This is a genomic window from Kitasatospora sp. NBC_01300, assembly GCF_041435235.1.
Lineage (GTDB): Bacteria > Actinomycetota > Actinomycetes > Streptomycetales > Streptomycetaceae > Kitasatospora.
The window spans coordinates 173,015-288,357 of sequence record NZ_CP108409.1 but is presented as its reverse complement, the minus strand read 5'-3'; the positions used below and the strand labels follow the sequence as shown (position 1 = coordinate 288,357).

Genomic DNA, 115,343 nt, shown 5'->3' with positions numbered 1-115,343 from the left:
ACTGATCTGTGCCGCGTCCCCGTCCCGCCGCAGGTACAGCACCAGCTCACGCGCGACTCCCGCGGCCAGTTCGGGGCCGCGCTCCCGCTCGACCAGGGACAACGCGAGATCGATCCCCGACGAGATGCCCGCGCTGGTGCTGATCCGCCCGTCGTGCACGTAGAGCGCGGCCTCACGCACCCGGGCCCGCGGGTACCGGTCGCGCATCGCCGAGGTGAGCGACCAGTGGGTCGTGCACGCCCTGCCGTCCAACAGCCCCGCCTCCCCCAGGACGACCGCACCGCTGCACACGGACGCCACCCGGGCACCCGCGTCGTGGGCCTCGCGCACCCAGCGCACCACGGCGGGTGTCACCGGCCGGTCTGATCCGGTCAGCCTGGGGCCCGGCACGAGCACCAGGTCGCCGGCTGCCGCCCGGCTCGTCGACAGCGGTGCCAGCCCCGCCAGCCGCAGGCCTTGCGCGGACCGCAGACCGTCCGTCTCGGCGACGAACTCCAGCCGGTAGCCGCCGCCGAGATGCGCCGCGGCGTCGAACACCTGCACAGGGCCGCCGAGGTCCAGCAGATTCACCTCGGGCAGCACCAGGACCAGCACCCGCCCGGTACGCCCGTTCGTCTCCTCGCTCACCCCGCCACGGTAGGCCGCCACGAACCGTCCGCACGAGGTCTCCCGGGGACGGGCGGCGGACAGATCTGGCACTGCCGTCCCAGCTGCGGACCGCGCCTACGCCGACAGCTGCGGTCCGGATGCTGCTCGCCGCCCGGGGGACCAGTTCAGCAGCCGGGCCGGGTTCACGGTGAGGGCGGCGCGCAGGACCGACGGCCGGATCGACCGGTGGAGCTCCCATGGCCGCCGCGCTAGCATCTGAGACGGTCTCACATGCGATGATCTCAGCGGGAGTTCGCCATGCGTGTCCTGATCAGCGGCGCCGGCCTGGCCGGTCCCTGTCTCGCCCACGGCCTGCGCAAGAACGGCCACGACGTCCTGCTCCTCGAGCGCGATCCCGCCGTCGACGCCCGCGCGCAGGGATACCGGATCCACATCAACGGTGACGGGGACGCCGCGCTGCGCGAGTGGCTGCCCGCCGAAGCCTACGAACAGGCCGTCGCCACGTCCTGCGTGGCCGGCGGCGGCGTCAGCATGGCCGGTCCCGACCTGCGGCACGTCACCGAGATCGAGCTTCCCCCGGAGGCCCGGGGCATCACCGTCGACCGGCTCACGCTGCGCCGGATCATGCTGCGAGGCCTGACGGACTCGATCCGGTTCGGTGCCGGATTCTCCCGTTACGAGCTGCTGGACGACGGAACGGTACGCGCCTTCCTCACCGACGGCTCCACCGCCGAGGGCGACCTGCTGGTCGCCGCCGACGGATTCAACTCCGGCATCCGGCTCCAGCTGGTGCCCCACTTCTCGGTCACCGTGCACAGCACTCGGTTGATCTACGGGCGTACGCCGCTGACCGCCCGGGCCCGGGAGTTGACCCCGCCGCAGGCGCTCGAAGGCTTCCTGGGCGTGGTCGGTCCGGACGGCCGCCGCCTCGCGCTGGCCGCGCAGCGATTTCGCCGCAACCCGGCCGATCTGGGGCTGCCGGCGGCCGACGACTACGTCATGTGGGGAGTGGCCGCCCCGGCCGCCGTCTACGGTCCCGGGTTCTTCGAGCTCGGCGCCGCGGAGCTGTTGGGGCTGGCGGCGGAGACCGTAGCCGACTGGCACCCTTCGCTGAGCGCGCTGGTGCGGTTGGCGGAGCCCGGGTACCTCGTGCCCGCGGGCGTCCAGGTCGCCGAACGTCCGGAGTTGTGGCCACCGGTACCGGTGACCCTGGTCGGTGACGCGGCGCACCCGATGCCCCCTGCCGGAATCAGTGCCGGAGTCGCGCTCCACGACGCGGGCCTGCTCGCCTCCCGACTGGTCCCCGGCGCGCCCCTGCTCGACGCCGTGCGCTCGTACGAGACGGAGATGCTCGACTACGGCTTCGCCGCGGTCGCCACCGCGACGCGGAATCATGCGGGTGGCCACTGAAATCCGCCCGCGTTCGGGCCTTGGGTAGCGCAGGACATGGCGGTGGTCCATGGCGTGGGTTGTCGCGTCAGGCGGCCGATATGTCACCCTCTCCCCGTTCCAGCCCTCTGGTGACCAGCACGGGGAAGTTCAGGGGACGCATGCGAGCCCGCCCTCTGGGCTTCCAGACCGGAGGGCGGGCGGGGTTTGTCGGTGGGTCAGTCCAGGGCCAGGAAGCTGCCGATGTCCCCGAACCGCTCCTCGCCGGGCTCCACCGGCTGGTAGGCCTGCGTCCGACAGTTGCCGTCGGGGAAGATCAGGATGGTGCCCTCGGTCTGGTTGCGGACGAGGGTTTCGGGGCCGGGGCCCCGGTGGCACTGGTTGGCCTGCGGGTCCTGGGCGGTCTGCACCTGGCCGTGGTGTTCCAGGTACACCACCCCGGGGGCAGCCGAGGCCGACGAGAGGTTGACCAGGGACAGGGCGAGGGCGCCGACGGCCGCCACGAGGGCCGTGCGCGGGCTGAAGCGCGTGCGCATGAGGGTAACTCCGTTACTGGGTTCGAGAGATGGGGGGAACCGCCGGAGGCCCGGGACTCGTGTCGTGCGGCGCCCGCGACCTCCGGTGACCGGTCTGCCCGGCCCGGGCGCGCCCCCAACCGGCGGACCCGGCGGTTCACCCGAACGGGATTCGTATGCCTACCGCTGCTGCCGCTTGTGCAGCCCGAGTCTGGATGCCTTCGCCGAGGTGGCCGAGCCTGCCCAGGCTGGCCACGGCGCGGATCTCGCGGGACGGCCACCCGCTCACCGATCGCCCATCGCCAATGACCGGCTTCGGAACTACTCCTCCAGCCCCCCAGCTGCCGACCTCGTGAGGGTTGCGCGGCGACGTGCCGGAGGTCCACTCGCACGAGTGATTGTGATGCTGAGTGCATTCACGGATGTTCAACGTACTCGGGGAGCTTGTGGGAGCTCTCCCGGCGCGAGGGGGGCGTCATGGCCGCAGCCGAATCTTCCTCCATCGAGGTGCCGCGGATCGCGAGCAGTTCGCAGCGGTGATGTGAGTCGGCGCGACGGCGCTCGGTGTCGGGCGCCGGGAGGCGGCACGGCGTGGGGCGATGTGGCCGGGCGGTGTTCCGCCGTGGGTCACGCGGTGACCTTGGTGACGAAGGCGGCGACGTTGGCCATGGTGCGTTGGATCTTCTCCTCGACGGTGAGCGACTCGTGCAACCGGGTGCCGGTCTCGCGCTTGCCGCGCACGTAGAGCGAGCAGGCGAGGTCGCTGCACATGTAGGCGCCGACGGAGTTGCCCTGCTTGCCGGCCTTCCCGGCCAGGGGCGCGACCAGCAGCGAGACGCCGCCGGTGTGGGTGGTCACGCAGAGCGAACAGATGCTGCGGCGGGCCTGCCAGGAGGCGGCGCCGGAGGAGCGCAGCGCGACCGCCACCGCGCGGCCGTCCAACTCGGCCGCGAGGTAGGCGCGGTCGGGCGCCTGCGGGTCGCGCCACCCGAGGAAGTCCAGGTCGTCCCAGGGCTGTTCGGCCAGGTCGCGGGGGATGTGCAGGCGCTTCGCCTCGCCCTTGGTGCAGTTCACGAAGGCGGCACGGATCTCTTGGTCGGTCAACGGCTTCATAGGAGCCAACGTAAATTACCTAGGACTATTAGGCAAATGTATAATGGCCTCAGTCGATCGGAGGGAAGGCCATGGCACGCGTAGGACTGAACGCGGAACGACTCACCCGGGCGGGAGCGGAACTGGCCGACGAGGTCGGCTTCGACAAGGTCACGGTCTCGGCGCTGGCGCGACACTTCGGCGTCAAGGACGCGAGCCTGTACTCGCACGTCAAGAACTCCCAGGACCTCAAGACCAGGATTGCCCTGCTCGCACTCGAGGAACTCGCCGACCGGGTCGCCGCCGCCCTGGCCGGACGCGCCGGCAAGGACGCCCTGGCCGCCTTCGCCAACGCCTACCGCGACTACGCCCGCGAACACCCCGGCCGCTACGCCGCCGCGCAGCTCGAACTCGACCCCGAGACCGCGCGCGCCAGCGCCGGCGTCCGGCACTCGCAGATGACCCGCGCGATCCTGCGCGGCTACGACCTCGCGGAACCCGACGAGACCGACGCCGTCCGGCTGCTCGGCAGCACCTTCCACGGCTACGTGGCCCTGGAGCGGGTCGGGAGCTTCCAGCACACCCCGCGCGGCACGGAGGACACCTGGGCGCGCATCCTCGACGCCCTGGACGCACTGCTGCGCAACTGGCCGGCGGCCTGACCGCCGGTCGTCACCGCGACGTGGGTGAGCCCGAGTCCGCCTCGGGCCCGGCGCTAGGTGGCCGGCGGTCGGTGGCGGTGTCGGCGTCGGCGGCGTGGAGGACTTCGCGGACCAGCAGGTCGAGATCGTCGGTGGTGGTGCGGTAGTTGCACAGGCAGGCGCGCAGGACGGTGCGGCCCCGCACGGCGACGGTGGCGAGGTAGGCGCGTCCGCCGTCCTGGACGCGGCGGGCGATGCGGGTGTGGAGGGCGTTCGGGTCGCCGACGTCCGGCTCGGTGATGCGGAAGCAGGCGACCGGCCACGGGCCGCCCGCCAGCAGCTCCAGCCGCGGTTCGGCGGAGATCCGGTCGCGCAACTGATCGGCGAGGCCCAGGTAGTGCTCGATCAAGCCGGTGACGCCGTCGCGGCCCAGGTGTTGCAACGTGGCCCACAGGGCCAGTGCCCGGGTGCCGGGCCGGGTCAGCTCGATCGTGGCGTGGGAGAGCCAGGGAAGCGCGTCCGGTTCGGTGGCGGCGAGGTAGGAGGCCTGGTGTGCGAAGGCGGTGTGCAGGTGCTCGGGGTCCGGGAGCAGCAGTGCTCCGCAGCCGACCGGCACGCTGAGCGTCTTGTGCGGGTCCACGGTCATCGAATCGAGGTCACCGACGCCCCGGTAGAGGGGTGCCAGGGCCGGCACGGCGGCGCCCAGCCCGCCCCAGGCCCCGTCCGCGTGATGCCACATGCCGACCTTCCGGCACAGCTGCGTGACCGGTTCGAGCGGGTCGACGGCTCCGGTCGCGGTGGTGCCCAGCGTGCTGACGGTGCAGAACGGCAGCAGTCCCGCATCCAGGTCGGCGGCGACCGCGGCGCGCAGCGCGGCGGGGTCCAGGCGGTCGTGCGCGTCGGTGGCGATGGGGCGCAGCCGATGGGCGGGCAGGCCGATGCAGGAGGCCGCCTTGGCGACGGACATGTGTGCCCGGGCGCTGTAGTAGAGGGTGAGCCGGGCGTGGTCGCGGTCGTAGGCGGGGCCGTCGCCGGAGCCCCGGAGGGTGAGGAACCAGGTGCGGGCGGTGGCGAGGGCCAGCAGGTTGGCCATGGAGCCGCCGCTGGCCAGCACCCCGCCGGTGCCGTCGGGCAGTCCGGCCAGGCCTGCGAGCATGCGTACGGTGCCGCGTTCCAGGTCCATGAGGGCGTTCTCGCCCATGCCGCAGGTCGCGTTGACGGCGCCGGCCAGCAGTTCGGCGATGACTCCGGCCGGTGCGGGCGGCGAGTTGACCCAGGCGAAGAACGCGGGGTGCCCGTTCCCGGTCGGGAACGGGGCGATCTCGTCCCGCACGAAGTCCAGCACCCGGCCCAGGCCCCCGGCTTGTCGGTCGAGCCGCCCCTCGCGCAGCCGCGCCCGCTGCTTCGCGGGCATCGGACGGGCCACCGGGCCGGCCGGCAGCTCGTTCAGGTAGTCGGCCACCCACTGGGCCGCAGCGGCGAGTTCGTCCCGCAACACCTTGGGGTGGACCGCGGGCGGCAGTTGGTCCGAAGGCAGGAAGGTTTCGCCAAACCGGGCCGGGTCCAGCTCACTCAAGGGGTGGGTCATGGTGGGGCGGGCCTTTCGTCGTCTCGTCGTCGCCAGGGCCCCCTGGTCCGCTCAGCGAGGCCGTGATCGTAACGAGCGGCCACCGCGGGCCGACACGCCGACCGGCGCAACTCGACTGTGCGGTCCGCAGTTGTCGCCTGGAGTCGAACAGGGCGGGTGGGGGAGGAACTTCAGCCCCACGCGTACGGCCGGTCACCAGGAGTGCCGGTCGACGGATCGGTCCGGGCGGCCTGGCGAACCCGTGTGCGAATCCGGGGCGGAGTCCGATAGCGTGCACGAAGGAGTGCCGGGAAGCCTGGTCGGCGAACAAGGGACAGTTGTGTCCGCAGGTCGGTCCGGGGGTGGTGTGCGTGGCGCTCGACGCGAGGTCCGCCGGCACGCCGCCGGCCCGGCTCCGGCTGCGGACCCGCCGCCCCTCACGTCGGCCCCGGCCCCTTCAGGCGTTACACGCCGTCCACAGGGCTTCCGTGGACTTCGGGCAGATTCCGAGAACTGAGACACCGTCCGGCGTTCCGGCCGCCCGGTGCCGTCCGACCCCGGAAGGGGCGGGGCGGCACGCCCCGGCGACGGCAGCCTTGGTGCTCCGGCCACGCACCGGACCGGGGGGAGAACCATCATGACCCACCGTCCCTCACCATGGACCCGTACCGGCGGCGCGCTGCTCGCTGCGGCGGCGCTCGTCCCGGCAGCGGCCGCCTGGTACGTGTTCGCCGTCCGGATGCCGGACGACACCGAGCGGTCCCGCTCGTACGCGGCCGCCGCGACCTGCCCGGCCGAAAGCCCGGGCACGGCGGTCGAGGAATGCGTGCGAACCGTGCCGTTCACCGTCAGCGGCACGGTCCTCCGGCACAAGGACCACCTGGCGACGCTGGACGGCGCGCCGTCCTGGAGCGGCACGGTGCGGTTCGGCAACCCCGGGCCGCTGCTGGAGGACCTGAAGCCCGGCGACCGGGTGGACGGCGCGGTGTGGCGCGGCCAGGTGATGCGCCTGGAGAGGGCCGGCGTCGCGCAGGCCTCCGTCGACGAGCCCCGCGAAGAGGCGCAGCTCATCGCCGGGCTGGGCACTGCCGTCGCGCTGCTGGCGGTGCTCGCCGCCGCTCTGGGCGCGCTGCTGTTCACCGGCCGTCCCACCACGATCGCCCTCGCCCGGGCGCTCGTCTTCTGGACGCTGTTCTCCTGCGTCATGCCCGCGGTGCTCGCGTTCTGGGCCGGCCTGCCGTGGTGGTCGGTGCCGGTGGCGGCCGTCCCGACTGCGCTGTTCGCGGCGGAGGCGGTGCGGCGCCGGAACGCAGGGAAGGTCCCGGGGGAACCGCAGGGGTTCGTGGACGGCCGTCTGCCTGCTTGACTCTCCGGCAGTCGGCGCGGTTGCCGCCGTCTCCCCGCCTCGGCCTCCCGGGCGCCGGCGCGTTCGTCCGGTCCGGCGTGGCGCTTCAGCAGTTCGGTGACCCCGCCCGGTTTCATGGTCCCGACCGGTTGTCTGGGAGAGGGTTGTCGTGGTGAGCGGAGTTCCGGCGCGAGGCGCCATGGATGCCCGGCTGAACCCGTCGCGGCGGCGGCTGCTGACCGCGGCGGCGGTGGCGCCGGTGTTGGCCGGCACCGCTCCGGGGACGGCTGCGGCGGCGGCAGCACGGCGGCAGAGGGTACTGCCGGTGCCGACGGCGGAAGCGGACTGGAGCAGGGTGGCCGACGTCCTGGGCCGGAGCGGGACGGTGGAGGACGGTGCGGTCTACCGTGTGCGCTTCGCCCGGCAGGACCTGCCGGTGACCACCTACGGCGTCACGCTGTTCCTGGGCTCCTACGCGGCATTCACCCGCTACGACGACGGCCACACCCTGGTGATGGGCAGTCTGGCGGTCACCGAGCCCGAACTGCAGCCCGCCATCGATGCGTTGAACACCGGCGGCCTCGAACTGAGCGCGGTCCACAAGCACCTGCTCGCCCACGAGCCGGCCATGTGGTGGACCCATTTCCACGGACATGCCGAGGACCCCGCGGCCCTGGCCCGCAGCGTGAAAGCCGCTCTCGCCGCCACGACCACGCCCTCCACCCCGCCGGCCGCCTCACAGCCGCGGACGGACCTGGACACCGCCGCCATCGAACACGAGCTGAACGCGAGGGGCGTCAACGACAGCGGGATCCACCGGTTCACCTTCAACCGCCGGGAGACGATCACCGACCACGGACGCGTCCTGCCCCCGGCCACGGGTATGACCACACTCATCAGCTTCTATCCGGTCGGAGCCCGCCGGGCCGCGGTCAACGGCGACTTCGCCATGACCGCCGGCGAGGTACAGAACGTGCTGGCAGCCCTACGCCGCGGCGGGATCAACGTCGTCGAGCTCCACAACCACGGCCTCACGGAAGAACCCCGCCTGTTCTTCGCTCATTTCTGGGCGATCGACGACGGCGTGATCCTGGCCCGCGCACTGCGCGCGGCGCTGGACGCCACCAACACCACGCCGGCCGGCTGACGGGGTGTCTGTTCCCCCGCCACCCCGAAGAACTCAAGGGCGGGCGTCCACTCCCGGGCCTCTCACCAGGGAGCCATGACCACCACTGACGGAGCGAGCGTGGTGCGGCGGCGGGAGGAAGGTGGTCCGTGAACGTCGTGTTGAGCGAGGTGACACCGCTCGCCCTGGTCATCGCGCTGTCGCCGTTGCCGATCGTTCCGGCGCTCTTCCTGCTGTTCACTCCCCGGCCCAGGGCGGCGGGCGGAGCCTTCCTGGTCGGGTGGGCGGCCGGGATCCTCGTGGTGGCGTCGGTGTCCACGGCCCTCGCGGCCGTCATCGAGACCCGCGAGGAGACGCCCACCTGGGCGTCCTGGACGAAGGCCGTCCTCGGCGTGGTTCTCGTCCTGCTCGCCGGGCGGCAGTGGCGCTCCGGCTCCAAGACGGGGACCCCGGCCTGGATGCGGAGCCTCACGGATGCCACGCCGGCCAGGGCCCTGCGGCTGGGCCTCCTGCTGTCGGCAGCCAACCCGAAGAACATCCTGCTGTCCGCGGCGGCGGGGCTGACCATCGGCTCCGCCGAACTGGGCCCGTCCCGTGGCGTCACCGCCGTGGCGGTGTTCACCGCGATCGCCGCTTCCACCGTCGCGCTTCCCCTGCTGCTCCACATCGTGGCGGGGGAGCGGGTCCTCGCTCCGCTGGGCAGGGCCAGGAGGTGGTTGGAGACCCACAACAGCGCCGTCACCGCCCTGGTCCTGGCCGTGATCGGCGTGCTCCTCGTCGTCGACGGTGTCACCGGGCTGTGACCGGTCCGAGAGGAACCGCCAACGCGGCGGTCCCTCTCGGACCGTGAGGCCCGGCCGCCCCGGCCGTCGCGCGATGCGGCAGGAAGGCCGGGGCCGTGCGAGCGCGAGGCTAGAAGAACGTGGGCCGGCGCGGGACGTAGGGCTCTTCGAGGGAGTCGATCTCCTCGGCGGTGAGCGTCAGATCGAGCGCGGCGACGGCGTCGGCGAGGTGGTGCGGCTTGGTCGCGCCCACGATCGGGGCGGAGACCACCGGGTTCCTCAACACCCAGGCCATCGCGACCTGCGCCATCGACACACCGCGGGCCAGGGCGATGCGCTGGACGGCGTCGACGATGGCCCGGTCGCTGTCCAGGAAGATCGGCCGGTCCTGCTGATCGACCGTCCGGTTGAGCTCCGCACGTGGCGTGGAGCGTTCGCCCCACGGCCGGGTGACCAGCCCCCCGCCCAGGGGGCTCCACGGGATGCTTCCCACGCCCTGGTCGGCGAGCAGGCCGAACATCTCGCGCTCCTCCTCGCGGTGGATCAGGCTGTACTGGTCCTGCATGGAGACGAACCGGGTCCACCCGTGGGCCTGCGCGGCCTGCTGCATCTTGGCGAACTGCCAGGCCCACATCGACGAGGCACCGAGGTAGCGGGCCTTGCCCGCCTTGACCACATCGTGCAGCGCCTCCATCGTCTCCTCGACCGGCGTCTGCGGGTCGAAGCGGTGGATCTGGTAGACGTCGACGTAGTCGGTGTCCAGGCGCCGCAGCGAGGCGTCGATCTGTTCCATGACGGCCTTGCGGGACAGCCCCGACCCGCCCGGTCCCGGGTGCATCGGCGCCCACAGCTTGGTGGCCACGACGATGTCCTCGCGCTGGGTGTACTTGCGCAGCGCCCGCCCGACGACCTCCTCCGAGGTGCCCAGACCGTAGATGTTCGCGGTGTCCCAGAACGTGATGCCGAGTTCGACGGCCTGGCGGAAGACCGGTTCGGCCGCGTCGTCGTCGAGCGCCCAGGTCGTCCGCTTGGCCGGGTCGCCGAAGCTCATGCAGCCCAGGGCGATCCGGCTGATCCTGAGCCCCGACGTTCCCAAACGCGTGTACTCCACGGCGTACTCCTCATCCTCGGTGACGTGGACGTGTGCAGCTGCTGCGGAAGGCTGCCGCCCTCACTCCCACCACCGTGGCACGAACCGCCGCGCATGGCCTCCCACCAGGGGGTTCCTGTTGTGACAGGTACTGCCAGGGCCTCTCAGCCGCGCAGGGACGCACCTATCGTGGTGGGCATGGACGCCCGCACCGAGTTCCGCGACTTCTTCACCTCCCGCCGCGCCAGGATCACCCCCGAACAGGCCGGCCTGCCCGCCAACGGCGGGAACCGCCGAGTGACCGGGCTGCGCCGCGAGGAGGTCGCGCTCCTGGCCGGTGTCAGCGTCGACTACTACGTCAGGCTCGAACGCGGCAACGCGCGCGGCGTCTCCGACAGCGTCCTGGAGTCCCTCTCACGCGCCCTTCACCTCGACGGGGCCGAACGCGCCCACCTGTTCGCCCTGGCCGCCGCCAACACCGGCACCCGGACCCCCGCGCGCACCCCCAAGCCCCACGTGCGCCCCAGCATCCAGCGCATCCTGGACTCCATGGCCACCGCCCCGGCCTATGTCCGCAACCGCCGCCTGGACGTCCTGGCCACCAACCGACTCGGAAAGGCCCTCCTCGCGCCGATCCTCGCGGCCCCGCGCCGGCCGCCCAACGTGGCCCGCTTCATGTTCCTGGACCCCGCGGCCACCGACTACTACCCCGACTGGGAACGCATGGCTGCGGGCACCGTCGCGATCCTGCGCGCCGAAGCCGGACGCGACCCCCACGACAAGGCCCTGGCCGACCTGGTCGGAGAACTCTCCGCCCAGAGCGACCTGTTCCGTACCCGCTGGGCCACCCACGACGTCCTCCGGCACCTCGGCGGCGTCAAACGGATCCACCACCCCGTCGTCGGTGAACTCACCCTCGGCTACGAGGCCCTGGAACTCGCCGCCGACACCGGACTGACCCTCATGGCCTACGGCGCCGAACCCGCGACCCCCGCGTGTGACGCCCTGAACCTGCTGGCCGGCTGGGCCGCGACGATGGATCGGGACCATGTCTCCGGCTCGGAAGCCCATCCCTCCTCCACCCCGCTGCCCGGCACCTCCGCCTGACCTCGCGCGTCCTCCCCGGCGACTCTGGCATCCGTGAGGTCCGCTCCGTCGTCGGAGGGCCGGAGCGGACGGCCCCCGCAGTCGGTCAGGTGTCCGGGACGACGGCGACCGGGCAGTGGACGTGGTGGATCGCGGCGTGTGCCACCGGGCCGAGGTGGGCGCCGAGAGGCAGCCGCCGGAGGTGGCGGCCGAGGACGACCAGCCGGGCCGTCTCCGACGCTTCCACCAGGATGATGGCGGCGTTGCCCCGGACGAGTTCGGACGTCACGGTCACCTGGGGGTAGCGGGCCAGCCAGAGGGCCAGGGCGTCGGCGAACTGCTTCCGCTCGGAGGCGGACAGCTCCTTCTCCAGCCCCCCGATGGCGTCGAACGCCATGTACTCGCTGCCGGCCGGCGGCGACCAGACGTGGACGATCCGCAGGGGTGCCGAGCGGCGGGCGGCCGCCTCGAAGGCGAACGCGAGGACGTCGTCCGGCGGATGTGCGAGGTCGACGCCCGCCAGGACGGGGTCGGTGGGAGCGCCCCGCTCGCCCTCACCGGCCCGGACCAGCACCACCGGGCAGGCGGCCCGGCGCAGCACCTCCTGGCTCACCGAGCCGACCAGGAAGCCGCGCACGGGCCCCAGCCCGCGGGAGCCGAGCACGAGCACGGAGGCGGTCCGGGCGGCGGTCTCCAACGCCTTGGCCGGGTCGTCGGAGACCTGGCGGGAGGAGACCTGGAGGCCGGCGTTCGTGGCGCGCAGCTCCGCCTCGCGGGCGGCCAGGGCGTCCCGGCTGCGGTTGTACACCTCGTCGGTGCCGACCGAGTCCCGCTTGGGCCAGGGCCAGGCCTGGAGGAGTTCGAGGGCGAGCCCACGGCGCAGCGCCTCCCGGGCGGCCCACTCGGTGGCGGCGAGGCTCTCCGGCGAACCGTCGAAGCCCGCGACGACGGGACCGTGGTCCATGCTTCCTCCCGCAGGTCGTACGTGGCCGGGCACCCCGGCCAGTATCGGCGGGGGCCGCCGCCGGCGCCTCCCGGAGGCTCCCTGCGCCTCCCGGAGGCTCCCTGCGCCTCCCGGAGGCTCCCTGCGCCTCCCGGCGCAGGCCGGCTCCGCGTTCGGGGTCGGTCCGGCCGGGTCGTTCACCGAGGCGGGGCGCCGGACCCGCCCCGGCTCAGTCGGTCGCCGCGAGCGGCCGGGTCCGCAGCAGGGCCCGGGCCGGCAGGGCCGTCGCCGCGAGGCAGAGCAGCACGGCCGCGGCGGCCAGCGGCAGGGCGGTGCCCGGCGGGACGTACGGCGCGGTGCCCGCGAGGCCCCGGGCGATCGGCACCAGGGTGATCCAGGCGATCGTGCTGCCCAGCAGCAGCCCGGCCGCGGCCACCAGCAGCGCCTCCCAGCGCATCATGCCGCGGACCTGGCGGCGGGTGGCGCCCGCGAGGCGCAGCAGGGAGACCTCGCCGTGCCGGTCCAGGACCGTCATCACCAGCGTGTTGGCGGCGGTGATCGCCGCGAAGCCGCCGAGCACGCCCGCCATCACGGAGTTCGCCCAGTTGCCGGCCTCGCGCCGGCGGTCGGTCTGGGCGACGTACCCGGCACGGTCGGCCACCGTGAGCCCGTAGGCCGCGCTCGTGGCGGCGGTTGTGCCGGCGGAGGCCTCGGCGGGCAGCTTCGCCAGTCGGGCGGCGACGTCGGCGCGGTCGGCGCCGGGCGCGTCCGCGACCAGGACCTGGCTGTCGTAGGCCACGCCCGCGTGCGCGGCGACGGCCTCCCGGGGCAGGACCAGCTGGCCGAAGGCGAGGCCGCGCTCGTAGGTGGCGACCACCGTCAGGTGGGCCTGGGTGCCGTCGCCGAGCCAGAAGGCGGCGCGGTCACCGGTCTTGAGGCCGAGCTTGTCGGCGAGCGCCACATCGAGGGCGACGGTGTCGGAGCCCCGGGCCAGGTCGGCGATCGAACCGGTCCGCACCCCCAGGTCGAGGACCCGGGGCAGTTCGGCCGGGTCGCCGGTGACGCCGAGGGCGCCCGCGGAGCGGAGCTTGCCGGCCGAGCGGTAGACGGCGCCGGTGCGCAGCACGCCCACGGCGGCGTCGACGCCCGGCACCCGGGCGGCCTGTTCGACGGTGGTGGCGGGCAGGCCGGGGCCGGGGGAGCCGAGCACGTGGTCGGCGACGATCCCGTCGCGCACCTGCTCGCCGGTGGCGTGCTGGACGCTGCTCTGGATGAACAGCATGGTGCCGCAGAAGGCGGTGACCATCGCGATGGGGGTGAGCACGGACGTCAGCCGGCGGGCGTTGGCGCGGGCGTTGTCGGCGGCCAGCGAGCCGGCGGCGCCGCCCGCGCCCGCCCGCAGCGGCAGCCCGAGCACCCCGGCGGTGATCCGGGCCACCCAGGGGCCGAGCAGGGCGATGGCCAGCAGGAAGCACATGACCACGCCGAGCGCGGTGCTGGCGGCGTTCTCGCCGTCCAGGCTCGCCGCGACCACGGTCAGCACCACGCCGCCGGCGATGGCCACCACACCGAGGACGGTCCGCACCACGCCCATGCGCGCCGGCGGCACCGACGCCTCGCCGAGGGCCTGGCTGGGCCGCAGGTGGGAGGGCCGGCGGGCGGCCAGGTGGCCGGCGGCCAGCGCGGCGAGCAGGCAGGTGGCGACGGCGACGAGCGCGGGCAGCGGACCGACGTCCAGTCCGACGCCCTGGGGGACGGCGCCGCGCGAGGCGAGGCCGTCGAACCACCAACGGGCCAGCAGCACGCCCGGGACCAGGCCGAGCAGGCCGGCCAGGGGGGCCACCAGCACCGCCTCCGTGGCGATGGTGCGGCGGATCTGGCGGGGTGTCGCGCCGACGGCGCGCAGCAGGGCGAACTCGCGGGCCCGCTGGCCGGTGGCCAGGGCGATGGTGGACACCACGACGAAGACGGCCACCATGGTCGCGCTGCCGCCGAAGGAACCGCCGATCGCGATGAGCAGGGTCTGGCCGTCCCCGAGCGCGGGCTGCTCGACGGAGCCGCGGGTGTCGCCGGTGACCACCCTGAGCCCGGTGGGGGAGGCCCCGGCGGCGTCCCGGCCGGCGGTGTCGCGCAGCGCGTCGCGCAGTTGCCGGGCGAGGCCCTCGGCGCTGACGCCCTCGCGCGGCTGAACGGCGATGGCGTCGACGCGGCCGGGGTGGCCGGAGAGCCGGCCGGCGGTGTCGTCGGCGAACCAGGCGGTGGGGCCGGCGCTCTGCGGCGCTGCGAGGCCGGAGATCCGGTAGGTGCCGCTGCCGCCGGGCGCGGTCAGGCTCAGGCTCGCGCCCGGGGCGAGGTGGGCGTCGCGGGCGGTGGCGGCGTCGAGGACGACCTCGCCGTCGGCCGGGGCGCGGCCCTCGACCAGGGTGTCCGCGCCGCCGGCGATGCCGAGCGCCGCGTACCCGCGCCCGGTCAGGCCCGGCGTCACGGCGCCCGGCTGGACCGGGAAGGCGGAGTCCGCGCGGGCCGCCGCCACACCGGGCTGAGCGGCGACGCGCCGGGCCAGGGAGGCGTCCACCCGGGCCCGGCCGGGGACGGGCCGGTCGTAGGTCTTCTCCTTCTTGCCCGTCCTGCGGACGATCTCGACGTCCGGATCGGCCGCGACGACGACCGGCGCGTTCGCGTAGCGGACGGCGGGCACGGTGGCGGTGATGCCGGTCTGCAGCATGGTGCCGCAGGCCATGATGACCGCCGCGGCGAAGAGCAGGGCGATGAAGGTGCCCGCGAAGGAGGCGGGCCGAAAGCGCACCGAGGCGCGCGCGAGTCCATTGCTCACGCCGCCGCCCCCAGCCGGGCGGTGGCGAGGGTGACCATCCGGTCGGCGACGGCCTTCGGATCCGGGTGGGCCAGCTCGCCCGCCAGGGCGCCGTCGGCCAGGAAGACCGTGCGGTCGGCGAACGAGGCCGCCACCGGGTCGTGCGTCACCATGACGACCGTCGCACCCATCGTGTCCACCGCGTCCCGCAGCAGGGTCAGCACCTCGTGCGCGGTGCCGGTGTCCAGCGCGCCCGTCGGCTCGTCCGCGAACACCACGTCCGGGCGGGTGATCAGCGCACGCGCGATCGCCACCCGCTGCTGCTGCCCGCCGGACAGCTGGCCCGGCCGGCGCGAGGCGTGCTCACCCAGACCGACCTGCGCGAGCAACTCCCGTGCGCTGCCACGGTCCTGACGCTCACCGGCCAGACGCAGCGGGAGCAGCACGTTCTGCAGCACGCTCAGCGAGGGCAGCAGGTTGAACGACTGGAACACGAACCCGATCCGGCGACGCCGCAGTTCGGTCAGCCGGTTCTCGCTCAGGCCGGTGATCTCCTCGCCGCCGAGGAACACCTCGCCCGAGGTCGGCTTGTCCAGGCCCGCGGCGCACTGGAGGAAGGTGCTCTTGTCGGAGCCGGAGGGGCCCATGACGGCGGTGAAGGTGCCGTGTCCCAGTGCCAGGTCGATGCCGCGCAGCGCGTGCACGGTCTCGTCGCCTCGCCCGTAGCCGCGCCACACCGCCCGTAACTCGATCGTGGGGCGGGTGTGGCCGACGGGTCCGGTCGGCCCGTGTGCGGAACGGTCGTGGCGGCGTGCCATGGAGTTGCCTTCCCTCGCGGATCGTCGCTGGTCGATCGACCCGACCCAGGCTAGGAACGGCGGCCACGGCGAGCTATGGAGGCTGCTGGCGGAAGGGGGGTGGGGTTAACCCCCGGGCGGTTTCCAGGGGGAGGGCCGGGCCGGCGGGCAGCGCTCCACCGCTGCGATCAGCTCCCTGATGTCGTCGGTGCGGGCGGACCCGAGCCGGCGTACGGCCTCCTCCGCGAAGCCGCCCTGCGGGCCGTCCGGGGTCGTGGCCGCGGTCACGTCCCCCGGACGGGAAGCGACGATCAGGCCCGCGTCGTACATCTCCACGGCCCTGACCAGGCCCCACTAGGCGTCGGCGGCAGGGTGCAGGACGGCGAACAGGCCCTGTGCGTGCGTGCCGTCGGGCAGCTGCCAGGCGCCGCCGAGGTGGCCGGCGGTCCCCGGGGCCGGGCGGGTCGCGTCGTCGGCGGCGGGGAGCAGCACCCGGTGCAGGCGCAGGGTCGTGCCCTGGGGGGCCGTCAGCGCGGTGCCCTCCTGGTCGTCGGTGGTGTCGGTGGTGAGGCGCAGAGGGGCGTCACCGCGGTAGGAGCGGGTGACGTCCAGGTCGGGGGTGTCGCTGGTGTTCTGGGCCTGGGCTTGGGCCCGGCCCTCGATCAGGGCCGACAACTGGGCGACCAGGACCGGGTCGTGGCAGCCGTCGTAGGCCCAGCGCCGCCCCAGTTCGCCGTGCTCCATGGTGCCGACGAGGGCGTGCTCCGCGCCGTCGAGCGGGGCGCCGCGGTAGGTGAGCGGGACGAAGTAGGTGGTGGGGGCGGTGCCCGAGGTGTCGGTGACCACCATGAACTCCATCCCGACCTCGCCCTGCGGGTCGTCCAGTCGGAAGCCACCGGCCTTGGCCAGGTCCGGGGCGCCCGCGCCGGCGCGGTACCAGGGACGGGAGGGGAGCCAGGAGGTGAGCAGCTCCAGCTTGCTCGGCTGGAGGGTGGTGTTGTGGATGACGGCCATGCCGGGGGTTCTCCTCCGTTGTACGAGTGCGATGGTCATACCCTGCCACCCGTGCGGGGCTGACGGATGGCCAGGTTCCCTCCGGGGGGGCACCCGGTCCTTCGCCGTGGCCGCGTAGGAGCGGTACGGGCGCGTTGACGTGTTGGTCAGCCGCGCCGGGGTGGATGTCAACGAGTTCCTCGCCCACCCGCCGGCCAAGGTCTGGCGCGCTCTCACCGAGCCCGAGCTGATCGCCCAGTGGCTGATGCCCGGCGACTTCCGCCTCGAAGTCGGCCACCGCTACACGATGGCCGCCCTTCCCCGCCCCAACACCGAGTTCTCCGGCACCGTGGAGGCCGAGGTCCTCGCGTTCGAGGCCGGGCGGATGCTCAGCGCCCGGTGGGCGGATGCCTCCACCGCCGACGCGGTCGACACCGCCGACGCCGCCGACGCCGCTGACACTGCCAACGCCGCCGACTGGACGATCACCTGGACCCTGGAGCCGGAAGGACGGGGAACACGCCTGTTCCTCGTCCACGAAGGGTTCGACCCGGACGACCCGGCCCAGATGATGGCCCGCAAGATCATGGGCGGCGGCTGGCGTACGCGCGTGATGGACGCCCTCCGGGGCGTGCTCGACCGGCTGTAACCCCCAGGCCGCGCCCCGTGCCGCGCTCCGTGCCGCGCTGCGGGCCCTCACCGAAGCGGCGGGGAGGGCCCGGCGGCCCCGCGGATAGGGCGTACCGGCACCAAATCGCCAGTCTGGCCGGAAAGATGGCTCGTGGTCGGCCGAATTTGCGATCTTTTGGACAAGTGAGCGATCAAGGCCTTGATCTACTACGGGGACCACCCCTAGATTGCGGTGCAATGTCACACTGAACCGACCGACACGGCGTGCCTGGGGGACCGGTGCCGGACACTGCACAGCAAGTACCGCACCAGACCACCGACAAGCTGCCCCGGGTGTTCTACCGGCTGGCACTGGGCGACGCCCTGTCCACGTACGGGAGCCAGCTCGACCTGGTGGCGCTCAGCCTGTTCGCCTACGAGGCGGCCGGGAACGCGCTCGGCACGGCCGGGTACCTGATCATCCGACTGGCCGGCGGCCTCGTCGGCGGGCTGGTCTCCGGGCGCCTGGTGGCCCGGACCGACCGGCGGCGGCTGATGACGGGCTGCGCGCTGGCCCAGGCGCTGGCCCTGGTCGTGGTGGCCTTCGCGCCGGTCCCGGCACGCATCCCGGTGCTCTACTCGCTCGCGCTGGTCTTCGGCGGCGCGGCCGCGGTGTGCGCCGTCGCGCTGCGGACCAGCATCCCGGAGATGGTCGGATCCGAACGCAGGGCCCGTGCCAACAGCCTGATGGCCAGCTGCCGTTCGGCCGCCATGGTGCTCGGCTTCGCCTCCGCCGGCGTGGTGGTGGCCTGGGCCGGGTTCCGCGCGGCGCTGCTCATCGACGCGTCCAGCTTCCTGGTGTTCGCGGTGGTGGTGTTCCGGCTGCCGCTGCGCACCCGGGCCGAGCCCGCCGGGCAGCCTGCCACGGAGTCGGCTGATCCCGCTGACGCCGCAGGGGCGAAGCGGCGCGGGAGCCGGTGGCAGGCGCTGATCGTCCTGCGGGCCGCCCCGGTGGTCGGCGCGATGGCGGCGATCCGGCTGCTGGACGCCTTCGGCTCGGCCGCGCACAACATCAGCCTGCCGGTCTTCGCCAACCAGCACTCTCCCGGCAACCCGGCCGCGCTGCTGGGCATGTTCTGGGCCACCTGGGCGGTCGGCAACCTCGGCGCCCAGCAACTGGTCTCCCGGCTCCTGCTGCGCCGGGGCATCGAACCGGGCGAGCGCGCCTTCGCCCTGGGCACCTGTCTGATGTCCGGCTGCTTCATCCTGGTCTTCACCGGGCTGCCGACCCCGCTGTTCCTGCTGGCGGCGATCGGCGCCGGCCTCGGCGACGGCTTCACCGAGATCTCGTACACCACCCGGATCCAGGCCCTCGCCGACGAACGGCGCGGCCAGGCCTTCGGGTTGCTGACCTCCGCCGAGAACGTCGGCATGGGCACCGGGATGCTGCTGAGCGGATCGCTGCTGGCGCTGCTCAGCCCGCTGACCGTGGTCGGCGTCTCGCACGCCGTCCCGATCGTGCTGGCGCTCGGCTTCCTGGTCGTGGTCGCCCGGTCCCGCAAACGCTGAACCCTCCACCCCGCCGCAGTCACCCCGACGCACCCCACCGCTCCTCACCACAAGCACCGCGCCACCGGATCCGCCGGCGCCACCGCGCCGCAGGCACCAGCCCGATCCGCTCACCCTCCGTACCCCGGGGCGGTCCGTACCCGCGCGCCCCGGCACCGATCCGAAAGGTGCCGTACCTGATGAGCTCCACCGGTCCCGACCGCGCCCGGCTGCGTGCCCTGGAGGCCCGGCTGCTGCTGCGTCCCGAGGTCGCCGACTGCGCGCTGCTGCCGGTCGAGCGCGCCGACGGCCGCCGCGGGCTGCTGGCCTACCTGGTGCCCGCCGCCGACACCGACACCGCCGCGCTGCGCCGCCGGGCCGCCGCGGCCCTGCTGGACGCCGACCCGAGCGCCGAGGTGCACCTCCTGGACGGCATCGTCCGCACCCCGGAGGGCGAGCCCGACCGCGCCGCACTGGCCGCCGCCGCCGTCCGGCCGCCCGCCGAGCCCGGGCCCGCCCTGCGCCACCTGCGCGAACTCACCGCGCACTGGCGGCCGTTCGGCGACACCGGGACGACGGCGGGCCCCGCCCCGGACGGCCCGACGGCCGCCCCCGAGGGCACCGGGACCGAGGCGGTCGGCGCCCCGCTGCCCGACCCGGCGCCGGACGCGCCCCGGACGCTGCCCGAGGCGCTGCTGCGCGCCGCCGAGCGGCACCCCGGGCGCGGCCTGCACCTGGTCCGGGCCGACGGCGGGGCGACCCGGCTGACCTACCGCCGACTGCTGGAGCAGGCCCGGGAGACCCTCGTCCTGCTGACCTCCGCCGGACTGCGGGCGGGCGACCGGGTGATCCTCCAAGTCCCCGACCCGGAACGCTACTTCCCCACCCTGTGGGCCTGCCTGCTGGGCGGGGTGCAGCCGGTCACGGTGGCCCGCCCGCCGGCCTACGACGAGCGCAACCCCGTCCTGGAGAAGCTCTGGCACGCCTGGCAGACCCTGGAGGAGCCGCCGGTGCTCGCCTGCGGCCCGGCCGTGGCGGGCCTGGCACGGCTCGGGGAGCTCTACCCGGCGCCCGGCCTGCGGGTCATCGCGGTCGACCGGCCCGCCGACACCGGCGCCGCCCCGGACAGCACCGGCGCCGCGCTTGACAGCGTCGGCGCGCCCGGCGTCGAGCACGCCCCCGACCCCGGCGACGTCGCGATCCTCCAGCTGTCCTCCGGCAGCACCGGCCGGTCCAAGGCGGTGCAGATCACCCACCGCGGCATCCTGGAGTACGTGGCCGGCGCCACCTCCCAGGGCAGCTCGCCCGAGGACGTCACCGTCAACTGGCTGCCGCTGGACCACGTCGCCGGGCTGCTGATGTTCCACCTGCGGGACGTGGCGCTCGCCGCCGACCAGGTGCAGGTGCCCACCGAACTGGTGCTCGCCGACCCGCTGGTCTGGCTGGACACGCTGGAGCGCTACCGGGGCGCGCACTCCTGGTCGCCCAACTTCGGCTTCCGGCTGGTCGCCGAGGCGGTCCGGGCCGCCGGCCCCGGCCGGCACTGGGACCTCTCCGCGCTCAAGTCGCTGATCAACGCCGGGGAGCAGTGCACCGAGGCGGTGCTGGACGAATTCCTCGCCGCCACCGGGCCGTTCGGCGTCCGCGCGGACCACGTCCTGCTCGGCTGGGGCATGGCCGAGACCTGCACCGTGATCACCTACAAGCGCTACCACGAGGACGGCGCCCGCCGCCTGGTGCGCACCGACTCGCTGACCGGCCGCCTGGAGCCCGCCGACCCCGCCTCGCACGAGCGCGGCACCGGCTTCCTCAGCATGGGGCGTCCCGCGCCCGGCACCCGGATGCGGGTGGCGGGCGAGGACGGCCGGGCCCTGCCCGAGCACTGGGTCGGCCGGCTCCAGGTCAACTCCGGCCGGGTGACCCCCGGTTACCTGAACAACCCGGCCGCCGACCGGGAGTCCTTCGTCGGCGACGGCTGGTTCGACACCGGAGACCTGGCCTTCCTGGCCGACGGGGAGGTGGTGCTCACCGGCCGTCGCAAGGAGATCATCATCGTCAACGGGGTGCACTACTTCTGCCACGAGCTGGAGGACGTGGTCGCCTCGGTGGAGGGGGTGCGCTCCGGGCACGTCGCCGCCTTCGGGGTCCCGGACGACCGCACCGGCACCGAGCAACTGGTGGTCGCCTACGTGCCGAACGACCAGGACGCCCCCGCGCCGCCCGTGGCCGCCGAGGTCCGGCGGCTGCTGGCCGCCCGCCGGCAGCCCGCCCCCGCCCTGGTGCTGCCCGTGCCGCCGTCGGAGTTCCCGCGCACCACCAGCGGCAAGATCCAGCGCACCGCGCTGCGCCGACGGTTGCTCGACGGCGAACTCGACGAGCACATCGTGGCCCTGGACCTGGCGGAGGCCAACTCCCGGACCCTGCCGGACTGCGTGCGCCGACTCGCCTGGGAACCCCGCCCGGTGCCGCAGGCCCGTACGGCTCCGGTCGACGGGGCTCCGGCGGGGCCGACCCTGCTGCTCGGCCCCGCCGGCCCCGGCACCCTCGCCGAGGCGCTGGGCGCCGCCCTGCCGCAGGCCGTGGTGGTGGACCGGCCGCCGACCACCGACCCGGGGGAGTGGCTGCGGGCGCTCGGCGAGGAGCGCCCCGCGCGGGTGGTGCACCTGTGGGGCGCTGGGCCCGAGGACGCACCGCGGCCCTCGGACGCCGCTGCGCGGGACGAGGCGCTGCTCGCCCTGCTGCGGGCGTTGGCCGACCGGCCGCCGATCGGCGAGCTGGTCACCGTCAGCGCCGGGCTGCACGCCGTGCTGCCCGGTGAACTACCTGACCCGAGCGCGGAGTTGACGGCGGCGCTGACCGCCGGAGCCCGGGCCGAGCAACTGGTGCCGGCCGCCCGGCACATCGACCTGCCGGCGGACGCACCGGCCGCCGAGCAGGCCGCCGCGCTGCTCGCCCTGCTGGCCGAGCCCCGGCCGGAGCCGGAGTGCGCCTGGCGCGAGGGCCGCCCGTGGGTGCCCCGGCTGGGACCGGCCGGGTCCGTGAGCGGGCCCGGAGTGGGGAGCGCCGCTGCCCCCGACTCCGAGGCCGGAAGCGCAACCGAGGGCTGCTCGCTGCTCACCCCCGGCGCCCGCTACCTGGTCACCGGCGGCCTCGGCGGGATCGCCGCCGAGCTGCTGCCCGGCCTGCTCCGCGACCACGGCTCCCGGCTGCTCGTGATCGGCCGCACCGACCTGGACGCGCCGACCACCGAGGCGGCCGAGCGCCGCGCCGCGCTGCACCGGCTCTCCTCCTACGGCGGCCGGGTCGACTACCGCCGCGCCGACGTGACGGACCCCGAGCAGCTGGCGGCGGTGGTCGCCGAGGCCGAACGGGACTGGCAGGCACCGCTGGACGGCGTGCTCCACCTCGCCGGCAGCTACCGGCTCGCGCTGCTCTCCGACACCGGCCCCGACGACTGGCGCGAGGCGGTGCGCGCCAAGACCACCGGCACGGACCACCTCGTCGAGCTGGTCCGGAAGCGGCCCGGCGCCCAGTTCGTCGGCTTCTCCTCGATGGTCGGCTTCCAGGAGGCCGTCGGCTCCACGGCGTACGCCGCCGCCAACCGCTACCTGGAGAGCGCCGTCGACCGGCTGCACCGGGAGACCGGGGCCCCGGCCTGGACGATCTCCTGGGGCCTGTGGAGCGGGGTCGGCATGAACCGCGCCACCGACCACGAGCAGGCCGCCGCCGACCGGGGCATCGCCGTGCTGAGCGCCGCGCACGGCCGCCGACTGGCCTCGCTGCTGCTGGCCGCCGCCCCGGGCCGCTGGTACGCCGGGCCCGAGCCGAGCGCCCCCGCCGCGCGCCGCCGCCTGCTGGCCACCGCACCGCGACCGGTCCGCGAAGCGCCCGTCGGACGGCCCGTCGGCCGGCCGGCCGAGGAGCGGGCCACCGCACCGGCCGCAGCCGTGCCGTCCGCCGCCACCGTGCCCGCCGCCACCGGGCCCGCCACCCCTGCCGCCGCCGAGCTGCGCCGGGCCGTCCTGGACGCCTTCGAGGCCGTCCTCGACACCCCGCTCGACCCCGGCCGCCCACTCGCCGAACTCGGCATCGGATCACTGCAGTTGATGCGGGTGCACGGCGCACTCGGCGCCGTCCTGCCGACGCCCCCGGCGCCCACCGAGCTGTTCCGGCACCCCACCGTGGACGCCCTGATCGCGCACCTGGCCGAAGCACCCACCGCCTCCCCGGCCGCCACCGCCGCGCCCGGCGCCCGGGACGGCGGCCCCGACGGCGGCGACCGCCGGGTCGCCATCGTCGGCCTGGCCCTGCGCTTCCCCGGCGCCGACACCCCCGAGCAGTACTGGCGCAACATCGTCGACGGCGTCCGCAGCACCACCCGCTTCACCGAGGACGAGTTGGCGGCGGCCGGCCTGCGCCCGGCGGAGTACCGCCACCCCGACTTCGTCCCGGTGACCGGCGCGCTCCCCGACACCGACCGCTTCGACGCCGAGGCCTTCGGCATCAGCGGCACCGAGGCGGCGCTGATGGACCCCCAGCAGCGCCTGCTGCTGGAGATCTGCCGCCAGGCCCTGGAGGACGGCGGCTACGACGCCCCCGACCCGCACCGCCGGGTCGGGGTCTTCGCCGGCACCGGGATGACCCTCTACGCGCTGCGCAACTACTACCAGCACACCCTGGCCGCCACCGCCGACCCGGCCGAGCCGGTGGCCGCGCTCCAGACCGCGATCGGCAACCAGGCCGACTTCGCCGCCACCAGGGTCGCCTACCGGCTGGGCCTGACCGGGCCGGCGATCGGCGTGCAGACCGCCTGCTCGACCTCGCTGGTCGCGGTGCACCTGGCGGCGCAGTCGCTGCTGGCGGGCGACTGCGACCTGGCGCTGGCCGGGGCCGCCGCCCTGCACACCCCGCAGGCCGCCGGATACCGCTACGAGGAGGGGTCGATCCTCTCCCCGGACGGCGCCTGCCGGGCCTTCGACGCGGCGGCCGGCGGCACGGTCGGCGGCAACGGCGTCGCCGCCGTCCTGCTCAAGCGCCTGGACCGGGCGCTGGCGGACGGCGACACCGTGCACGGCGTGATCCTCGCCTCGGCCGTCAACAACGACGGCGGGCTCAAGGTCGGCTACACTGCGCCCAGCGTCGACGGGCAGGCCGCCGTGGTCGGCCGGGCCCTGGACCTGGCCGGGGTGCCGGCCGAGAGCGTCGGCTACATCGAGGCGCACGGCACCGGCACCCCGCTCGGCGACCCGATCGAGTTCCGGGCGCTGGCCCAGGCGTTCCGCGCCCGCACCGAGGCCGCCGACTTCTGCTCGCTCGGCTCGGTCAAGCCCAACATCGGCCACCTGGACACCTGCGCGGGAATGGCGGGGCTGATCAAGGCCCTGCTGGTGCTGCGGCACGGCACGATCCCGCCGCTGGTCAACTTCAGCCGCCCCAACCCCGCGCTGGAACTGGACGGAAGCCCGTTCCGGCTCTCCGCCGAGCGCCGGGACTGGCCGGCCGGCCCCACCCCGCGCCGGGCTGGCGTCAGCGCGCTGGGCGTCGGCGGCACCAACGCCCACCTGGTGCTGGAGGAGGCGCCGGCGGCCGCAACCGGCATCGCCGACCCGCACCCCGCCCCGACCGTGCTGCCGCTGTCCGCCCGCACCGAGCAGGGCCTGACCGCCCTGGCCGGCCTGCTCCGCGACCGGCTGGCCACCGGGCCCGCCCCCGCCCCCGGCGACCTGCCGCTCACCCTCGGCGGCGGCCGCCGCGCGCTGCGCCACCGCCTCGCCGTCACGGGCGCCGACCCCGACGAACTGCGCCGGGGCCTGGAGGCCCACCTCGCGGGCCGCACCTCCGGCGCCGCACCCGTCCACCGCGAGGCCCGACGCGGCGACGTGCAGCCGGTGCTGCTCTTCACCGGCCAGGGCGCCCAGTACCGGGGCATGGCCGCCGAACTCCACCGCGCCTTCCCGGTCTTCCGGGCCGTGCTGGACGAGTGCGACCGGCTGCACCGTGACGCCTGGGGCGAGCCGTTGCTGCCGCTGCTGCTCGACGCCGTGCCCGAGGGCGCCGACGACGCCTGGACCACCGAGGCGGCGCAGCCCGCGCTGTTCGCCCTGCAAGCGGCCTACCTGCGGCTCTGGCAGGAGCTCGGGCTCCGTCCGGCCGCGGTCGCCGGGCACAGCGCCGGCGAGTACGCGGCCTTCCACGCGGCGGGCGCGCTCGACCTCGCCGACGGGATGTTCCTCACCGCGGTGCGCGGGCGGCTGATGCACCGGGCGACCGAGCCCGGCGCCATGACGGCGGTGATGACCGGCCCGCAGCGGCTCGCCGCACTCGGCGACTGGCTGCCCGGGGTGGAGCTGGCCGTGGTCAACGGCGCCGGCCAGTGCGTGCTGGCCGGAGCGCCGCGCGAGATCGCGGCGGCCGAGGCCGTGCTGGCCGCCGACGGCGTGACCACCGAACGGCTGGCCACCGACCGGGCCTTCCACTCCCGTCTGCTCGACCCGGTGCTCGACCCGTTCCGCGAGCAGCTCGCCCGGCTGCGCCTGCGGCCGTTGACCGTACCGCTGGTGAGCAACCTGGGCGGCGAGGTGCTGGCTCCCGGCACCGTGCCCACGCCCGACTACTTCGTCCGGCAGACCCGGGAGACCGCGCGCTTCGACCTGGTCCTGGCCGCCCTGGACGGGCAGGGCCACGAGCTCTTCCTTGAGCTCGGCCCGCACCCGACGCTCACCGGCATGGGCCGGCGGGAACTGCCGCACCGCCACTTCGTGGCCGGCGCCCGGCGCGGCGCACCGCCGGAGCGGCAGTTCGGTGCCGCGGCCGCCGCGCTGTGGTCCCACGGCGTCCCGCTCGACTGGGCACGCTTCGCCGCCGCCCGCGACTGGCCGGACGGCCCGGCCCGCCGTGTCCCCCTGCCGACCACCGTCTTCCAGCGCCGCCGCCACTGGTTCACCGCCCCCGACCGGCCGACCACCGAGGACTCCGCCATGCACCAGGCACCGCCGCCCCAGCAGCCCGTTCCGCCGTCGGCCGTACCCGAGGCCGCGTCGACGCCCGGCCCGGCGCCCGCCGCAGTGGCGTCCGTATCGGCGCCCGTCGCAGTGGCACCCGCAGCGAGCCCCGAGCAGCTGGCCGAGGAGGCCGTGCTGCGCCAGGTGCTGGAGCAGACGGCCCGCCAGCTCGGCCACGACGAGGGGTCGGTCGGAGCCGACGAGCCCTTCTTCGATCTCGGCGCCGACTCGCTCTCGATGATCAACATGATCCGGGACCTGGAGCGGACCTTCCGGGTACGGGTCTCGATGCGCGAACTGTTCGAGGCGGCGGACACCCCGGCCCGGCTGGCCGAGCTGATCGCCGGCCGGCTGGAGCCCGCGGTCCGGGAGGCGCTGCTACCGGCCGCCGAGCCCGAGCCGGCAGCGGCTCCGGTAGCGATCCCTGCCGCCGTCCCTGCCTCCGCCCCGGAGGCGGCACCGATACCGGCTCCGGCACCCCCGCCCCAGGCGGTCGCGGCAGCCGCCGTCCCTGCTCCGCCCGTTCACCCCGCTCCGCCCGTCCCGTCCGTGCCCGCGCCGCCGCCCGCGCTCGCCCCGGTGGCCGACGGCACCGGCCTGATCGAGCGCCAGCTCGCCCTGCTCGGCCAGTTCTCCGACCTGATGCGCGACCAGCTCGGCCTGCTGGCCGGGACCGGGGCGGCGCCGCCCGCGCTCCCCGGGGCTGCCGCCCCCGTCGCCCTGCCGCCGGCCGTCACCCCCGCCGCCACCCCGGCCCCTGCCGCACCCGCGGTCGCCGCCGTCACCCCGGCCGCCGTTGCACCCGCACCCGCACCCGCGCCGGCCACCCCGCCCACCCCGCAGGTACACGGCCCCCGGGTGACCGTCTCCCGGGAGTCCGGCATGGCCTCCGGCGGCCTGACCGACCAGCAGCGCGCCCACGTGGACGAGCTGGTCGCCCGCTTCACCGCCCGGACCGCCGCCTCCAAGGCGGTCACCCGCCGCCACCGGCGCACCCTCGCGGACAGCCGCGCCGTGGTCGGCTTCCGCTCCGCGACCAAGGAGATGCTCTACCCGCTCGCCGCCCGCCGGGCCCGGGGCTCCCGCCTGGAGGACCTCGACGGCAACACGTACGTCGACATCACCATGGGCTTCGGCGTCCTGCTGTTCGGCCACGACCCGGAGTTCGTCACCGACGCCGTCCGCGAGCACCTGGCCGGCGGACTGCGGCTGGGCCCGCGCGGCCCGGAGACCGGCGAGGCCGCCGAACTGCTGGCGGAGCTGACCGGCACCGAGCGGGTTGCGTTCGCCAACTCCGGCACCGAGGCGAACGCCGGGGCGATCCGGCTGGCCCGCGCGTACACCGGCCGGGACAAGATCGTCATGTTCGAGGGCTCCTACCACGGCCACTTCGACCACACCCTGGGCCGGACCGTGGGCCGCGGCGCCGACCGGGAGACCGTCCCGGTGTCGATCGGCATCCCCGGCAGCGCGGTCGCCGACCTCGTGGTGCTGCGGTACGGCGACCCGGAGAGCCTCCAGGTGATCGAGGAGCTCGGCGACCGGATCGCCGCCGTGCTCGTCGAACCCGTCCAGAGCCGCCACCCGGGGCGCCAGCCGGTCGAGTTCGTCCGCGCGCTGCGCGAACTGACCACCCGCCGCGGCATCGTGCTCATCTTCGACCAGATGCTCACCGGCTTCCGCCCGCACCTGCGCGGCGCCGAGGGCTTCTGGGGCGTGACCCCGGACGTCTCCACCTACGGCAAGGTGCTCGGCGGCGGCTACCCGATCGGCGCGATCGCCGGACGCGCCGACATCCTGGACGGGATCGACGGCGGCCACTGGGACTACGGGGACGACAGCTACCCGCCCAAGGACACCACCTTCTTCGGCGGCACCTACATCCAGCACCCGCTGGCGATGACCGCCGCGGGCGCCGTGCTGCGCCACCTCAAGGCCTCCGGCCCCGGCTTGCAGGAGCGGCTGAACGCCCGCACCGACGAACTGGCCGCGACCCTCAACGGGTTCTTCGAGGAGGAGGAGTTCCCGCTGCGGCTGGCCCACTTCGGCTCGCTGTTCCGGTTCGAGCCGCGGGCGGACATGGAACTGCTCTTCCCGCAGCTGCTGACCCGCGGGGTCTACGTGTGGGAGTGGCGCAACTTCTTCCTCTCCACCGCCCACACCGACGGCGACCTGGAGTTCGTGGCCGACGCGGTCCGCGACTCGCTGCGCGACCTGCGGCGCGGCGGCTTCTTCCCGGCCTCGCCCGGGGTACGGCTCCCGGCCCCGCGCCCGGCGGCCGCACTCCCGGCGCCCGCGGCGGACGACCGTACGAGCACCGGCACCGCTGGCACCACCAGCACCACGGTCGCCGGCCGCACCGAGCCCGCCGGGACGCCGTACCACCCGGTCAGCGACCCGCAACGCCCGGTCGACTTCAGCCTCTACTTCTTCGGCGACTACCCCCTGGACTCCCCGGAGGACGAGAAGTACCGCATCGTCCTGGAGAGCGCCCGCTTCGCCGACCGGCACGACTTCCACGCCGTCTGGCTGCCCGAGCGCCACTTCCACTCCTTCGGCGGGATCTTCCCCAACCCCTCCGTCCTGGCCGCCGCACTGGCCCGGGAAACCACCCGGATCCGGCTCAACGCGGGCTGCGCGGTCCTGCCGCTGCACCACCCCGTCCGGGTGGCCGAGGAGTGGTCGGTGGTCGACAACCTGTCCGGCGGCCGGGTCGGCCTGGGCTGCGCCAGCGGCTGGCACCCCAACGACTTCCTGTTCTTCCCCGAGAACTACGGCGGCCACAAGGAGCTGATGCACCAGCAGATCGACACCGTCCGGGCACTGTGGCGCGGCGAGCCCTACCGGGGCCGCAACGGCAAGGGGGAGCCGATCGAGGTGACCCTGCACCCGCGCCCGCTGCAGGAACAGCCGCCCATGTTCACCGCGATCGTCGGCAACCCGGACAGCTTCCGCGAGGCCGCCCGGCACGACCTGGGCATCATCACCAACCTGATGACCCAGGACGTCGCCCAGCTCGCCGAGAACGTCGCGCTCTACCGGCGCACCCGGGCCGAGCACGGCCTCGACCCGGAGGCCGGCCGGGTGGTCGTGCTCGTCCACACCTACCTGGGCGCCGACCTCGCCACCGCCCGCGAGCAGGCGTACCGCCCGTTCTGCCACTACCTGCGCTCCTCGCTCTCGCTGTTCGGGCAGATGGCCAACAGCCTCGGCCTGACCCTGGACTTCGAGAACACCCGCGAGGAGGACCTGGAGTTCGTGCTGGAGCGCGCCTACGAGCGGTACTGCGCCTCCCGCGCGCTGATCGGCACCCCGGAGAGCGTGCAGTCCGTGCTGGCCGAGCTGCGGGCGGCCGGCGCGGACGAGATCGCCTGCTTCGTCGACTTCGGACTCGCCCCCGACCTGGTGGCCTCCGGCATGCCGCACATCGACGCCCTGCGCCGCTCCGCCCAGCGCGGCGCCCCGCTGTCCTACGCGCAGCAGCGGATGTGGTTCCTGCACCGGATGCTGCCCGACACCGGACAGTACAACGAGGTCAAGGCCATCGAGCTGGACGGCCCGCTCGACCCGGCCGCACTCGACACCGCGCTGCGCGCGCTGGTCGAACGCCACGTCGGGCTGCGCACCGCCTTCCGCGAGCAGGACGGCGAACCGTTCCAGCAGGTGCTCCCGGTGCCCGAGGGCCCGCTGCTGGAGCGGGCCGCGGCCGACGGGCCCGAGCACGAGGCGGTGGCCGCGCTGGTCGCCGCCGAGGGCAGCCGCCGCTTCGACCTGACCGAAGGCCCGCTGTTCCGGGCCCGGCTGCTGGAGACGGGGCCCGACCGGCAGGTCCTGGTGCTGTCGATGCACCACATCGTGATCGACACCCTGTCCACCGTGGTGATCACCCGGGAACTGGGCGAGCTGTACCGGGCTGCCCGCGAGCAGCGCCCCGCCCGGCTGCCGGTGCTCACCACCACCCCGGCCGCCGAAGCCGTCCGGGAGCGGGCCGCGGTGGCCGCCGGGGCGTACGACGAGAGCCTCGCGTACTGGCGCAAGGTGCTCGGCGGCGACCTGCCGGTGCTGGCCCTGCCGACCGACCGGCCGCGCCCGGCGGTGCCGGACGGCCGGGGCCGCTCCCACGTCCGCCAGCTGCCCGCCGAACTCTCCGACGGCTTGCGGGACTTGGCCCGCAGCCGCCGCTCGACCCTGTTCATGGTGCTGCTCACCGCCTTCGCCGGGGTGCTGCAGCGCTACAGCGGCCAGGACGAAGTGGTGCTGGGCACCCCGGTGGCCAACCGGACCGAGGGCACCGAGGACCTGGTCGGCTTCTTCGTCAACACATTGGCCCTGCGTCTGGACCTGTCCGGGGAACCGGACTTCGCCGAGGCGCTGGACCGGGTCCGCTCCAGCGCGCTGGACGCCTACGAGCACCAGCAACTGCCCTTCGAGGTCCTGGTCCAGGAGCTCAACCCGCAGCGGGACACCAGCCGCAACCCGCTCTTCCAGGTCCTCGTCGAGTTCGAGAACCACGCCGTCTTCGAACTCGACCTGCCCGGGGTGACGGCCCGCCCGCTCGACCACGTGGTGAACCGCTCCGCCTTCGACCTGTCGCTCTTCCTCACCAACCTGCCGGACGGCATCCGCTGCCACGTCGAGTACGCCGAGACCCTGTTCGACCGGGCCACGGTGGACCGGCTGTTCGACGCCTTCGAGCGGCTGCTCACCGCCGCCGTCGCCGACCCGGCCCGCCCGCTCGCCGCACTGACGGCCACCCCGGCCGACCCCGCCCTGGAGTGCGGGCCCGAGGCGCAGCCGGCGCCCGCGCACCCGCTGGCGGCGGTGGCCGCCGTCGCGGCCGCCCGTCCGGACGCCCTCGCGGTGGTCGCCGCCGACGGCACCGCGACCGACTACCGGGCGCTGCACGCCCGGGCCGGCGAGCTGGCCGGCCGGCTGCTGGCCGCCGGGGTGCGGGAGGGCAGCCGGGTGGGCGTGCTGCTGCCGCGCTCGCTGGACCAGGTGGCCGCGATGCTGGCCGTGCTGCGCCTCGGCGCCGTCCACGTGCCGATCGACCCGTTGCAGGGCCCGGAGCGCTGCCGGCTGATCGCCGCGGACAGCGCGCCGGCCGTGCTGCTCACCGCCTCGGACACGGACCCGATGGGCCTGTCCCTGCCGACGGTCCTGACGGACGCCGAGGCCGACACCGGGGCATCCGGGACCGAACTGCCGCCGCTGCCCGCCCCCTCCGCACAGGCCCCCGCCTACCTGCTGTACACCTCCGGCTCCACCGGCCGCCCCAAGGGCGTGCTGATGCACACCCTCGGCCTGTCCGCGCTGCTCGCCTGGAACGTCGCCGAGCACCCGGCCGCCCGCACCCTGCAGTACGCCTCCTGCGGGTTCGACGTCAGCGTCCAGGAGGTGCTGACCACGCTGGCCGGCGGCGGCACCCTGCTGCTGATCGAGGAGGAGACCCGCTACGACGTGACGGCGCTGGCCGCCGTGGTCCGCGCCACCCGCGCCGAGCGGCTGCACCTGCCGTACACCCCGCTGGCCGCGCTGGTCGACGCCCTCGGCGGCGAACCGGTGCCCCACCTGCGCGAACTGATCACGGGCGGCGAGCAGTTGCTGCTCACCCCCGGGCTGCGGGCCTTCCTCGCCCGCAACCCCGGCTGCCGGCTGATCAACCACTACGGCCCCACCGAGACCCACGCCGTCACGGCCGGCGAGGTCGCCCCGGACGGACCGGACCACGCGGCGATCGGCCGCCCGGTGCCGGGCACCCGCATCCTGCTGCTGGACGCCGCCGGGCGCCCCGTCCCGCCCGGGGCGGTCGGCGAGATCCACGCGGTCGGCGTCCAGGTCGGGCTCGGCTACCCCGGCCGCGAGCAGGAGAGCGCCGCCGTCTTCACCGACACCCCGGAAGGCCGCCGCTACCGCACCGGCGACCTCGGCCGCTGGCGGCCCGACGGCACCCTGGAGTACCTCGGCCGCGCCGACCGCCAGGTCAAGGTGCGCGGCTACCGGATCGAGCCGGGCGAGGTCGAGACCGTGCTGCGCTCCGTCCCGGGCGTGCGCGGCGCGGCCGTGACGGGCCGCCGCACCGAGACGGGCACCACGCTGGCCGGGTACGTGCAGTGCGCCGCCGCCGAACTGCCCAGGGTCCGCGACCACCTGGCCGACCTGCTGCCCGAGCACATGGTGCCGGGGCTGTGGGCCGCGGTCGCGGCACTGCCCTTCACCGCGCACGGCAAGCTCGACGTGGCTGCTCTGCCGGAGCCGCTGCCGCTGGGCGCGGGCCGGGCCGCCGTCGCCCCGGCCACCGAACTGGAACGCACCGTGCAACGGCTGTGGGAGGAGGAACTCGGCCGCCCCGCAGGCGTGGAGACCTCCTTCTTCGACCTCGGCGGGCACTCGCTGGCCGCCACCCGGCTGCTGAACCGGGTCCGCGAGGCCACCGGGATCCGGACCGGCGTCCTGGACTTCTTCCGCCGCCCGACCATCCGCGCCATGGCCGCCCAGCAGCCGCAGACCGAGGACCGTCAGGCCCCGGCCTACGAGGAGGGCACGCTGTGACCCCCGTCGACGACGGCTGGCAGCGGCTCGTCCGGCTGCTCGACGAACGCGAGATCGTCCTGCGCACCACCGGCGACCGGCTCGGCTACCTCGCCCCGCCCGGCGCGCTCGACGAGGAGGCCACCGGGCTCGTCCGGGCCCACCGGGAACGGCTGCTGGCCACCCTGACCGACTCCGGCACGGCCCTCGCCGCCGCGCCCGCCGGGGTGGCGCAGCGCCGGATGCACCGGGCGCACGACCGGGCGGCGGACCCGGCGGTGTGGAACATCACCCAGCGGATCGCCCTGCGCGGGCCGCTGGAGCCCGAGCGGCTGGCCGCCGCGCTGACGGCGCTGACCGGGCGCCACGAGAGCCTGCGCACCAGCTACCGGGACACCGACCTGGGCCTGCTCCAACAGGTGCGGCCGAACGCCCCGGTGCAGCTCCCGGTCGCCGACCTGCGCGTGCTCACGCCCGGGGCGCGGGACGCGGCGCTCGCCGAGGCCGCCCGGGCCGAGAGCGACCGCCCCTTCGACCTGGCCGCGGCCCCGCTGCTGCGCGCCCGGCTGCTGCGGCCCGCCGACGACGCGTGGGTGCTGTTGCTGACGCTCCATCACATCGCGGTCGACGGATGGTCGTTGGCGACCCTGCTGGCCGACCTGGGCGCGCTGTACCGCCCGGACGGGCGGCTGCCGGAGGACCCGGGCCGGATGACCGACCACGCCTGCTGGGAGCGGACCGTGGTCACCCGCGCCGCCGTCGCCGAGGCCGCCGACCACTGGGCCAAGACCCTGGACGGCGTCGCGTCGGCGGCGGAGCTGCCCACCGCGCGCCCCCGCCCCGCACAGCGCTCCGGGCGGGGCGCCACGGCCGCCTTCCGCCTCCCCGCGGCTCTGGCCGAGGCGGTGGGCCGCTACGCCGCCGCCCGCTCCACCACCGCCTCGGCCGTCCTGCTCGCCGCCTTCGCACGGCTGCTGGGCGAGCTGAGCGGGGCGGCGGAGACCCTGGTGGTGCTCTCCCACGCCAACCGCACCCGGCCGGCCGACGAAGGGGTCGTCGGCCTGCTCACCTTCGGCCTCCCGGTCCGGCTGCCCACCCGCTCCCCGGGCGGGTTCGGGGCGTCGGTCGACATGGCCGCGACGGCGATCGCCACCGCCCTCGACCACGCCACCGTCCCCTTCGGCCTGCTGGTCGAACCGCTGCGCGAACGCGGCGTCCGGCTGCCGGACGCCTACCCGCAGGTCCTGCTCACCGTGCAGAGCACCCCGCCCGCCGTCCTCGACCTCCCCGGCCTGACCGCCGAGGTCGAGGACGTGCCGGGCCCCTCGGCCCGCTCCGACCTCCTGCTGGTCCTCACCCCGGACGCGGACGGCTACGCGGGCCTGGCCGAGTACGACGCCGACCTGTTCGACCCGGACACCGTGCGCTCCTGGCTCGACACCCTGGTGAACGACCTGGCCCGGCACCTGACGGACCGGCCGGGCTGACGGACCGCCCCCGGGCGGGGCCGCCGGTGACCAGAATTTTCCGTGGAAAATTCTCCCCGCACGAGAACACGCGGGGGAGAGCCACCGGCGCCCCGCCCGGACGCCCCGCTCACGGACGGCTGTCCTCCCTCGCCCAGGCGCCGACGCCGAGCCGCCCCGTGGTACCCAGGTCGATCTCCGGGACGACCATCACCGGGGCCGCGTCAGGGGTGGCCCGGACCCGCACGTACGGGGCGTTCACCGGGCTGCCCGACTCCACGGTGTTGCGCCACACCAGCGTGGAACGGGCGCCCTCCCCGGGGCGCAGCACGATCTCCTGCGGCGGGTCGTCCGCGCCGGTGCCGCCGGCGATCCCGGCGCCGCCGGACAGGAAGCGCACCCCGTCGACCGGCCGGTGCTCCACGTCGAGCAGCTGCAGCTTCGGGTAGCCGTTGACGGACACCGCGGACGTCCCGCAGTTGCGCAGGTGCAGACCGACCGCGCGCAGGCCCATCGCGGCGTCGCCGTCGTCCGCGTACAGCCGCAGGCCCGAGGCCGGGCAGGGCCCGCCCGGCCGCGAGGCCTCGGCGCTGGGCACACTGCGGACCTGGACGATCTTCACCAGCGGTCCGGCGCCCGACCGTGCCTGCCCGTGCCCGTCCAGCTCGATCCGCCCCTTCGAGGTGGCCCCCGGAGCGAGCGAGGTGACGACCTGCGTCACGTTGTCCAGCGCACCTCCGGCCGCCGAGAGCCGGCTGAACACCGCTGTGACATCGGAGGTCTCGTCCCCCGGATTGGTCACCTCGTACTCGGCGCAGGCCGCACCGGCGGCCGTGATCCGCACCCCGCCCTGCGCGAGCCCGGGCGACGCCTGCCCGTTGCGGGACGCCGACGGCAACGGCTCCCCGCACGGACCGGCACTGCCGGAGGCCGCCGAACTTCCCGTCGTCCCGTCTGCGCAGCCCACGAGCAGGGTCGCGCAGACCGCGACCACCGCGACTGCGGCAGTCGGCCGGCGGGCCGTCAGGTGATTCCCGGCGTTCTCGAACTGATGCATCAGCCGATGCGATCACGAACCACCCGCAACGCCTATGAGCTGCGCCACTGCCTGCGCAACAGGACCGCAACGATCCGCCCGGCCCCCGGCTCACCTCCGCCGCCACCGTCGCCATCGGTGACCGGGCCCCGCTGCCCGATGGTCCGAACCGGTCGCCTTCCGGTGCGGGGCGTGGTCTGCCGCGCGCGGTGGGGGATGTTCCGCGCCGGATGCCACCCACAGAAAGGATTCTTCATGGTGGAGCACGTGTTCGCGCGCGTGGTACGGACGGTGACCGTCTCGGCCCTCGCCCTGGCGACGAGCGTCGGTGCGGGCGGTACGGCCGGCGCCGCCTCGCCGGAGGACCACCCCATCGAGGTGAGCATCGGAGCCTCCGGCCTGCAGGCACCGGACACCGCGAAGGGCGGCCTGGTCAGTTTCCGGGTCAAGACGGACGACCCGAACGGCCGGCAGCTGCAGCTGCTGCGTCCGCACGAGGGAGTGACCATCGACCAGGTCCTCCGGGACCTCGCCGACGCGGTCAGCCCGTCGCCGGCCACCGCGCGCACCGGGATCCGGGCGGTGAACGGTGAGGCGGAGCTGCTGGGCGGGGCGCTGGTCACCTCACAGGTGCACGAGCAGTTCACCGAGGAGGTCGGCCCCGGGCCGGTCTACCTGCTGGACCTCACCGCGTTCCGGGCCGACCCGGCCCACCCGGTCTCCAGGAAACTGAACCTGGTCGGTACGAACGGTCAGAGCGACAACCAGGTCCGCTTCGACGACGGCATCGTGATCGAGAAGGACACGGCCGATGGGCCGCGTTTCCAGACCGAGGACGTCGACCACGCGCACCTGGCCTACCTGGTGCACGACGGGTCCGAGCAGATCCACGAGATGCAGCTGCGGCCGATCGGTGCGGACACCACCGACGAGCAGATCGGACAGTACCTGCGGGACGTCGCGCTGGGCGACCTGCCGGTCCGGTCCCCGTTCACCGGGCCGGCCACCGGCCTCGGCGCGATGTCCGGTGACCGCACCGCCTCCGTGCAGGCCCACGGCCTGCAGCCCGGACGGTACGTCCTGCTCTGCATGATTCCCGACGAGCGGACGGGCGTCCCGAACGCCGACCTGGGCATGCGCAAGATCGTCACCCTGAAGTGACCGGCCGGGCCCTGGCACGTCGGCGGCAGCGGGCTGTCAGGGCCGACCGCCCCGGTCGGCGCACCGTCGCGGTGGCGGGCCGGGTCAGGCGCCGAGTACGTCGTCGGCGCTGCGGGGCTCCGAGCGCGGCTGCCGGTTGAGCTGGTGGCGCGCGATGGAGGACCGCCGGTAGACCTCCTTGCGGGCCCGCATGATGTTGCCCAGGGGCGCGTGCTCGGCGGTGACCCGCCAGGGCGTGAAGGACAGCGGGTCCATCCTCTCCAGGTTCTCCGGGCCGGAGATGTCCTGCTGCGGCAGCCGCAGCTTCGCCACGGTGACGGACGGCGAGAGCCGCTCGGACCACTCCACGGTGGTGTCCTCCACCGGCATGCGCTCCAGGTCGGTGCAGAGCTGGACCTGGATGTCGAAGGCGTAGGGCCGCTCCTGGAGCTCGGCCTGCAGGGCCGGCCGGAAGAACTCCGCCCCCGAGGCCGGGTCGACGGTGCGCCGGACCACCGCGGCGGCGGAGGCCGGGTCGGGGGTGATGCGCACCTTGGCGATGTAGTCCCCGTGCCGGACCGCGCCCATCGTCCAGTAGCTGGACAGCAGCAGGTTCGCCGGAGGCGTCTTCGACAGGCGCAGGAAGGCCAGGAACTCGTCCCAGGCCCAGTCCTCCTGGTCCAGCGTTCCCTTTCCGGTCACGAACTCGGTGAAGAACCGGTGCGCGCCGGGTCGGCCCTGGGAGAAGTACGCCGGCGCGTTCAGGAACAGGTCCTGGATGAACAGGTAGTGCGCGACCGTGTTGCAGAAGAAGACCGGCCCGTTGATGTTGGCGTAGTCGAACGTGCCCGTGTCCGGTTCGTCCTCCAGCAGGGTCGGGCCGGGGATGTCGAACATCTTCAGCGCCAGTCCGGTGGCGGCACCCAGTCGCGCGTCGGCCCCGGCGTGCGGCGAGCCGTTGGAGAAGCGGATCAGCGCGTCGTGGGTCCCCGCGGTCGCGTAGATCCCCTGGGCGTACTCGGGGGGCAGCCCGTCCAGGATCTCCACCTCCCCCCGGACCAGCCCGTAGCCCTTGGCGTGGGCATCGCGCAGGGCCCGCCCGGTGCCGCCGGCCTCGACCGACTCGGCGATGTAGCTCTCGGTCTTCTCGATCACCGTCTGCACGTCGCGGTCGAAGTGCGGGTCGTCGACTTCGACGTCGGGCGTGTAGCGGACGAACTGTGCTGTCATGACTGCGACCTCTCCTCGGAGAGCGCGACCGGACCTCAGGGAGTGGGAACCGCCCTCAGCCCTCCAGTTCGGCGAGCCAGCGCAGGGCCCGCAGACCCGGCAGGAAGCAGTACTCGCCGCCGCGGGTGACCACGAAGCTGGGCAGGTTCCTCAGGCGACGCCGGACCGGCTTCTCCGGGATGGTGATGCTGCCGGTTCCGCCGTGGTGCCCGGCCACCGGGTCCTTCTCGCCGGGGTAGCCGATGAAGTTGCCGTCGTTGACCCACTCGGCCTTGATGAACTCGAACTGCCGCTCCAGATGGGCCCCCATGAACACCCCGACCAGGCCGCGCTCGGCGCCGTCGTCCTCCAGCACGCCCTCGGGCAGCGGCGGGCCGTAGGTGGTGCCGCGACGGATGAGCCGGTGCATCCGCGCGTCGCCGATGATGGTGGAATCGCGGGGGTTGGTGCGCCGGATGTGCGCACCGGCCGGGCACCGGAAGCCGCGATCGTCGTTCTCCCGGTACAGGAAGTCGTTGACACGGCGCGGATCGGCCGCCAACTCCGGATCGTCGTGCTCCGGCGTCAGCGTCAGCGGCGCCCCGCTCGGCCAGCGCCCGACCATCTTCGCCGCCAGCAGCGCCTCCTCCTCGGCGCTGGAGCTGTTCGCCCGCAGGTACCGGCGCCAGGCCGCCACGTTGGTGTGGATCTTGCGAACGGCCACGTAGGTCCCGTTGCGCCCCAGGACGTCGGGGCTGGGCACCGGCGGCAGGCCGCCGGTCTCGTCGGGGTAGCCGAGGATGAACTCGCCGGCCTTGATCGGGGCTTCCTGCGGGTTGGAGCCGGGCAGCCCGACGCCCTCGATGTTCGGATGGCTGATGCCGTCACGGAAGCCGAAGGTGGTGCGCCCGGTCGGGAGCTGGTGGACCTCCTGCTGCCAGATCACCCGGACACCGGGCGTGTCCTCGTAGGCGACACGGGCCCGACCCAGCTCCCTCTCCAACTGCGCGGGGTCGGAGGAGAGGGCGCTCAACGCGATGTGGACCTCACCGGTGCCGAACGGCGCCTCCCAGTGGGCCGGTGCACTCTCGCCCACGTCGCCGATCAGCCCGGCCCGAGCGGCCATGCCCTCACGGAACGCCCGCGGAAAGCTGTCCAGCGACTCCTGGGGCACCCCCAGGGCCCTCAGCCCCTGGTGGGTGAACGCCACGGTCACCCAGGCGTCCCGGCCCGGGTCCACGCCGGGCAGACCGCCGGAGGTCACCGGGAGCAGCCGGCGCAGCAGGGCGCGCCCGGCGTGGCGGTCGTCCACGCGCAGGAAGACGAACCTGCCCTCGTAGGGCACGGGCCGTGGCCGCAGGGCCCCGCTCTGGACGTCGTCGATCTCGACGCGCACGCCCGCCGCGCTGCCGCTGTCCGCTGTGTTCATGGTTGCTTGTGCCCTCTCCACATCTGTCTCTTGTCCCTGCATCTGTCTTCGCCCGGACAGCCCGGCGACGGCCGGATCGCACCGGCCGACTCGGTCCGCCGGTGCTGGGCGGGCTCCGGCGGTTGGCCGTGTCCGGGTGCTAGGCCGAGGCTTCCTCCAGCAGCTTCTGGAAGGCCGGCGTGGCCACCAATTCGGCATTGGCCGGGTTGTCCAGCGCGGCCCGGAACTGGGGGGTGTCCAGTACCTCCTGGAACGCGTCGTCCACGCGGTGGTCCTTGTAGATCTGCTGGACGGTGAGGTCGGGGTAGGCGCTGACGAAGACCCTCGCGGGCTCCTGGTGGGCGACGAACCAGTCCTTCACCCCCGGATCGGCGACGCCGGGGAACCCTTCGCTGTGCGAGAAGATCTTGTCGAAGCGGGACCCGACCACCGTCTGGGCGAAGTCGTCGATGTAGGTGTCCCAGGAGCCGTCGAAAACGCTGGCGAACATGAACCGGGTGTCGTCGTCGAAGATCACGTGCCGTGCGTCGTGCAGGGTACCGATCTGGCGCACCGCCGCATGGGCGCTCTCGTCGTGCGCCGCGTCGGCGAGCGTCGCGAGGTCCCTGCGCAGCGCATCCGCATGGCCCGGTTTGATCCTGGTGAAGACGGTGAACTCACTGCAGACCCCATCCGACCTGCCCGGGCGCTCGGGGTGGGCCGACTGGGTCGCGCCTGTCGTGGCGGTCATCGTGACGTCCTCCTGCCGTGGTCGGTGCGAGGGACGCCAACCGCCCGAACATGGGGCGCCATCGCCCTCACCTCTTCATCCTGACCCGAGCGCGGTGGGGGCACCACCGGGCAGGGCCGGAGTTCCGGGAACCTCATGAGGACAGCTCCGTCAGAGCGGAGGATCATGGATCACGGGCCTGCCGGGTTCGTCGTCACGCGCTCCGACTCTCGTCTGGAGGCAACCATGGGCAAAGTTCTCGGTGACGTCCTGGGCCTCGCCGCCGGCGTCGCGATCAGCCCGCTCCCGATCATCGCGATCATCCTCATCCTCGCCACGCCTCGGGGACGCCTCAACGGAGTCCTCTTCACCGTCGGCTGGATCCTGGGACTCTCGGCGCTGGGCGCGGTGATGCTGGCGGTCGCGTCCCCCGCAGGCGCCTCTGCCCACCATCACCCGGCCACCTGGGTGGGAGTCCTCAAGCTCGTCCTGGGGCTGCTCCTCGTCCTGTTCGGCGCCCGGCAGTGGCACCGGCGTCCGAAGGATCCGTCGCAGGCCCAGCTGCCGAAGTGGATGAGCGCGATCGACCGCCTCACGCCGGTCAAGGTCCTCGCACTCGGACTGGCCCTGTCCGCGCTCAACGCCAAGAACGCCCCGCTGACCCTCGCCGCGGGTGCCGCGATCGGCTCGGCCGGACTGCCGGCAGGGCAGCAGATCGCCTCACTGGCGGTCTTCGTCGTGATCGCCACCCTCGGCCTGTTGGCCCCGCTGGGGGTCTTCGTGCTCGGGGGAGCGCGAGCCCAGACCACGCTCGGCAACTGGAAGGACTGGGCGGCTCAGCACAACGTCGCCGTGATGGCGGTCCTGTTCTTCGTCCTCGGGCTGAAACTGTTCGGAGACGGGATCTCCGTCCTCACCTCCTGACGGGTCGCTCGGCGAATCCCTTTCCTGGCGCGGAAGTTCGTGACCACGGAGGCGTCAGGCGGCGCCGACCGGCAGGGCGCGGCACTGCCTAGTCTTCGCGTCGGGCCTCACGCCGGGTCTCGCGCTGGAGATCGGCCACGTGGTGGAGGGCGGTCTTGAAGGCGGCGTACTCCCGCGCGCCCAGCGCCTTCGCGTGGCGCTCCTCGATCGAGCGCATGATGGCGGCGGCGGCCTCCATCTGGAGCAGGCCGCGTTCGGTGGGGTGGATCAGCTTGGCGCGGCGGTCCGCGGGGTCGGGTCGGCGTTCGACGTAGCCCAGGCGTTCGAGGTCGTCGACGACGGTCCCGATGACCTGCTTGTGCTGTCCGGAGGCGCGGGCGAGTTCGCTGGCGCGGATGCCGTCGGTGCGCAGGTAGGCGAGCACGGCGCCGGCGCGGGGCTGGATGTCGTCGAAGCCCTGCTCGGCGAGCACGGTGAACAGCTCGCGCTGGACGGAGAAGAGCACCCGGGCGGCGAGCACGCCGAGGTCCGGTTCCGCCGCCTGGTGTCCGCTCAACGCCTCTCCCGCTTCCGCCGTCTCCGGGCCCGTCTGCCGCTCCGCCCTGTGACCAGCAACTTTAGTCGCCCGCCCGGTGGGCTCGGGCGGCACCCCAGGAGGTTCCGGCGTCCCGCCCTGACCAGTGCTTGCGTCCCGGGGGGCAGGGGTATAGCGTCGAAGTAGTCACTAATCTTGACTATCAAGATTAGTGACTACCAGCCGCCGACGGAACCGTGGTCCAACCCGAAGGAGCGCACGATGAGCGAGCACAGCAAGTTCCTGGAGCCGATCACCCGGGAGAACGCCGCCGTGGTCCTGGTCGACCACCACGTCGGCCTGCTGTCCGGCGTCCGGGACATCCCGCTCGGCGAGCTGAAGCACAACGTGGTCGCGCTGGCGCGCGCGGCGACCGTGCTCGGCATCCCCCTGGTCGTCACCACCACCGCGGCCGACAGCATGTGGGGGCCCACCACCCCGGAACTGGTCCAGGCCCTGCCGGCCGGACAGCGGATCATCGACCGCAGCACGGTCAACGCCTGGCACGACGGCCCGGTCCGCGAGGCCATCGAGGCCACCGGACGGCAGAAGCTGATCTTCGCCGGAGTGTCCCTGGAGGTGTGCGCGGCGCTGCCCGCGATCGCCGCGACGGCCGCCGGACACCACGCGTACGTCGCCGTGGACGCCTCCGGCACCTTCAGCCAGGCCAAGCGCGAGGCGGGACTGCTGCGCATGCAGCAGGCGGGCGTCACCGTCTCCGACTACGCCACCCTCATGGTCGAGGCCCTGGCCGACAACGCCGCCCCCGAGGCCGGCGACCTCTACGCCGCCCTCGACATGCCCTTCGCCGTCCTGGTCGGCCAGATCTCGGCGGCCGCCCGCCCCGCGTGACGGCCGGCGCACTCACCCGACCCGGCCGTCACCGACCCGCGCCACCGGGGGGATGCGCCTCGCTCCCGTCGCCTGTCAGTGCCGGCTGGCATGCTGCCGGGCAGAAGAGGACGGCAACAAGTGGCAAGGGCTGTGTGCGATGGGTCTTGAGGGCGGGGTCTGGCGTCTGGTGCGCCGGGAAGAGCTGGTGGGCGAGATCGTGGTCGAGGAGGCGGACTTCCCGTGGCTCCACGGGCGCTTCGTGCCGGGAGCGGCGTTCCCCGCCGTCCAGCCGCTCTTCGCCCGTTCGCTCGCGCTGTCCGAGGCGGAGGACTGGGAGGCCTTCGACGACGCGTACGAGGAGATCACGAGCACCGTGTCGATGCTCTCGCCCTCGGGCCCGGTCGCCGAGTTCCTGCTGCACATCCAGGACGACAGGGCCTGGTTCCGGTGGAGTGACGAGCCGTTCGAGGACGCGGACGGGCAGGGCGGAGGCGAGGCGGGCAGCGCCGGACCGTCCGCGGGAAGCGACGCCGACGTCGACCCCGGCCTCGACCTGCCGGTGATGACCTGGGAGCGGTTCTGGCAGTTGATCGAGATCGTCGGGGGTGGGGCCGGTATCGAGACGTGCGCGCAGCTCGAAACCGGCTGCGCCCGCCTGACCGAAGTTCTCGCCTGCGAACCGCTGGGCCAGATCATCGGCTTCGGCGAGCGTCTCGCCGAGGCGCTGCACCGCCTGGACCAGGAGCAGTTCGGGACGCTGCCGATCACCGGCGCGGTGCTGCCCGACGGCTCGCCGTTCCCCCAGTCGAGCGACCACTTCCTGTACACGCGAGCTGCGGTGGTGGCTGCGGGCCGCGACGTGTACGAGAGCGTGTTCCACGATCCCGAACGGTTCGCTCCGTTCACCGCGCGGCAGTGCGAACCGCTGCTCTACGTGCACGAGGAGGCGTTCGAGCTCGTGACCGGGACGGAGTGGGACCGCCTGACCCGCTACGACTACGAGTCCTGCTCGAACGCGGACGGCTGGCCCGAGCTCCGCGGCTGAGCACCGACCGTCGCAGAGCACCGTTGACGGCAGAGCCGGCCCCGCTCGGCGGGCGACGAGCGGGGCCGGTCCCCTGGCGGCCGCCGGTCCCTCAGGCCTCGATGTTCTCCAGGTCCGCGAGCAGGCCCGGGCGCGCCGGCTTCCAGCCGAGGGCGGTGCGGGTGTGAGCGCTGGAGGCAGGCTGGTCGGCCGCGAAGATCGGGCCGAGCGGACCGAAGCTCTCCTGCGGCACCGGCCCGACCGGAAGGCCGAGCCGCCGTCCGATGACCGCGGCGATGTCGCGTACCGCGTCGCCTTCGTCGTCGACGGCGTGCCACGCGGATCCGGCCGGGGCCTTCTCCAGGGCGAGCCGGAACAGGACGGCGGCGTCGAGCGCGTGGACGGCGGGCCAGCGCTGCGCGCCGTCTCCCGGGTAGCCGGAGACGCCGGTGCCGCGGGCGATGTTGGTCAGCAGCCCGGCGAACCCGCCCTGGCCCCGGTTGTGGACCGTGCGCGGCAGCCGTACCGCCGAGCTGCGAACGCCTCGTGAGGCGAGTGCGAGTGTGCGGTTCACCGACAGGCTGCGTCCGCTGACAGGTCCGTCCAGCGGCAGCGGGTCCTCCTCGGTCGAGGCGCGTCCCACCACGAGGGGTGTGCCGGACGCGGTGACGAGCGGCCTGTTCGTGCCGACGAGGGCGTCGCCGAGGGCCGCGAGTGCGGCGCTCTCCTCGGCGATCCCCCGCGCGAGTGCGTCGGGCGAGCTGAAGTCGTTGCTGAAGGCGAGGTGGATGACGCCGTCCGCCTGTTCCGCGCCGGTCCGCAGCACGTCGAGGTCGGCGAGCCCGCCGCGGAGCACGTCGGCGCCGGCGGCTTTCGCGGTGGCCGCGGAGGCGTCGGATCGGGCGAGGGCGGTGACCAGGTGGCCTGCGGTGAGCAGTTCGGCGACGACGGCAGAGCCGATCAGGCCGGTGCCGCCGGTGATGAAGACGCGCATGGTGAGCTCCGAGGAGTGATGCGACTGTTATCCCATCACTGTACGACGCGATGCGACACTTGTCCCGTCATCTAGACTGACACCATGCCGCGATGGAAACCCGATGCCCGACAACGCCTGGTCGTGGCTGCGCTGAGCCTGTTCGCCGAGCAGGGCTACGACGAGACGACCGTCGCTCAGATCACCGAGCGGGCAGGGCTCACGCGGAGCACCTTCTTCCGTCACTTCACCGACAAGCGCGAGATCCTCACCATGGGGCAGTCGGTGCTCAGCCGCCTGCTGGCCGAGGGCATCGACGGCGCCCCTGCGGATGCGACGCCGATGACGGCCGTCGCGGCCGGACTCGAACGCGCATCGGGCGAGATGACGTCGTTCAACCGCGAGCTCAGCCCGCTGCTGCACGCGGCGATCGAGGCGAACGCGGAGTTGCAGGCACGCAACGTGCTGAAGTGCATCGGCATGGCCACGGCGATGGCCGACGCGCTGAAGCGACGGAACGTCGCAGAGCCCACGGCGCAGGTGGCCGCCGAACTCGGCGTCCTCGCGTTCAGGCTCGGCTACGCCCGCTGGACCGACCCCAGCCACGACGAGGACCCCGGCGGGCTGGCGCCCCACACGCGAGCCGCGTTCGACGAACTCCGTGCGGCAGCCGCTGAGCTCCGCTGAGCTCCGCTGAGCTCCGCTGAGCTCCGCTGAGCTCCGCTGAGCTCCGCTGAGCTCCGCTGAGCTCCGCTGAGCTCCGTATCCGCCGCTACGAGGAGTCCTGCCGCCGGTCGCCGCCGCGTAGAGTGGACACAGAGAGTGCTGGATCACGGCTTCCCTCTTCGGAGGGTTATCGGTGAGACGCACGGATGCCTCCGGTGAGGCGGTGCCGGTCCGGCCGTTCCTGGACTTGGTCGACGGCGGCGCGAGTCGCGCCCGGCCGATCTGATCTGTGCGTCGACGCCTCGTCTCGGGAGAGGCGATCCCGCTCGCGGCGGTGACGGCGCGCGGGAGGAGACCTTCGCCATGAAACCGACTGCCGAGCGGCTGCGGACCTCCGTCCGCAGCGCCGTTCCGACCTCCACGCACCCGCCGCCCGTGTCTGCCGCCGACGTCGGCCTGCTGGTGCTCCGGCTGGCCGGCCTGCTGCTGGCCGGCCACGGTGCCCAGAAACTCTTCGGACTGTTCGGCGGCGCCGGTCTGAACGCGACCGGCAAGGGCTTCGAGGCCCTGGGCTACCGGCCCGGCGTCCTCTTCGCCACGCTGGGCGGCGCCTCGGAACTGGGCGGCGGCCTGGGCCTCGCCCTCGGGCTGTTCACCCCGCTGGCCGCCGCCGCCGTGATCGGGGTGATGATCAACGCGATGTCCGTCAGCTCGGGCAGCGGCCTGTGGGCCGACAAGGGCGGCATGGAGTACCCGCTGTGCCTGGCGCTGATCGCGATCGCGGTCTCCGCCATCGGACCCGGACGCCTGGCGCTGGACCGCCCGTTCCGGTGGGGCCAGGGCGGGTGGTGGAGCGCGGCCGTCGCCCTGGGGATGGGCGGCATCGGCGCGGGCATCGTGCTGTCCCTGCAAGGGGTGACCCTGTAGGTGTGTCCGGTGAGTGGTCGGGCCGCGGCCGTCCGTCGGCGTGGCGGCGATCGTGAGCACGCATCGCGGGAAAGTCCGGTGCGTCGATGAACTGTCAGCCCTAGCATGCGGGGGTGAACCTCTCCCATCTCGGCGTGCCGATCGGACCGATGATCCGCGTCCACGGCGGGTTCGCCAACCGGATGTACCGGCTCGACACCGGCCAAGGGTCGTTCGCGGTCAAGGAGTTGAACCTTGTCGACCGCCGCCTGACCTATCGCGCCGAGGACGTGTTCAGCTTCGAGCGGGCGGCCTTCGCCGCCGGCATCCCGATGCCGGAGCCGATCTCGGCCGACGATCACACGCTCGTCCACCGATGGGTCGAGGGGGAGAAGGTGCCGGAAGCGCCGGTGTCGACGGCGTACGCGTTCGAGATCGGGGAGATCCTCGCACGGGTCCACACGCTCGACGTCGCGTGGACCCGTGCGCCGATCGAGGAGCCGATCTCGCGGGACTGGCCCGAGCTCGCCGCGCGGGCGGCGGCGACCGGACAGCCGTGGGCCGACGAACTCGCCGCTCACGTCGAGACGTTCCTCGCGATCGCCCACTTCGTCGACACCTGCGAACGGCCCGGCCCCGCCGTGCTGACCCACAGGGACGTCCAACCGTGGAACCTGCTCGCCCGAGAGGGCCGGCCGGTGGTGCTCGACTGGGAACTCTCGGGAATGCTCGACCTCTCCGGTGAGCTCGGCTCGACCGCGCTCAGCCTCGCGAAGGGACCGGGCTTCGACGCCATCGAGCCCGCCGTCTTCCGCTCGGTCCTCGACGGCTACGTCGCGGGAGGCGGCACGCTGCCGCCGTCAGGTCCGAGCTGGTTCGTGTTCATGATCGGCGGCTGGCTGGGGCACACGAGGTGGAACATCCTCCGCTGCCTCGCCGGCGTCGAGGCGAGCACCGGCCCCGACCTCGCGCTCTCCCACGAGGCCGCGCGCAACGGCGTGCGGGGCCTCCCCGACCTGTTCGGCCGGCTTCCGGAGCTGGAGGCGCTGCTCGTGTGACAGCGGCCGCGTCCGTGCTCGGTACGCGCGGGCGCGCTCATCCGGCGTGGTCGTAGTCCGGCAGGACCACGTCGTTGTGGGCGGCGCGTTTCCCCGTTCCCGCCGGGTCGGCGGGGCCGGCCAGGTCGGCGGGGGTGGCGCGCAGGGCCGCGTTGCGGGCGTCGAGCAGGTCCTGGGTGCCGGGGATGAGGCCGGTGCCGCCGGAGGTGGCCAGCGCCTGGTTCCGCTCCACGAAGGGGCGCGCCCTGCGCTCGTAGGCCGCGAAGGCAGCCGCGTGGTCGGTGTGGGAGGCCAGTTCTCCGGCCAGGAGGTAGGCGCCGACCAGCGAGACGCTGGAGCCCTGGCCGGACAGGAACGAGGTCGCGTGGGCCGCGTCACCGGCGAGGGCGACGCGGCCACGGGACCAGGTGGGCATGTGGATCTGGCTGACGACGTCGAAGAACAGGTCGTCGGCCTCGCGCATCGCGTCCACCAGGCGCGGGACGTGCCAGCTGCGCTCGGGGAACGCGGCGGCGACGAGTTCGCGCTGCGCCTGCGGGTCCCGGAAGGCGTCGAAGGCGAAGTCCTCCCGCTTGAGGATGAGGAACCCGTGCACGCGGTCGGCGGGTTCGTGGGCGTAGAGGACGGCCGCCCGGCCGGGCGAGTTCCAGGTGACCGCTTCGTGGGCGAGGCCCAGGTCGTTCGCGAGGGTGAAACCGGCGAAGACGTGGCCGAGGTAGCGGTGGAACGCGTCCTCGGGGCCGAAGACCAGTCCGCGGGTGTGGGAGTGCAGACCGTCGGTGCCGATCACCAGGTCGAAGGTGCGGTGGGCGCCGCTGTCGAAGGTCACGTCGACGCGGTCCGGCCGGTCGTCCAGGGTGGCGATGGAGTCGCCGAAGAGGAATTCGACCCGGTGGCGGAGCGGAGCGTAGAGGGCGCTCGCCAGGTCGCCGCGCCGTACTTCCAGGTCCAGGCCCGCGGCGCCGCCGGTGAGGGTTTCGGGGGCGACGGAGCTGATGGGCGCCCCGTCCGCGTCCACGAACGAGAGCCTGCGCGTGTCCACGTGGGCCTCGCGCAGTCGCGGGAGCAGCCCCATGCGGTCGACGACCTCGCGGGCGGCGCCGCGGATGTCGACGGCGTACCCGCCGCCCCGGAGGGTTGACGCCCGTTCGACGACGGTGACGTCGAAGCCGTAGCGGTCGAGCCAGTAGGCGAGGGCGGGGCCGGCGATGCTCGCGCCCGAGATGAGGACCTTGCGGTTCGCGGAGTGGTTGTTCACGGTGTGCTCTCCTCCTGGCGGCGCATCCCGGCGGTCGCCTCCTGGCGGTCACACCGAAGATGCGTACCTTAGGTATCTTTATGGACGGCACAGCGCACCCGCGGAGAGCGGGCGCAACTCAAGGATATAGATACCTAAGTTAGGTATTCAAGTGGAGGTGGTGGTCCAATGACCGCGGACTCGCCGGACGACCCCGGCGCGGACGAGCAGGCGGCAGCCGTCTGGGCGGCCCTGCCCCGGCTGGCCCAGCTGAGCAACGCCATGACCCGCGGCCGCCTGGCCGAACGGGCGGCCGAGGCGGCAGGGCTCGATCTGGACCGCCCCGCACTGAGCGCGCTCATGACCCTGCACAGGGCGGACCGGCCGCTGCGCATCGGGGAGATCGCCGAACGGATGCAGGTGGTCGGCCCGCACGTCACGCGACAGGTCCAGGCGTTGGAGCGGCGCGGCCTCGTCCAGCGCGTCGGCGACCCGCACGACCGGCGTGCCAGCCTCGTCGAGGCGACCGCTGAAGGGGCGAGGGCCGCGAACGCCTACACGGCGTCCATGATCGGCTGGTTCGCGGACGCGACGGCGCACTGGTCGGACCAGGACCGCGGAGACCTGGGCCGCCTGCTCGTGAAGCTGGCCGACGATGTCATCGCCCGCCTGGCCCTCCTCGACGACGACGCTGGCAGATGACGGCACCTGAACGGTCAGGGCGGCACCTCGAAAACCCGTCCCACCCCGCCTCGTTCGGGTGAAACCTCCGTGGCCGCCGGCATCGGAGGGCCCGGACGGCGACATCATGCCTCCATGATCACTTCACATCCCCGACCTGCCCGACGGGTGCGTGCGGGCGCTGCCGCCCTCGCCGCCCTCGGTGCGCTCGCCCTCACCGCCACGACTGCCGCCGCCGCTCCCGCCGCCCCCGCGCCACGCCAGGCCGCCCCGTCCGTGCGCACGGTCGCCGAGCCGCACTGCGGCGAATGGGTCGACTACAACGGCAACGAGGACCGCCGGATGAAGAGCTGGCTCTGTCTCTACGACAGCGGGGACGGGGGGATCTACCCGACGCTGTGGACCGAATGCGGCTGGTGGAAGATCATCGGCTGGGCGGACCCGCCGAACGGCTGCCGCATCTGGGAGCCCAGCTCCTACGAGATCACCTTCCCGGACGGCACCAAGACCAAGGACGCGGTCTTCCCCGGCGCCTCCGGCAAGAACAGCGCCGCGAGCAACGGCAGCACCTACCCCTGCCAGAACGGCACCTGGAAGCTGTGGTCCTACTACGGCGTCCAGATGAAGGACATCCTCGGCAACTGGGGCAGCAACGTGGCCGCCACCCACGAGGCCACCTTCAACGTCACCTGCCCCTGACCCGAAATCCGCCGAGGGCCCGGCCTGGTCCGGACCCTCGGCGCAGGGCAGTTCACGATCGTGCCCCGAACCGGCCGCCGCAGCCGCACCGTTGACCGTTGGTCGCCGCCGGTCCCTTTCGGTCCTGTCCGCGGTGGCACGCCCCGCCGTTGCGTCGCCTCCTATCGGGCGGCGGCCTCGTGGTGAATCATGGAGGCGGCCGAACGGAGCGAGGGCCTCGGGGCGGACGGCACCAGGTCGGCCGTCGGCGGTCCTCAACGAGTGGGATGGGAACAGCATGCCTCTTAGCGGCGAATACCAGCCGAGCCCGGAGCAGTGGGTCAGCGACCAGGTCGCGTTGTACGAGAGCTCCGGGGGCACCGAGGGCACGACGCTGCGGGGCGTGCCGGTGGTCGTCCTCACCAGCCTGGGGGCCAAGAGCGGCAAGATCCGCAAGAACCCGCTGATGCGGGTGGAACACGAGGGGACGTACGCCCTGGTGGCCTCGCAGGGCGGCGCGCCCAAGAACCCCACCTGGTACCACAACCTGGTCGCCCACCCGCAGGTCGAGCTCCAGGACGGCGCCGTGCGCCAGGACATGACGGCGCGCGAGGTCGAGGGCGCGGAGCGGGAGCTGTGGTGGTCGCGCGCGGTCGAGGTCTGGCCGGACTACGCCGAGTACCAGACGAAGACGGACCGGGTGATCCCCGTCTTCGTGCTGGAGCCGGAGACCGCCGGCCGTTGACCCCGAAGGGCTCGGGCGGGACCTCCGGGCCCCGCCCGAGCCGTTCGTCCTGCCGCGCCGGGCCGCCGGGCGGTTCTGGAAGAGCTGGGCGGTCAGCAGCTTGGCCACCGGCCTCTCCCTGGCAGTTCCCCGTTCGGACGCCGTCCCGGCTATCGTGTCGGGCATGACGTACCGCGTGCAGTACACCGTCGAGGCGAGGACGACGATCGACGCCCTGCCCGCCGAACGTCGCGATCTGCTGGAGCGTGCACTGGGTGTTCTCGCCCGCGACCCGTACCACAAGACGGCGACGGCACCGATCGGCCCCGACGAGCACCTGCGCAAGGCTTACGCCGCGCCCGGGGTCGTGGTGGAATTCATGGTCGCCGACCATGTCCTGGTCGTCGTCGTGCTCCAGATCTTCGACGAGCTCCAGTACCTGATCGACGAGACCGACGCCCGCTGAACGGTCCCGAAGCGTCGGCCCCCGGCCACGGTCGGGCCGACCTCGGTCAGCGCGGTCTTCGACCGGACCGCCTTGCGTGACCTCCCGCTGCCGGCCCATGTCTGCACATCCCAGCCTTCGCCGCGCGGCCAAGGTGTCAACGCCTCGGCCGTGAGCATCTGCCGGGCACCCGAGCACTGATGAACAGTCAGATAGCTTGCTGATTCTGCCGATCGCACGTCCAGGGTCACAGTCCGAACCGTCACCGGCAGCATTCCGGAACATCGATCGCCCTGCAGCCGCATGCGTCGGCCCGTGGCGATGGGCGTCCGTATCCGACCGCGGTGGACGGCTTGGGCCAAGTCCGGTTCAGGCCAGCACGGAACCCTAGTTGGGGCACTGACCGACGGGCAGGATCGTACCCAACGGCAGCGACAAGCAGCCGAAAGGGAACCGGGACAGCGTCACCGCGGGACGCACCGGCTCCGGACCACCCCCTGTTGTGCGTGTGTCCCGAAGGAGCCCTGCCATGATCCGCACCCGCATCGCGAAGGCCGCCGCGGTCGCCGCCCTCGTCTCCCCGCTTCAGGCGCCGCCCCTGGTGAGTATCGACGCCATGGTCTGGCAGTAGCAGGCCACTTCGGGACCACCCGCACGTCACCGGCCCGGGCGCGGCGCCCGTCGCCGTGACGGCTCCGCGCGGCCTGGGCGGTCGTCGAACCTGGGCGTTCTCACTCTGCTCACACGTGTTGCCCGCCGGGTTTGTCCACACCCTGCCCGGTGCACGGTCGAAGGCGAATTCCCTCAGTGCCCTCAAGACCTGTCGTGGCCCAGACCTCTGGCGACGACACATCCGACCTGTGAACGAAGGAAACGTTTCAGCATGAAGAGAACTGTGCGCAACGCCCTGCAACTTCTCGCGGTGAGTGGGGTCCTGGCCGGCGCGACGATGGTGGCGACGAGCCCTGCGCACGCAACGTTGCCCGATGTGTCCTGCGGCACGGTCTCCTCCGCCGACACCACCGCCGCCGCCCAACTGAACCAACAGCTCACCGGCAGCCTGCGGAACGCGATGAACGCGTACCGGATGTCCTGCGCCCGGGCCATCGTCAACACCGTGCGGGCCAACGGACTACCGCAGCAGGCCGAGGTCATCGCGATCACCACGGCGATCGTGGAATCCACCCTGCGGAACAACCCGAACATGGAGGACCACGGCAGCGTCGGCCTGTTCCAGCAGCGGGCATCGTGGGGCACCACCGCGCAGCGGCTCGACCCGGCGACGACGACCCGCAAGTTCATCAGCGCGATGCTCTCGACCTATCCGAACAACTCGTGGCAGGGCAAGCCGGTCGGCGAGGTCTGCCAAGGCGTCCAGCAGTCGGCCTATCCCAGCCTCTACCAGGGTCAGGTGGCCGACGCGCAGAAGATCGTCAACGCCATCGGCCAGAGCCCCGCTGTTCCGGTGGGGATGACGGGTTTTGCGTCGGCTGACTTCAACGGTGACGGGAAGACCGATCTGGCGGCGGTGGACGCGGCGACGGGGAAGATGTATCTGTACCCGGGCACTGGTGTCGGTACGTTCGGTGAGCGGAGTCTGATCGGTACAGGCTGTGACACGGTCAGCAATGTGACACCAGGTGATTTCAACGGCGACGGGAAGATCGATCTCGCCGCGGTGAACACCGCCAACGGGAATCTGTACGTCTATCCGGGCAATGGCGCCGGTGCGTTCGGTACGCCGTGGTTGGCAGGCACCGGCTGGAACAACCTGGACCACCTCATGGGTGGTGACTTCAACGGTGACGGGAAGTCGGACATCGCGGCGGTCGGCGTCGCCGACGGGAATCTGTACGTCTATCCGGGGAACGGTGCCGGTTCGTTCGCGGCGCCGATCAATGCCGGTACCGGCTGGAACACCCTGGGCAAGTTCGCCACCGGCGACTTCAACGGTGACGGGAAGTCGGACATCGCCGCGGTCGGTGTCACTGACGGGAATCTGTACGTCTATCCGGGGAACGGTGCCGGTTCGTTCGCGGCGCCGGTCAATGCCGGTACCGGCTGGAACATCATGCGTGACCTCATCGGTGGCGACTTCAATGCCGACGGCAAGACCGACGTCGCCGCCGTCCAGGCTCCGCAAGGATCCACCGGCGACATGTACTTCTACCCCGGCACCGGCCAGAACACCTTCGGCAACCGCACCAGCATCGGCACCGGCTGGTAGCCGCCCCCCAACTCAGTAGTCGGCACACACCATTCACCAGATCGAGGTAGACAGCCATGCCCAAGAACAGCCGATTCCGCCGCGCGTCCGTTCTCGTTCCGTTACTGACCTCGGTGCTTCAGGGTGACGGCGGTGGGAGGTCGAGGGAGAGTCCAGTTCCGGTAAGGAAGCCGTCGAGGATGTCGGAGCGGTATTGCAGTCGTTTGAGTCGGTTGCGGACGAGGGATTCGAGTCGGTCGAGGGCAACGCTGGAGAGGTTGGCGAGACTTCGTTTGACGTGGGCCCACAGGTACTCGACCGCGTTCAGCTCGGGTGCGTATGCGGGGAGGATGAACACCGTGAGCCAGTCCCGTGCGCTGATCAAGTCGCGCATGGCATTGGAAACGTGGGTGTTGAGTCGGTCCCAGACGAGCACGATCGGTGCTCTGACCAGCTGATGGACTCCGTCGAGCAGGCCGATGTAGTCGTGCTCGGACAGGCTGCGGCGCTCGCCCTTGCGTCCGGTGTGCCGGCGCAGCCTGTGGCACAGCCGGGTCCGGGAGCCCGGGCGCATCGCGATCAGCCCGGCGACCGAGATCCGTCCGGAGCCACGGCCGCAGACCTTCACGACCGGGGTGGTGCCGCGTCGTCCCCATGTGCGTCCTGTGGGCGGTCTGCGGGTGAACCCGGCTTCGTCCTCGAAGCAGATCCAGCCGTCGCAGGCCGCCCGGGCGCTTTTACCTCCGCCCAGGTCGCCTCCTTCCACGCGGCGACGACCTGTTCGTCGCGTTCGGCTGCCCGACGCGCAGGGAGCTGCAGGGTGAAGCCGAGCCGGTGCATCAGACGAGTAGCCCCCGAGACGCTGTAGGAAACGTGGAACTTCCGCCCGATCAGCGTGGCGACCCGCGCGCCGGTCCACGCCTGGTCCTGGTCCCAGCCGTGAGCGGCCGGCCCCTGCTCGAGGTACTCGGCGAGCTTGTCCTGGCACCGTGCCGACAGCTTGCACCGCTGCCCACCCGGTCCCCGTGAGGCCAGCGCCCCGGCTCCGTCCTCCCGCCAGGCCGCGTGCCACTGGTAGGCCGATTTCGCGGTCACCCGCAACCTACGGGCAACCTCCCTCGGCGGGACACCTTCGTCGAACAACGCGGCGGCCTCCAGCCGCACCGCCTCGCGGTGCTGACGTGCCTTCGCCGTCAGTCCGCCCCCATCCGCATAGCGCATACCAACGGCATAGCGCGTAAATGACCGTCAGTCAGCTACACAAACAGGCCAATCACCTTGAACCGCCAAGGTCAGTAATCGCCGCCATGGCCGCCGTGGGCCTGACCGCGCCGCCCGCCCAGGCCGGCTCCTCCATCGGAGGCCCCGTCAACCGATCCGAGATCCTGCAGCGCGCCCAGTACTGGGACGACCAGAACGTCCAGTACAACCAGGGCGCGACGTACGGCGACGGCGACGGCCACACCTACCGCACCGACTGTTCAGGGTTCATCTCGATGGCCTGGCACCTGTCGTCCACCGGGCTCGGATCGCCGACCACCAACAGCCTCGACAGCCGATCGCTGAGCACGCGCATCAGCAAGAGCGAACTCCGCCCCGGCGACGCGCTGGACAACATCAGCGACCACGTCGTGCTCTTCGTGAGGTGGAACAACCAGGCGACCGGGGACTTCACCTACATCCACCAGTCGAACCCGAGGACCGACGTGACCTACGGGAACGGGAACGTCTACAGCGGAAACATCTCGAGCTACCCGGCAAGCAGCTACGTGGCCCTCCGTCTCAACAAGGTCGTCGAGGACAACACCACGCCTCCGCCGGCGACTCCGGTGGGGATGACGGGTTTTGCGTCGGCTGACTTCAATGGTGACGGGAAGACCGATCTGGCGGCGGTGGACGCGGCGACGGGGAAGATGTACCTGTATCCGGGTACCGGTGTCGGTACGTTCGGTGAGCGGAGTCTGATCGGTACCGGTTGGAACACGGTGAGCAATGTGACACCGGGTGATTTCAACGGCGATGGGAAGATGGACATCGCCGCGGTGAACACCGCCAACGGGAATCTGTACGTCTACCCGGGCAATGGTGCCGGTGCGTTCGGTGCGCCGTGGTTGGCCGGTACCGGCTGGAACAACCTGGACCACCTCATGGGTGGTGACTTCAACGGTGACGGGAAGTCGGACATTGCCGCGGTCGGCGTCGCCGACGGGAATCTGTACGTCTATCCGGGCAATGGTGCCGGTTCGTTCGCGGCGCCGGTCAATGCCGGTACCGGCTGGAACACCTTGGGCAAGTTCGCCAGCGGCGACTTCAATGGTGACGGGAAGTCGGATGTCGCGGCGGTCGGTGTCGCTGACGGGAATCTGTACGTCTATCCGGGCAATGGCGCCGGTTCGTTTGCGGCGCCGGTCAACGCCGGTACCGGCTGGAACATCATGCGTGACCTCATCGGCGGCGACTTCAACGCCGACGGCAAGACCGACATCGCCGCCGTCCAGGCTCCGCAAGGATCCACCGGCGACATGTACTTCTACCCCGGCACCGGCCAGAACACCTTCGGCAGCCGCGCCAACATCGGTACCGACTGGTAGACCCCGGGTGACGCACCCGCTCTGACGCGAGAGCCCGCCCCGGGACCGGGGCGGGCTCTCGCATCAGAGGCGCACTGCTTCGGCACGACCGTCGGCTGGCTGGATGCCGCCGCAGTCACCGGCGGGGCATGGCAGGACCGTTGGGACACCCTCCGGCTGTTCTCGGCCGACCCGTACCTGCTCTGAACTGCGCGTTCACCCCCGCCCGTAGGCACGGGTGAGAGGGCGCCGAGGCGCCCAGCAGTTTCGAGTTCCGGGGAGTTCCCGTTGGTCCAGCACATCGAAGATCCGGCCCGCCGCAGGGGCAGGTGGCGAAGGCCGCTCGTGGCCTTCGCCACCGCGACCGCCGTCGTGGGAGTGCTCGCGGCTCCCGGCATCGCGCCCGTGGCGAACTCCTTCGGGAGTCCTTCACCCTTCTTGTCCTGGCAGCAACTGATGGCCATTCAGGGCCAGATGAACGAGACGGCTTCGGCCGTGGAGCAGGTGTCGGGTCAGATCGGCAGCCAGGCCCTCGCCGGCGTGGTCGCCGCCCCCGAGAAGAAGCACCTCACGGTCTACTGGCACGGCGAGTTGGCCCCCGAGGTCCGGGCGGTCGTCGCGCACAGCCCGGTGCGTGTCGACGTGAAGTCGGCGCCGCACGGTGCGCAGGACCTGAAGGACGCCTCGCGCGAGGTGACGCGCATCGCCGGTTCCGTCGGAGTGCGGATCACCGACGTGGCGATGCCGCAGGACGGGAGCGGCCTCACCGCGACCGTGGTGGGCGGCGAGGACGAAGCGCAGCGGCTGCGGCGGGCGGTGGCGTCCGTGAGCGTTCCGGTGACGGTCGAAGCGAACGGCACGGAGTCGATCAGCCTCGGCGAGCCCTCGCGCCGGAGCGATCCGGGTGCCGGCGGCGCGCAGATCATCGCACCGTTCTGCAGCACGGCGTTCGCGATCCAGTACCGCGGCGAGGACGCCATGCTCACCGCGGACCACTGCTTCATGCCGAACAACGAGACCAACGTCCGGTACGGCGTGGACGACACCGGCGCACAGGGGCCGGCGATCGGCACCCGGATCTCGCCCCACATCGTCCGCCAGGACGAGAGGGGGCCCGTCTACCTCGACGCGGCCGTCATCAAGCCCTCTTCGAACATCACGATGGACCAGCAGATCTGGACGGGCGGCGCGGCCGACCAGTCCAGCACCTCGCAGACCAAGAAATGGGTGAGCGCCGCGCACGTGGCGCACGAGGGGAACTGGATCTGCAACGAGGGCGCCCGATCGGGCGAGATCTGCAACATCCAGGTCACCACCAAGGTGACCGACTACTACGCCAAGGGCCCGGACAACCTGGGCGGCGACGTCGAGCACCACTACATGTACGGGTGGAAGGCCCTCAAGCAGTTCACCGCCGCCGACAACTCGTCCATCGCGGCCCGCCGGGGTGACAGCGGAGGCCCCGTCGTGTTGGGCGGCGGCCCGGGCCTGCCGGGGTCGCCGCCCAACATCACGGCCCTGGGCATCATCTCGGCCACCACGGGCGGAACGTGGAGCTGCAAGACACCGGGGAAGACGATGGAGACCACCTGCGCGGGCGGCATCATGTTCGTCGGCCTGGAGGACGCCCTCCCCATGCTCGGCGCCAAAATCGGCGTTCGAGACTGGAGCACCGGGCACCTGAGCTGGGAGGACTACGGCAGCGGCGGCGGGGGAGTGGTGATGGGCTCCGACCCCAAGCCGCACGAGCACAACGAACTGGTCGACGGCAACGGTGCGGCGATGGCCTACGACCTGCCGAGCGGCCGGCTCGTCGGCACCCAGCCCGGTGACCCGCGCGCCGACTGGGAACTCCTCCAGACGACGGACGGCGGCTGGATGTTCCGGAACCTGGCCGCACCCAACGAGTACCTCGGCCAGTCCGCCGACGTCGGACTCCAGATGTCGGACTGGGAGGGCGGCCACTGGTACTTCCACCTCCAGATCAAGGGCGGGAACTGCCTCGCCCTGTGGCCCGGTGCGAGCGTGCCGAACAGCATCGCGACACCCGGCAACGCCCCGTGCGACCACAACGACGAGAACCAGCTCTTCAAACTGGTGCCGGTCGGCGACGAGGACGCCGACCTGCCGAGCACGCCCGGCCCCCCGCCCGCGGGCAGCCTGCACCTGCCGTCCCAGCAGCCGCCGGTGAAGCCCTCCGGGCCTTCCGTGGACGCGGCCTACTCCTTCCTCGCCCAGCGCCTCGACGCCCATGGCACCGGCAGCACGCTGCGCGTGCCCCGCAGCTACCAGGGCGGGCACTTCGAGGACCCGAAGCTGTTCGGCCCGGACGGCTTCCAGGCCTCCTTCACGTACGACAACGCGCTCGTCATCACCGCGTTCCTGCAACGCGGCGGAAGCGACGACGTCGCCCACGCCACGGCGCTCGGCGACAGCCTGCTGTACGCCCAGGCCCACGACGTCACCCCGGACGGCCGCATCCGCGCCTCCTACGAGCCGGACCCCTTCGTCAAGACCCCCTCCGGCGAGCCGTACGTCGGCGGGTTCTCCGTCTACACCGGGAACATGGCCTGGGCCGGCATGGCGCTCACCCGGCTCTACCGGGTGACCGGCCAACAGCGCTTCCTGGACGGGGCGTTGAAGGCCGCCAACTGGATCCAGAACAACACCGCGGACACCCGCGGCGCCGGCGGCTACACCGGCGGCCTGCGCAACGACGACGGCACCGGCCAGACGATGGTCCCGCTCACCTGGAAGGCCACGGAGCACAACATCGACACCGGCGCCTTCTTCGCCATGCTCGCCGGCGTCACCGGCGACGCGGGCTGGGCACAGCGCTCCACCACCGCCTTCCGGTTCGTGAAGTCCATGCAGGCCGCCAACGGCCACCTGTGGACGGGCACCGGCCTGGACGGGGTGACCACCAACGACGACGTCGAGCCGGAGGACGTGCAGACCTGGAGCTACCTGGCCACCCTCGACCCGTCCTACGCGCCCGCCGTCGACTGGGCGGCCGGGCGGATGGCGGCCACCGACGGCCCGTACAGCGGGGTGGGCTTCAGCGGCAAGGACACCAGCGGCGTCTGGTTCGAGGGCACCGCCCACCTGCTGGCCGCCTACCAGGTCCGCCGCGCGGACGGCGACGCCGCAAAGGCGGCGGTCCTGATGGCGACCCTGCAGAAGGCCCAGAGCGGCGCGGCCAACACGGACGGCAAGGGCATCGTCGCCGCCTCGCACGACGGCCTGGACACCGGGGAGGGCGACTTCTACTACTCCTCCCTCCACACCGGGGCGACCGCTTGGTACGTGATCGCCGCGCGGGGCGGGAACCCCTTCCGCCTGTGACCGGCAGTCGCGGCCGCCGCGCCGACGGCGGCCGCGACTGAATCGACCTTGCGGCCGTTCCGTCGCCCCGCTTCCGCCGCTGTGGGGCGGTTGCCATACGAGTGGGGCTCCGGTCGGTGGCCGGATCCCCACTCATCTGTCCTCGGCGGCGTTCCTCCGGGCCGGGTCAGGAGATGGGGTCAGGCCAGGGGACGTCGATGGCCACCGCAGCGGTGTAATCGACGCCCGGCACGGAGAATCCGTACAGGCGTTGGACTTCGGCGCGGAACCAGTCGAGGTCGGCGAGGCTCGCGATGGTGTCGGTGGTGGCGGCCTCCCAGCGTTCGACGACGGCCGCCTGGACGTCGTCGGTGAGTTCCCAGGTGTCCAGGCGGATCCGGCCTTCGTCGTCCAGGGCGAGCGGGGCGGTACCGGTGAGCTGGTCCCACAGGGCGCCGAGCTGGCGGATCGGCGGGACCAGGTCTTCTCCGAGGACACCGCGCAACAGGCCCGTGTACAGGGCGATGCCCGGGATGGCGGTGGAGGACTGGGTGACGGCGGCGCCGTTGACGGAGGTCACGGCCCGCCCTCCCACCGTCTTGTCGAGCCGCTCGTTCAGGGTGCGGGCGGTGGCCTCCAGGTGCGCCTTGGCAGCGCCGATGGTGCCCTGCCGGTAGATCGCCGCTGTCAGCGGCGAGCCGATGTACGACAGCGCGGCGGTGGTGAAGCCGTCGGCCAGCAGGTCTCGGCCGGCGAGGTGGTCGATCCAGCGTTCCCAGTCCGCGCCGCCCATCACGGCCACGGTCTGCTCGATGTCGTCGCCTTCGGCCGGCCCGGTCTCGACTTCGTGGACCTCGGGAACGCCCTGGTCGTCGAAGCGGAGGGTCTTGGTGCGGTTCGCCTGGCCGATCGGCTTGAGGACGGAGGAGTATGTGGTGCCGGTGTCGGGGTCAGTGCGGCGGGGCGCAGCCACCGAGTAGATCAGGTAGTCCAGCCTGCCACCGAAACGCTGCTCGATGAGGTCGCCGACTTGGTTCTTCATCGTGTCGGAGAACGCGTCGCCGTTGAGGAAGACCATGTCCCGCCCGGCGGTGCGGGCGATGTCAGCGGTGGCGGCGGTGCGGTACCAGCCGGCCGTGGCGGTACGCCGTTCGGTGGGGGCCTTCTCGAAGGACACCGCGATCCCGCGAATGCCTGCGCGCTTGAGCCCGGCGAGGGTGGCCGCGAGGCCGTATCCGGCGGAGGAGCCGATGACCAGCGCCACCGGCCCGGCCCCCTCCGGCGGGCCGGCAGGGGCGGGGCAGGTCTGCCACATGCTGGCCACCAGCTGCCGGCAGCCCACCGGATGAGAGTCGAGGAAGAGGAAGCCCCGGTTACGGGGGGTGAGAACGCGCTCGTTCACGATGGCAGTCCTTGGGTCGGCCGGGACAAGGACGCGGCGACCGACCGGGCCGCCGCATCGGTGCAAGTCTGCGACAGCACGGACACGGTCAGGGATCCCCGTCGAGGACAACGATCACAAGCCGATCTTGGAGTGTTGACACACTGCGGGCCCAGCCGGCGCGGGTGTGGGCGGCGATCACCACACTCGTCGGTGGGCAGTAGAGTCACTGCGCAGATACGGCCCACCACGGAGACAGAAGTGGCAATGCGGCGCGAACGCACTCTGGAGGACTGGGAAGTCGGCGCGCGGCTTCGCTGGTGGGCGCTGCTGGAAATCCGCGCCATGTCCGGCAGGCGGAGGCCGATCCGAGACTGGCCGGACGATGACCATGTCGCCTGCATCCGCTGGCTCGCCAACCTCTGCGACAACATCCCGTTTCTTCCCGAACCCCGCAAACCATGGTGGAGCCGAGCGCGATCAGAGCGCCGATTCGCTTATGCCTGGGCTGTTGCCGACGAACGCGGACGGCAGTGGATCCTCAGCACGGTGGACAAGTTCGGTTGGAACTGGACACCACCGTCCACCAGTTCCCTCGTACCTCTGCCGCCAGACGAAGGCCGCCCGCCGCCTGACAAGCCATAGAAACGCTATGCGATCGGACGCTGAACCCCCGACCGCATCACTTCGACGAGGGACAGCGCAACACCTGTTGCGCTCGATAGCGTCCTCAGCACTGCTGCTGAGCAGTGCCGGTTCACCTCGTCTCATCGCGCAACACAGATGTGCCCCTGGCAACCGCCCTACTACGGCAGACGGCGGTCGTCGAAGGGGTTGTCGGGCTCGTGGGGCTCGTGGGGCTCGTACGGTTCGAAGTCGGGGCGGTCGATGAGCTCAGCGACTGAGAAGGGGTGCCGGTGGTCGGTGAGGAGCCGGTGGACGAACTCGGCGGTGGAACCCTCGAACCGCGCCCAGCTGTCGCCGTCCTCGTTGCGGGCGATGACCGGCCACCGGTTCGGGTCCGCATCCTCCGTCAGCCAGTAGAACTGGTCGGCCTGGACGGAGCCGGCCCACTGGAGGAGCCCGCCCGGGGCGGGGTGGAGCTGGTGGGGGCGGTAGAGGTCGGCGATACCGGGGTCGGCGGCGGCGAGTTCGGCAAGGTGGAGGGCGTGCCTGACGAGGCACAGGAACTGCGGGAACGGGTCGTCGCGGCCGGGCGGGGGGCTGGGCAGGGAGAGGTCGAGGAAGCCTGCGAACGTGCCAGGGCCGAAGTGCTCCGCCAGGTGCCGGTAGTCGGCGGGCAGGGCGGTGCCGAGCCTGGCCTCGGCCGACGCCCAATCGACGGGCCACTGCCGCGACTGCGGCCGGCCGGTCGCGTCGGCGAGCCGCCGAACCCAGCGGACACCCGGCATGTCGGCCTCTTCCTCCCCGTCCTCGGCGAGCAGGCAGGCCGTCGCCGGGTCGGCCCGGCGGGCCGTCACCGCGACCAGGTGCGGCGCGCCGCCGTCGTTGTCCCGGACGATCCCGCAGCCGATCCAGCGCTCGCCCACCGCCCACCCGCACAGCTCGACCAGACGCCCGGCGAATGGGGCTACCAGTGGCAGCCCGCTGTCGTCGTCGATGGTCGGGTCGACGAAGCCGCCGGTCGCGAGGTTGCGCGACGACCCCCAACGCGGGCGCAGCGCCTCAACGAGGCGGCGGTGGGCGGTGATGAGGTCGCCGTCGGCCGGCAGGTGGGCGATGTCCGGGGCCGGGCGGGTCAGCAGGGCATCGATGCGGTGCAGGTGGTCGGTGGTGTCATCCATCCCTTGATCTTCGCAGGGAGTCCCGGCCCTGAGGCCGGGTGGGAATGCGGTGTACTCCGCCGTCCTGCGAAGGTCTCGGATGGCGTACCTGGTCGACCACTTCCTGAAGCCCGCGAACTATTCAGTATTTTACCAGAATGGCGATGGAAAGTCATATCCATTGAGGATATAGAAAATTGGCAACTCGTTCGCTATGTTGGCGCCCATGACTGCTGGTGCTGAATTAATTGTCGAATCCGGTGAATTGCGCCTGTGGACCGAACGGGTCGGCAACCCGAACGACCCGGCGGTCCTGCTGGTGATGGGGACCGCCGCCCCCGGCATCGGATGGCCGGACGAGCTGGTGGATGTGCTGGCCGCCGGCGGTCGCCAGGTCATCCGCTACGACCACCGGGACACCGGGCGCTCCACCTGCCTGGACTTCGCCACCCACCCCTACACGCTGGCGGACATGGCCGCCGATGCGACGGCCGTGCTCGACGGCCACGGAGTCGCCGCCGCGCACATCGTCGGGGCGTCCCTGGGCGGCGCGATCGGCCAGTGGCTGGCCGTGCACCGCCCTGAACGCGTACTGACTCTGACCGCGATGATGACCGGCCCGATGGGCCACAGTGCGGGCCCGGCCTGGGCGCGCGCCATGGCCGGCCAGGCACCCGACCCCAGCGACCTGCCGCCACCCACGGCACGCCTCCTGACGCACCTCGCACAACGTGCCGCTCTCCCGCAGGGGACTCGCGACGAGTACGTCACGGCGAACCTGGAGACGTGGCGAGTGCTCAACGGCGACGTCCTTCCCTTCGACGAGCCTGCCGCCCGACGCTTCGTGGAAGCCTCCTTCGACCGGACCGGCAACCACAGTGCGGCCCTCAACCGCGATCTGGCTGGGCGTCACGTGACCGAAGACCGCCTGGCTCCGCTGTCCTCGATCAAGGCCCCGACACTGGTCATGCACGGCACGGAAGATCCCCTGCGTCCGCTACCGCATGGCCGTGCCCTCGCCGACGAAATCCCTCACTCCCGATTCCAGCCGATTCCCGGAATGGGACACACACTGTTCTCCCCCGGACTTCCCCGGCAGATCGGCGAGATCATTCGCGAGCACACCGCGTAGGGAGCGGAACGTCGGGCAGGCAGCCCTCGCGTGCGTGTGTCAGGCGAGGAACACGGGACGGCGGCGGTCAGTCGGCGACAGGTCGCCAGGCAGGGCCGCCACCGTCGAGGTGGACCCGGCCGAACACCACGTCCGCGAAGTGGACGCCGAAGCCGATCGTGCCCGGCCGGGCCAACTCGATGACCAGGCACCGCCGTTCCTGCGCGGCCCGGTCGGGGTCGAGGTCGGCGGCGGCCGACCATTCGGGGTGGTCCACCTGGATCGGTGAGTGAATGGCGTCGCCGAAGGCGATCAGCCGTTCGCCGCCCCCGGTGATGACGTAGGACGCGTGCCCGGCGGTGTGGCCGGGGGTGAGCAGGACGTGTACGCCGGGGAAGATCTCGTCGCCGTCGAGGACGGTGCGCACCTGTGGTGCCATGGCTTGGAGGATGTCGTCGGTGATGCCGCGCGCTGCCAGGAGGTGGCGGTGGGCCCATTCGGGTGCGGCGACCAGGAGGTCGCGGCCGGCGAACGCGGGCAGGTCGCGGTCCGGGGCGGGGTGCCAGGCCCAGCCGATGTGGTCGAGGTGCAGGTGGGTGATGGCGACGGCCTCGATCGTGGCCGGCGGACGGCCCAGTGCGGCCAGGTTGTCGAGCAGCGCACCGCCGTGGATGGCCCCGCGCGGATTGCCCGGCTGGGCCGGGATCGACTGCGGGCCGAAGCCCGTGTCGATCAGCAGCGCACGGTCGCCGTGCTCCACCAGCAGCGCGCCGATGCCCGCCGTCAGGTTGCCGGAGTCGTCGAGGTACTCGGGGTGGGCGGCCCAGTCCTCGTCCGTGCTGCGGGGGAACCAGCCGCGCGCGCTGAGTTCGACCGCCCCGTCCGGCACGTAGGTCACTTTCGTGTCGCCGAGTCGCAGTGATCGTGTCAGCGCCGGGCGCCGCAGCCGATCGGTCGACGGCGTCCGGTCCGTGGCCTGTTCCGTCGTGGTGTTCGTCATGGTCGGTCTCCTGGTGCGTGGAGGTGAAGGCGCGCTCGGTCGGTGTCGGTCCGATGTGGCGTCGGCCCGGTGGCGGGTGTGCCGGGCAGGGCGCGGCCCGCGGATCGAGCGGGGAACCGTGGTCGGCGGTACCGGCCGCATCGGCGGCGGTGACCGCCGGTGTCCAGTTCACTCCGGTGGGAGCTCGCGATCCAGCAGCACTTCGAGTTCGCGACGATCACGAATCGCGATCGTCGCGCGCCGCCTCCCGACAGGCCTCCAGCAGCAAGCGCACGCGCTCGGGGGCGGCGGCACCGTGCACCGCCAACACGGTGGGTAGGGAGAGCATCGCCTCGGCGCTCCGCGCCCCGGCCGGGGAGCGCACCGGCAGGAACGCCACTTGACCGCCGCGCAGCTGGTGGGCGTGCGCCGCGTACACCACCGTCCAGCCGGCAACACCCGCGCCCAGTGCCGCAAGGGTGTCCTGGAGTGAGCTGTGCGGTGGTCCGGGCACGGGCTCGAACCCGGCGTCCCGGCAGGCAGCCGTGACCAGATCGACCAGCGGCGGGTTGTTCCGGCGTTCCGTCAGGTGAAGCGGTAGCGCCGAGAGCCGGGCGAGGTCGACCGCGTCCGCCCCGGCCAGCGGATGGCGGGCCGGCAGGGCGACCACGAGTTCCTCCTGCCACACCGGGATCAGCCGCACGCCTTGCGGCGCCGCCACCTCCCCGCGGACGAAGGCCGCGTCCCACTCCCGGTCGGCGACCCGCCGCAGGCGCTCCTCCGGGGCCGCCGACGCCAACTCCACCCGGGTGCCGGGCGCGTTTCGCTCCAGCGCCGCCAGCACCCGTTCCAACCGCACGCCCATGCCCCGGCTCGTCCCGATACGCAGCACGGCCTCCCGCTCGGCGACGAAGCCGCCGACCAGGCCCAGGGCCCGTTGTTCGGCCGCCAACACCTCACGGGCGCCGGACAGGAACGCCGCCCCCGCGGCAGTCAGCCGCACGCGGCGCCCCGAGCGGTCGAACAGCTCGACGCCCAGCTCACGTTCCAGCCGGCCGATCTGCTGGCTGACGGCCGACTGCACGATCATCAACCGCTCGGCTGCGCGACCGAAGTGCAACTCCTCCGCCACCGCGACGAAGTACCGCAACTGACGAAATTCCATGACCTCGACCGGGTTGGGAGCAGGGCACTGCCAGGCTACGGCAGGCACCAGCGCCCCGGTCCGGCCGCTCACCTCACCCGGTCTCGGGGCCTATCCCTGGGCGGTGGGGCGAACGACGATGTCGCCGACATCGACACCGTCCGGCTGCTCGATGGCGAAGGCGATGGCGCGGGCGACCGCGTCCGGCGGGAGGGCGATCTCCATCAGTTTGTCGATCTGGGCCTTCGCGGCCGGGTCCATGTGCTCAGCGAAGTCGGTGCGGACGGCGCCGGGGGAGACGACGGTCACGCGCAGGTTGGCGCCGGCCTCCTGGCGCAGGCCCTCGGAGACGGTGCGCACGGCGTTCTTGGTGGCGGCGTACACGGACTGGAGCGGGACGATGCGCAGTCCGGCGGTGGACACGGTGTTGACGAAGTGCCCGAATCCCTGCTCCCGGAAGAGCGGGAGGGCTGCGGCGATTCCGTACAGGACCCCTTTGAGGTTGACGTCGATCATCTGCTCCCAGTCCTCGACGCGCAGGTCGTCGAGGGGGGAGATCAGTCCGATCCCGGCGTTGCTGACGAGGACGTCGAGCTTGCCGTATCGCTCGCATGCCAGCTTGACGAGGCCGTGGAGGTCTTCGCGCCTCGTCACGTCCGTGCGGATCCAGGCGGCCTCGCCACCGGCCTGTTCGATGCGGGCGGCCAGGGCCGCGAGACGCTCCGGGCGGCGTGCCCCGAGGACGACCTTCGCGCCGCGCTCGGCCAGCAGAAGCGCGGTCGCCTCGCCGATGCCGCTGCTGGCGCCTGTGATCGCCACGACCTTGCCTTCGATTCCTGGCATGCTCGCCTGTCCTTCCAGAGTGCGGATCGCGGAGTGTGGAGTGCGGAGCGGAGAGGGCGTCCGGGCAGGTCGGACCATGCCCTAGAGTGAAAGTGGAGGCTCCGCCACTTCGCCCAGACTAAGTGGCGGAGCCTCCACTTAGCAACGGAGAAGGGGACGAGTCGCCGATGACCCGAGAGGCAGGGCGCCCGCTGAGGGCCGACGCGCAGCGCAACCGGGACAAGATCCTGGCCGCCGCGGTGCGCGTGTTCAGCGAGGAGGGGCTCGACGCCCACTTCGAGCGCATCGCCAGGGAAGCGGGCGTGGGAACGGGCACGATCTACCGCAACTTCCCGACCCGCGAGGCACTGATCGAGGCGGCGTACCGCAACGAAGTGGCCCGGCTGTGCGAGGCTGCTCCCGGCCTCCTGGCGACGATGCCGCCCGCCGAGGCCCTGCGGGTGTGGACTCGCCGCTTCATCGACTACGCCACCGCCAAATACGGCATGGCCGACGCCCTGCGGGCCGTCGTCGCCTCGGGCAGCAACCCCTACGCCGACAGCCGCGAGATGATCCAGGGCGCCCTCGACTCCCTGATGGACGCCGGTGTCGCCGCCGGAGCGATCCGCTCCGACATCCGTCCGACCGACATGTTCGCCGCCCTCGCCGGAATCGCCCTCACCTCGGCCAAGCCCGAGCAGCGCGAGCAGGCCGAACGCCTCCTCGACCTCACCCTGGACGGGCTGAAGTCCGCGCCGCCTCAGTTGCCCGGCAGCTGACGACAGAACCGACCCGGACAACGCCCCCCCCCGCTCGCCTTCAGCGGCGAGGCGCCCGAACGCCCGCAGGACTGCGTAGACAGTGCATCAACGAACCGTCGACCCCGGCGTCCGGGGCAGCGGAGGGCGTGTCCAGGACCGCGCCGACGCCACGGGCCCTCCGGGCTCGCACACGGCCTCCGGCCCCAACACGGGCGGCCTCAAGGGGGACTTCCACCGGCTCACCCTCACCCTCGGCTACTGCGAGGACCTGGCACCGGGCAAGTCCCGGGACATCGACCTGAAGTACTACCTGCCGGTCACCGGGCCGTCCAACGTGACGTTCAAGATCGGCGGACGGGAGTACGGCTCGACCGGGGACCAGCGCCGCGACGTGCGGACGGTGACCCCGCCCGCCCCCGCGGCCGGCAGCTCCTGCCAGGCCCCGGACTGGAAGCAGGGCCAGGTCTACCGGCCCGACGGCGGACGGCTGTGGCGGATGTACGACAAGGGCGACAAGGGCTGGATGTTCGAGTACGGCGACAGCCAGACCGGGAAGCCCATGATGATCGACAACAACCCCGACCAGTCCCGCGCGCACCTCGTGGAGCTGAACGACCAGAACCCCAACCAGTACTGGCGGATCCAGGACGCGAGCGGCGGCCTGTACACCGTCTCCGGCGGCGGCAGGTGCCTGACCGCCACCGCCTCCCGGCAGGACATCGCCTCGCTCGCGTGCAACGGACGCAACGAGCAGAAGTGGCGGCTCGTCCCGATCGCCGACAACGGCAGTGAGGGGGCGCCCGGCGGGCCGAAGCACAACGGCCTGTTCAAGCTCCGCTCCGCGAACGGCAACGACATCGAGGTCGCCGGCGGAGCCACCGTCCGGGAGACCCACCTCCTCACCGGCGACCCGGCCGCCTCGACGGCCGCGTTCGTCAAGTACCAGGGCTACTACTGGTACGCCCAGTGGTACACCACCGCCACCCCCGGCACGGCGGAGGCCAACGGCGGCCGGCCGTGGAAGAAGCTGAGCCCGGCGCCGTAGCCCCGGGACACAGCCGGCCGGGAGCCGGCCGGGCATGAACTGATCCGGGGATCAGGGGCCGGTTGTTGCTGCGTAGCAGGAGCGAACCGGACCCCCGGGCGGGCGTTCGGGCCACGTCGGCGAGGGCGGGCGGTTCCTTCCGGGGTGTGCTGGTCGCCGTCGGCAGGGCCTGGCCGGCTGTCGGGCGGTGCCCGGGTGTGGTGGTGGAACGGGACCGCCCGGTCGCCGGCTCGGGTGAGGCGGCGACCGGGCGGTCGGGGTGTGTCGAGGTGTGTCGAGGTGTTTCGGGTTGGGTGGTGGGCCGTGCCTCGGGGTCAGGCGGTGGCCGGTTCGGGCTGCTCCGCCTGGCGGTCGGCGGGCTGCCCGGTGGTGGTGGCGGGGGTGTTCTCCCGGGGGGTGGGGAGCGCGGCCATGATCGCGGCGGAGATCACGATGGTCGCTGCCCAGGCGAGCCCGTACCTGCCGACGGGGGTGTCGGAGAGCGGGCCGGCGAACCAGTCGCACTTGGTGAAGGCGAGCCCCAGCAGCAGGGCGAGCACCCAGGACACCATGGCCTGCCAGCAGAAGCCGCCCGTGTACCAGTAGCGGCTGTTCCTGCTGGTGTCCATGAGCCCGGCGGCGTCGTAGCGCACCGCGCGTGAGCGGCGCCGGAACATGTCCACCGCGTAGACGCCGATCCAGGCCGAGAAGGAGACGGCGAGCAGGATGAGGAAGGTGATGAAGGAGCCCAGGAAGCTCTTGGCGACCAGCATCAGCAGCAGGCCGCCGACCAGTGAGATCACGGCGTTGATGCTGACGGCCATGGCGCGCGGCAGCTTGACGCCCATGGTCTGTGCGGTGAAGCCGGCCGAGTACATGGAGAGGCTGTTGATCAGCAGCATGCCCACGATCGCGGTCAGCAGGTAGGGCACGGCCAGCCAGGTCGGCAGCAGGTCGCCGAGGAAGGAGACCGGGTCGGCGGCCTGGGCCAGGCCGGGCGAGGCCACCGCCATCACGGCGCCCATGAGCACCATGGGCACCATCACCAGGCCGGCGCCGGAGACCGTCACGCCGACGATCTTCCTGCCGGAGGCGGCGTGCGGGAGGTAGCGGGCGAAGTCCGGGCCGGTGGGGACCCAGCTGATGCCGCCGGCGGCGATCGTCCCGATGCCGGCGATCATCATCGCGGTGGTGCCCGCGGGCTTGGCGAAGACCTCGCTCCAGTGCATGGTGGCGACCAGGTAGCCCAGGACCAGCACGCTGAAGATACCGAAGAGGTACGTCGACCAGGTGTTGCAGACGTTCAGCGCCTTACGTCCCATGCCGGAGACCAGGAAGGTGCAGGCGACGAAGGCGAAGAGCGTGACGACGATCAGCGCGGTGTTGGTCTTGACCCCGAAGAGCAGGTCGAGGACGGTCAGCACGGCGTAGGCGCCGGTGACGGCGTTGATCGTCTCCCAGCCGAACCGGGCGATCCAGAGCACGGCGCCGGGGAAGAGGTTGCCGCGTACCCCGAAGGTGGCCCGAGAGAGGGTGGCGCCCGGCGCCCCGCCCCACTTGCCGGAGACCGACAGCACGCCGACCAGGCCGAACGAGATGAGTGCGGCGCACGCCGCGACGATCAGGACCTGCCAGAAGTTCAACTGGTTGAACACCACCAGGGCGGCGCCCATGGTGAGCAGCAGAACACTGATGTTCGCGGCGACCCAGGTCGGGAAGAGCTCGCGGACTCTGCCCCCGCGCTCGTGGTCGGGGACGGGTTCGATGCCGCGGGTTTCTATCGCGCCGCCGGTCTCGGCGTTCGACGGGTTGTCCATGAGGGTGGCTCCGTGCGTGTGAAGCGGAGATAAATCGAACAAATGGGGCATTTATGGAACTCTTCGCGCGTAGCGCGGGAGTTGAGCCATCCTACTTTGTCCGCTTCGGTTCCAGGTCGGCCCGGTATCGGAGGGGAGGGTGCCGCCACCGCCCGTGCCCCCTCCGTAAACGCCGAAAATGCCGCAAATGCCGCGAGCGCGTCGGACCTGGTCGTGGGCCGGGTCCGACGCGCTCGCGGCGCTGCCGAGGAGGAGATCAGGGCCGGGATGCACCGCTGGCCCGGGAGCGCGCAGGCCCGACCAGGCGCCGCCTGATCCAGGCGCTCAGCGCGCACCCGGGGGTCTCACCTGGTGAACAGCGAGCTGCCGCTGACGACGCGGGTGGTGCCGTCGGCGAGGGTGACGGTGACCGTGTCGGGGACGGCGCGGTGGGACATGGTCCCGGGCCACCAGGCGGTCCAGCGGCCGTCCGCCACGGTGACCTGGAAGGTGCGTCCGGCGACCTGCATGGTGATCGCCTTCACACCGGCCCCCACGGAGCCCTGCGCGTAGTTGAACATGGCGTCCCCGTCACCGTGGGAGCCGCCCGTGTCGTACGTGACCGCATCGGCCGCCACGTTCTTCACCGGGTCGATCGCCTCCCACAGGCCGCTGGTCTCCGACGCGACGTAGCAGAGCATGGCTTTGCCGCCTCGGTTGACGACCATGGAGGCGACCTTGCCCCGCAGGTCCGCGTTGGTGATCTTGGCGGGTGCCCCGGCGCCCGGGCCGTCGGCCATCCGGTCCAGGCACCACTTCTCGGCGGTGGCGCCCGGGCCGGTCGAAGCGGCCAGCGGTGTCGGGACGCCGGTCCAGCTGGCCAGTTCCGCAGAGCTCAGCGGCCCGCTGACGCCGCCCGGCGAGGACTGCGTCACCGCCACGGCCACGGCCGCACCCACGACGAGCGCACCGGCGAGGGTGACGGCCAGCCGCCGCCGAAAGCGCGGCCTGGCGGGGGCCGGGGCCACGGTGGGGGCCGTGGCGGGGGAGGAGGTGTCGAGGTCGATCTGGCGCATCAGGCGCTCCCGGTGTAGGGCGTGGCGTCCTGCGGGGAGGTCGCGCTCGGCCGGCACGGGCACCTGCCCGAGCAGTTCCGCGCGCTCGACCGGCTCCGGCCGCTGTCCGGCGTTCACTGGTGTACCTCCTTCGGGGACGGGGCCGCACTCGCGGACCCACCCTGGATCTGGTTCCGGCCACGGCCGGGTTCCACTTTTTTCCGCTGCGCCCGGCGCTGGGCCGTCCCGGCGAGACGGTGCAGCCGGGTCCGGGCCCGGGACAGGCGTGAGCGTACGGTGCCCACCGGTACGCCCAGGGCCTCGGCGGCCTCCTGGTAGTCCAGGCCCGCCCACACGCACAGGGCCAGCACCTCACGGTCGGGGCGGCGCAACCGCGCCAGCGACTGCTGCAGGACCGCGATCCGCGCCGCGTCGTCGATCCGCCCGGCCACCTCCTGCGCGAAGTCGGGAACGTCCTCGCGGGCCGGCGGGAGCTGTGCCAGTACCTGCCAGTGCCGCCGGGCGGCCCGGCGCTGGTTGCTGACCAGCTTCGTGGCGATGCCCAGCAGCCAGGGCCGCAGCGACCCGCCCTCCGCCTCGACCCGGTCGTGCCGGCGCCAGGCCTCCAGGAACGTCAACGACATCACGTCCTCCGCCGTCGACCAGTCCCCGGTGAGCCGGAACACGTGGTTGTACACCGCGCGCGCATACGTGTCGAAGAGCCGGCCGAACGCGTCCCGGTCACCGGCCCGCACCCTCGCGCGCACATCTCGATCTGAAGAGTCCACGCCCCCTATCTGGTGCCCCGCCCGCCCGGGTTCCTATGACCTGCGTCACCCGCGAAACGCGCCCGGCGGCTCTACCGGCCAGGAGCCGGGCTGCACCGGCGGCGCGAGCGCCGCCGGTGTCACGGTGTCGCGGTGTCACGGCGTCAGGGCGTTCGCGGGAGCGAGGCGAGGATGGCGTCGAGGCCGAACTCGAAGACGTCCCGCTGGGTGAAGGTCGGGAAGTCGACGGTGGTGGCGTGCATCGCCGGGTACACCTCGGCCGGGAGGCGGGCCAACTGCTGGCGGACCCGTTCCCAGTGCTGCGGGTCCTCGTCCCAGGCCCGGCGGACGGGGTAGAGCGTGGCGCAGCCGAGGACGAAGCGGATCAGCGTGGCCAGCAGGCCGATCGCCGTGCGGTGGTCGACCCCCAGTCGCGCCAGGCGGGCGTAGATCTGCTCGGACATGCGGGCCTCGACCTCGCTGACTCCGTCGGAGGGGGCGTTGATCTGCAGGAGGGCGGGGTGCGTGATGAACAGCTCGAAGTAGGCGTGCATCACCTGCCGGAGCCATTCGACGTCGTCGAGGCCGGGGTCGGGCCACTGGAACCGGCTCAGCAGCTCCGCGGTGACGGCGAGGAGGATCGCGTCCTTGTCGCGGAAGTGCGTGTACAGCGACATCGGGCGGACGCCCAGGTGGTCGGCGAGCCGTCGGATGGTCACCGCGTCCAGTCCGTCGCGGTCGATCAGTTCGATCGCCGTGTGGACGATGGCCTCGGGGGTGAGGGTGCCGCGGGGTGCGCGAGCGGGCGTTGTCTTGCGCCTGGGCGATGGCATCGGGGTTCCTGATTCGTCCGGGACCACAGTTTCCATCAGCGTACCGTACGCTGTACTGTTCCTGGACCGAGACTGATTCCAGGAGGTCGGATGTCCACGGATGCACTCCCCGCCATCGCCTATGACCGAGCTGAGCGGATGCTGCTGCACAACCGCTCCCGGCTCGCCTTGCGGGCCAAGGCGAAGCCCGTCTGGATCGGCGGCGGCGAGAGGTTCTGGTACCGGGTCGAGACCGAGCGGGGCGGCGAGTTCGTGCTGGTCGACCCCGCCGCCGGGACCCGGGAGCCGGCGTTCGACCCCGAACGGCTCGCCGCCGCGCTGGCGTCCGCCGCCGACCAGCCGGTCCAGCCGTACGCGCTGCCGTTCCGCGCGGTCGAGTTTGCGGATGGGACGGTCGCGTTCGACGCGTTCGACGCGCGCTGGACCTGCCGCCTGGCCGACTACCGGTGCGCGCGGGACGAGAAGCACGTCAAACCCGCACCGCTGGAAGCCGTCTCGCCGGACAAGAAGTGGGCGGCGTTCCGCCGCGACCACGACCTGTGGGTGCGTTCGACCGAGACGGGCGAGGAGTTCGCGCTCACCGCCGACGGCACCGCGGATCGCAGCTACGCGGCCCACCCCGACGCGGCGGCCCCCACACACCTGCTCGGCAAGCTCGGTCTTGCGGAGATGCCGCCCGCGCTGCTGTGGTCGCCGGACTCGGCGCGCGTCCTCACCCACCGCACCGACCAGAGCGGCGTCGCCCTGATGCACCTGGTCGAAGCCGTCCCCCCGGACGGCGGCCGGCCGCGCCTGCGCAGCTACCACTACCCGGTCCCCGGCGAGCCGATGGCCCGCGGCGAGTGGATCGTCCTCGACGTCGCGACCCGGACCGCGACACCCGCCAAGGCCGCCCCGTTCCTGCTGCCCTACCTGTCACCCGTCACGCTGAAGAAAGCGTGGTGGGCCAAGGACAGCACGGCCGTCTACTACCTGGATCAGCCCCGCGACCTCCGGACGCTGCGGCTGCACGCACTCGACCCGGCGACCGGCGAGGTCCGCACCCTGGTCGAGGAGCACGGCGACACACGGGTGGAGGCCGCGCAGGAGGTCGCCCAGAAGCCGATCGTGCACGTGCTCGCCGGCGGCCGCGAGACGCTCTGGTACTCCCAGCGCGACGGCTGGGGGCACCTGTACCGCTACGAGGACGGGGCGCTGGTCGAACAGCTCACCCGAGGGCCGTTCGCGGTGCAGGAGATCGTGCACGTCGACGAGGCGGAACGGGTCGCGTACGCCGTCGTCTCAGGACTGGTCCAGGCCGACCCGTACCGACGGTCGCTGGTCCGGGTCGACCTGGACGGCGGCGGGACCACCAAGCTCACCGACGACGACCTGGACCACGTGATCACCGCGCCGGAACACGGCCGCTGGTTCGTCGACTCCGCGTCCACCGTCGACACCCCACCGACGATCACCGTGCGCGACCGGGGCGGAGCCGTGCTGGTCGAGCTGGAACAGGCCGACATCACACCGCTGCTGGCCGCCGGCTGGACGCCGCCGGAGCGGGTCAGGACCCTGGCCGCCGACGGCGTCACCGAGATCTACGGCGTCCTCTACAAGCCCCACGGCTTCGACGCCGCGCAGCGCTACCCGGTGATCGACCACCCCTACCCGGGCCCGCAGACCCGCCGGGTGTCGGCCTCCTTCGACCCGGGCGCCTACGGCTACGACGCCGAGGCGGTGGCGGCGCTGGGCTTCGCGGTCCTGGCCGTCGACGGCCGCGGAACGCCCGGCCGGGACAAGGCCTTCCACGACCACGCCCACCGCAACATGGGCAGCGCGGGCGCGCTCGAAGACCACGTCGCGGCGCTGCGCCAACTCGCGAAAACGCGTCCGTGGCTGGACCTGGACCGGGTCGGCATCTTCGGCGTCTCCGGCGGGGGGTTCACCACCGCCCGCGCCCTCCTGGCGTTCCCCGACTTCTACAAGGTCGGCGTGGCCGAGGCCGGCAACCACGACAACCGCCACTACCACGCGCTGTGGGCCGAGTCCTACGACGGACCGTTCGACCCGGACGCCGGGGCCCGGCTGTCCAACACCGAGCTGGCCGGGAACCTCGTCGGCAAACTCCTGCTCGTCCACGGCGACATGGACGACAACGTGACACCGCATCTGACCATGCGGCTGGTCGACGCGCTGATCGACGCGAACAAGGACTTCGACCTGCTGATCGTCCCCGGCGTCGAGCACAGCTTCCTCGGCCGCAACGGCTACGTCGCCCGCCGCCGCTGGGACTACCTGGTGCGCCACCTCATGCACCGCGAGCCGCCGGCCGGCTACCGGCTGGCGGACGTCCCGCTCTCCCTGGAGCTGCTCCAAGCTCTCTTCGGCTGAGGTGGCACGGACCTTCCCCGGTCGGACCCGCCTGTGGAAGGCGTGCAGCTGCCCCGACGGCCGTCCGCACATCGGGCACCCCCGGTGCGGACGGCCGGTCCCGGGCAGTTGGGTGGAGGTCCGTGCTCAGGCGGTTGCGTCGAGGGCCGGGGGCTGCCAGTTGTACGTCCGGGCGGAGCGGTTGAGCAGGGTGCGGGCCGGGAGGAGGCCGGCGAAGGTGAGGGCGGCATCGCGCAGGCGGGTGGCGGTGGGGGTGTGGAGGGCGACGAGGTCGCCGATGCGGCGGGAGCCGGTGACGATGGCGGTGGTGCGCGGGAGGCGTGCGGCGGTGTAGGCGGGGAGGGTGGTGGCCGGGTCCGCGGCGGGGGTCAGGGCGGAGGCGAGGACGACGGCGTCCTCGATGGCCTGGCAGGCGCCCTGGCCCTGGAAGGGGCACATGGCGTGGGCGGCGTCGCCGAGGAGGGTGACCCGGCCGTGGTGGTAGGCGGGCAGGGGGTCGGCGAGGTCCCAGACGTCGTGGCGCAGGACGCGCCCGGGTTCCGCGAGCGCGAGGAGTTGGGGCACGGGCGCGCACCAGGTGCCGAACCGGCGCAGGAGTTCGGCCTTCTCGTCGCCGTCGGAGGCGCGGGCGCCGGCCGGGGCGAGGGCGGCGCCGTACACGTAGACCCGGCCGTCGGCGAGCGGGACGACGCCGGCGAGCTCTCCGCGTCCCCAGACCTCGCCCACGGCATCCGGCCGGCGGGTGGGGGACACGATGGTGCGCCAAGTGGTGAAGCCGCTGTAGCGGGGCCCGGGGTGCTGCGGGAAGAGCTGCGCGCGGGTGGCGGAGCGCAGGCCGTCGGCGGCGACCACCAGGGTGGCGGGCCGGTCCCCGTCGGGGGTCCAGACGACGGCTGGCTCGGTGGCGCTTCCGGGGGTGACGAGGGCGGCGGGCGAGTCGGTGCGGACGGTGCCGTCCGGAAGCGCGTCGACCAGGGCGGCGATGACGTCGGCGCGGGCCACGGCGGTGATCGTCTCGCCGAAGCAGGCCTCGAAGGTGGCAGTGTCGGTGCGGGCGAGCCAGCGTCCGGAGGGGTGGCGCACGCCGATGGCGGGATGCGGGGCGGCGAGGGCGCGCAGGCGTTCGCCGATGCCGAGCCGGTCGAGGGCGCGTAGGGCGTTGGGGGCGAGGGCGAGCCCGGCCCCGACGGGTTCGAGCGAGGCGGCGCGCTCGTGGACGGTCACGAGGATGCCCCGGTGGTGGAGGGCGAGGGCGGCGGAGAGTCCGCCGATGCCGCCGCCGATGACGATCGCCTGATACGCGTCCATGAGTGAACCCCTCTTCCGACACTACGGCTGTAGTGACCACTTCCCGCACCGTACTACATCTGTAGTTGGAGTGGGCTAGTGTTGGCGTGAAAGGGGTTCGGGCCCGCCCCGGGTCGAGACGCCCTGAGGAGAGAGGCCATGATCGGACCCATGACACCGCCGCGCCTGACGCTGATCGCCGACGCCGCCATCGCCCTGATCGCCGAGCGCGGCCTGCGCGGGCTGACCCACCGCGCCGTGGACGAGGAGGCCGGACTGCCCGCCGGCTCGACCTCGAACCTCGCCCGGACCAGGGCCGCCCTGCTCGACCTCGCCCTCAACCGCATCGTCGAACGCGGGACCGGAAGCCACCCGCTCATGGCCGGCGGGCCCGTGCCGGACGTCTGCCCGCGCAACCTGCTCGCCCAAGGTGTCGCCGAACTTCTGCACGGGGCGCTCACCACCGGGCGCAGCCTCACCCTGGCCCGCCTCGAACTCGCACTGGAAGCCACCCGCCGGCCCGAACTGCGCGCCGGCTACGACCGGCTGGGCGCGCGCTTCATCGACACCGCTGCCGCCCTGCTGGCGCAGAGCGGCTCGGCCGACCCCGTGGCCGACGCCCGACGGCTGATCCGCTGGTGCGACGGGCTGCTGTTCAACGGCGCCGCGGGAAGCGGGCACTGGCACGTGCCGACACCGGAGGAGCTGCGCGCCGAGGTGGCGAGCTACCTCGCCGCACTGCTCGACCGGGCCTGACCGGCCGGGGACTGCTCGACCGGGACCGGCCGGCCGTCGCGGGCGCAAGCCCTCGGCCGGCCTCGCCGTCCGGTCCGGAGCCCGGTTCGGCGCTCGCGCGGGGCCGGCAGGCTCAGCGCGCTGAACATGTGTCAGCGGTGGCGGAAAGGCTCGCGGATCCCGACGGAGCGCCGGAGAAGCGGCGCTGCCGAGCGCGTCACCCGCAGACCTCCTCGGGTGTCAGATGACTGATGCGGGGATCCGCTGCCGGGCGAACGATGGGAACCACAGGCATCCACGTCGGCCGGGAACCGGAGCAGCCGGGCCCGGCGCGGCGCGGTCACAGCCGACCTCCCATCCCGGACAGGAGCCGCCCCCATGGACCCGCACGACCAACCCGCCGACCAGCCAACCGATCAACCCGCCGACAGACCCGCCAGGGTGGTCATCGACGCCGCCTTCAAGGCGGACGCCCCCGCCCGGTACGCCCGGCTGCGGGAACTCGGCCCGATCCACCCGGCCGAGTTCCAACCCGGCCTGGAGGGCTGGGTGGTGGTCGGCCACGACCTGGCCAGGGAAGCGCTGACCCACCCCGCCCTGCTCAAGGACGCCACGCCCGCCGCCGACGCCCTGGACGCCGCCGGCTTCGTCCTCCACCGGCCCTCCGTCGGCCTCGGCGCCCAGATGCTGGAGGCCGACCCGCCCGAGCACACCCGGCTGCGCCGGCTCGCCACGGCCGCGTTCACCCCACGTCGTACGGCGGAACTGGCGCCCCGGATCGAGCAGATCGCCCACGGCCTGATCGACGCGGTGCCGTCCTCGGGCGTGCTCGACCTCGTCGAGGCCTTCAACGCCCCGCTGCCCGCCACGGTCATCGCCGAACTCCTCGGCGTCCCGGCGGAACACCACCTGGACTTCCGCCTCTGGTCGGCGCAGGCACTGCGGCCCGCCTCGCCCGGTCACCGCACGGCGCTGGCCGCCCTGCACGGCCTGCTCGCCGATCTGGTCGCGGCCAAGCGCCGCCGCCCCCAGGACGACCTGCTGTCCGCACTGGTCTCCGTACGCGACCAGGAGGCGGGCCGGCTCACCGAGGAGGAACTGGTCGGCACCGCGCTGATGCTGGTCGTCGCGGGCCACGAGAGCACCGTCAACCTGCTCGGCAACGCCGAACTTGCCCTGCTGCAACACCCCGACCAGTTGCGGCTGTTGCGCGAACGGCCGGAGCTGCTGCCCGCCGCGGTGGAGGAGTTCCTGCGTCACGACACCCCCGTGGAGCGCTCCACCAACCGCTACGCCGCGGAGGACCTGGAGCTGGGCGGAGTGGCGATCCCCCGGGGCAGTGTGCTCGCGGTCGCCCTCGGCTCGGCCGGCCACGACGCCCCGCAGACGGGCTCCGGCAACCCGGCCGCACTCGACGTGGGCCGGCCGGACCCCCGCCACCTCGCCTTCGGCCACGGCATCCACTACTGCCTGGGCGCCCCGCTCGCCCGGCTGGAGGCCGCCGTCGCCCTGCGCGTCCTGCTGTCCCGCGTCCCGGAGCTGGAGCTCGCCGTCCCGGTGGACTCGCTCGACTGGATCGGCTCCGGGATCATCCGCGGCGTGCTGTCCCTCCCGGTCCGCTACCGGCGCGGCTGACGGCTCGGCTGACGGGGAGGGCCCGCCCGCACGGTCAGGGGCCTGGACCCTTCGCCCCCGGCACCCGGCACCCGGCACCTGCCCGACCGGCCACGAGAGCGGTGTTCCACCGCTGCTACAGTCCCCGTGACGTGGAGTCACACGACCGAGGAGCGGCAGACGTGGCGGGTGACGACGACATCTCCGGGTGAGACCCGGAGCTGACGGCCACCGGCGGGTGCTCAGGAGCACCCGCCGAAGTGGTCCGTCTCGTCGTACCCCCCTTTTTCCCCCGCGTCTGCCCACGGGCAGAGGTCCGCCTCCGTGGACCGCCGGGCCCCGACACCGTCCCCTCGGAAGGATCCCCCGTGCTCCAGCACGCCCTGCTCGCCCATGACCTCGTCCGCGACCTCGGTGGCCGGCGCGTCCTCGACGGCCTCAGCCTGACCGCCTCCCCCGGCCGGCGGATCGGCCTGATCGGGGAGAACGGCGCCGGCAAGTCCACCCTGCTGCGGGTGCTCGCCGGCCTGGACGAACCCGACGCCGGAAGCGTCTCGCGCCCCGAGGACCTCGGCTACCTGCACCAGGAGCTGCCGTTCCGGGCCTCCTCGACCATCGCCTCCGTCCTGGACGACGCGCTGCGCGAGGCCCGCGCGGACCTCGCCGAACTCGACCGGCTCGGCGCCGAGATCGCCCGCGTCCCGGACACCGATCCCAGCTACGTGGACCTCCTGGACGCCTACGGCAGGCGGCTCGAACAGGCCCAGTACCGGGAGTCCTGGGACGCCGACCGCCGCGCCGCCCTGGTCCTCGACGGGCTGGGCCTCGGCGCGCTCGGGCGCGGCACGCCGAGGCACGGCCGTACGCTCGGCTCGCTGTCCGGCGGGCAGCGCGGCCGGCTCGCCCTGGCCGCGCTGCTCGTCCGGAGGCCGTCCGCACTGCTGCTGGACGAGCCCACCAACCACCTCGACGACGGCGCCGCCGCCTTCCTGGAGGAGCAACTGCGCGACCACCCCGGCGCCGTGGTCGTCGCCACCCACGACCGGGCGTTCCTCGACGCCGTCTGCACCCACCTGATCGACCTCGACCCGGCGGTGGACGGACCGGTCCGCCACGGCGGCAACTACAGCGCCTACCTGGGCGAACAGCGCGCCGAGCGGGAACGCTGGGAGCGCCGGTACGCCGAGGAGCAGCAGGAACTGGCGCACCTCCGGCACTCGGCCGGTGTGACCGCGCACCTCGTCGCCCCCGACCGGGGGCCGCGCGACAACGAGAAGATGGGCTACGGGCACCGCGCCGGCCGGGTGCAGAACCAGGTCGCCCGCCGGGTGCGCAACGCCGCCCGGCGGCTGGCGGAGCTGGAGCGCACCCAGGTGCCCGAGCCGCCGCGCCCGCTGCGGTTCACGCCCGCCGCCCTGGCCGCGGCGGCCGCCGAAGAGGATGCCCCGCAGCCCCTGGTGTCGCTCCGGGACGTGCGGGTGCCCGGCCGGCTCGCGCTGGAGGCACTCGACGTGACGGCGGACGACCGGCTGCTCGTCACGGGCGGCAACGGGACGGGCAAGTCGACCCTGCTCGCGGTGCTCGCCGGACACCTCGCAGCCGAGGGCACGGTGCGCCGCCACCCCCGGCTGACGGTGGGACTGCTCACCCAGGACACCGAGTTCGACCGCGCCGACCGAACCGTCCACGACACCTACCGGCTCGCCCTCGGCCCGGCCCGCGCCGAGCGGGTGCCGCTGGAATCCCTCGGCCTGCTGCGCGCGGCGGACCTCGACAAGCCCGTCGGCCGGCTCTCCGTCGGACAGCGCCGACGGCTCGCCCTCGCCCTCCTCGTCGCCGACCCGCCCCGGCTGCTGCTGCTCGACGAACCCACCAACCACCTCTCCCCACGGCTGTGCGACGAACTGGAGGAGGCCCTGGGCACCGGCCCCGGCGCGATCGTCCTGGCGAGCCACGACCGCTGGCTGCGCCGCCGCTGGCAGGGCCGTGAACTGCGGCTGGAACCGGACCGGAGCGCACCCCCGGCACCGGTACGGGTATGCGACACCGTTACCGGAACCTGACGGTACCGATGGAAGAGCGAGACACGCTCCAGACAGGTACCTGACGTTCTGTTCCTACAGTGCCGGATATCCGCGACGCGCGGGGCGGACCGCGGCCGCCCCGCCCGCGTGTGGACCACACCGGCGTACGGACCGCACGCGCGTACGGACCGCACCCGACACGAACCGCACCCGAACGAGATGGGCAACGATGTCAGCCACACGCCGAGCACACCCCCGCGGCCTCTCCGCCGCAGGCGCCCTCCTGCTGAGCGCGACCACGGCAGCGGCGGTGCTGCTGCCCACCGCGGCCGTCGCCGCGGAACCGGACTCCGTCACCTCGCACGCCGGCGCCACGACCGCCCAGGAGCGCGGCCGGATCGACGCCTACTGGACCGCCGAGCGGATGAAGCTGGCGGGCGCCCTGGTTCCCGAGATCACCCCCGTGCCCGAGGACGACACCACGCCCGACGATCCGCGTCCGCTCCCGCCGAACACGCCGGACCCCGGCGCCGTCTGGACCCACGGCGGTGCGGTGGACCGGAGCGTCGGCCGGCTCTTCTTCACCTTCTCCGACGGCTACGACGGCAGTTGCACCGCGACCGTCGTCAACAGCGCGAACCGCAGCACCGTCGTCACCGCGGCGCACTGCCTGCGGGGTGTCGGAGCTCCCGCCGCCGACGACACCTGGCGGCACAACCTCTACTTCGTGCCCGGCTACCGCAACGGGACGAAGCCGCTAGGCGGATTCAGCATCAACTCCATGGCCACGTCGTCTCGTTGGGACGCAGATCCGGCCGGCACGACCTCGAACGACGTCGCCCTCGCCGGCTACGACTCCGCGGTCCTCGTGGCGAACCCGTCAGCCGCGGGGCGCCGGCTCGCGGACGTCACCGGAAGCCAGCGGATCGCGTTCACCGAGCCCGCGGCGGGCGAGTTCATCCACACCTTCGGCTACCCGAAGGACCGGCTCAACGACCCCAGCGCCAAGTACGCCGGTTCACGCATGATCCACTGCGCCGGCCCGGACCGGCCCGCCCCCAAGGCGTCCCTGCTGTGGGGCGAGTCCTGCGACATGTCCCACGGGGCGAGCGGCGGCCCGCACTTCGCCCGCTTCGACACAAGGACCGGCGCCGGCACCGTCGTCGGCGTCACCACCACCACGGAGGACCTCGCGGGCGGGCAGCCCGGCACGCTGTACGCCACCCGCTTCGGTGACAGTGCCCACCGCCTCTACAACTGGGCCCAGGCGCGCACGGCCTGACCGGCCCGGAGACCGGCCGGGGCCACCAGGTCCCGACGGCCCCACGAGGAAACGCCGGTACCGGGGGCGCGAGCCGACTGGCTTCCACACCCCCGGTACCGGCGTCCGAGGCCGCTGCCCGGGGAGGCCGTCCGAGGCCGCTGCGGCCTCCGTCAGGCCGGGACCACCCGGTAACTCTGCATTGCCCAGGGCAGGTTGGACTGGGCCAGCGAGCCGGTGGCCCACGGGTGCGCACCGGCACAGTCCGCGCCCGAGTACAGCACCACGGACGCGGAGCCGGAGGCGACCTGGACGGAGCGGGCCGGGGCCGACAGGGTGTGGCAGGTGCCGAAGTCGCCCAGGTCGACCGTGGTCGCCGCCCCGCTCCCGCCGGTGCCCGTGTACAGGTGGGCGCCCGGCTGCAGCGGCGGCCAGCCGGCGGCGTGCGCCGATCCGGCGCCGACGCCGATCAGGGCCGTGACCACGGCCGCCGCGGCGGCCGAGCCGCGGAGCATCGCCTTCGAGGTGAACATGTGTGAACCACCTTTCCGTAGGTGTGCTGGTGGTGCCGGCGCGGCGGGCGGCGGCGGAGCAACCGAAAGGCTCACCGCCCCTACCGCGTCGGCGGGTTGGGCTGCCGGGCCGAACGGCCCGGACCGCAGGGTCCTGCTCAGTAGACGTTGATCTCGTTGGTGCAGTAGGTCCAGTACGGGCGGGGCGGGGCCCAGCCGAGGTACTTGGTGCCGCAGATCTTGATGCTCTTGATCTTCACCCAGTACTTCGTCGCGACGTCCTTGCCCTGGTCCACCGCCAGCTCCGTCTTCTCGCTGCCGAAGTCGTCCGTGGCGCGGACGGAGCCCTTGAAGTAGGTGCCGTCACCGACCTTGATCCACACCCAGCCGTCCGAGCAGTTGTCCACCTCGACCTGGACGTTGTCGAACTTGAAGTACTTCGTGCAGCCGGCCGTGGCAGCGGTGCCCGCCGCCGCGGGGGAGACCGAAACGGTGGTCAGCGCGGCCACGGCGAGGCCCAGGGCGCCGGCCGTCTTCGCCAGCTTGCCGGACAGGTTGTTCACAGTGATGACTCCCATGGTGTGGTGACGAGGTGTCTGCTCGTGGAGCGTCTCCACTGTGCCGCGGCATTCGCCGGCACGGCATCGGTCATCTGACTGCGATCGCCGGTACCGGGACGGGCGCGGGGATCAGTCAGATGACTGTGCCCTTCCCCACCGCACAGTCCAACGCCCACCCGGTGACCGCCGTCGTCGGAAGCGACGGAAACAGCAACTCCCCCAGGAGGGAGCATGATTGCGTCACGGCCACCGGCTGCCGGGTCCAGCCAGACTCCGCCGACCACTTTCAGATGGTCTCGAGCCGCCGATGCAGACCGAGATCAGTCACGCGGCGTGGCCAGTCACACAACCCGCAGACCCGCCGCTGGGCGCCAAGTCTGGTTACAGGCCGCCTGTGTAGAGGAGGCTGTTGGGTGATCCGGGGTCGCACAAGAGCAGGAACTGACAGGGGCCGAGCAATCCCGCAGGACAAACGCACGGAGCTGACGGACGGCAGGGGGAAGCGCCAGGGCGTCCACCAACGGGGACGGCGCCGGTGAAGAGAGGCGGCACTCACCGGGCAGCGCCCGAGCCGCCAGCGGGGAGAAGTCCCGGGAGAGGAAGCGGTCCTGGAGCCGTGGGGTGCCAGGACCGCAACGACAACGGTGGCGGAACCGCGGGTAGTACCGGCTCCTACTGCCCCGTAATCGCCTGGGCGCGATGCCTCAGATCCTGGGGAACGTCGTCCCGCTGAGCAACATCGCGGACCAGGTTCCGCACCTCCGCGGAGGTGTCCGCCTCTGGCCGGTACAGGATCCTGCCTGTGATGCAGGCATCGTGGGTGAATCCGCCACCCGGGCCGTTCGAGAGAGTGAATGCCGGGGACCCGGACGGCCCCGTTGAACGGCACAACGGCCCGTGCCACATGCCCTTCGCCCAGGTGCTCACCCCGCTCGACGGCGACCAACTGCCCGAGTGGATCGCCGAGGGCAGGGCCACGGGTCTGCCGGGCGTCAGCACCTTTGCCGATGGCCTGAACAGTGACTACACCGCCGCCCACGTCGTAGCAGGTTCGTCCCGATGCACGTGTCCAGCCGGTCCAGGTAGATGTTGGAGAGGAGTGAATTCGGCGCTTCGAGGTGACGGAGCCGGCAGACCGGGCGAGCAATCCGGCCGCTGTGACGGCCGGTTGGTAGGGCGACGACCTCACGTCCGTCGCGACGGGCTCCTGGGCCCGGGAGCGGGCCCAGGAGTGGAGGTCCACCGCTATGCGGCGGGATACGCGGCGGTCGCGCGGATTTCGACGAGGAGTCCCGGGCTGGCGAGGCCACTGACCCCGATGATCGTCCAGGTCGGGTAGGGCGCCTTGACGAGGTGCTGTTTGGCCTCGATGAAGCCGGGCAGGTGCTGGCGGATGTCGACGTGGTAGCTGGTGATGTCGACGAGGGCGGACGGGTCGAGGTTCTCCAGTCGAAGGATCTCTTCGATCTTCCGGATGGCGATCTCGGTCTGCTCTTCGATGGTGTCCGGGATGGTTCCGTCGGCGCGGCGACCGATCGTTCCGGCGATGAACAGGAGGCCGTGCGCGCGGACCGCGGCGGAATAGCCGAAGCTTTCGAAGGCGCTGGTGGTTTGCCCGAAGACTGCGTTGTCCTCGGGGACCGAGACGGTGTGGACGGTCATTGCGGTGCTTCCTTTTCTTTGGTGACGCGGTCGTGGAGTCGGCGGGGTCAGTTGCCCCAGCGGGACGAACGGCAGGCGTGCTCCAGCCGGGTCCGGCCGAAGGTCTCGCGTTCACGGAGGAATTCGCCGGGGATCGAGTACCGGGGTGCGTTCTTCGGGTCCTTCGCGGCCTGCGCGACGATCGCGTCGGTGAGTGAGCGGATCATGTCCAGCCGTGGATAGGCGGTGTGCACGGCGTCGGCCTGCTCGTCGGTGACGGCGTCGGCGTGGCCGGCGCCCAGTGGGCCACCGAAGTCGAGTGCGACGCCTTCGCGGACGAGCACGCAGAGCGTGCCACGGCGTTCCGCGATGCCCGGGGAGGTGTGGAGGGCGATGGCCTGCCAGACCTGGTCGGCATCGGTTGCGGGTACTCCGCGGTCGATGAGGAACGAGGCGGCCCGGTCGGCGCCTTCGACCTCGAACCGTTGGGTGTGCGGGCCGTCCGATGCCACGCCGAGGTCGTGCATCGCGCACGAGGCGAACAACAGGTCGTCCTGGTAGTCGTGGCCGACGGCCAGGCCGAGGCGGTCGGCCACCAACCGGGCGAACAGGTAGCTGCGGATGCTGTGGTTGAAGACGGACGGCGTTTCCACCGGTCGGATGAGGTCCATGACGGCGTCGGCAAGCGGTGTGCCGGGCAGCGTGATCAGGTCGGCGGTCGCCTCGTGGGTAGGTCCGGTCATGTCTTCAGCTTGGCCGTGACCGCCCTGACCTGGTGAGAGGCAAAATTTCCTTACTTCGCTAGAATCTTGCCATGGCAGTGCATCGAGTCGCGGTCCTGGCGCTGGACGGGGTCACCCCGCTCGACCTGGCGATCCCGACACAGATCTTCACCACCCGGCCGGAAACCCCCTACGAGATGACCCTGTGCGCGCTGCAGCCGAAGGTGGCCACCAGCGCGGGTTTCGCCCTGCTCGCCGACGAGGGCCTGGAGCAGATCAGCAGCGCCGACACCGTGATCGTGCCGGGATTCGAACCGATCCTCCCGTTGCCGGACGCCGTGCTCGAGACACTGGCCGGATCCCGCGACCGAGGCAAGCGTGTGGTGTCGATCTGCACGGGTGCCTTCGCGCTGGCCGAGGCGGGTGTCCTGGACGGGCTGCACGCCACGACCCACTGGAAGTACATCGACGAGTTCGAGCGGAGCTTCCCGGCCGTCTCGGTCGACCGCGATGTGCTCTACGTCGACGAGGGCGACGTGCTCACCTCGGCCGGGGTGTGCTGCGGCATCGACCTGTGCCTGCACATCGTGCGCCGCGACCTGGGCGCGGAGGTGGCCAACCAGATCGCCCGCGGTCTGGTCGCCGCCCCGCACCGAGACGGTGGGCAGGCCCAGTACGTGCCGGCTCCCGTCGCGGTGGCCGGCGAGGCGTCGCTGTCCGGTACCCGTGGATGGGCCCTGCAGCGGCTCGGCGAGCCGCTCACCCTGCGCGTGCTCGCCCGGCACGCGGGCCTCTCGCAGCGCACCTTCATGCGCCGGTTCACCGAGGAGACGGGCACGACCCCGTTGCAGTGGATGCTCAACGCCCGGCTCGGCAGGGCGCGGGAACTGCTGGAAACCACGGACCGCTCGGTGGAGCAGGTGGCGCGGGACTGCGGGCTGGGCACGGCGGCCAACCTACGGCTGCACTTCCGGCGCGTACTGGACACCACCCCCACCGCCTACCGCCGCACCTTCACACGCTCGACGTCGCGCAGTCCGGCCTGTTCACCAACGGCCCCGCCCGAAGAGCACATCGTGGTTTCCGGCGCGAACGGGCGCCGTTCGCGCACTGTCAGCCGGGGAGGTGGATGAGCCCGATCTCGCGGACGCCGGGCTCGGCCGTGTGCAGGGTCGAGGCCTCGAAAAGGGCTCCGGACCTGATGCCGGGTACGGTTCTGAGGTGACGCCAGCCGTGGCTGCGGTAGTACGCGTGCAGGCAGGTGTTGGTGCTCCAGGCGCTCAGCCGTATCACTCCCACGCCCGCCTCGGCTGCTTTCGAGCGGGCCCACAGGGCCATGCGGGCGCCGATGGCCTGGCCGGCGAACCGCCGGTCGACGTTCAGCTTGCAGAGGTAGCGCGCGGGCACGGCGAGTTCCCGCGCGGTCCACAGTCTGTCGCTGCCTCCGGGCAGGACGGTGCAGGTGCCGACCGGCTCGCCGTCCGGTTCGAGCATGGCCACCACCGTGGCGCCCTGGTCCAGCAGGTTCCTGCGCCGTCCAAGGTCCTGGGGCGTGGACCACTGCGGTGTCCCGTGGCGGGTGCGAAGCCACGCGGCCGTCTCCTCGCGCCACCGGATGAAGGTGTCGAGGTCACCTGGGCGCGCGGCGCGCACGTACAGCGGGTGCGTCAACACGTCGTCGTGTCCGGCTCGAAGGTGTACATGCCCCTCACCGCGTCGACCAGGGCGCGCCCGTGGCTGGTCAGGGCGGTTCCGTCCGGTGTGGTGAGCGGTCGGCGGCTGATCAGGCGGCCCAGGGGCGCGCCGGGGCCGAGCAGGAGCCCCGATTTGGGGACTCCGACCAGGACGCAGTCCCCGGAGCCGCATTCCAGCAGGCCGTAGCCCCTGCCCCGGCGGACCGCGGCAGAGCCGTCGAGCTCGTAGCGGCCGTCGGCCGGGACGGCACTCAGGCGCCGCGGCGGGCCCGTGTGGCGCAGGACGATCTGGACGGCATCGGCGGGCTCGTCGGCGTTCTTGGCCGCGGTGCCCAGCCCGCGGTCCTCCAGGACGTGCCGCAACATGGTCGGCAGACAGCCCTCCTCCAGTTCCAGCTCGCCGAGCAGCCAGGTCGACCCCTGGATACGGCAGTTCATCTCCAGCACGAGCACCGACTCCCCGCGCACGGCGATGTCGACGCCGAAGACGCCCCGGTAGCCGAGGCCCGACAGGCCCCAGCCCACCCGCTCCACCATGTCCCGGGAGCGTGCGAGCACGCCGGGCGCCAGTCGGCCGGGAGCCCGGTAGTCGCAGCCGGAGTACCAGCCGAACGCCGAACCGATGCCGTCGGGGTTGGTGAGCTGGAGGGAGGGGCGCAGGACGGTGGGAGCACCGTCGGCGGCGACCAGGCAGTGGTAGTTCAAGGTGGTGTCGCCCGCGTATTCGCTGACCAGCCAGCGCTCACCGGGCGGGATACGGCGCATGGACTCCTCGCCGTCCACCAGGTAGGTCCCCCGGCCCGAGGAGCCCCGGGGCCGCTGCACGACGAAGGTCGTGCCGAACCTGCCCCGCAGGGCTCGGAAGTCCAGGTCGGCGACGACGGTGCTGGGGGGCGCTGCGACGCCCAGCTGCTGGAACCAGGCGCGCATCGCGGTCTTGTCGCCCAGCTCCTGGACGGCCGCACCGGCGGGCCGGGCAGCCACGCGGGCCCGCAGACGCTCGAACACCGGCTGCCAGGCCGGACGCAGCGGCAGGTAGGAGGCCATCGCCAGCTCGCGCCCCTGCCAGCGGTTCCCGACCAGATCCGGCAGCCGCTCCATCAGCCGCCCGATGTCGCGGCCAGTGTCCCCCTCGTCGCGGGCGAGAACGTGTTCCTCCGCGGAATGCATCTCGACACCGAAGCCGTGGGCCCACCCGGCATCCGCCGTCTCACAGGTCAACAGGACCGACAGGCAGCCGGCTCGTAACAGGGGCAGCAGGGCGAGCGGCCTGGGGGCAATGCCCATTGCAGGCAGATCCTGCAGTCGAAGCCTGGCCTCGTCAAGGGAAGCGATCACGACACCACCATGCAACCAGGTCGCCACCCCACACCCGCCCTTGCGGGTCCCACACCCGGGTGGAACCTGCGGGGATTACAATGCCCCGCCCCGTTTTCAGCCCCGCGGTTCCGGAAATCAGCGCTCGCCACGACACTGCGGACAGCAGCCCAGACCCCGTTCGAGACGCCATTCGAGGCCAGAAGACGAAGAACAGGCTTAATGCCTCTTCATAAGCCCGAGAACGCGGGAGTACAGGAGAGTAGGGGCGTCGATTCCGTAGAGGTAGTCGACATGGTTGAACTTACCGTCTGCGGTCGGGACCGGCTTGGGGTCACTACCGATACCGTTCCGGCTCGTGTCAGTGGCGTGCGCGGTACCGGTCGTGGCGAGTGCCGCCCCAGCAAGCATGAGGGTTGCGACTGCGCGCTTCGTACTGTTCATGGCCTGCTGAACGATCACTGATCGCAAGGGTCACGCGAAGTGGGGTGCCCGCACCGCGCAAGTCCCGCCCCATGCCCGGTGCCGGCGGTGGCGGGAGATCGCCCGACGGGGCGATGCCGCTGCCGACCTCCGCCGTACCGTGGACGCCAACGGCGGTGGCGTGTAAGCCCGTTGCGGGACATCACACTCCACCGCCCTCCAGGCGGTTGTTGCGCTGGGCGGTCGGCGGCACGTGGCAGTGGATCCTCGCTGCTGTCCTGGCCGCGCGGACGCCAACGACGACATCGGCTGGACCGGCCTCGGTGGACTCCACCGTGTGCCGAGCCCACCAGCACGCCGCCGGCGCCCGCACAGGGTGATCACGGCCGGGGCCGAACCCCCTGTACGGCGACACCGCCTGCATCCTGAGCGCAGCGTACGTCGCGGCGAAGGACCAAAACCTCCTCCTCGGCCACCGGAATAGCCGGAGCCCGCCGCGCATTTGGAGTTGGACCAACCGTGTTGGGTTGTCCGGGCAACACAGCAGAGGAATGCGGCAGCAATGGAATGACTACTCCCCGCCGGTATGACGGGTCGAACTGCACTTGCAACAGCGTTGCTTCGCTGCTCCCCGGACGACAACTGACACCTTCGCAACTGTGTCGGTCTTCGAATAGCCCCTGGCATGCCCGCTGGTCACGCCAGGGAAGCTCCGAGATCCCCGGCAGAGTCGGGCTCAGGGGCTGTAGGTGAACGGCACCGGTGTGCTGGTCCCGCCGGCGGTGGTGACGGTGACGTCGACCGGGCCGGGGCGGGACGAGGCCGGGGCGGTGGCGGTGCAGAGCTGGGGGCCGCAGGAGAAGTGGGGGGCCGGGTCGCCGTCGATGGCGACGGTGCCGCCGGCCAGGTCGCGGCCGAGGACGATGAGCTGCTCCCCGTCCGGCACCTTGCCGTTGGGGGTCAGACTGATGCCCGAGGGCACGGGCGGGAGCGGCGGTGCGGCGCCGGTGTAGGTGAAGTCGGCCGGGGCCGAGGTGGTTCCGCTGGGCCCGGCCACGGTGATGTCGGCGGAGCCCGAGCCGCCGGGGGTGGTGACCGTGCAGGCCGTGTCGGTGCAGTTGCCGGGGGCGGGTTGGCCGCCGATCAGGACCATGGCGCCGGTCAGTCCGGTGCCGGTGAGGGTGACGGGCGTGCCGCCCACGCCCGGGCCCGCGGTGGTGCTGACGGTGTCGACTTGGGGCGCCGCGGGGAGCACTGGGGCCGGTTGGTCGCCGCCGAACACGTGGGTGGAGAGGTGGCCGGTCGGGTCCTGGTCGTCCGCGTTGGCCACCAGGGCGGTGATCGCGCCGGTGATGGGCCCGGTCCCCGCCGCGATGAGGGTGATCTTCATGAAGTCGGACCGGCCGGGGGCCCGGTTGCCGAGGAGGACGGCCTCCAGGTGGCGGCCGTCGGGGGAGACGCTCTCGGTGAAGGTGTAGTCCGGCGGCATGGAGTAGAACATCGCGCCGTTGGTGGTTACCCCTGGGGGCAGGTCGACGGTGAAGTGGGTGGGACCGATGAGGTCCTCTGTTCCGACCGAGCTCCAGGATAGCGAGAAGACACCGACCCGTTGTTGCTCGGAGGGGTAGTTCCCGGCCTGGCCCAGGACCACGTGCGGGCCGGTGGCGGGCGGGTTGTCGGTGGGCGCTGCCGGGGAGGCGGTGGCGCCGGCGACGACGGCGGTCGCAGTCAGGGCTGCGGCGAGGCCGGCCCTGACGAGATTGGTGAGCGTGGACATGCAAGGAATCCTCGCGGGCTGTCGGCCCGGTCGCGGCCGTTTCCGGGGGCCCGTTCGAGAATGGCGGAAACCCGTGGTGTCACGGGCCGTCAGTCCTTCCGGCCTCACGGCCCGGCGGTGGTCGTGCTGGTGGAGCAGCGCCGAAGGGTGTGGCGCGAAGGCGTCGAGTGCGCCGAGGTCGTTGACGCTGGCGATCTTGTCCTCGGCGCCGGACAGGAGATGCTTCTCGCCCGGGCAGCACCGACCTGCTGCCCGCGCTGCCCGTCCTGGTGGCGGCCGAAGCCCGGGTGCGCGGGTCCAACGGGGGCCCCAGGCACTCGCGTCGCCGGGGTGGGGAGCCGGGGTGAGGCGCCGGGTGACACGGCGGCGAGGCGGCTACCGCGCCTCCTCCGGCGTCATCGCCCGTCCCCGGCGCGTAGCTCGGTGGCGATCTGGCGCCGGCCGGCGACCAGCGCCTCCAGCACCACCGCGACGCAGGCCACCAGCGCCAGGCCCACCGTGGGCAGTAGCACCGGTACCACCGTGAGCGACAGGGCGTTGCCGACCTTGGCACCGACCAGCGTGGAGATGTCGAAGGCCGAGCCGAGCAGTGCGACCGCCACCGCGGCGACCAGCCCGCCGCCGACGGCGGCCGCGAGGACCTGTGGCAGTGCCTCGGCGACGATCAGCGCCAGCCCCTGCCGGGGCCGCAGGCCCATGGTCCGCAGCCGGGCGAGTACCGTCGCGCGGTCGGGCGCGGCCTGGAACAGCGTCAGCAGGACGGCGAGCAGGGCGAACCCCGCGCCGGCGACCGCCGCGTACCGGAACAGTCGCCCGGCGGCCTGCTGCAACGGGTCCTCGGCGAGCTGCCCGGCGTACTCGCGGCTGCTGCCCACCGTGTACCCGGGAGGCAGCCCGTGGGTGCCCCGGCCCGCGGCCGCGGCGTCCTGCGCGATCAGCTTCGTGATGCCCGTCGGCTGGGTCAGGCCCTGCTCCAGGAGTGTCGCCCTGACCTGGTCGGGGTCGAAGTCGCCGATGCCGAGCCACTTGTTCATCCGGCCGAGTTCGGGCAGGCGCTGCGCGGCGGGACCGGCGGGCACCACGACGAACGGCAGAACCGGTTCCACCAAGGCAGGGGTGGCGGTGACGACTCCTGCGACGGTGGTGAACAGATCGTTCCCGGAGAGCAGGTGCACCTTGGGCGCGCCGGCGGCCAGCCGCCCGGCCAGGTCGCGGCTGAACAGTGCGGGCACCGGAGTGTCGGCGCCGCCGGGGGCGCCGGCGAGCTGCGCCGCGTCGAACTCGCCGACCCCGGTGCTCCGGGCGATCTCCGCGTACGCCCGCGGCTCCGCGACCACCAGAACGGCCTTCGTATACCCCTGGTCGGCGCCGATGAACAGGGTCCTGGAATCGACGCGGACCCCGGTCGAACTCCGGGCTCCCGGCAGTTCGGCGGCGGCTTTGGTGAAGGACTCCGGCAGGGTGGCGTAGTCCGGGACGGTGATGGCGATGTCGCCGCCGGTCGCGGCCCGCGCGGCCCGCATCCGGCTGTGCTCCACGGTGTCGAGCACGGTGGCGCCGAAACCGGTCGTGGTGACGGCGATCAGGAGCGCGAGCACCGGCAACAGGGACCGCCGACGACGCCCCGAGCCGTCGCGGGCGGCACGGGCCAGGCCCAGGAACCCGATCAGGCCGCGGCCGCGCCTGGTGAGTGCGGCCAGCCGCCCGAGCACCACCGGCACGATCCGGGCCAGCAGCAGTCCGCCGGTCACGGCGAGCAGCAGCGGGGCGGCCGCGAGCAGCGGGTCCACGCTGGACCCGGCGTGGCCGACGCCGCGTCGGCGGACCTCGGCCACGGCCGCGACGGTGACGGCCGCGACGGTGAGTTCGAAGGTCACCCGGCGCAGGGTGCCGATCACCCGGTCCCGGCCGCGGGCCGCCCGCTGACGCGGCCACAGCAGGGCGACACGGGCCGGGAAGGCCAGCAGGGCGAGCAGCGTCGCGGCGAGGGCCGCCAGCACCGCGTAGCCCCACCGGGGGGTGGGCAGCAGCAGCACGGCGAGCAGCGTGCCGAGCGCGGCGGCGGGCAGGACGGTCACCGCGCCCTCGCCGAGCAGGCGCAGCACCACCGCGCGGCGTGAACCACCGCGGGCGTACAGCAGCCGTATCTCGGTGGCGCGCCGGTCGGTGCCGAGGACCGCGGCCAGGAGCAGCACCACGGTGGCGACGCCCGCGACACCTGCCGGTCCGATCGCGCTCAGCGCCATCGCCGCGTGGTAGCGGGCGGCCGCCTCGGTGAGGACGTCGGGCAGGAAGGAGCTGATGTGCAGGTCCGCGCGCTTGGTCGCGGTGACCAGCGCCGTCGCGTCCCGTCCGGTCAGGAAGGGCTGGACGGCGGCGCGGATCCGGTCGAGCCGGTCGGCGCGCAGGGAGCCGGGGTCGACGGGCAGTCGCCAGAAGTCCTCGACGGTCTGGCCCCAACCGGTCAGCGCGGACAGGCTCGCGCCGTCGACGAAGCCGGTGGTCCGCCAGCGGTTGTCGCCGTGGGTGCCGAGGTCCAGGCAGGCCCGGCCCGGGCAGCCGAGGCCGTCCCAGAACGGGTCGAGCGGATCGTTGACGCGATAGAAGCCGGTCACCACGGCGGTCCGCCGCCCGGTGGGTCCGCCGGTGCCGCTGTCGACGACATCGCCGAGCTTGATGCCGACGGTGTCGGCGGCCATCCGACTCAGCACGATCGGCAGCGGGCCGGCGGCGGGCGCCTTGCCGGGCCACGTGCCGTCGGTGAGGGTCACGCGGTCGGCAAGGCCGTGCAGGTAGGCCAGGGAGAGCCCCGGGGCGATCTCCTCGGAGAGCCGTGCGTACCCCGGGTTGTACATGTCGTTGAACGCGGTGCTGGTGCCGTGGGCCAGGCCCGCTGGGGAGAGCGGGAGCTCCCGGCCGACCCGCGCGACGAGCTCCCGTTGCACGGCGTCGAGGCTGTCGGCGGTGTCGGTCGGTCGGGCTCGTGAGGTGGTGTGCAGGCTGGTCGGATAGATGCCCCGGTGGCTCACGTAGGCCCCGAGCGCCGAGTCCGCGTTCCGGTCCGCGATCCGGGGGAAGGCCGCCGCCAGGAAGACGGTGACGAGCACGAGGGCCGCCGTCAACAGGGCCGTCAGCGGGCTCGCGCGCAGCCTGGTGCGGACCCAGCGCGCGGGGCGGTGGGCGGGCCCTGGGGTGCCGGCTTCGGTGGTCACATCTCCTCCACGTGATGCGGCGGGGCGGCCGCCTTTCTACTTCCTACGGTGGAGTCCACCGGACACGTTCATCGCTTCGGTCCGTGCGCAGTTCAGCTGCGGACGGACGAAGCCGAGGGGCACGTCGGCGTACGGATCACCGCCGACTGATCGCCGGACGACCGACGATGCTGTCAGATTCGACCGGGAGGCGGAAGTGATCTGCGCGAATCAATTCCGGTACCGCCGGGATCCGTTGGACTTCGTTCCTCGGCCTACAGGTCGAGCGGACAGGCAGCGGTCTCGTCGGCCGCCCGGGTCAGGGGAGAAGCGGCCGGACGGCCAGCCATTCCTGGAGCTGGTCGCGACTGCGACCAGGCCGTAGGTGTCCGATGATCAGGTCGAGGTGGCCGGTCAGATTCCTGAGGCGGCGTAGCTCACCGATCTGCTCGGCAGGCAGGGCCCGCCAGCGGGCTCCCAGGGCGCCGGCCTCCGCAGGACTCAGGGCGAGTTCGGCGAGGGTGTCGGCGGCAAGAGCGTCAGGGTCCCAGTCGGGGTCCCGGGCGTCGGGACCGAGGTGATCGATGATCCACGCCCGGAGCATGAAGGCGTTCTGGGCCATGCGCGCCCGTTCCCAAGGACCGTCTCCGTGCAGGCGCGCGTTGACCCGCAGGGACAGTTTCGCCCATTGCCTGCGCTCCGCCGGTCCGAGGCCATCCTCGGAGCGGTACGCGCGCAGGGCGCTGATCTCCCGGATGCCCTCCAGCTCGCCACGATGCCGGCCAGGACGCTCGGCGAACGCGGTGAGCTGGTCGAACGTCAACACGCTGAGATCTCCGGCCGGTTCACTTGCTGAGGCGCTGTCCACGGACACCAGCCTGCACCATGAACGACGGACGACGGACCGCTCGGCCGGCCTCCCCGCCGGGCCCGGTACGCGCAGCTACCAGTCCGACAAGGTGCCCAAGAACCTGGCCAGCATGACCGACGTGTCCTGATGAACAAGCGGTCAGGTCAGGATGATCGGATTGGTGAGTGCGGCGGTGTTTCCGTCGGGATGGCGGACCTCGACGCGGACTGACGCCGAATCCTCCGCCCTCGTGTCCCACTGCACCACGCCCACCCCGTCAGCGGGGAGAGGTGCCCGGTGGACCTTTCCTCGATCGGTGTGGAAGCTGACGGTCCCCGCCGGAACACCTTGTACTGATGCCCGCACTTCCACCTGCCCGCCACGAGTCGCGAGTCGTTCCCCCACCCCGGCAACGCGACCACCGGCACGGGCGGTGAACGACACGTCCACGTCCGCCGATTCGGCGATCCAGCTGCGGCCGGCGCGGATTCCGGCCAGGATCGCCTCGGTGCTCAGCTCCTCGGCGAAGACCACGGTGTGGGGGATGCCGATCTGCCCTTCCAGGTGGGTGTCGCTGTTGCCCATCGCCGGCCGCCACGAACCCGAGTGGATGTCCGCCGCGAGGCTCCGCCCCCACTCTGCCAGGGCCGCCTCGTTGTCGGCGTTCCAGGGCCGGTCCGAGGTCCACGCTCCGTTCCACACCTCCACCGCGTCGAAGCCCCGGAAGGGGAACATGAAGTCGCCGGACGGGTAGGGCGCATGCGGGTGCGCGGCCACGCACAGGCCTCCTGCTCGGTGGACCTGGTCCAGGCACCTGTCGACCAGTCCGTCCCTGACCTGGTGGTTCCAGTCGACGACCTCGCCGGGATCGATGCCGAGCGCGAGCCAGTGCCCGGTCTTCGTGGTCACTTCCTCACCGAGGAGGATCAAGAAGTCGTCGGCGGCCAGCTGCCCCCATACACCAGGGGGCGCGGCCGAGTTGTGCTCCGTTGTCGCGATGAAGTCGAGCCCGGCGGCGCGCGCCCGAACGACCAACTCATCAGGGGTGAGTTCCCCGTCCGAGTGGACGGAGTGGACATGGCAGTCCCCGCGGTACCAGGCCGCCCCGCGTCCGACCGCCCGCGCCGGCGGGAAGCTCAAGCTCGACAAGGTTCCCCCTCAAGTCCTGTCGAGCCAACGCGCAGGCAGGGCAAGCGGTTCCGTCGCACCGCTGGGCACCATCTCAGCCGAAAGGTCAGACCAAGATCTGATTCTGAATCGATCAGTTGGTACTCCAGCTGTAGGTCGTGATCTTCATGGTTGTTTGGGCGGCTTGTCGCTGGTAGTGGCTGGTGTGGGCGCATGCTCGGTGGCGGCGGCGCCATGTGGACCGTCGCAGGTGGCGGGAGAGGTCGCGGGCGGGCCGGGGCAGCAAGGTGGTGAACAGGCGTCGGATTTCGCTGCCGGTCAGCGGGGCGAGGCCGGTCATTGATCTCTGCGGGGCGCCAACCTGGAGACCGGCATGCGTTGTGCATCCGGCAAGATCAATAGAGGATGCATGCTGGACGGCAGACGGAGGGAACCGCCTCGCTTGCCGCCCGGGTGGGGAAGTCGCAGGCAACGCATTCCTGGGTCCCTGGCCGTGCCGGCGCGAGGCGGCTGACTGGAGTGGGAGAGTCCGGCGTGGTGATTGCGGAGGAAACGGAGTTCGACCCGGAGGAGATGTTCGGGCTCTACGTCTCGGTCGGGTGGGAGGGGTACACCTGCGACGTCGACAAGCTCTGTCGCGGTCTGGCCAACTCGCACCTGGTCGTCACTGCCCGCGATGAGTCAGGCGTGCTCCTTGGCCTGGCCAGGACGGTCTCCGACGATGAAAGCATCTGCTACGTCCAGGACCTGCTGGTCAACCCGAGGTTCCACCGGCAGGGGATCGGCCGGGCGTTGCTTGAACACCTGATGGAGCGGTACGCGCACTGTCGCCTCTTCCTGTTGTCCACCGACCACGAGTCGACACCGGAGGGGAAGAGGAACCACGCCTTCTATCGGCAGATGGGCTTCCTCTCCTACGAGGAGAAGCAGATGGCGGGCTTCGGCCTGCCGAGGATCCGGGCGCCCCGAGGCCAAACCGAGACGTGACGCGCCAAGCCTCGCCCTTGCGCGGCTGAAGGTTGAGCGGGCCGAACCCGTCCACGCAGACCACCCGTCCGTCGGCGGGCGGCGCGTCGTAGAGCTCCAGGACCCGGTGCATCCTGGCGATGAAGGCCGGGTCCGTGGATGCCTTCCATGTGGTCGTCGTCTGCCAGGAGACTTTGCCCTCGCGCAGGATCCGGCGCAGGGTCTCGAGTTCCCGGTCGACCAACCGAGCCGAGCCACTGGCCCCGTACTTCGAGGGTCACCGTTCCAGGTCTGTGGCCAGCGGGCCTACGGTTTCGGCCGAAGCGCCGGGTGTCGTGATCATCATGAGCTTCTGAGGTTCGGGCACGGCCGAGAAGCCGGCTCGCGCGTAGACGTCGTGGGCGTCCAGCGTGGATAGCATCAGCCGCTTCAGTCGGAGAGGCGCCAGCGTCGTGACGACCGATTCCGCCAGCCAGGTGCCGATGCCCCGCCCGCGCGCCTCGCGGGCAACGTAGACATCGCAGAGCCAGCCGAAGGTGGCGTAGTCGGTGACCACCCGGGCGAAGGCGAGTTGCTCAGCCGTGTCCGGGGTGTAGACGCCGAAGACGAGCGAGTGCTCGATCGAGCGTGCCACGGCATCTCGGCTCCGGCCCAGTGCCCAGAAGGCGTCGGTGGAGAGCCAGTGGTGCACACGGTCGAGGTCGATGCGCGCGGGGTCGGTATCGAGGGTGAGGCCGTCGGCCCTGGTCGTGATCACGGAATCCGATCGTAGGGCCCGGGCCCGAGGCGGGGGCCCGTATCGCCACGCTTCACCGCTTTCAGGTCTGTGGCCAGCGGGTTGGGTAGAGGATCATCCGGCCGGTGGGGCGGACCTGGCGGTTGTCCTGGTAGAGGCTGACCATGGTCTGCTCGGGGCTGCGCGGAGTCGGCCTTGTCGGCGGGCAGGCCGGCCAACAATGCGTACCAGCCATCGACGGCGGCCTCGGCGTCCAGCACTTGGTGATCGAAGCGCCAGTGAAGGCCCGGGACGCCGGTGGCGTCCTCCGTGATGCGTCAGCGTAGGCCCACACGGCGGCGGGCGGCGATAAGGGCGGAATCCCACTGGTCATCGAGGCCAAGGGCTGCTTCGCCCGCTGCCTGCAGCACCCGGCCGACCACCTCGAAGGGCAGCTCTACCTGGACCGGCTGTCCAAACGCGACCGCAAGGACGCGCTCCGCCGGACCGCCGAACGCCGCGAGGCCGTCCTCGCCCGCTGCGCCGTCCGGCCGCTGCGCCGTCCGGCCGCTGCGCCGTCCGGCCGCTGCGCCGTCCGGCCGCCGAGCCGCCCGGCCGCCGCGCCGCCGGGCTCGACAGCTGAGCTGACCCGCTGCGGCGGTTTCACCCGCCGCCCTCGCCGGCGACTGTCACCAGCGCCTGCGTGCCGGTCACCCCCAGCAGCGCCAGCCGTTCGGCGTCCTCGGTGCCGGGTTCGGCCGTGTAGACCATGATCCGCAGATCGCTGCCCGCGACGCTGAGCACGTCGCAGTCCAGCGTCAGCGATCCCACCTGCGGGTGGTCGATGGTCTTGCGCGAGGCCTCCTGGTGCCCCACCGCGCCGGAGTCCCACAGCTCGGCGAACCGCTCGCTGTTGCCGCGCAGATCAGCGATCAGACGCCGCAGCCGCAGATCCGCCGGGTAGCGGCTCGCCGCCGCCCGCAGGTCGGAGACGACCGCGGTCTCCAACGCCTGCCGGGACTCCGGCGTGTGGCGGACCCGGCTGTCCGGGCCGAGGAAGTTCCGCCACGCCCCGTTGCGCTCCTTGCCGTGCCGTTCACCCATCAGCGCGGTGTAGAGCGGATTGGCCAGCAGCAACGTCCACGCCGCGTCGTAGACCGCGACGGGTGTGCCGGTCAGCCGGTCCAGCATCCGTTGCACGCCGGCCGTGATGTAGGCGGGCACCGTGCCGCGTCCCGGCGCCACCAGCCCGGCGACCCGGAAGAGATGCTCACGCTCCTCCGCGTTCAGTCGCAGTGCCCGCCCCAGCGCCTCGACGACCTGCTCCGACGGGTTGGTCGCCCGGCCCTGTTCGAGGCGGGTGACGTAGTCGACCGAGATCCCGGCCAGCAGCGCCAGCTCCTCCCGGCGCAGTCCGGCGGCGCGTCGATGGCCGCCCACCGGCAGTCCGGCCGCCTCCGGCGGGACCCGGTCACGCCAGCGCCGCACCGTCCGCCCGAACTCCGTGGTCGCCATGCCACCACTGTGCACCGCCCCACCCGCGGGTGCCTGGTACCGGCAGTCCCAGGAAGGCCGGACGCATGGCTGACGGCATCGCCGCGCAGCATCCTGGAGGCATGACCACAACACTGATCACCGGAGCGAACAAGGGGCTCGGCTTCGAGACCGCCCGTCGACTCATCGCCGCAGGTCACACCGTGTACATCGGCAGCCGGGACCCCGAGCGCGGGCGTCGCGCCGCCGAACAGTTGGGCGCACGGCTGGTCGTCATCGACATCACCGACGACGCCTCGGTCGCCGCGGCGGCGAGGACCGTCGAGGCCGACGGCGGCCTGGACGTGCTGGTCAACAACGCCGGCGTGGAGGAGCGGGACGAGGACAACGGCATCGTCGGTGCCGCGGACGTCACCGCCGACCTGATGCGGAGCACGTTCGAAACCAATGTCTTCGGCACGGTACGCGTCACCCATGCGTTCCTCCCGCTGCTGCAGCGCTCCGCCGCCCCCGTCATCGTCAACCTCAGCAGCGGCTTGGCCTCGCTCACCCGCGTCACCACCGCCGGCACCCCCGCCTACGCGTACCCCGGCGTCGCCTACCCGGCCTCCAAGGCCGCCGTCAACATGGTCACCGTGCAGTACGCCAAGGCGTTCCCGAACATGCGCATCAACGCGGTCGAGCCCGGCTTCACCAAGACGGACCTCAACGGCAACACCGGCATCCAGACCGTCGAACAGGGCGCCGAGATCATCGTCCGCATGGCCAGCCTCACCCCGGACGGCCCCACCGGCACCTACACCGACGCCGAGGGCCCGCTGCCCTGGTAACCGACCCGCCCACGGCGGCAGCCACGGGATGGCCATGGGCGACGCGGGCGGCGTCCACGTCTTCGTCTGCCGTGCGTGCCCCTGCTGGCCCACGATCCACCGGTACGACTGCTGAGCTCCCGCGAGTCGTGGGCGGTGCTGGCTGGCGGTGCCCGCACGCCGGCCCGCGTGTTCCTGCGGTTGCTTCGGGGTGTGGGCTGAACCCGCCGACCGGCAGGTAGGGATCGACCATCGTCCACTGATCGTCAGTGAGTTGCCGACGGACGCGTCACAGCTCACCCTCCTCCCTGTTCGGCTCTCGGAGGAGGGCGGAGCCGCGGGACTGGTCACAACCTCACACAGGCCCTCATTCCCGTAGGTCGTGGCGGTCGGTGAACCGACGAGGTCCGCCGTCCCGTTGAGGCGTGTACCTGACCGTCCTCCGATAGAGAGTTGGCTGCCATGACCTCCAAGCGTGTTGTCCGGTCCTCCGTACTGACAGCCGTCCTGGCGCTGAGCGCCGGCTTGGCCCTGGCTCCCGCGGCGCAGGCCGCCACCCCCTACGCCGGAACGACGCAGTCGGCCGGCCCGGCGGTGTCCGGCGGTTATGCGTTGCGCAGCACCCAGGTCACCCTGTCGAACCAGACTGGCAGCATGCTGTACCTCGGCTCGGCCACCTTGGCCCACGGGTGCTGGACCGCCGGCAGCTCGCTGCCCCCGAGCTACGTCCTGCCGAACGCGGCGCCCAGTTGGAGCACCGAGTCGTGCGGGTTCCTGACGGGCACCGAGGGGCAGATCGGCTTCGGCGTGGACACCTGGAGCGGGTCGATCCACTGGAGCAATCCCTATGCCGGGTCGAACGTCAACGAGTGCACTGTCGGCGCGGGCCTCACCTGCCAGGTGATCGGCGGTAGGGGGGACAACGCCGCGGTCACCTTCGTGGTGCGGCGCGCCTGAGGCCTGACTCGCCCGGTCGCACGGAGGTCGCCGTCCTCGCCGTCGCTGCCCGTCATTCGTCCTGTCGTGAAAGAGACTTGATCGGACGTCAGATTCGCCGGGGCAGTCTGTGAGGACTGTCTCGGGCAGCAACCCGCCGGCTCTGAAGGGGCGGTACGTGAGCCGGTGTCCGTTTCGTCATTGCGGTTGGAATAGGCGAGGAGCCGCCTGCCGTGCACGGTGAACCGGGCATGACGGTGGGGTACGAAGACCTCCGTGTGTGGTGTGGAGCCTGGACACCTCCACCACACCGGAGGTCTTCGCCGTGATCAGGTCCGCCCACCGTCGACGGCGCTCATGGTCAGCGCACCTGGCCCGACCTCGACCGCACGTGGTCGGCGATCGCCACGTCGTCGTCCGCGTCGTACATCTCGTCGATCAGCGTGGCGAACGACCTCACGACGGCGTTGCGTTTGACCTTGCCGTTCGCGGTCCGCTCGCCGCGTTCGACCTCCAAGGGGCGCGGCAGAACGCGGAAGTCCTTCAGTTGTTCCGCCCGCGCGAGATCGGCGTTGACCCGGTCGACCTCCGTCCGCAGGCGTTCGGTGGCGGCCTCCGCCGACGGGGCGTCCGCGGTGGTGCTCGGCTCCAGCAGGACGGTGAGGTACTTGCGCGCCTCCCCGACGACGATCGCCTCGTTGATCAGCGTGCTCTCCTTCAACCGGGTTTCGATGGGTTGAGGACTGATCGTCTTGCCGCCCCGGGTGATGATCACGTCCTTCTTGCGGCCGATGAGCCGGATGTCGCCGTGGGGCGTGTACTCGACCAGGTCACCGGTGTGCAGCCAGCCGTCCCGGAGAACGGCCTCGGTCTCCTCCGGGTCGCGCCAGTATCCGGTGAAGAGAAGCGGTGCGCGGATCAGCATTTCGCCGTCGCCCGCGACTCTCACTTCGAAGCGCGGGTCCGCGAACTTCCTGCCGATGGTGCCCGGGCGGGGGAACGGCTGGTCGAAGTGCGCGACGGGGCACGCTCCGGTCTCGGTGAGACCGTAGTTCTCGCGGAGGTCGAGCCCCCAGATCTGCCAGATCCCGAGGACGCTCGCGGGCATGGCCGCGGACGCGGTGTAGGCGAGGCGGATGCGGTCCATCCCGATGGTCGCCCGCAGCGGCAGGAAGACTCCGCGCAGCGCGGCGGCGTACGCGATGCGCAGCGGTGCCGAGGAGCGGCGGCGGGACCAGCGGTCGTCGGCCACCCTGCGGCCGACCCACATGGCGACGTCGTAGACGTGGCGGCGCGATCGCGGCCAGGCCTGGGTCCGTGCGATGAGTTCACCGGCGGCCTTCTCGTAGAACCGCGGCGGCCAGAGCAGTGCCGTCGGCCGTACCGAGCGCAGCACGTCCCGGTAGTCCTCGATGGGGCAGTACGTGACCACCAGCCGGGTGAGCAACGGAGCGAAGAGCGATATCACCGCCGGCGCGACGTGGGCCAGCGGCAGGAATCCCACGACGTCGTGCTCGTGGCTCACGATCTCCGGGTAGAGGCCGACGACGGTCTGGATCGAGTGCTGCAGCGTCCGGTGCGAGTGCGTGACGCCCCTCGGCGCTCCGGTGGACCCCGACGTGTAGAAGAGCACTGCGGCGTCGTCGAGGGATCCGCCCGCGACCAACTCGCGCAGCGGGTCCAGGCCTTCGTCGGCGTGCCGTGCGTGCTGCGCTCCCTGCTCGCACAGCGCTTCCCAGGTCGTCCCGTTGACGGTCGCGGGCAGCGCCGGTGGCGTGGCGTCGATGCCGGCGACGAGTCGCAGCGCCGGTGTGCGTGCGGCGACCGCCGCTACTTTGGCGAGCTCCGTCGCCGTCTCGCCGATGAAGGCGACCGCCTCGCTGTGCGTGAGGAGTTGTTCGATCTCGGCGGGAGAGTTGGTCGGGTAGACGCCGACCGCCAAGCCGCCGAGGCTCTGCACCGCCAGCGCGGCGAAGGCCCATTCCGGGCGCGCGCCGCTCATCACGGCGACGCGATCGCCGTGCCGTACACCGTGCGCGGCGAGGCCGAGCGCGAGGTCGCGTACACGGCCCGCGTACGACCGCCAGGTGATCGTCTGCACGGCCCCGTCGCGCCGGTGCCGCAGCGCGATGCGGTCGGGTGTCCTGCTCGCACGATCGAGCAGCAGCCCCGGAAGCGTCCGGGCCGGTTCGAAGGTCCTCAGATCCATGACGCGGCTTCCTTCCCGGATCCGTTCGGCCCGGGTCCGCTCGGCCCGGGTCCGACGGCGATCACGCGGCACGCTCCCCGAGGCGGAGGAAGCCACCTCGGTACCACGTCACCGGCTCACCGCCGCCCGTCCGGGCTTCGTGCACGCGACCGATGAGGATCACGTGGTCGCCACCGGGGACGACCTGGTGCAGTTCGCAGTGGAGGACCGCCGCCGCGTCGGGCAGCGACGGGTGGCGTTCCTCGTCGGATTCGAAGCCGACGTGCGCGAACTTGTCCGCGCCCTTCGTCGCGAACCTCATCGCCAGTTCCGCCTGGGCGGGCGTCACGACGTTCACGACGAACCGTTCGGCGGCCATGAAGACGGGGAAGCAGTCCGCTCGCCGGTCCAGGCACACCAGCACGAGCGGCGGATCGAGTGACAGCGACGCGAAGGAACTCGCGGTGAACCCGTGCAGGGTGCCGGCCTCGCCGCGCGTCGTCACGATGGTCACGCCCGACGGGAAGCTGGCCAGCGCCGAACGGAAGACGGACCGGTCCACCTCCTCCACTCGATCAGTCATTCCAGGCCTCCCGGGCCGCTCGGGCCGCGGGGTCGTCGAAGACCCTGCGCGAGTCGGCGATCGTGGTTCGGAGCTGGGCTGCGGCGGCCCGGCCGGCACTGCCCGTGCGCAGGGCCCGCTTCAGCGCCGCGAACACGGCGGGCGGTTTCGCGGCCGCCGCCCGCGCGCGTGCTGTCGCGACGGCGAGCAACTCGCCTTGCTCGACCACGTGGTCGACGATGCCGACGGCCTGCGCGTCGAGCGCGTCGACGGGCTCTCCCCCCAGCAGGAGGCGCCGGGCCGCGCGGTCGCCGAGGACCGTGCGCACCCGGGCGATCCCCTTCACGGCCGGGAGCAGTCCGCGGTCGATCTCGGGGAAGACGAAACGTGCCTGCGGCGACGCGTACACCACGTCGGCGAACAGCGCGATCTCGATGCCACCGCCGACGCACCAGCCGTTGACCGCGCACACCAGCGGCCGGGGGAAGTCCTCCAGGGCGCAGAGCAGCGCGTGGAAGGCCGTCATGCGCTCGACCATGGACTCGGCGTCGTAGGCGCCAGCCTCCTTGATGTCGCCTCCCGCGCAGAAGAAGCGCTCGCCCGCGCCCGTCAGGACCAGCGCGGGGGCGTTCGGGCCGGCGGCGAGGGTGTTCAGTGCCGTCGTCAGCTCGCGGACGGCGGCGTTGCTCAACGCGTTCGCGGGTGGGTGGTCCAGGGTCAGGACGGCCGCGCCGCCCCCTGTGTCGGACACGCGGACAACGCTGCGCGTCGTACTGTGCCGGGCTGTGGTCATGGTCGTCTCCGATCAGTTCGCCGATGTGTGGGCAGTGCGGGCGGAGGGGAAGTTCGCGGGGCGCTTCTCCCGGAAGGCCTGGCGCGCTTCGAGGTAGTCGGCGCCGGCGAAGTCGAGGATTTCGAGCGCACCGGACAGTTCGTGCTGGGGCAGCGCGTTGGTGAGCCACGTGTTGAGGGCGCGCTTGGTGAAACGCAGGGCCTGCTGGGGGCCTTGGGCGAGCTGGGTGGCGACCTCCAGGGCGCGCGGCAGCACCTGCTCGCGCGGGACCGCCAGACTCACGAGGCCGATCCGCTCGGCCTCCGTGCCGGTCAGCTTCTCGGACGTCAGCACGTAGTACTTCGTCTTGGCCATCCCGACGAGAAGTGGCCAGATCAGCGCGGCGTGGTCACCGGCGGTCACGCCGACCTTGGTGTGGCCCTCCATGAGCACCGCGTCCTCCGCGACGATGCTGATGTCGGCGAGCAGCGCGGTCGACAGACCGTAGCCGGCTGCGGGGCCGTTGATCGCCGAGATGATCGGCTTCTCGATCCGTAGCATGGCTGACACCCGCTTGCGCTCGCTCTCCAGCATCGCCAGTGCCTGCTCGAGGGTCGGATCGGGCTCCCTGACGTCCATCCCCGTGCAGAAGGCCTTCCCGGCTCCGGTCACCACGACGACGCGGGTTTCGTCGTCGCGCTCGACGTCGGCCCAGATCCGGCTCATCTCCTCGAACATCGGCATCAGCAGCGCGTTGTACCGCTCGGGCCGGTTGATCGTGATCTGCAGGACGCCGTCGGCGGGGCGCTCGACGAGGACGTGGCCGGTGCCGTGGTCGTAGAGGTCGCTCATCGGACCGCCTCCACGGCGTTCTTGAGGTCGTGTCCGGCCTGGAACCGGCGGAGGGCCTCCTGGTGGGCGGGGCGCGCGGCGCGGATGTCGGCCAGCACGTCGTCGGCCGGGCGCACCACGTTGCGCGGGTGCTTGAAGCGCGGGATCACGTACTTGCCGAACAGCTCGATCGAGCGCATGAGCTGGTCGTGGGGAAGGCTGTCCACGCGCAGCACGAGCGCCTCCACGCCCATGTCCGCGTACCGCTGGACGTGTGCGATGCAGCGCTCCGGATCGCCGACGATGAAGCCCTGCGAACGTTCGAACATGTACTCCTCGTCGTCGAAGTCGACGTCCTTGACCGCGCCCATGTAGGCGTAGTCCTTCGACAGCTTGGACAGCCGCTCGAAGGCGTCGGTCGCGAGCCTGACCATGTCGAACAGGGGCTCGGCCTGCTCGCGGGCCAGCGCCGTCGTCTCGGCGCAGTGCATGCCGCCGCTGATCAGGACCATCTTGCGCGGCGTGATCGGGTACGGGTGGGTGGTGGCGGCGAGCGTCTCGTCGTAGAGCTTCAGCATGTTCTCCACGAGGTCGAAGCCCAGGAAGAACCCGCCCATGATGGCGCCGATGCCCATCGAGGCGGCGGTCTCGACCGAGCTCGGGCTGCCCGCGGCGGCCGAGATCGGCGGATAGGGCCCCTGCAACGGCTTCGGGACCAGGCTGCGCGGCGGGATCTTGTAGTGCTCGCCCACGAACGAGAAGGGGTCGTCGAGGAACGCCCGGCGGATCAGCTCGATGCCTTCGCGCCACTGGGCCTTGTTCTCGGTCGGGTCGACTTCGAACGCCCGCAGCGCGAGCGTCGTGTTGCCGCGTCCGGTGCCGAGCTCGACGCGGCCGTTGGACAGGATGTCCTCGGTCGCGATGCGCTCCGCGACGCGCAGCGCGTGATTGATCCGCGTCGGCAGCAGCGTCACCAGGTGGATGAAGCGGATCCGGTTCGTGAGGGCCATCAGGTACGGGTAGAGCACCTCCGGAGCGGAGATCGAGGCCGTGCCGATGGCGACGTGCTGCTCGGAGCTGCCGAAGGCGTCGAAGCCGACCCGCTCTGCGAGCAGCACCTCCTCGATCAGCTCTCGGTAGCGGTGCTGGTGGGTGAGTCCCGGCGGCGTGTCGCCCTCGGTCATGAGGATGAAGTCCATGTCGCCCCCTCCTTCGATGTTATTGGCCAGTAACGTAGTTCACGGACATAGTGCGGTCAAGGGCGGCTTCTTGGAACCCGTGAGTTATTGATGATTAACATTGGGTCGAAGCTCGCCGACCGCCGGCCCGGACGTCATCGCGTTCGCGGATCCGACAGCGGTCCTCGACGCCTGGCGCGGTGCGCCCGGCTCGTCGCGGGACTCGCCGACCATCTCGGCGGCCACGCGGACGTCGCCGAACGTTCGATCATGCTCGCCATCCGGCCGGATCCCGTCCGCGGCGACCGCGCCACCGCGGGCTTCACCGGCGTCATGGACGACGAACCGCCGGCCCGGGCATTAACCGGTGGCATCAAGGCCATCGCACCCGGCGGAGTGCTCGGCGACCCGCGTGGGATGTCATCCCACCTGGGGTTTTCCCACCTGAGCGCGGTGGCTGGCCTGCCGGCCGCGTACGCGACGGCTCGTTACCGGCCACTCGCCTAGACTGCACCCATGACGAGTTCATCCCCTCCTCGTGCCACGACTCCGCGCGGCTCCCGCCGGCAGGAGCTCATCAAGGTCGCCGGCGAGCTGTTCCACGAGCGCGCCTTCGACGCGGTCACGACCGAGATGATCGGTGCGCGCGCCGGGGTGAGCGGTCCCGCGCTCTACCGGCACTTCCCGAGCAAGCAGGCGTTGCTGATCGCCGTACTCGAGGAGCCGCTGAACGATCTCCTGGCGAATGCGCGCAAGACGGTGACCGAGGAGCGAGATCCGCGCCAGGCGCTGGAGGCGATGATCGACTACCACGTCACCCGCAGTCTCCAGAACGTTCCGTCCACGCTCGTGTTCCTGAAGAACGAACACAATGTGCCCGAAGAGGAACGCCACCGCATGCGGCGACTGATGCGCCTCTACGCCGAGGAGTGGAGCGCCCTCGTGGAGCGGCTCCGCCCCGATCTCTCGGACGCCCAGAACCGCGTCCTGACGCACGCCGTCTTCTCGATGATCAACTCGATTCCGCAGTTCAACAGCGGCCTCGCCCCGGACAGCGTCGCCACGACGATCCGCACCGCCGCGATCAACGCGTTGTTGGTTCCGCCGGGCACGGTCTGAACTGCCTGCGGGTGCTGCCGGCTTGACCCCTGACGTCGGCCTGACCCCTGACCCCTGACTCCTGACTCCTGACCCCTGACGCCGGACCGATCCTGGCCCAGCCGAGGCCGGGTCAGGCCTCTCCGCTCCGGGGCGCCGAGAAGTGCCCTGTTGCCTGCGCCTCGTCGCATGCGTAAGCATGCCTTTCGTGCCCGGACAGCACCGGGGTGCGAAAGAGGAAAGGGCTCACTCATGTCCACATTCCTTCTGATACACGGCAGTTGGCACAGCGGAAGCTGCTGGGAGCGGGTGGCGCCGCTGCTGGAGGCGTCCGGGCACCGGGTGTTCGCGCCGTCCCTGACCGGCTGCGGAGACAAGGCGTACCTGCTCGGACCGGAGGTGGGGCTCGACACGCACGTCGACGACGTGGTCGGGCTGGTCGCCGAGCAGGACCTCAGCGACGTCGTCCTCGTCGGCCACAGCTACGCGGGGCTGGTGATCTCCTCCGTGGCCAACCGGATCCCGGAGCGCATCGCACACCTCGTCTACCTCGACGCCCTGGTCCCGCAGGACGGCGAGTCCGCGATCGACGTCCAACCCGTGGGGCGGCGGATGATCGAGCTCGCCGAGAAGTCCGAGAGCGGCTGGCGCGTCCCCCCGATGCCCGAACTGCCCGCGCCCCTCGGCCTGTTCGGCGTCACGGACCCGGCGGACGTGGCCTGGCTGCGCGAGACGCTCACCGACCAGACGGTGCGCTGCCTGCAGCAACCCGTGCGACTGGACAACCCGGCCGCGGACGCGATCCCGCGTACCCACATCCACAACGTCGGGCCCACGCCGCCGGGCATCACCCGCCGCCCCGTCCCCCCGATCCAACCCAACGGCTCCGCCGCGCAGGTCTGGGAGCTGCCCACCGGCCACGACTGCATGATCACCATGCCGAGGGAACTGAGCCACCTGCTCCTCAAGCTCTCCTAGCCGGCCCCCGAAAAGTGATGCGTCCGCGACCTGCGGCAGGGCTGCCAGGGGGTCGCGTTCCCGGGCGTGGGCGGAATGCCGTGGGCGGAATGCGGATCGGCTGGCGTCCCTGGGCCGAGCACCGCCTCAAGGGTGCTAACTTAGGCAAGCCTAACCAGGAAGCGCGACCACACAGCCCAGGGGGGCACCATGGCAGACCAACCGACCCGCCGGACACCGCAGGCCCGCGAAGCACAGGTGCTGCGCACCGAGCGGATCACGCCGCACATGGTGCGCCTGGTCCTCGGCGGTGCGGGGTTGGAGGACTTCGACGCCACCGAGTTCACCGACCACTACGTCAAGGTGCTCTTCGCGCCCGAGGGCGTGACCTACCCGGAGCCCTTCGACATGGCGCGGATCCGCGAGGAGTTCCCGCCCGAGCAGCGGCCCATCACCCGGACGTACACCGTGCGGGCCTGGGACCCGGCCCTGCACGAGCTGACCATCGACTTCGTGGTGCACGGCGACGAGGGCCTGGCCGGGCCGTGGGCGGCCCGTGCGCAGCCCGGCGAGACGGTGCGCTTCCTGGGCCCCGGCGGCGGCTACGCCCCCGACGCGAGCGCCGACTGGCACCTGCTGGTGGGCGACGAGAGCGCGCTGCCCGCGATCGCCGCGGCGCTGGAGCGAATGCCGGCCGACGCCGTCGTGCACGCCTTCGTCGAGGTCGCGGACGCCGCCGAGGAGCAGAAGATCGTCTCGCCCGCCAGGGCCGAGATCAGCTGGCTGCACCGCGGCGCGCGCCCGGTGGGCGAGGCGCTGGTCGAGGCGGTGAGCGCGCTGGAGTTCCCCGCCGGCACGGCATCCGCGTTCGTGCACGGCGAGGCCGGCTTCGTGAAGGAACTGCGGCGCCTGCTGCGCCTGGAGCGGGGCATCCCGCGCGAGCGGATGTCGGTCTCGGGCTACTGGCGGGCCGGTCAGAGCGACGAGGCCTGGCGGGCGGCCAAGCGCGAGTGGAACGCCCAGGTGGAGGCCGAGCAGGAGTCGGCCGGCTGATCTACGCGGCCGGGTAGCCGCCCGCCCCGGCCTCTACCACTCGCCCCCGCCCTGCCTCCGTCGGCGCTGTACACGGAATCCTTGTCCTCACCCCGCATGCCTCCGGCCCAGTACCGGTTTCATGATCACTGAGGGAGAATTCCAGTAGGCCAATTCGGCGCATTCGACAGGGGGTTGGGCGATGTCGAGGCTCTTCGGCGGGCGGGGCGGCGGCAGGGGAGACGAGGGCGGCGGGGGTACGCAGGAGCTGGCCAGGTCACTGGCCCGACAGGGGGCCTGGGGCGGCCTGTGGAAGCTGGTGCTGTCCCTCCCCTTCCCGCAGGCCGTGGCGGCAGCCGCCCACCTGAAGCCGTCGCGGTGGCAGCCGCAGGGCATGGCGGAGCGCCAGCTGGCCCAGCTGCTGGCCGAGACCGACCGTCGTGAGGTGGCACGGGTCAGCGAGTCGGTCCACGCGGCGGCGTCGCGGGTGCTGCCGTCCGCCCTCAACGCCGCCGGCCCGGCCGGCTTCTGCCATCAGCTGCCGGTGGCCGCGATCAACCTGATCGGCGAGGACCTCCACCGGTGCCGGATCGTGACCGTGGACCGCACCGGCGTCCTGAACGAGTTCTACGAAGGCCCGACGAACCACGTGTCGCTGTGCTGCCCGGACGCGCAGACCGTGGTCGCCCTGCGCGACTTCGCCGGCGACGGCCACCTCCGGAACGCGGAACTCGTCGAGTACACACCCGACGGGGAGACGGTCCTGGCCGGCGGAACGGCGCTGCTCGGAGCGCGGGTGGAGGCGACGGCCGACGGTTTCGTGACGGGCCTGAGAATGGTCAGGGCGGCGCTCGGGTTCGCCGGCGGCCAGGAGCTGGAGCTCGACCTGGCGGAGTTCGGCCTCAACCGCGCCGACCTGTTCGCCGTCGACCCCTCCGGCACCCGGATCGCGTTCGCCGACGGGTTCCGGATCCTGATCACCGACAGCAGGCTCGAACCGATGCACGAGTTCGCCGCGGACGACCACCTCGGCCACGGACCGATCAGCGCCATCGCGTTCACCGCCGACTCCCTGGTCACGGCCGGCCTGGACCGTGGCCTGCAGCGGTGGCAGGTGGTCGGCGACCGCCTGCGCCCGCTGCACCCCGCCTCGTTCCCACCGCCCAGGGCCCTGCACAGGCTCAGCCCCGTGCCCGCCTGGGACCTCCTGATCGGGGACGGTGGCAACGAGAACTTCTTCTACGACCAGACGTCCCTGGACAGCCGGACCTCGCCGCCCTTCCTGGGCTCCCTCGACACCGGCATCGGGCACTTCGAGTCAGCGCCGTACGGCAGGCTCGCCGTCTACGAGGGCGGCCTGTTCCCGCCGACCCGCGACAGCGCCGACGGCTTCTACTCCACCGTGGTCCTCGACCTCGACCACCCCCTGAACCTGCTGGCCAGACGACTGTCGTCGCTCTCCCGCGCGGACGCCGACCGATCGCGCGCCACCCGTGTCGACGCCGGCAGCTACCCGCTGTCGGACTCCGCCCGGAACGTCCTCGACCGCATCGAAGCAGCCGCCGAACTGGTACCCGAACTCGCCCGGTGACCCCGCGATTCGCCCACAACCACCGGCCAAGGCGGCATCCCCTCAGCGGGCCCGGCCGCCCCGCCCCGGGGTGCCGCGGACAGGCACTGGGGCCGGGGATGCCTGTGCTCAGCCCGTCTCGGCGAGGTTCTTCTCGAACGCGGCGAGGTAGTTGGGCAGGTGGTGGTCCTTGATGCCGTCGGTCTCGGGGGCGAACATGTCCTGGCGGTAGCCCTTGGCCCGGTCCTTCAGCCCGGCGAGGAGCGGCATGGCCTCGTGGAGCTTCCCGTCGGCGTCGAAGTAGCGGAGCGCGTCGACGTGGCTGAAGGCCGGCTCGGGCGGGAGCTGGGGGACGATGTCGTTGTTGTTGACGAAGCGGTAACAGCGGTCCCTGAAGGCCGCGTTGTAGGCGCCGGAGAGAAGGCGTTCACAGGTGCGGGGCTGGCCGAAGGTGTAGACGCCGTCGGGGAGTTGGCGAGGCTCCTCGAAGTACCAGCGGGCTCCGGCCAGCATGGCGAGGGCGCCGCCGAGGCTGTGGCCGGTGAACCAGACGCTCTGCCCGTCGGTGCGCAGTTCCTGGATGGTGTTGCGGATGTCGGGGTAGACGGACTGCAGGGCCTGGTGGAAGCCGTAGTGGACGAAGCCCTTGTCCGCCGGTCCGGGGACGGGCGGGGTGCTGACGTCGGTGAGCCAGTCGTAGATCTTCAGGACCTCGGTGCCCCGGAAGCCGGTGACGATCATGCGGTCGCTGGCCATGGTGTAGGCCTGGGTGTCCTCGATCAGGAACGGCATCTGGTGTGTCGACTCGAAGTGGCGTACCTCGTCGAAGCCCCATGCGTGGGCCTTGGCCTCGATGCCGGGGCGGTCCAGCTTGGCCAGTCCGGCGGCCTGGGCCATCCAGTAGGCGTGGGGGAGGGAGTAGTGGGTCGTCGAGTGGTCCAGGGCGGGGATGGCCATCGGTGTCCTCCGGAAACGGTCCAGCGCGTCGCCCAGCAACCTATTGCCGCACACGAACGAAGAGGCGACGGCGGCACTGGAGGCCACCTGGACGGACGCACCCGTCACGGAGCCCCGGCCCGGCCGAGCCGGGGCGACCTGCCCGAGCAGCCTGTGCGCCCCGGGCCACCTGCCACTCGGCATCGTCCGGCAGGACGGCACCGTCGCCGCACTGCGCCCGCCGCTGACGGTTGACACCGAGTCCATGGCCCGGGCCTCCGCCCCCGGTCCGAGATCGCGGCTGCTGCGACCAGCTGACCGATACGGTGTCGGCATGAGTCAGGGCATGGTGCGCGTGGATGGCGGTTGGCGAGTACCCGCGTTCCGTGGGCTGGGCGTGGGAGAACTCGTCATCGATGACCGGCTGAGGCTCCGCGTCGGGTCGAACGAGATCATGCTGTGCTCGTGGGCGGAGCTCGTGGCTGACGAGCGCGCATACGGGCTTGCGGCATGGCCGCAGACGTACCTCGGCAAGGCGACCGAGCTGTTGCGTCAGGTCGTTGCCGAGGTCAACGTCTCCGATCAGGGAATTCTCCGCGTTCTCGGCCTCGGGGATCAATGGAACCGTGGTTGTCGCTGAGATTGATCAAGGTGTGCCAAGCCGTAGGGCTGCTGGTCGCCCGTGCTACCACGTCAACACCCTGCTGATCCAGCAGGTACTGGCCGAGTCGAAGTGGGCCGACCGCCGGGATCTGTCCCCGCTGTTCTGGACGCACGTGAACCCTGTACGGCACCTTCCGCCTTGACATGGACAAGCGCCTCGACCTGGGCTCCTCGGCAATGGTGCCGGGGCAGTGGCGGGCCGCAGCGCACAGCCGGACGTGGTCGAGGTCGGCAATCGACCTGTGACCTCAGCCCGGCAGAACGTCCTCAAGTTCCACCAGTTCCCGCGTGTTCAGCCTGAGTTCTACAGCCCTGGCGGAGTCGGTAATGGAGGCAGGGCGGCTGGCTCCCGGTACCGGGATCATCGCCGGGGAGTGGGCGAGCAGCCAGGCCAGGGCGATCTGCTGTGGGCTGACGCCGCGTTCGGCGGCGATGCGGTGGAAGGCGGTGCCGATGGAGGTGGGTCCGGAGGGGCCGTCGAGGGAACTGCGGGAGATTCCGCCGAGTGGGCTCCAGGGCAGGAAAGCGAGCCCCAGCTGTTCACTCAGCCGCAGCTCGGGCTCGCTGTCGCGGACGCCGGGCGAGTACTGGTTCTGCACGGAGACGAGCCCGTCGCCGAGGATCTGATGTGCCTGGCGGATCTGGGCGGCGCTGACGTTGGAGATGCCGGCGGCGCGGATAGTGCCGGCATCGAGAAGCTCGCGCAGCGCGCCGACGGATTCCGCCCAGGGCACGGCCGGGTCTGGCTTGTGCAGCTGGTACAGGCCGATCGCGTCGACGCCCAGGCGCTTGGCGGAGGCTTCAGCGGCTTGCTTGAGGTGGGCGGGGGTGCCGGTGACGGTCCAACTGCCGTCGCCGGGGCGGCCGCGGCCGCCCTTGGTAGCCACCAGGATTTGGGAGGTGTCGCCACCGTAGCGGGACAGGGCGCGGGCGATCAGCAGCTCGTTGTGGCCCGCCTCGCCGGCGTGCCAGTGGTAGCTGTCGGCGGTGTCGACAAGGGTGACACCGGCGTCGAGGGCGGCGTGGACGGTGGCGATGGCCCGCGCCTCGTCCGGGCGGTGCTCGATGGACAGCGGCATGGCACCCAGGCCGATGGCGCTGACGGCAGTATGGGCGATGGTGCGGTACTGCATGGTGGCCCTGTTCTTCAGGTGGTGGACGGTTCGGTGGTGAGGGCTTGGGCGATGGCGCCGGGCAGCCAGTCGGTGATGCGGGAGAAAGAGAAGCCCAGCTTTTTCGCGCGGGCGTTACTCGTGGCGTAGTGGCGGTCGAAGGAGAACGGCGAAGCCTTCTCGCCTGCCGGGACGGTCCGGTAGACGGGCGTCTGGCCCACCTGCGTGGCGACGATCTCAGCGAGGCCATGTACATCGAGCGGGCCGTCGGAGCAGGCGTTGACCGCACCGGTAAAGTCGGCTGTGGCCGCCCACAGCAGCAGGTTGGCTAGCTCCTCGTAGTGGATGAAGACCGTGGGCAGCGCGTTCGCGTGCACAGTGATCTCTTCGCCCTGGGTGATGCGCTCGGTGTAGTACGCGAGCCGGCCGGTAAACTCCTGCGCGCCGCCGCCGAGCACATGGGCGCTACGGACAGCGGCGAAGGCGAAGCCGCCGGCGTGGGCGAAGACGGCCTCGGCCTGCCGCTTGCCCTCGGCGTAGTGCGCCTCCAGGAAGGCGTCGTCGTGCCAAGGAAGGCCCATGGCCACCTGCCAGGTGGCCGGGTCCACGCTCTCTTCCGACACGGGCGTCCCCGCAGGCACGGCCGGTAGGGCGGCGGTCGCGGGGTCGTAGACCTCGATCGTGGAGGTCATGAGGTAACGACGGGTGCGGCCGGCAAAGGCCCGGGCGGCGATGGCGGCCTGCACCGGGGTGTAGCAGACCTGGTCCACCACGACATCGAAGGCGCGGTCGTCGAGCTCGGCGGTCAGGGCTGCCTCGTCGTTGCGGTCGACGACCAGGTGATCGACGCCGGCAGGCGGCGGAGTGGAGCCGCGGTTGATCACGGTGACCTGGTGGCCCGCCGCCCGTAGGCGCTCCACCAGGAGCTTTCCGAAGTACCGGCTTCCGCCGATGACGCAGATCTTTTGCATGTCCCCATCCTGGAGACCTATCGTCATCAGCAGAAGGCCTAGCTTACTTGGTTCATGTTAAGGAAAACTGTTGATTGATGTGCAGCGGCTCCAGGTCCTGCTGACGGTGGCGGAGCACGGCAGCTTCAACCGGGCGGCCGCGGCTCTCCGCCTCACCCCCTCGGCCGTCTCCCAGCAGGTAGCTGCCCTGGAACGCAGCCTCGGTGCCCAGGTCGTCGCGCGCAGCACCCGAGGCGTCACCCTCACCCGGGTCGGCCAGATCATGGTCGGCGCCGCCGAATCCGTCGCCGCGGAGCTCGAACATGCACAACAGCAGATCACCGAGCTCAGCACTGGCCGCACCCAGCTCACCGTCGCCACTTTCACCAGCGGCGGCCAGTTCCTGCTGCCCGCCGCCCTCACCCAGCTCATGGCAGCCCATCCCCGCACCGTGCTCCATGTCAGGGAGGGCGAACCTGAGGACACCCTTCCTCTCGTCCGGCAGGGCGCCGTGGACCTCGCCCTCGCCTACCACTTCGATGGCCCGCTCCCCGTCGGACCAGGCCCGGGCTCCAGCCTGGAGTGGATGCCGCTCCTGGAAGACCCCCTGTACGTCGTCCTGCCGCCAGGGCACCGACTCGCCAACCGCGACGCGCTCGACCTCGCCGATCTGGCAGCCGAACCCTGGGTGCTCGGCTGCCTGAAAACCGAGGCATACCTGCGCCGCTACGCTGGGCAAGCCGGCTTCGATCCGGAAATCCACGGGACCACCACCGACTACTTCTTCGCCCGCTCCCTCGTTGCCGCAGGCATGGGAATCTCCCTGATCCCCTCCATCGCGCTCGCCCCCGAACTCCCGGGCCTAAGCGCCGTCCCGATCAAGTCGCCGGGCCCAATCCGGCACATCGGCGTCGCTACAATCAGCGGCCGTAACCGGCCCTGCATCACGACGCTCGTCCGTTCCCTTCGGGAGCAGGCGATGCGGCACAACGGGCATTGATCCGCCACGGACCCGCCGAATGCCGACGGGGTGGCGTTTCATGGGTGAACACATCCAGCGCGTCGTCGATCGCGGCGGCCTCCAGGTGCCGCACCACCGAGGTCAGCAGTGCGGTACGGCGCGGCTGCGGGGTGCGCTCCAGGACCGGCGCCTTCGACCCCAGCCCGACCCGGGCCAGCGTCGCCAGCCGCTTCGGCGGCACCAGGTCCGCCCTCACCCGCCCCAGCCGCAGCGCCGAGATCTCCTCCACCCGCTCCAGCGCCTTGGCCATGCTGGTGCCGGTCGTCCTGGTCGGCGGCCGGCGCAATCGCTCCAGCTCGGAGAACCGGGCACCCTCCGGCACCGCGAGGAGTGCCACCAGGTCGCCGGGCAGCGAGCCGTCCGCGCGCCGGGCGGCCCGGGCCACCGTGGCGTACAGCCGCTTCTCCGCCACCGAGCGGACCATGGCGACCTGCTTGGTCAGCACCGACACCCCGGGCAGCAGCACGCGGTTGCGCCGCAGCCACCTCACCGCCTGGTTGAACAGCGCCACCGGTCCCTCGGCGTGCGTCCAGGCCCGCCCGTGCAGGAAGGTGCGGAACTTCCGGCCCTACTGCGGGTCCTCGAACTGGTGGTAGCCGTAGGCGTCCCGGATCTCCCAGGCGTGCTCGTACGCGGTCTTCGACCGCTCGGCGTACCGCTTCACCACCGAGGAGTCCTCGATCCCCAGCTGCCCGGCC

The 115,343-nt window shown here is 72.2% G+C and carries 94 protein-coding genes and 5 pseudogenes (2 of these 99 running past the window's edge); 48 read left to right on the top strand and 51 right to left on the bottom strand.

The window, feature by feature from the left end; translation table 11 throughout:
* Positions 1–627: the 5' portion of a GlxA family transcriptional regulator gene (locus tag OG556_RS34905; RefSeq protein ID WP_371523077.1), read on the bottom strand. It extends 354 nt beyond the left edge of the window; 627 of the gene's 981 nt are visible here — the first part of the coding sequence; it begins with the start codon at positions 625–627; the stop codon falls past the left edge of the window.
* 279 nt (positions 628–906) lie between these two features.
* On the opposite strand from OG556_RS34905, the gene OG556_RS34900 reads away from it, so the two are divergent.
* Positions 907–2,019, top strand: coding sequence for an NAD(P)/FAD-dependent oxidoreductase (locus OG556_RS34900; RefSeq protein ID WP_331743322.1), 1,113 nt, complete (start codon positions 907–909; stop codon positions 2,017–2,019).
* Positions 2,020–2,216: 197 nt separating this feature from the next.
* Here the strand turns inward: OG556_RS34900 and OG556_RS34895 are convergent, their stop codons facing one another.
* Both OG556_RS34895 and OG556_RS34890 read right to left on the bottom strand, forming a co-directional pair.
* Entirely contained in the window at positions 2,217–2,534 is a 318-nt protein-coding gene (locus OG556_RS34895) for a hypothetical protein (RefSeq protein ID WP_331743320.1), read from the bottom strand.
* Between the two features lie 606 nt (positions 2,535–3,140).
* Positions 3,141–3,626 carry an FBP domain-containing protein gene (locus tag OG556_RS34890; RefSeq protein ID WP_331743318.1) on the bottom strand — a complete coding sequence of 162 codons (486 nt, stop codon included), beginning with the start codon at positions 3,624–3,626 and terminating at the stop codon, positions 3,141–3,143.
* Between the two features lie 71 nt (positions 3,627–3,697).
* Between OG556_RS34890 and OG556_RS34885 the strand changes: the two genes are divergently transcribed.
* Positions 3,698–4,267: a WHG domain-containing protein gene (locus OG556_RS34885; RefSeq protein ID WP_331743316.1), complete on the top strand. Its 570-nt coding sequence runs from the start codon at positions 3,698–3,700 to the stop codon at positions 4,265–4,267.
* A 10-nt stretch (positions 4,268–4,277) separates the two neighbouring features.
* Here OG556_RS34885 and OG556_RS34880 read toward each other — a convergent pair whose 3' ends face one another.
* Entirely contained in the window at positions 4,278–5,822 is a 1,545-nt protein-coding gene (locus OG556_RS34880; protein ID WP_371523076.1) for an aspartate aminotransferase family protein, read from the bottom strand.
* Between the two features lie 628 nt (positions 5,823–6,450).
* Between OG556_RS34880 and OG556_RS34875 the strand changes: the two genes are divergently transcribed.
* The 3 genes from OG556_RS34875 (at position 6,451) to OG556_RS34865 (ending at position 9,087) form a co-directional block, all read left to right on the top strand.
* Positions 6,451–7,179, top strand: a complete 729-nt coding sequence (locus OG556_RS34875) for a hypothetical protein (RefSeq protein WP_331743312.1) — start codon at positions 6,451–6,453, stop codon at positions 7,177–7,179.
* A 178-nt stretch (positions 7,180–7,357) separates the two neighbouring features.
* Positions 7,358–8,305, top strand: a complete 948-nt coding sequence (locus tag OG556_RS34870) for a DUF1259 domain-containing protein (RefSeq protein WP_371523075.1) — start codon at positions 7,358–7,360, stop codon at positions 8,303–8,305.
* Between the two features lie 128 nt (positions 8,306–8,433).
* Positions 8,434–9,087 (top strand): GAP family protein, encoded by a 654-nt coding sequence (locus tag OG556_RS34865; protein ID WP_331743308.1) that lies wholly within the window; start codon positions 8,434–8,436, stop codon positions 9,085–9,087.
* A 109-nt stretch (positions 9,088–9,196) separates the two neighbouring features.
* On the opposite strand, the gene OG556_RS34860 is transcribed toward OG556_RS34865, so the two are convergent.
* On the bottom strand, positions 9,197–10,177 hold the full coding sequence (locus tag OG556_RS34860) for an aldo/keto reductase (RefSeq protein ID WP_331743306.1): 981 nt from the start codon (positions 10,175–10,177) through the stop codon (positions 9,197–9,199).
* 177 nt (positions 10,178–10,354) lie between these two features.
* Between OG556_RS34860 and OG556_RS34855 the strand changes: the two genes are divergently transcribed.
* On the top strand, positions 10,355–11,263 hold the full coding sequence (locus OG556_RS34855) for a helix-turn-helix transcriptional regulator (protein ID WP_331743304.1): 909 nt from the start codon (positions 10,355–10,357) through the stop codon (positions 11,261–11,263).
* 85 nt (positions 11,264–11,348) lie between these two features.
* Here OG556_RS34855 and OG556_RS34850 read toward each other — a convergent pair whose 3' ends face one another.
* The 5 genes from OG556_RS34850 to OG556_RS34830 all read right to left on the bottom strand — a co-directional run bounded on the left by OG556_RS34850 (position 11,349) and on the right by OG556_RS34830 (position 16,808).
* The gene (locus tag OG556_RS34850) at positions 11,349–12,206 is read right to left on the bottom strand and encodes a universal stress protein (protein ID WP_331743302.1); all 858 of its coding nucleotides are present in this window, start codon (positions 12,204–12,206) and stop codon (positions 11,349–11,351) included.
* Between the two features lie 208 nt (positions 12,207–12,414).
* Complete coding sequence (locus OG556_RS34845; protein WP_331743300.1) at positions 12,415–15,018, bottom strand: FtsX-like permease family protein; 2,604 nt, start codon at positions 15,016–15,018, stop codon at positions 12,415–12,417.
* A complete protein-coding gene (locus OG556_RS34840) occupies positions 15,015–15,815 on the bottom strand; it encodes an ABC transporter ATP-binding protein (RefSeq protein WP_331743298.1) in 801 nt (266 codons plus the stop codon). The genes OG556_RS34845 and OG556_RS34840 overlap by 4 nt, the downstream gene beginning before the upstream one ends.
* Before the next feature lie 105 nt (positions 15,816–15,920).
* Positions 15,921–16,130, bottom strand: coding sequence for a hypothetical protein (locus OG556_RS34835; RefSeq protein WP_331743296.1), 210 nt, complete (start codon positions 16,128–16,130; stop codon positions 15,921–15,923).
* An 18-nt stretch (positions 16,131–16,148) separates the two neighbouring features.
* The gene (locus tag OG556_RS34830; RefSeq protein ID WP_331745375.1) at positions 16,149–16,808 is read right to left on the bottom strand and encodes a 1,4-alpha-glucan branching protein; all 660 of its coding nucleotides are present in this window, start codon (positions 16,806–16,808) and stop codon (positions 16,149–16,151) included.
* Between the two features lie 139 nt (positions 16,809–16,947).
* Between OG556_RS34830 and OG556_RS34825 the strand changes: the two genes are divergently transcribed.
* From OG556_RS34825 to OG556_RS34810, 4 genes are all read left to right on the top strand, one after another.
* Positions 16,948–17,436 (top strand): SRPBCC domain-containing protein, encoded by a 489-nt coding sequence (locus OG556_RS34825; RefSeq protein WP_331743294.1) that lies wholly within the window; start codon positions 16,948–16,950, stop codon positions 17,434–17,436.
* A 260-nt stretch (positions 17,437–17,696) separates the two neighbouring features.
* Positions 17,697–18,965: an MFS transporter gene (locus OG556_RS34820; protein WP_331743292.1), complete on the top strand. Its 1,269-nt coding sequence runs from the start codon at positions 17,697–17,699 to the stop codon at positions 18,963–18,965.
* A gap of 179 nt (positions 18,966–19,144) precedes the next feature.
* Positions 19,145–32,497 carry a non-ribosomal peptide synthetase/type I polyketide synthase gene (locus tag OG556_RS34815; protein ID WP_331743290.1) on the top strand — a complete coding sequence of 4,451 codons (13,353 nt, stop codon included), beginning with the start codon at positions 19,145–19,147 and terminating at the stop codon, positions 32,495–32,497.
* Complete coding sequence (locus OG556_RS34810) at positions 32,494–33,963, top strand: condensation domain-containing protein (RefSeq protein ID WP_331743288.1); 1,470 nt, start codon at positions 32,494–32,496, stop codon at positions 33,961–33,963. Before OG556_RS34815 ends, OG556_RS34810 begins: the two co-directional genes overlap by 4 nt.
* A 109-nt stretch (positions 33,964–34,072) precedes the next feature.
* Here OG556_RS34810 and OG556_RS34805 read toward each other — a convergent pair whose 3' ends face one another.
* Complete coding sequence (locus tag OG556_RS34805) at positions 34,073–34,999, bottom strand: DUF4232 domain-containing protein (protein ID WP_331743286.1); 927 nt, start codon at positions 34,997–34,999, stop codon at positions 34,073–34,075.
* Positions 35,000–35,233: 234 nt separating this feature from the next.
* On the opposite strand from OG556_RS34805, the gene OG556_RS34800 reads away from it, so the two are divergent.
* Positions 35,234–36,139, top strand: a complete 906-nt coding sequence (locus OG556_RS34800) for a hypothetical protein (protein WP_331743285.1) — start codon at positions 35,234–35,236, stop codon at positions 36,137–36,139.
* 84 nt (positions 36,140–36,223) lie between these two features.
* Here the strand turns inward: OG556_RS34800 and OG556_RS34795 are convergent, their stop codons facing one another.
* The 3 genes from OG556_RS34795 to OG556_RS34785 form a co-directional block, all read right to left on the bottom strand.
* Complete coding sequence (locus OG556_RS34795) at positions 36,224–37,348, bottom strand: catalase family protein (RefSeq protein ID WP_331743283.1); 1,125 nt, start codon at positions 37,346–37,348, stop codon at positions 36,224–36,226.
* A gap of 55 nt (positions 37,349–37,403) precedes the next feature.
* Positions 37,404–38,756 carry a Dyp-type peroxidase gene (locus tag OG556_RS34790; protein ID WP_331743280.1) on the bottom strand — a complete coding sequence of 451 codons (1,353 nt, stop codon included), beginning with the start codon at positions 38,754–38,756 and terminating at the stop codon, positions 37,404–37,406.
* Positions 38,757–38,895: 139 nt separating this feature from the next.
* Positions 38,896–39,486 carry a hypothetical protein gene (locus OG556_RS34785; protein ID WP_331743277.1) on the bottom strand — a complete coding sequence of 197 codons (591 nt, stop codon included), beginning with the start codon at positions 39,484–39,486 and terminating at the stop codon, positions 38,896–38,898.
* Positions 39,487–39,711: 225 nt separating this feature from the next.
* On the opposite strand from OG556_RS34785, the gene OG556_RS34780 reads away from it, so the two are divergent.
* Positions 39,712–40,389 (top strand): GAP family protein, encoded by a 678-nt coding sequence (locus tag OG556_RS34780; protein WP_331743274.1) that lies wholly within the window; start codon positions 39,712–39,714, stop codon positions 40,387–40,389.
* A gap of 88 nt (positions 40,390–40,477) precedes the next feature.
* Here the strand turns inward: OG556_RS34780 and OG556_RS34775 are convergent, their stop codons facing one another.
* Positions 40,478–40,945 (bottom strand): MarR family transcriptional regulator, encoded by a 468-nt coding sequence (locus OG556_RS34775; protein ID WP_331743271.1) that lies wholly within the window; start codon positions 40,943–40,945, stop codon positions 40,478–40,480.
* A 240-nt stretch (positions 40,946–41,185) separates the two neighbouring features.
* On the opposite strand from OG556_RS34775, the gene OG556_RS34770 reads away from it, so the two are divergent.
* From OG556_RS34770 to OG556_RS34760, 3 genes and pseudogenes are all read left to right on the top strand, one after another.
* Entirely contained in the window at positions 41,186–41,815 is a 630-nt protein-coding gene (locus OG556_RS34770; RefSeq protein WP_331743268.1) for an isochorismatase family protein, read from the top strand.
* A 139-nt stretch (positions 41,816–41,954) separates the two neighbouring features.
* Positions 41,955–42,269 (top strand): annotated as a pseudogene (locus OG556_RS34765) (hypothetical protein); the annotation flags it as partial.
* 90 nt (positions 42,270–42,359) lie between these two features.
* Positions 42,360–42,842 (top strand): DUF4240 domain-containing protein, encoded by a 483-nt coding sequence (locus tag OG556_RS34760; RefSeq protein ID WP_371523191.1) that lies wholly within the window; start codon positions 42,360–42,362, stop codon positions 42,840–42,842.
* A 91-nt stretch (positions 42,843–42,933) separates the two neighbouring features.
* Here the strand turns inward: OG556_RS34760 and OG556_RS34755 are convergent, their stop codons facing one another.
* Complete coding sequence (locus tag OG556_RS34755) at positions 42,934–43,815, bottom strand: SDR family oxidoreductase (protein ID WP_331743263.1); 882 nt, start codon at positions 43,813–43,815, stop codon at positions 42,934–42,936.
* A gap of 84 nt (positions 43,816–43,899) precedes the next feature.
* On the opposite strand from OG556_RS34755, the gene OG556_RS34750 reads away from it, so the two are divergent.
* The 3 genes from OG556_RS34750 to OG556_RS34740 all read left to right on the top strand — a co-directional run bounded on the left by OG556_RS34750 (position 43,900) and on the right by OG556_RS34740 (position 46,424).
* Entirely contained in the window at positions 43,900–44,481 is a 582-nt protein-coding gene (locus OG556_RS34750) for a helix-turn-helix domain-containing protein (protein WP_331743260.1), read from the top strand.
* Positions 44,482–44,823: 342 nt separating this feature from the next.
* Positions 44,824–45,387 (top strand): DoxX family protein, encoded by a 564-nt coding sequence (locus OG556_RS34745; protein WP_331743258.1) that lies wholly within the window; start codon positions 44,824–44,826, stop codon positions 45,385–45,387.
* A gap of 113 nt (positions 45,388–45,500) precedes the next feature.
* Entirely contained in the window at positions 45,501–46,424 is a 924-nt protein-coding gene (locus OG556_RS34740) for a phosphotransferase (protein WP_331743255.1), read from the top strand.
* 37 nt (positions 46,425–46,461) lie between these two features.
* Here OG556_RS34740 and OG556_RS34735 read toward each other — a convergent pair whose 3' ends face one another.
* Positions 46,462–47,682: an FAD-dependent monooxygenase gene (locus tag OG556_RS34735; RefSeq protein ID WP_331743251.1), complete on the bottom strand. Its 1,221-nt coding sequence runs from the start codon at positions 47,680–47,682 to the stop codon at positions 46,462–46,464.
* 168 nt (positions 47,683–47,850) lie between these two features.
* Between OG556_RS34735 and OG556_RS34730 the strand changes: the two genes are divergently transcribed.
* The 5 genes from OG556_RS34730 to OG556_RS34710 all read left to right on the top strand — a co-directional run bounded on the left by OG556_RS34730 (position 47,851) and on the right by OG556_RS34710 (position 52,416).
* Positions 47,851–48,363 carry a MarR family transcriptional regulator gene (locus tag OG556_RS34730; RefSeq protein WP_331743249.1) on the top strand — a complete coding sequence of 171 codons (513 nt, stop codon included), beginning with the start codon at positions 47,851–47,853 and terminating at the stop codon, positions 48,361–48,363.
* Between the two features lie 114 nt (positions 48,364–48,477).
* Complete coding sequence (locus OG556_RS34725; RefSeq protein ID WP_331743246.1) at positions 48,478–49,041, top strand: hypothetical protein; 564 nt, start codon at positions 48,478–48,480, stop codon at positions 49,039–49,041.
* A gap of 277 nt (positions 49,042–49,318) precedes the next feature.
* Positions 49,319–49,765, top strand: a complete 447-nt coding sequence (locus OG556_RS34720; protein ID WP_331743243.1) for a nitroreductase family deazaflavin-dependent oxidoreductase — start codon at positions 49,319–49,321, stop codon at positions 49,763–49,765.
* A 163-nt stretch (positions 49,766–49,928) separates the two neighbouring features.
* Positions 49,929–50,210, top strand: coding sequence for a hypothetical protein (locus OG556_RS34715; RefSeq protein WP_331743240.1), 282 nt, complete (start codon positions 49,929–49,931; stop codon positions 50,208–50,210).
* Positions 50,211–51,072: 862 nt separating this feature from the next.
* Positions 51,073–52,416: a VCBS repeat-containing protein gene (locus OG556_RS34710; RefSeq protein WP_331743237.1), complete on the top strand. Its 1,344-nt coding sequence runs from the start codon at positions 51,073–51,075 to the stop codon at positions 52,414–52,416.
* A gap of 118 nt (positions 52,417–52,534) precedes the next feature.
* On the opposite strand, the gene OG556_RS34705 is transcribed toward OG556_RS34710, so the two are convergent.
* A complete protein-coding gene (locus OG556_RS34705) occupies positions 52,535–53,104 on the bottom strand; it encodes a transposase (protein WP_331745374.1) in 570 nt (189 codons plus the stop codon).
* Entirely contained in the window at positions 53,020–53,616 is a 597-nt protein-coding gene (locus OG556_RS34700; protein ID WP_331743234.1) for a winged helix-turn-helix domain-containing protein, read from the bottom strand. Before OG556_RS34700 ends, OG556_RS34705 begins: the two co-directional genes overlap by 85 nt.
* Positions 53,617–53,636: 20 nt before the next feature.
* Between OG556_RS34700 and OG556_RS34695 the strand changes: the two genes are divergently transcribed.
* Positions 53,637–54,986 (top strand): FG-GAP-like repeat-containing protein, encoded by a 1,350-nt coding sequence (locus tag OG556_RS34695; protein WP_371523074.1) that lies wholly within the window; start codon positions 53,637–53,639, stop codon positions 54,984–54,986.
* Between the two features lie 453 nt (positions 54,987–55,439).
* The gene (locus OG556_RS34690) at positions 55,440–58,310 is read left to right on the top strand and encodes a trypsin-like serine protease (protein ID WP_371523073.1); all 2,871 of its coding nucleotides are present in this window, start codon (positions 55,440–55,442) and stop codon (positions 58,308–58,310) included.
* A 166-nt stretch (positions 58,311–58,476) separates the two neighbouring features.
* On the opposite strand, the gene fabV is transcribed toward OG556_RS34690, so the two are convergent.
* Complete coding sequence (gene fabV, locus OG556_RS34685) at positions 58,477–59,691, bottom strand: enoyl-[acyl-carrier-protein] reductase FabV (protein ID WP_331743226.1); 1,215 nt, start codon at positions 59,689–59,691, stop codon at positions 58,477–58,479.
* Between the two features lie 246 nt (positions 59,692–59,937).
* Between fabV and OG556_RS34680 the strand changes: the two genes are divergently transcribed.
* Entirely contained in the window at positions 59,938–60,315 is a 378-nt protein-coding gene (locus tag OG556_RS34680; protein WP_331743223.1) for a hypothetical protein, read from the top strand.
* A 161-nt stretch (positions 60,316–60,476) separates the two neighbouring features.
* Here the strand turns inward: OG556_RS34680 and OG556_RS34675 are convergent, their stop codons facing one another.
* A complete protein-coding gene (locus OG556_RS34675) occupies positions 60,477–61,475 on the bottom strand; it encodes a hypothetical protein (protein WP_331743220.1) in 999 nt (332 codons plus the stop codon).
* 205 nt (positions 61,476–61,680) lie between these two features.
* On the opposite strand from OG556_RS34675, the gene OG556_RS34670 reads away from it, so the two are divergent.
* Positions 61,681–62,586 (top strand): alpha/beta fold hydrolase, encoded by a 906-nt coding sequence (locus OG556_RS34670; protein ID WP_331743217.1) that lies wholly within the window; start codon positions 61,681–61,683, stop codon positions 62,584–62,586.
* Between the two features lie 67 nt (positions 62,587–62,653).
* Here OG556_RS34670 and OG556_RS34665 read toward each other — a convergent pair whose 3' ends face one another.
* The 3 genes from OG556_RS34665 to OG556_RS34655 form a co-directional block, all read right to left on the bottom strand.
* A complete protein-coding gene (locus OG556_RS34665; RefSeq protein WP_331743214.1) occupies positions 62,654–63,565 on the bottom strand; it encodes an MBL fold metallo-hydrolase in 912 nt (303 codons plus the stop codon).
* A gap of 217 nt (positions 63,566–63,782) precedes the next feature.
* Positions 63,783–64,709, bottom strand: coding sequence for a LysR family transcriptional regulator (locus OG556_RS34660; RefSeq protein WP_331743211.1), 927 nt, complete (start codon positions 64,707–64,709; stop codon positions 63,783–63,785).
* 90 nt (positions 64,710–64,799) lie between these two features.
* A complete protein-coding gene (locus OG556_RS34655) occupies positions 64,800–65,531 on the bottom strand; it encodes an SDR family oxidoreductase (RefSeq protein WP_331743208.1) in 732 nt (243 codons plus the stop codon).
* A 167-nt stretch (positions 65,532–65,698) separates the two neighbouring features.
* Between OG556_RS34655 and OG556_RS34650 the strand changes: the two genes are divergently transcribed.
* Positions 65,699–66,289 (top strand): helix-turn-helix domain-containing protein, encoded by a 591-nt coding sequence (locus tag OG556_RS34650; RefSeq protein WP_331743206.1) that lies wholly within the window; start codon positions 65,699–65,701, stop codon positions 66,287–66,289.
* Positions 66,290–66,371: 82 nt separating this feature from the next.
* On the top strand, positions 66,372–67,316 hold the full coding sequence (locus OG556_RS34645) for a chitinase C-terminal domain-containing protein (protein ID WP_331743203.1): 945 nt from the start codon (positions 66,372–66,374) through the stop codon (positions 67,314–67,316).
* 314 nt (positions 67,317–67,630) lie between these two features.
* On the opposite strand, the gene OG556_RS34640 is transcribed toward OG556_RS34645, so the two are convergent.
* The 4 genes from OG556_RS34640 to OG556_RS34625 form a co-directional block, all read right to left on the bottom strand.
* Entirely contained in the window at positions 67,631–69,112 is a 1,482-nt protein-coding gene (locus OG556_RS34640) for a cytosine permease (RefSeq protein WP_331743200.1), read from the bottom strand.
* Between the two features lie 344 nt (positions 69,113–69,456).
* Positions 69,457–70,284 (bottom strand): hypothetical protein, encoded by an 828-nt coding sequence (locus OG556_RS34635; protein ID WP_331743197.1) that lies wholly within the window; start codon positions 70,282–70,284, stop codon positions 69,457–69,459.
* A complete protein-coding gene (locus tag OG556_RS34630) occupies positions 70,281–70,913 on the bottom strand; it encodes an RNA polymerase sigma factor (protein ID WP_331743194.1) in 633 nt (210 codons plus the stop codon). The genes OG556_RS34635 and OG556_RS34630 overlap by 4 nt, the downstream gene beginning before the upstream one ends.
* A 164-nt stretch (positions 70,914–71,077) precedes the next feature.
* A complete protein-coding gene (locus tag OG556_RS34625; protein ID WP_331743191.1) occupies positions 71,078–71,746 on the bottom strand; it encodes a TetR/AcrR family transcriptional regulator in 669 nt (222 codons plus the stop codon).
* A 90-nt stretch (positions 71,747–71,836) separates the two neighbouring features.
* Between OG556_RS34625 and OG556_RS34620 the strand changes: the two genes are divergently transcribed.
* Positions 71,837–74,119 carry a DPP IV N-terminal domain-containing protein gene (locus tag OG556_RS34620; RefSeq protein WP_331743189.1) on the top strand — a complete coding sequence of 761 codons (2,283 nt, stop codon included), beginning with the start codon at positions 71,837–71,839 and terminating at the stop codon, positions 74,117–74,119.
* 126 nt (positions 74,120–74,245) lie between these two features.
* Here the strand turns inward: OG556_RS34620 and OG556_RS34615 are convergent, their stop codons facing one another.
* Positions 74,246–75,427 carry an FAD-dependent monooxygenase gene (locus OG556_RS34615; RefSeq protein WP_331743186.1) on the bottom strand — a complete coding sequence of 394 codons (1,182 nt, stop codon included), beginning with the start codon at positions 75,425–75,427 and terminating at the stop codon, positions 74,246–74,248.
* 138 nt (positions 75,428–75,565) lie between these two features.
* Between OG556_RS34615 and OG556_RS34610 the strand changes: the two genes are divergently transcribed.
* The 4 genes from OG556_RS34610 (at position 75,566) to OG556_RS34595 (ending at position 81,061) form a co-directional block, all read left to right on the top strand.
* Positions 75,566–76,162, top strand: a complete 597-nt coding sequence (locus OG556_RS34610; RefSeq protein WP_331743183.1) for a TetR/AcrR family transcriptional regulator — start codon at positions 75,566–75,568, stop codon at positions 76,160–76,162.
* Between the two features lie 357 nt (positions 76,163–76,519).
* Positions 76,520–77,776, top strand: coding sequence for a cytochrome P450 (locus OG556_RS34605; RefSeq protein ID WP_331743180.1), 1,257 nt, complete (start codon positions 76,520–76,522; stop codon positions 77,774–77,776).
* 347 nt (positions 77,777–78,123) lie between these two features.
* A complete protein-coding gene (locus OG556_RS34600) occupies positions 78,124–79,818 on the top strand; it encodes an ABC-F family ATP-binding cassette domain-containing protein (RefSeq protein WP_331743177.1) in 1,695 nt (564 codons plus the stop codon).
* A gap of 190 nt (positions 79,819–80,008) precedes the next feature.
* Positions 80,009–81,061, top strand: coding sequence for a hypothetical protein (locus OG556_RS34595; protein ID WP_331743174.1), 1,053 nt, complete (start codon positions 80,009–80,011; stop codon positions 81,059–81,061).
* Between the two features lie 152 nt (positions 81,062–81,213).
* Here OG556_RS34595 and OG556_RS34590 read toward each other — a convergent pair whose 3' ends face one another.
* From OG556_RS34590 to OG556_RS34575, 4 genes are all read right to left on the bottom strand, one after another.
* The gene (locus tag OG556_RS34590) at positions 81,214–81,573 is read right to left on the bottom strand and encodes a hypothetical protein (protein ID WP_331743171.1); all 360 of its coding nucleotides are present in this window, start codon (positions 81,571–81,573) and stop codon (positions 81,214–81,216) included.
* 137 nt (positions 81,574–81,710) lie between these two features.
* Positions 81,711–82,115 carry a hypothetical protein gene (locus tag OG556_RS34585; protein ID WP_331743168.1) on the bottom strand — a complete coding sequence of 135 codons (405 nt, stop codon included), beginning with the start codon at positions 82,113–82,115 and terminating at the stop codon, positions 81,711–81,713.
* 1,242 nt (positions 82,116–83,357) lie between these two features.
* A complete protein-coding gene (locus OG556_RS34580) occupies positions 83,358–83,774 on the bottom strand; it encodes a Rid family hydrolase (protein WP_331743165.1) in 417 nt (138 codons plus the stop codon).
* Positions 83,775–83,821: 47 nt separating this feature from the next.
* Positions 83,822–84,496 (bottom strand): HD domain-containing protein, encoded by a 675-nt coding sequence (locus OG556_RS34575; protein ID WP_331743162.1) that lies wholly within the window; start codon positions 84,494–84,496, stop codon positions 83,822–83,824.
* A 71-nt stretch (positions 84,497–84,567) separates the two neighbouring features.
* Here OG556_RS34575 and OG556_RS34570 point away from each other — a divergent pair, with 71 nt between their 5' ends.
* A complete protein-coding gene (locus tag OG556_RS34570) occupies positions 84,568–85,608 on the top strand; it encodes a helix-turn-helix domain-containing protein (protein ID WP_331743159.1) in 1,041 nt (346 codons plus the stop codon).
* On the opposite strand, the gene OG556_RS34565 is transcribed toward OG556_RS34570, so the two are convergent.
* Complete coding sequence (locus OG556_RS34565) at positions 85,589–86,146, bottom strand: GNAT family N-acetyltransferase (RefSeq protein WP_371523072.1); 558 nt, start codon at positions 86,144–86,146, stop codon at positions 85,589–85,591. The genes OG556_RS34570 and OG556_RS34565 overlap by 20 nt on opposite strands.
* Positions 86,143–87,339, bottom strand: coding sequence for an ATP-grasp domain-containing protein (locus OG556_RS34560; protein WP_371523071.1), 1,197 nt, complete (start codon positions 87,337–87,339; stop codon positions 86,143–86,145). The genes OG556_RS34565 and OG556_RS34560 overlap by 4 nt, the downstream gene beginning before the upstream one ends.
* A gap of 791 nt (positions 87,340–88,130) precedes the next feature.
* Here OG556_RS34560 and OG556_RS34555 point away from each other — a divergent pair.
* Positions 88,131–88,280 (top strand): annotated as a pseudogene (locus tag OG556_RS34555) (IS5/IS1182 family transposase); the annotation flags it as partial.
* Positions 88,281–88,645: 365 nt separating this feature from the next.
* On the opposite strand, the gene OG556_RS34550 reads toward OG556_RS34555, so the two are convergent.
* The 4 genes from OG556_RS34550 to OG556_RS34535 all read right to left on the bottom strand — a co-directional run bounded on the left by OG556_RS34550 (position 88,646) and on the right by OG556_RS34535 (position 94,867).
* Positions 88,646–89,686, bottom strand: coding sequence for an IPT/TIG domain-containing protein (locus OG556_RS34550; RefSeq protein ID WP_331743150.1), 1,041 nt, complete (start codon positions 89,684–89,686; stop codon positions 88,646–88,648).
* A gap of 395 nt (positions 89,687–90,081) precedes the next feature.
* Positions 90,082–92,898, bottom strand: a complete 2,817-nt coding sequence (locus OG556_RS34545) for a hypothetical protein (protein ID WP_331743147.1) — start codon at positions 92,896–92,898, stop codon at positions 90,082–90,084.
* Positions 92,899–93,196: 298 nt separating this feature from the next.
* Positions 93,197–93,745 (bottom strand): hypothetical protein, encoded by a 549-nt coding sequence (locus OG556_RS34540; RefSeq protein ID WP_371523070.1) that lies wholly within the window; start codon positions 93,743–93,745, stop codon positions 93,197–93,199.
* Between the two features lie 141 nt (positions 93,746–93,886).
* Positions 93,887–94,867: a CehA/McbA family metallohydrolase gene (locus tag OG556_RS34535; protein WP_331745372.1), complete on the bottom strand. Its 981-nt coding sequence runs from the start codon at positions 94,865–94,867 to the stop codon at positions 93,887–93,889.
* A gap of 522 nt (positions 94,868–95,389) precedes the next feature.
* Here OG556_RS34535 and OG556_RS34530 point away from each other — a divergent pair.
* A complete protein-coding gene (locus OG556_RS34530) occupies positions 95,390–95,842 on the top strand; it encodes a GNAT family N-acetyltransferase (RefSeq protein ID WP_371523069.1) in 453 nt (150 codons plus the stop codon).
* A 1-nt stretch (position 95,843) separates the two neighbouring features.
* Here OG556_RS34530 and OG556_RS34525 read toward each other — a convergent pair.
* Positions 95,844–96,050, bottom strand: a pseudogene (locus tag OG556_RS34525) (IS630 family transposase); the annotation flags it as partial.
* A 48-nt stretch (positions 96,051–96,098) separates the two neighbouring features.
* A complete protein-coding gene (locus tag OG556_RS34520) occupies positions 96,099–96,578 on the bottom strand; it encodes a GNAT family N-acetyltransferase (RefSeq protein WP_331743134.1) in 480 nt (159 codons plus the stop codon).
* Positions 96,579–96,916: 338 nt separating this feature from the next.
* Here OG556_RS34520 and OG556_RS34515 point away from each other — a divergent pair, with 338 nt between their 5' ends.
* On the top strand, positions 96,917–97,309 hold the full coding sequence (locus tag OG556_RS34515; RefSeq protein WP_371523189.1) for a peptide deformylase: 393 nt from the start codon (positions 96,917–96,919) through the stop codon (positions 97,307–97,309).
* Here OG556_RS34515 and OG556_RS34510 read toward each other — a convergent pair.
* Complete coding sequence (locus OG556_RS34510; protein WP_331743132.1) at positions 97,200–98,051, bottom strand: helix-turn-helix transcriptional regulator; 852 nt, start codon at positions 98,049–98,051, stop codon at positions 97,200–97,202. The two genes, OG556_RS34515 and OG556_RS34510, sit on opposite strands and share 110 nt — an antisense overlap.
* 101 nt (positions 98,052–98,152) lie before the next feature.
* Between OG556_RS34510 and OG556_RS34505 the strand changes: the two genes are divergently transcribed.
* Complete coding sequence (locus OG556_RS34505) at positions 98,153–98,860, top strand: SDR family NAD(P)-dependent oxidoreductase (protein WP_331743130.1); 708 nt, start codon at positions 98,153–98,155, stop codon at positions 98,858–98,860.
* Positions 98,861–99,301: 441 nt separating this feature from the next.
* Positions 99,302–99,796, top strand: coding sequence for a hypothetical protein (locus OG556_RS34500; protein WP_331743128.1), 495 nt, complete (start codon positions 99,302–99,304; stop codon positions 99,794–99,796).
* 340 nt (positions 99,797–100,136) lie between these two features.
* On the opposite strand, the gene OG556_RS34495 is transcribed toward OG556_RS34500, so the two are convergent.
* The 5 genes from OG556_RS34495 to OG556_RS34475 form a co-directional block, all read right to left on the bottom strand.
* On the bottom strand, positions 100,137–101,984 hold the full coding sequence (locus tag OG556_RS34495) for an AMP-binding protein (protein ID WP_331743118.1): 1,848 nt from the start codon (positions 101,982–101,984) through the stop codon (positions 100,137–100,139).
* 61 nt (positions 101,985–102,045) lie between these two features.
* On the bottom strand, positions 102,046–102,546 hold the full coding sequence (locus tag OG556_RS34490) for a flavin reductase family protein (protein WP_331743115.1): 501 nt from the start codon (positions 102,544–102,546) through the stop codon (positions 102,046–102,048).
* Positions 102,539–103,276 carry an enoyl-CoA hydratase/isomerase family protein gene (locus OG556_RS34485; RefSeq protein ID WP_331743112.1) on the bottom strand — a complete coding sequence of 246 codons (738 nt, stop codon included), beginning with the start codon at positions 103,274–103,276 and terminating at the stop codon, positions 102,539–102,541. Before OG556_RS34485 ends, OG556_RS34490 begins: the two co-directional genes overlap by 8 nt.
* A 54-nt stretch (positions 103,277–103,330) precedes the next feature.
* Positions 103,331–104,149 (bottom strand): enoyl-CoA hydratase/isomerase family protein, encoded by an 819-nt coding sequence (locus tag OG556_RS34480; protein WP_331743109.1) that lies wholly within the window; start codon positions 104,147–104,149, stop codon positions 103,331–103,333.
* Entirely contained in the window at positions 104,146–105,327 is a 1,182-nt protein-coding gene (locus tag OG556_RS34475) for an LLM class flavin-dependent oxidoreductase (protein WP_331743106.1), read from the bottom strand. The genes OG556_RS34480 and OG556_RS34475 overlap by 4 nt, the downstream gene beginning before the upstream one ends.
* 90 nt (positions 105,328–105,417) lie before the next feature.
* Between OG556_RS34475 and OG556_RS34470 the strand changes: the two genes are divergently transcribed.
* The 5 genes from OG556_RS34470 (at position 105,418) to OG556_RS34450 (ending at position 109,984) form a co-directional block, all read left to right on the top strand.
* A complete protein-coding gene (locus OG556_RS34470; RefSeq protein ID WP_331743103.1) occupies positions 105,418–105,813 on the top strand; it encodes a creatininase family protein in 396 nt (131 codons plus the stop codon).
* 9 nt (positions 105,814–105,822) lie between these two features.
* Positions 105,823–106,425 carry a TetR/AcrR family transcriptional regulator gene (locus OG556_RS34465; protein ID WP_331743101.1) on the top strand — a complete coding sequence of 201 codons (603 nt, stop codon included), beginning with the start codon at positions 105,823–105,825 and terminating at the stop codon, positions 106,423–106,425.
* 231 nt (positions 106,426–106,656) lie between these two features.
* Complete coding sequence (locus OG556_RS34460; RefSeq protein ID WP_331743099.1) at positions 106,657–107,382, top strand: alpha/beta hydrolase; 726 nt, start codon at positions 106,657–106,659, stop codon at positions 107,380–107,382.
* A 189-nt stretch (positions 107,383–107,571) separates the two neighbouring features.
* Complete coding sequence (locus OG556_RS34455) at positions 107,572–108,414, top strand: siderophore-interacting protein (RefSeq protein ID WP_331743096.1); 843 nt, start codon at positions 107,572–107,574, stop codon at positions 108,412–108,414.
* A gap of 181 nt (positions 108,415–108,595) precedes the next feature.
* Positions 108,596–109,984: a hypothetical protein gene (locus OG556_RS34450; protein WP_331743094.1), complete on the top strand. Its 1,389-nt coding sequence runs from the start codon at positions 108,596–108,598 to the stop codon at positions 109,982–109,984.
* Between the two features lie 108 nt (positions 109,985–110,092).
* Here OG556_RS34450 and OG556_RS34445 read toward each other — a convergent pair whose 3' ends face one another.
* Positions 110,093–110,920 carry a lipase family protein gene (locus OG556_RS34445; protein WP_331743091.1) on the bottom strand — a complete coding sequence of 276 codons (828 nt, stop codon included), beginning with the start codon at positions 110,918–110,920 and terminating at the stop codon, positions 110,093–110,095.
* Between the two features lie 313 nt (positions 110,921–111,233).
* Between OG556_RS34445 and OG556_RS34440 the strand changes: the two genes are divergently transcribed.
* Both OG556_RS34440 and OG556_RS34435 read left to right on the top strand, forming a co-directional pair.
* Positions 111,234–111,539, top strand: a complete 306-nt coding sequence (locus OG556_RS34440) for a hypothetical protein (protein ID WP_331743088.1) — start codon at positions 111,234–111,236, stop codon at positions 111,537–111,539.
* A gap of 49 nt (positions 111,540–111,588) precedes the next feature.
* Positions 111,589–111,808 (top strand): annotated as a pseudogene (locus tag OG556_RS34435) (hypothetical protein); the annotation flags it as partial.
* A gap of 2 nt (positions 111,809–111,810) precedes the next feature.
* On the opposite strand, the gene OG556_RS34430 reads toward OG556_RS34435, so the two are convergent.
* Positions 111,811–112,695, bottom strand: coding sequence for an aldo/keto reductase (locus OG556_RS34430; RefSeq protein WP_331743085.1), 885 nt, complete (start codon positions 112,693–112,695; stop codon positions 111,811–111,813).
* Between the two features lie 14 nt (positions 112,696–112,709).
* Positions 112,710–113,645, bottom strand: coding sequence for an NAD-dependent epimerase/dehydratase family protein (locus OG556_RS34425; protein WP_331743082.1), 936 nt, complete (start codon positions 113,643–113,645; stop codon positions 112,710–112,712).
* Positions 113,646–113,715: 70 nt separating this feature from the next.
* On the opposite strand from OG556_RS34425, the gene OG556_RS34420 reads away from it, so the two are divergent.
* Entirely contained in the window at positions 113,716–114,624 is a 909-nt protein-coding gene (locus OG556_RS34420) for a LysR family transcriptional regulator (protein ID WP_331743080.1), read from the top strand.
* A gap of 46 nt (positions 114,625–114,670) precedes the next feature.
* Here OG556_RS34420 and OG556_RS34415 read toward each other — a convergent pair.
* Positions 114,671–115,343: pseudogene (locus OG556_RS34415) on the bottom strand (DUF4158 domain-containing protein) (its annotated part continues 243 nt past the right edge of the window); the annotation flags it as partial.

Excerpts from the sequence above, each read along its gene's own strand:
- OG556_RS34900 (WP_331743322.1), top strand. The coding sequence starts at position 907 with ATGCGTGTCCTGATCAGCGGCGCCGGCCTGGCCGGTCCCTGTCTCGCC.
- OG556_RS34895 (WP_331743320.1), bottom strand. The coding sequence starts at position 2,534 with ATGCGCACGCGCTTCAGCCCGCGCACGGCCCTCGTGGCGGCCGTCGGC.
- OG556_RS34890 (WP_331743318.1), bottom strand. The coding sequence starts at position 3,626 with ATGAAGCCGTTGACCGACCAAGAGATCCGTGCCGCCTTCGTGAACTGC.
- OG556_RS34885 (WP_331743316.1), top strand. The coding sequence starts at position 3,698 with ATGGCACGCGTAGGACTGAACGCGGAACGACTCACCCGGGCGGGAGCG.
- OG556_RS34875 (WP_331743312.1), top strand. The coding sequence starts at position 6,451 with ATGACCCACCGTCCCTCACCATGGACCCGTACCGGCGGCGCGCTGCTC.
- OG556_RS34870 (WP_371523075.1), top strand. The coding sequence starts at position 7,358 with ATGGATGCCCGGCTGAACCCGTCGCGGCGGCGGCTGCTGACCGCGGCG.
- OG556_RS34855 (WP_331743304.1), top strand. The coding sequence starts at position 10,355 with ATGGACGCCCGCACCGAGTTCCGCGACTTCTTCACCTCCCGCCGCGCC.
- OG556_RS34850 (WP_331743302.1), bottom strand. The coding sequence starts at position 12,206 with ATGGACCACGGTCCCGTCGTCGCGGGCTTCGACGGTTCGCCGGAGAGC.
- OG556_RS34840 (WP_331743298.1), bottom strand. The coding sequence starts at position 15,815 with ATGGCACGCCGCCACGACCGTTCCGCACACGGGCCGACCGGACCCGTC.
- OG556_RS34830 (WP_331745375.1), bottom strand. The coding sequence starts at position 16,808 with ATGGCCGTCATCCACAACACCACCCTCCAGCCGAGCAAGCTGGAGCTG.
- OG556_RS34815 (WP_331743290.1), top strand. The coding sequence starts at position 19,145 with ATGAGCTCCACCGGTCCCGACCGCGCCCGGCTGCGTGCCCTGGAGGCC.
- OG556_RS34805 (WP_331743286.1), bottom strand. The coding sequence starts at position 34,999 with ATGCATCAGTTCGAGAACGCCGGGAATCACCTGACGGCCCGCCGGCCG.
- OG556_RS34800 (WP_331743285.1), top strand. The coding sequence starts at position 35,234 with ATGGTGGAGCACGTGTTCGCGCGCGTGGTACGGACGGTGACCGTCTCG.
- OG556_RS34795 (WP_331743283.1), bottom strand. The coding sequence starts at position 37,348 with ATGACAGCACAGTTCGTCCGCTACACGCCCGACGTCGAAGTCGACGAC.
- OG556_RS34790 (WP_331743280.1), bottom strand. The coding sequence starts at position 38,756 with ATGAACACAGCGGACAGCGGCAGCGCGGCGGGCGTGCGCGTCGAGATC.
- OG556_RS34785 (WP_331743277.1), bottom strand. The coding sequence starts at position 39,486 with ATGACCGCCACGACAGGCGCGACCCAGTCGGCCCACCCCGAGCGCCCG.
- OG556_RS34780 (WP_331743274.1), top strand. The coding sequence starts at position 39,712 with ATGGGCAAAGTTCTCGGTGACGTCCTGGGCCTCGCCGCCGGCGTCGCG.
- OG556_RS34770 (WP_331743268.1), top strand. The coding sequence starts at position 41,186 with ATGAGCGAGCACAGCAAGTTCCTGGAGCCGATCACCCGGGAGAACGCC.
- OG556_RS34760 (WP_371523191.1), top strand. The coding sequence starts at position 42,360 with ATGACCTGGGAGCGGTTCTGGCAGTTGATCGAGATCGTCGGGGGTGGG.
- OG556_RS34755 (WP_331743263.1), bottom strand. The coding sequence starts at position 43,815 with ATGCGCGTCTTCATCACCGGCGGCACCGGCCTGATCGGCTCTGCCGTC.
- OG556_RS34750 (WP_331743260.1), top strand. The coding sequence starts at position 43,900 with ATGCCGCGATGGAAACCCGATGCCCGACAACGCCTGGTCGTGGCTGCG.
- OG556_RS34745 (WP_331743258.1), top strand. The coding sequence starts at position 44,824 with ATGAAACCGACTGCCGAGCGGCTGCGGACCTCCGTCCGCAGCGCCGTT.
- OG556_RS34730 (WP_331743249.1), top strand. The coding sequence starts at position 47,851 with ATGACCGCGGACTCGCCGGACGACCCCGGCGCGGACGAGCAGGCGGCA.
- OG556_RS34725 (WP_331743246.1), top strand. The coding sequence starts at position 48,478 with ATGATCACTTCACATCCCCGACCTGCCCGACGGGTGCGTGCGGGCGCT.
- OG556_RS34720 (WP_331743243.1), top strand. The coding sequence starts at position 49,319 with ATGCCTCTTAGCGGCGAATACCAGCCGAGCCCGGAGCAGTGGGTCAGC.
- OG556_RS34715 (WP_331743240.1), top strand. The coding sequence starts at position 49,929 with ATGACGTACCGCGTGCAGTACACCGTCGAGGCGAGGACGACGATCGAC.
- OG556_RS34710 (WP_331743237.1), top strand. The coding sequence starts at position 51,073 with ATGAAGAGAACTGTGCGCAACGCCCTGCAACTTCTCGCGGTGAGTGGG.
- OG556_RS34700 (WP_331743234.1), bottom strand. The coding sequence starts at position 53,616 with ATGCGCTATGCGGATGGGGGCGGACTGACGGCGAAGGCACGTCAGCAC.
- OG556_RS34695 (WP_371523074.1), top strand. The coding sequence starts at position 53,637 with ATGACCGTCAGTCAGCTACACAAACAGGCCAATCACCTTGAACCGCCA.
- OG556_RS34690 (WP_371523073.1), top strand. The coding sequence starts at position 55,440 with ATGAACGAGACGGCTTCGGCCGTGGAGCAGGTGTCGGGTCAGATCGGC.
- OG556_RS34680 (WP_331743223.1), top strand. The coding sequence starts at position 59,938 with ATGCGGCGCGAACGCACTCTGGAGGACTGGGAAGTCGGCGCGCGGCTT.
- OG556_RS34675 (WP_331743220.1), bottom strand. The coding sequence starts at position 61,475 with ATGGATGACACCACCGACCACCTGCACCGCATCGATGCCCTGCTGACC.
- OG556_RS34670 (WP_331743217.1), top strand. The coding sequence starts at position 61,681 with ATGACTGCTGGTGCTGAATTAATTGTCGAATCCGGTGAATTGCGCCTG.
- OG556_RS34665 (WP_331743214.1), bottom strand. The coding sequence starts at position 63,565 with ATGACGAACACCACGACGGAACAGGCCACGGACCGGACGCCGTCGACC.
- OG556_RS34660 (WP_331743211.1), bottom strand. The coding sequence starts at position 64,709 with ATGGAATTTCGTCAGTTGCGGTACTTCGTCGCGGTGGCGGAGGAGTTG.
- OG556_RS34655 (WP_331743208.1), bottom strand. The coding sequence starts at position 65,531 with ATGCCAGGAATCGAAGGCAAGGTCGTGGCGATCACAGGCGCCAGCAGC.
- OG556_RS34650 (WP_331743206.1), top strand. The coding sequence starts at position 65,699 with ATGACCCGAGAGGCAGGGCGCCCGCTGAGGGCCGACGCGCAGCGCAAC.
- OG556_RS34640 (WP_331743200.1), bottom strand. The coding sequence starts at position 69,112 with ATGGACAACCCGTCGAACGCCGAGACCGGCGGCGCGATAGAAACCCGC.
- OG556_RS34625 (WP_331743191.1), bottom strand. The coding sequence starts at position 71,746 with ATGCCATCGCCCAGGCGCAAGACAACGCCCGCTCGCGCACCCCGCGGC.
- OG556_RS34620 (WP_331743189.1), top strand. The coding sequence starts at position 71,837 with ATGTCCACGGATGCACTCCCCGCCATCGCCTATGACCGAGCTGAGCGG.
- OG556_RS34615 (WP_331743186.1), bottom strand. The coding sequence starts at position 75,427 with ATGGACGCGTATCAGGCGATCGTCATCGGCGGCGGCATCGGCGGACTC.
- OG556_RS34610 (WP_331743183.1), top strand. The coding sequence starts at position 75,566 with ATGATCGGACCCATGACACCGCCGCGCCTGACGCTGATCGCCGACGCC.
- OG556_RS34605 (WP_331743180.1), top strand. The coding sequence starts at position 76,520 with ATGGACCCGCACGACCAACCCGCCGACCAGCCAACCGATCAACCCGCC.
- OG556_RS34595 (WP_331743174.1), top strand. The coding sequence starts at position 80,009 with ATGTCAGCCACACGCCGAGCACACCCCCGCGGCCTCTCCGCCGCAGGC.
- OG556_RS34590 (WP_331743171.1), bottom strand. The coding sequence starts at position 81,573 with ATGTTCACCTCGAAGGCGATGCTCCGCGGCTCGGCCGCCGCGGCGGCC.
- OG556_RS34580 (WP_331743165.1), bottom strand. The coding sequence starts at position 83,774 with ATGACCGTCCACACCGTCTCGGTCCCCGAGGACAACGCAGTCTTCGGG.
- OG556_RS34575 (WP_331743162.1), bottom strand. The coding sequence starts at position 84,496 with ATGACCGGACCTACCCACGAGGCGACCGCCGACCTGATCACGCTGCCC.
- OG556_RS34570 (WP_331743159.1), top strand. The coding sequence starts at position 84,568 with ATGGCAGTGCATCGAGTCGCGGTCCTGGCGCTGGACGGGGTCACCCCG.
- OG556_RS34560 (WP_371523071.1), bottom strand. The coding sequence starts at position 87,339 with ATGCATTCCGCGGAGGAACACGTTCTCGCCCGCGACGAGGGGGACACT.
- OG556_RS34550 (WP_331743150.1), bottom strand. The coding sequence starts at position 89,686 with ATGTCCACGCTCACCAATCTCGTCAGGGCCGGCCTCGCCGCAGCCCTG.
- OG556_RS34510 (WP_331743132.1), bottom strand. The coding sequence starts at position 98,051 with ATGGCGACCACGGAGTTCGGGCGGACGGTGCGGCGCTGGCGTGACCGG.
- OG556_RS34505 (WP_331743130.1), top strand. The coding sequence starts at position 98,153 with ATGACCACAACACTGATCACCGGAGCGAACAAGGGGCTCGGCTTCGAG.
- OG556_RS34500 (WP_331743128.1), top strand. The coding sequence starts at position 99,302 with ATGACCTCCAAGCGTGTTGTCCGGTCCTCCGTACTGACAGCCGTCCTG.
- OG556_RS34495 (WP_331743118.1), bottom strand. The coding sequence starts at position 101,984 with ATGGATCTGAGGACCTTCGAACCGGCCCGGACGCTTCCGGGGCTGCTG.
- OG556_RS34490 (WP_331743115.1), bottom strand. The coding sequence starts at position 102,546 with ATGACTGATCGAGTGGAGGAGGTGGACCGGTCCGTCTTCCGTTCGGCG.
- OG556_RS34480 (WP_331743109.1), bottom strand. The coding sequence starts at position 104,149 with ATGAGCGACCTCTACGACCACGGCACCGGCCACGTCCTCGTCGAGCGC.
- OG556_RS34475 (WP_331743106.1), bottom strand. The coding sequence starts at position 105,327 with ATGGACTTCATCCTCATGACCGAGGGCGACACGCCGCCGGGACTCACC.
- OG556_RS34470 (WP_331743103.1), top strand. The coding sequence starts at position 105,418 with ATGATTAACATTGGGTCGAAGCTCGCCGACCGCCGGCCCGGACGTCAT.
- OG556_RS34465 (WP_331743101.1), top strand. The coding sequence starts at position 105,823 with ATGACGAGTTCATCCCCTCCTCGTGCCACGACTCCGCGCGGCTCCCGC.
- OG556_RS34460 (WP_331743099.1), top strand. The coding sequence starts at position 106,657 with ATGTCCACATTCCTTCTGATACACGGCAGTTGGCACAGCGGAAGCTGC.
- OG556_RS34455 (WP_331743096.1), top strand. The coding sequence starts at position 107,572 with ATGGCAGACCAACCGACCCGCCGGACACCGCAGGCCCGCGAAGCACAG.
- OG556_RS34450 (WP_331743094.1), top strand. The coding sequence starts at position 108,596 with ATGTCGAGGCTCTTCGGCGGGCGGGGCGGCGGCAGGGGAGACGAGGGC.
- OG556_RS34445 (WP_331743091.1), bottom strand. The coding sequence starts at position 110,920 with ATGGCCATCCCCGCCCTGGACCACTCGACGACCCACTACTCCCTCCCC.
- OG556_RS34440 (WP_331743088.1), top strand. The coding sequence starts at position 111,234 with ATGAGTCAGGGCATGGTGCGCGTGGATGGCGGTTGGCGAGTACCCGCG.
- OG556_RS34430 (WP_331743085.1), bottom strand. The coding sequence starts at position 112,695 with ATGCAGTACCGCACCATCGCCCATACTGCCGTCAGCGCCATCGGCCTG.
- OG556_RS34425 (WP_331743082.1), bottom strand. The coding sequence starts at position 113,645 with ATGCAAAAGATCTGCGTCATCGGCGGAAGCCGGTACTTCGGAAAGCTC.